This window comes from Amycolatopsis sp. NPDC034160 (assembly GCF_055575355.1).
In genome coordinates this window covers 1-105,182 of record NZ_JBVISU010000029.1, presented here as the reverse complement: position 1 = coordinate 105,182, position 105,182 = coordinate 1, and the positions used below count along the sequence as shown (strand labels likewise).

Sequence of the window (105,182 nt, the reverse complement as noted above, 5' to 3'; positions counted from 1 at the left end):
GGGCTTCGGGACAGGTGGTCGGGAGTGGCGATTCGGGTTAGAACCCGAATCGCCACTCACGACCAACCCGGCCCACCCGTCACCGGAAGCCTCCAGTCGGGAAGTCCGCCTTCGCCGTGTGCCCCTCATCAGACGTCTCGCGCGAGATCCCGGACCTCGGGAAGCGGCTCGAAACCCGCCGACTTGTAGGTGGCGACGGCGGCGACGTTGGAACTCGGCGTGTACACGGCCGCGCTCGACGCCCCCAGTTCCTGGAGCGCGGCGGCCGCGGCGACGCTGATCGCCCTGCCATGACCGTGCCCGCGATGGTCCCGGTGCACGCCCATCGGTTCGAGTATCCCGGGCTTCCCCGGGCCTGCCGACCACACGGCCACAGCCGCGACGGCGCCACCATGGTCGTCGTACCCGACCAGGAACCGGGCATCGGCGTACGGCGCTCCGGCCGCCATCGTGCGCCACTTCTCAGGGGTGAACTTCGATCCGTCGAACGCTTCTCGCATCACGTCGGCCCACACGTGGCACTCGTCCGGCCCGATGGTCTCGATCCGCAGGCCCGGTGCCTCCACCGGCTCGGTGAGAGCGAGGCGGAGCGGCGTCCACGGCTCGTCGAGGCGCCAGCCCTGCTCGGGCAGAAGTTCTTGGAGCAGCGCGTCCTTCGGTGACTCGATGGCCACCTTCCCCGCAGGCAGCACACCGCGTTCCGGCGCGATCACGTCTTCGGTCAGCCGTCGCGCCAGTTCCTCGTCCCGGCGAACGCCCGGCGCGGTCGTGAGCCGGAGGAGATCGGCTCCGTCCAGGAGCCCGACGGCGAGAATCCGCCCCTCACGGCGCCAGATCCGGACCGCCGCGGCCGTCGCCTCCGCCCCCGCGCGCCAGAACCAGCCGAGGTCACCGGGATGCAGCTGCCAAGCCGCCCCTTCGGATTGCCAGTCCCGCAGCGCGTCCACGGCCTCGTTCAGTCCGTCGAGCCCGGGTCGTTCCAAGTCGATCGCCATGCCGGTGATCACACACCATCGCACGAAAGGTTCGCATCCGGTTTTCGGTAGGGCCAAGATGAGGCCGTGAAGTCACTTCAGCGCCGCCTCTGGGAGGCGGTCGAGCCGCTGCACGCCGTCGTCTACTTCGCTCCGGAAACGGCGGCCGCGGCCAAGGCCGTCGGTCTGCCGAGCTGGTGGATGGGCTATTTCGCCGGGCGGGTCGCGCCACTCGGGCCGCTGGGCGAACCGCCCGCGACGGCGATGCTGTTCGGGTTCGCGCCGCGGATGGTCGCGCGATCCCTGCCCGACGCCTGGAAGTACGCCGAGCCGTCGGTCGTGCTGCGGAGCCGGATGGACGCCGTCGAGGCGGCCTTGAACCGGATCTTGCCCGCCGACGCGGCCCTCGAAGAACTCGCCGTTCTGCTCGAACGGGCCGTCACCGGCTGCGATTACGCGGCCAGGCCGCTGGCCGCCGCGTGGTCCTCGGTCGCCCGGCCCGCCACCCCGGCCGGGAGGGTCTGGCTCGCGGCGACGATGCTGCGCGAGCATCGCGGGGACGGTCACGTGCTTTCCGCCGTCGCCGCCGGATTACGCGGACTCGACACGACACTGACCCACATCGGCAGCGGGGCGGTGACGCGCGAGGTCATCCAGATCAACCGCGGTTGGACCGACGAAGACTGGGACGAGAGTGTCGCCCGGCTTCGTGATCGCGGCATCCTCGACGGCGACTTGCGGCTCACCGAGACGGGAATCGCGCTGCGCCAACGGATCGAGGACGAGACCGACCGCCTCGCCACCGGCCCGATCGCCGCGCTCGGCGAGGACGGCGCCGCCGACGTCGTGCGGCTCGCCGTCCCGCTGAGCCGCCATGTCTTCGACGCCGGAGCCATCCCGCTGCCGAATCCGATGGGGGCGCCGCGACCCTGACCGCGCGAAACTGTCGGACCTCGGTGGGATGCTGCGCGGCATGGCTACGTGGCAACAGTTCAGTGAAGAGGCACCCGAGCTGGCGGGGAAGGTCAAGGAGCGGTTCACCGCGGCGAAATCACATGTGCTGGCGACAGTCCGACGGGACGGTTCGCCTCGGGTGAGTGGCAGTGAGGTCGATTTCCGTGACCAGGACTTGTTGATCGGTTCGCTGATCGGCGCGGTGAAGGCCAAGGACCTTCAGCGTGACGGGCGGTTCGCGATCCACGCCGCCTCGGCGATCGACGAGGGCGGCGCGGACGCGAAGGTGGCGGGCGTCGCCGTCGAGATCACCGATCCGGCGGAGGTCGCCCGGCTGCAGGAGGACGACGGGCCCGCCCACGTCTTCCGTCTCGATCTCACCGAGGCGGTGCTGACGTGGGTCGAGGGCGACACCATCTTTTTCGACTTCTGGAAGGAGGGTCAGGGGAGCAAACGGCTCGCGAGGCCGGGCAACGGTGCGGTGGTCGAGGTCGCGCTGAACTAGATCCGCTCGATGATGGTGCCGGTGGAAAGCGCGCCACCGGCGCACATCGTCACCAGCGCGGTGCTCGCGTCCCGGCGTTCCAGTTCGTGCAGTGCCGTGGTCAGCAGCCGCGCGCCGGTACTGCCGACGGGATGCCCGAGCGCGATCGCGCCACCGTTCACGTTGACCTTGTCCTCGCCCGCCCGGTGCACCCGTTGCCACGACAACACCACTGAAGCGAAGGCCTCGTTGACCTCGAACAGGTCGAGATCGCCGATCGTCATCCCCGCCTTGGCCAGTACCCGTTCGGTCGCCTGTACGGGACCGTCGAGGTGGTAGTACGGCTCCGCGCCGACCAGTGCCTGGGAGACGATGCGAGCCCGCGGCTTCAGGCCCAGTGCCTTGGCCCGGTCCGAGTCCATCAGGAGGAGCGCGGCCGCGCCGTCGGAGATCTGCGACGACGTCCCGGCCGTGTGCACGCCGTCTTCGAGGACGGGCTTGAGCTTGGCGAGGCCTTCGACGGTCGTCTCGCGCAGGCCCTGGTCGCGGTTCACCAGCCGGGTCTCGCCGGTCGGCGCGCCGTCCTCACCGAGCACCGGTGCCTTCACCGCGACGACCTCGCGGTCGAAGTGCCCGGCCGCCCACGCGGCGGCGGCCTTGGTCTGGGAGGCGGTGCCGAACCGGTCGACGTCGTGGCGGGTGATCCCACGCCGCCGCGCGATCCGCTCGGCCGCGCCGTACTGGTTCGGCATGTCGATCGACCACGCCTGGGGCCGGGGCGTGCCGATGCCCTCGCCGCGATTCGCGCCCAGCGGTACCCGGCTCATCGCTTCGACGCCGCATGAGACGCCGACGTCGATCGCCCCGGCCGCGATGAGCCCGGCGATCAGGTGTGTCGCCTGCTGCGCCGAGCCGCATTGGGCGTCGATGGTGGTCGCGCCCGTCGTCTCGGGGAGCCCGGCGTGCAGCCACGCCGTCCGCGTGACGTTGCCCGCCTGCTCGCCGGCCTGGGTCACGGCGCCGCCGATCGCCTGCTCGACCAGCACCGGATCCAGTCCCGCGCGGTCGAGCAGGGCGCGCTGCGCCGCGCCCAGGATCTCGGCGGCGTGCAGCCCCGCCAACTGGCCCCTGCGTTTGCCGACAGGGGTGCGGACCGCCTCGACGATCACCGGACTACCCACGTTCGCCTCCTGGAGAGCACCGTTCACTATCAAAAAAGTAGAACACGTTCTTAATTTGAGCAAGTCATCCCAGGGTGGGTGGAATTTCGATCACTGGTCGCCGTTCCCGCGTTCTGCTGGGCATCCATGATCGCGCTAGGCCAAGTTAACGGGTTTCACTGAAAACTCTTCACTTGGTAAACGCCGTATGCTTCAATCGGGCCTAGAACGTGTTTCATTGGTGAACCGCGTAGGAGGTAGCCCGTGGCCGCTCCCCTGATCCCCGCCGGTTTCGATTTCACCGATCCGGATCTGTACGCCACCAGACTGCCTCTGGCGGAGTTCGCCGAACTCCGGCGCACGGCACCGGTCTGGTGGAACCCGCAGCCGCACAACACCGCGGGCTTCCGCGATGACGGCTACTGGGTGGTCAGCAGGCTGGAAGACGTCAAGGCGGTGTCGAGGGACAGCGAGCTGTTCTCCTCCCGGGAGAAGACCGCGATCATCCGCTTCGACGAGAACATGACCGACGACAGTCTCGAAGCCAACAGGCTCGTTTTGCTCAACATGGACGCGCCGCAGCATACGAAGCTGCGCCGGATCGTCTCGAAGGGCTTCACGCCGAGGTCGATCGCGAAACTCGAGGACACCCTGCGCGACCGCGCGGAGCGGATCGTCAGCGAGGCCAAGAAAAAGGGCGCCGGCGACTTCGTCACCGACGTCGCGTGCGAACTTCCGTTGCAGGCCATCGCCGAACTGATCGGCATCCCGCAGGAAGACCGCCTCAAGGTCTTCGACTGGTCCAACCAGATGGTCGCCTACGACGATCCCGAGTACGAGGTCGAACCGCTCGCCGCGTCCGCGGAGATCGTCGGCTACGCCTGGAACATGGCCGAAGAACGCCGCAAGTGCCCGATGGACGACATCGTCACGAAACTGATCCAGGCCGACGTCGACGGTGAATCACTGGCCTCCGACGAATTCGGCTTCTTCGTCATCCTGCTCGCCGTCGCGGGCAACGAGACGACGCGCAACGCGATCACCCACGGGATGAAGGCGTTTCTCGACCACCCCGACCAGTGGGAGCTGTACAAGAAGGAACGGCCGAAGACCGCGCCGGACGAGATCGTCCGCTGGGCCACCCCGGTGGTCGCCTTCCAGCGCACCGCGACCCGGGACACCGAGCTCGGCGGGCAGCGCATCCGCAAGGGTGACCGGGTCGGGATGTTCTACAGCTCCGCGAACTTCGACCCGGACCACTTCGACGAGCCGGAGAAGTTCGACATCCTCCGCGAGGACAATCCGCACGTCGGTTTCGGCGGCACGGGCTCGCACTACTGCATCGGCGCGAACCTCGCCCGGCTGGAGATCGACCTGATCTTCAACGCCATCGCCGACGTCATGCCGAACATCAGTGAAGCCGCTCCGCCCGACAGGCTCCGGTCGAGCTGGCTCAACGGGATCAAGCACTACCAGGTGCACTACGGCTGAGTCGGCGGAGGCGTCGTAGGGCACCATGGACGCCATGGGTCCCCACGTGCAGGTCGACGTCGAAATGTCCTTCCGGGTCACCAAGCCGGGCCCCGCCGCGTTCGTGGTCGCGCTCGCCGGCGGGGCGGAACAGGAAGAGTTCGCCTATCCCGCGCCGCCGCGCCAGGTGGCGTTCGAACACGGGACCCGGGCGCAGGTCGTCGAGCTGCCGCCCGGTGAGCACGTCGTGCGGTACCGGGCCGAGCGCGCCTTCGGCGCCGCCGAGGGCGAACCCGTCGGCATGGAAGACCTCATCCGGTACACGCGGCCCAGCCGGTACTGCCCCTCGGACCGGTTGGGCGGGCTCGCGCTGTCCCGCTTCGGTGGGCTTCCGGACGTACGCACTCAGGTCGACGCGATCGTCCGGCACGTGGGCGAGCACCTGTCCTATGTGGTCGGTTCCGGCTCGCCGACCGACGACGCCGTCGACACCTACCTCGCCGGGGAAGGGGTGTGCCGCGACTACGCGCACGTCTGCATCTCGCTGTGCCGGGTGATCGACATCCCGGCCCGGTTCGTGGCGGTTTACGCGCCCGGACTGTCCCCAATGGACTTCCACGCCGTGTTCGAGGCCGCGATCGACGGCCGCTGGTACGTGTTCGACGCCACCGGTCTCGCACCGAGGCAGAGCCTGAGCCGGATCGCGACCGGACGCGACGCCGCCGACACCGCGTTCCTCTCCACCCTCGGCTGTGAGCTGGACTTTCTCGGCAACACCGTCCTGGCGACCGCGGGCCCGTCCCTGCCGGAAGACGACGGCTCGGAGCTGATCGCGCTCGCTTGATCGCGTGTTGCCCACGACCTGTGACCTCGCTGGGGTAGACAGTCCGTGTGAGGGAGAAGCAAGCACCGACGAAATGGCAGCGGCTGCGTGCCCGCTACCGCTGGCTGGACCACGTGGCGCGGGCGGTGAACAGGTACATCGAGTACGGCGGTTACCACTACGTCGCGTCGATCACGTACTTCAGCCTCTTCTCGCTGGTGCCCATCCTCATGGTCGCGGTGTCGGTGGCGGGCTTCGTGCTGGCCAGCCAGCCGCAGCTCATCGAAACGATGCTGAACGCGATCACCGGCACCCTGCCCGGCGGTCTCGGTGACAAGGCCGGGGAACTGCTCACCGGGTTCGTGGAACAGCGCACCAGCGTCGGTGTCATCGGGTTGATCGTCGGACTGTATTCCGGCTGGAACTGGATGAACGCCCTGCGGGACGCGCTCACCGCGCTGTGGGGACAGAACCGGTCGGATCTCCCGCTGTTGCGCACGATCGCCGCGGACCTCCTCGCCCTGCTAGGCCTCGCGACCGCGCTGCTGGTCTCCTTCGCGATCACCATCTCCGGGTCCGCGCTCGGCCGGTACCTGCTGGGCCTGGCGGGGGTGGATGACACCGCCTGGGGGCACAACGTGCTGTCGGCGATCTCGATTCCGCTGGCGTTGCTGGCCAACTGGCTCGTGTTCCTCTGGGTGCTCACCCGGCTGCCGAGGAAACCGGTCGGGGTGCGCAGCGCGATGCGCGGCGCGGTCGCGCTGGCGCTGGGCTTCGAACTGCTGAAACTGGCCGGTGGGATCTACTTGCGGTTGATCGGCAACTCGCCGACCGGTGTCGCGTTCGGCTCGATCATCGGTCTGATCTTCTTCATCTCACTCGTGGCCCGGATGCTGGTGTTCGTCACGGCCTGGACCGCGACCGCGCGCGACGCGCCGCCGGAGCCGGTCCGCCCGCCGCCGCCCGTGGTGGTCCGGCCCGTGGTCGCGCCGCCCGATCGGCACGGTCTCAAGCCGGCCCTCGTGGGCGCGGTGACCGGGGTGGTCGCGACCCTGGCCGCGCAACGCCTCCGGCCCCGCCGCCGTACCTAGTCCCTGCGCGTGTGTCGCTCAAGAACCCGGCTTGGTCGACCCCACCACCCACATCGAGAAGAACTGCGATCCACCGCCGTAAGCGTGCCCAAGCGCGACGCGCGCGCCGTCGACCTGGTAGTCCCCGGCGCGCCCCATCACCTGCTTGGCCGCTTCGGAGAACCGGAGCATCCCCGACGCGCCGATCGGGTTCGACGACAGCACGCCGCCCGACGGATTGACCGGCAGCCGCCCGCCGAGCGCGGTCTCGCCCGCCTCGGTGAGCTTCCAGCCCTCGCCCTCGTCGGTGAAGCCCAGGTTCTCCAGCCACATCGGCTCGAACCACGAAAACGGCACGTAGATCTCCGCAGTGTCCACTTCGGACAGTGGATCGGTGATCCCGGCGGCCTTCCACAACGCGGCGGCGGCGTCCCGTCCTGCTTGCGGGTTGACCTGGTCGCGGCCGGCGAACGTCGTGGGTTCGGTGCGCATCGCGGTCGCGTGGATCCACGCCGCGCCACCGGGAACGGCGTCGCCGGCGGCCTCGTCACCGAGCACCATCGCGCAGGCGCCGTCCGAGGACGGGCACGTTTCGTCATAGCGGATCGGATCCCACAGCATCTGTGATGCCTGCACCGACTCGACCGTGATGTCGGATTGCCGCAGGTGGGCGTACGGGTTCAGGGCCCCGTTGCGCCGGTCTTTGGCCGCGACGATCGCACCGACGTGGTCGGGCGCGCCGGATCGCCGGATGTACGACCGCACGTGCGGCGCGAAATAGCCGCCGGCCCCGGCGCCCACCGGCATCTGGAACGGCGGCAGGATCGACAGGCCCCACATCGCGTTCGACTCGGACTGCTTCTCGAAGGCCACCGTCAGCACGCGCTTGTGCACTCCGGCTTGCACCAGCGACGCCGCCACGAGCGCGGTCGACCCGCCGACCGAACCCGCGGTGTGCACGCGCAGCAACGGTTTCCCGGTCGCGCCGAGCGCGTCGGCGAGGAACAGTTCGGGCATCATCACGCCCTCGAACAGATCCGGTGCCTTGCCGAGGACGACGGCGTCGATGTCGTCCCAGCCGGTCTGCGCGTCGATCATCGCCCGGTCGATCGCCTCCCGGAGCAGACCGGGCATGGACACGTCGGTGCGCTTGGCCTTGTGGTGGGTCTGGCCGGTTCCCAGTACGGCCGCGAGGTGCTTCACGAGAGGACCTCCAAGGTCGCGACCAGGTTCTGCTGCAGGACGGGGCCGCTGGTCGCGTGGGCGAGGGTTTTGCGCGCGCTGCCGTCGAGGATGCGGTTCGCCGCCTCGCCGATCCGCGCCAAACCCGCCGAGAACATCGGATTGCCGGTCAGCACACCGCCGGAAGGATTGATCCGCACCCGTTCGTCCAGGCCCAGCGCGGCGCGCAGGATCAGCTCCTGATGCGTGAACGGCGCGTGCAGTTCGGCGACTTCGACGCCGTCGAGGTCGAGCGCCCTTCCCGCGGCCTCTGTGGACGGTGACCGGGTGAGATCCCGCACGCCGAGCGCGGGGGAGTCGATTCGGTGCTCGATCCCGGTGATCACCGCGGGGCTGTCGACGAGGTCCGCCGCCCGCTCCGCCGAAGCGAGCACGATGACGGCGGCACCGTCGGTGACCGGGGCGATGTCGTGTGCCCGCAAGGGATCCGCGAAGTAGGGCGTGTCAAGGAGTTCGGCGACCTCGACCGGTCCGGAGAACTGCGCGGCGGGATTCCTGGCGGCGTCGGCACGGCTGCGCGCCGCGACCTCGGCGAGATCCTTTTCCGACCACAGTCCCGCTTCGAGGCCCAGCCTGGCCTGGATCCCGGCGACACTCACCGAGTCCGGCCACAGCGGCGCGACGACGTAGGGGTCCATCTGCAGCGCCAGCACCCGCCGCAGCTGGCCCGCCGAAGATTTGCCGAAGCCGTAGACGAGCGCCGTCTCGACCTCGCCCATCCGGATCTTCAGCCACGCCTCGTAGAGCGCCCAGGCGGCATCCATCTCGACGTGTGACTCGTGGATCGGCGGAAAGGCGCCGATGGCGTCGACCGCGGCGATGAACGAGAACGCGCGGCCCGCGAGGTAGTCCGAGGACCCCGAGCACCAGAACCCTATGTCCTCTTTGGACAGACCGGTGCGCTTGAAGACCTCGGCGAAGATCGGCACCAGCATTTCCACGCCATTGGTGGTGCCCGGGGTGTCACGGACGTTGGGGGCCTGCGCGAAGCCCACTACTGCTACATCTGGCACAGCGGTCCTCACAGATGGTGGGCGAAGGATTCGTAGGGCGCGTCCGGCTCGCCGGTCGGTTCGAAGTGGCCGATGTTCTCCAGCGACGTCCACCAATCGCCGCGGGGTTTCCAGGCGGCGCGCACGCGCATGCCCATCCGGACGTCGGCGGCGTCGCAGCCGAGGACCAGGTGCAGGAACGCGATGTCCGCGCCGTCGAGCAGGATGTACGCCGCGACATAGGGCGGTTTGATCCGCTGACCGAGGAACGGCACGTTCACGATGCAGAACGTGGTGACGATGCCGGTGTCGGGGAGTTCGACCTCGTCGGTGGTCGGGACGCCGTCGGTCGGGCAGGCGCCGCGCGGCGGGATGTAGACCTTGTCGCACGACGGACAGCGCTGGCCGATCAGCTTTCCTTCGGCGAGGCCACGCAGGTACCGGCTCTCCTCCGGCGACGCGGAATGCTGGTAGCGCAGGTGGATCGGCGTGATCACCACGCTGACCGGCGCGCCTTCCTCACGTTTCGCGACCGGGGGAGGCGCCTCGGTGGGATCGGTGTCGGGACCGTCGGCGGGGACGAAGTAGGCGATGTCCCGGATGTGGCCGACCGGCTCGTCCGCCCAGCGGATCCGCACGCGCTGTCCAGTGTGGACATTCGACGGCGCACCCGCGTCGACCGCGTGCAAGATCGAGGTGTCGGCGCCGTCGAGTTTGATCAGCGCCCAGGCGAACGGCCGTGACAACGGCTGGCCGTCGAGCGGTTCGGCGATCCACGACCAGGACACGATCTCGCCCTCGGCGGCGACCGGCACGAACTCGGACAGCGCCTCGGCGGTGACGGGGTCGTATTCCAGTGGCGGCACGTGGACGCGGCCGTCGCTGCCGCGGACGCCTTCGACCCGGCGCTCGCGCAAGGAGTTGACGAACCGGCCGAGTATCGGCCCGACCGAACGAGTGTAGTCGAAGCCCACGTTGAGCGGGGCCGACAGCGGGAGTTCCGGTGCACTCACATTCTGAGTGAAACACGTTCTCGATTTTACGGCAAGCTCGGTTATCTGGGCGCTCTCGGCACTTGCTCTTGAGTGGAACGCGTTCTAGATTTCCCGTATGCCGACAGCCACGGGGACACTTGGGGTCTGGAACATCGCCGCGCGGGAGCCGGAGCGGGTCGCGCTCGTCGATCCGGACGGCCGCTCGATCGGCTACGGGGACCTCGCCGCGAAAGCGAACGCGTACGCCCGGGGCCTGCAGGCCCTCGGGCTCGAGGCCGGGGACGTGGTCGTCGTCCTCCAGCCCAACGGAGACGAACTCGTGGCGGCCTATTCCGCCGCCATCCAGTCCGGGTTGTACATCGTGGTGGTCAACTGGCATCTGGTCGGGCCGGAGGTCGCCTACATCCTCTCCGACAGCGGCGCCAAGGCGTTCCTCGCGCACGAACGGTTCGCCGACGTCGCGATCGCGGCCGCCGACGAGGCCGGGATCCCGGAGCGGGCGCGCTTCGCGGTCGGCGACGTCGCGGGCTTCCGGCGGATCGAGGAACTCGGTTCGGGTGAGGGAGACGGGCGGCCGGAGCGGCGCACGGCCGGCTCGCCGATGCTCTACACGTCGGGGACCACGGGACGGCCCAAGGGCGTCCGGCGGCCGCTGAGCGGCGCCGATCCCGACGAAGTCCCCGGGGCGTCGACGTGGTTCTTCGGGATCTTCGGGCTGGCGCCGCACGACGGGCACGTGCACCTGTGCGGGTCGCCGCTCTATCACACGGCGGTGCTCAACTTCGTCGCCATCTCGCTGCAGCTGGGCCATACCGCGGTGCTGATGGACCGCTGGGACGCCGAGGAGATGCTGCGGCTGATCGAGCGGCACCGGGTCACGCACAGCCATATGGTCCCGACGCAGTTCCGGCGGTTGCTCGCGCTGCCGGACGACGTCCGCGCGGCCTACGACCTGAGTTCGCTGCGCGTGATGATCCACGGCGCCGCGCCCTGTCCGCTGGAGGTCAAACGCCGGATGCTCGACTGGTGGGGGCCGGTCGTCACCGAGTACTACGCGGCCACCGAGGGCGGCGGCACGGCGATCTCGGGGGAGGAGTGGCTCGAGAAACCCGGCTCGGTGGGGCTGCCGTGGCCGGGTTCGACGATCAAGATCCTCGACGACGAGGGCAAGGAGCTGTCCGCCGGCGAGACCGGCACCGTCTACATGAAGATGGGCGATTCGAAGTTCGAGTACCACAAGGACCGGGCCAAGACGGCCAAGGCGCGGGTCGGTGACCTGTTCACCCTCGGCGACGTCGGGCATCTCGACGAGGACGGCTACCTGTTCCTGCACGACCGCAAGGCGGATCTGATCATCTCGGGTGGGGTGAACATCTACCCGGCGGAGATCGAGGGTGAGCTGGTGATGCATCCGAAGATCGCCGACGTCGCGGTGTTCGGTGTCCCGCACGAGGACTGGGGCGAGGCGATCAAGGCCGTCGTCCAGCCCGCGGACGGTGTCGAGCCCTCCGAGGAGCTGACCGCCGAGATCCTCGAGTACGCGGCGTCCCGGCTGGCCAAGTTCAAGCTCCCGCGTTCGGTCGACTACCTGCCCGAACTCCCGCGTGACCCGAACGGGAAGCTCTACAAGCGCAAACTCCGCGACCCGTACTGGGCCGGCCACGCGCTCCCCTGACCGCATTTCGTCCTCTAAACGCGGTACTTGCGCACGCAACTACCGCGTTTCGTCCTCTAAATGCGGTAGTTCGTAGGGTGAACTACCGCATTTAGAGGACTAAATGCGTGGGGGTCAGCGGCCCCGGAAGACGGGCTTGCGCTTCTCGGCGAAGGCGCGGGGGCCTTCCTTCGCGTCTTCGCTCGCGAAGACCTCGATGCCGTACTGGGCGTCGAGCTTGAAGGCGTCTTCCTCGTGCATGCCCTCGGTGTCGCGCAGGGTCTTGAGGATCGCGCGGACCGCGAGCGGCCCGTTCGCGGAGATCAGCCTCGCCAGCTCCATCGCCTTGTCCAGCGCCGTGCCGTCGGGGACGACGTACCCGATCAGGCCGATCCTCAGCGCTTCTTCCGCGGTGATGTGCCGTCCGGTCAGCAGCAGGTCGGCGGCGACGGTGTACGGGATCTGGCGGGGGAGCCGGACAGCCGAACCACCCATGGGGAACAGGCTCCACCGCGCTTCCGACACCCCGAACTTCGCGCTCTCGCCCGCGACGCGCAGGTCCGTACCTTGCAGGATCTCCGTGCCGCCCGCGATCGCCGGGCCCTCGACGGCCGCGATCAACGGTTTCGTCAGCCGTCGTCCTTTGAGCAGCCCTTCGATCCGGCTGGGGTCGAACGTGCCCTTCTCGAACGAGTCGGACGGCGAGTTCTTCGACATCGACTTCAGATCCGCGCCCGCGCAGAACGCGCCACCCGCGCCGGTGAGCACGCAGCACCGGATGTCGTCGTCGGTGTCGACGCGGTTCCACGCCTCGACCATGATCGCGAGCATCTCGCCGCTGAGCGCGTTGCGGGCCTCCGGCCGGTTCATCGTGACCACGAGGGTGTGTTCGATCTTTTCCACCAGCGCGTGCGGTTCGCCCACCAGAGCCTCCGTCAAAAGAGCGGCCATTGCCCAGAACGATAACATGTTCTACTTTGGGGGAGTGGCACTCAACATCGCGGATCTACTCGAGCACGCCGTCGACGCCGTGCCGGAGCGCATCGCGGTCGTCTGCGGCGATCGGCGGGTCACCTTCGCCGAACTGGAAGAGCGCGCCAACCGGCTGGCGCACCATCTCGCCGCACACGGCGTGGGACCCGGATCCCACATCGGTGTCTATTTCCGGAACTCCATCGAGGCCTTGGAATCGATGATCGCCGCGTACAAGCTGCGCGCGATCGCGATCAACGTCAACTACCGCTACGTCCACGGCGAACTGCGGTACCTGTTCGACAACGCCGATCTGGTGGCGCTGGTCCACGAGCGTGGTTACTCGGACAAGGTCGCCGCCGTGCTGCCGGAAACACCCAAACTGAAACACGTTGTCGTTGTCGACGACGGAAGCGACGGCGATTACTCGTCCTACGGCGGTGTGGACTACGAAGCCGCGCTCGCCGAAGGCTCACCCGAGCGTGACTTCCCCGAGCGCAGCGCCGACGACATCTACATCCTCTACACCGGCGGAACCACCGGATATCCCAAGGGCGTCCTGTGGCGCCACGAGGACATCTGGCGCGCGCTCGGCGGCGGCATCAACTTCGTCACCGGCGAGTACGTCCCGGACGAATGGACGCTCGCCGAACAGGGCAAGGCGGGCAGCCTGGTCCGGTTGCCCGCCGCGCCGCTGATCCACGGCGCCGCGCAGTGGGCCGCGTTCGGCGCGCTGTTCACCGGCAGCCCGGTCGTGTTCGTGCCGCGATTCGACGCGCACGAGATCTGGAAAGCCGTGCAGGACAACAAGGTTCAGGTACTCACGATCGTCGGCGACGCGATGGCGCGGCCGCTGATCGAGGCTTACCGCGAGGGCGACTACGACGCGTCGTCGATCGTCGCGGTGTCGAGCCACGCCGCCCTGTTCTCCCAGTCGGTGAAACAGGAATTCCTGGCGATGCTCCCGAACGTCGTGATCACCGACGCGATCGGATCCTCCGAAAGCGGGTTCACCGGCATCGGCATGGTCAGCAAGGACTCCGACCATTCCGCCGGGCCCCGGGTCAGCTTCGGCAAGGACGCGATCCTGGTGGACGACGACGGCGGGCTCGTCGATCCGAAGCCCGGAGCGATCGGGTTGATCGCGCGCCGCGGTCATGTCCCCCTCGGCTACTACAAGGATCCCGTGAAGACCGAGAAGATCTTCATCGAGGTCGACGGCAAGCGGTACGTCGTTCCGGGTGACTACGCGCGCTACGAGGAAGACGGCACGGTGACCCTGCTCGGCCGGGGGTCGCAGTGCGTGAACACCGGCGGCGAAAAGGTCTACCCGGAAGAAGTCGAGGGTGCCCTGAAGTCGCATCCGGACGTCTTCGACGCGCTCGTCATCGGCATCCCCGACGACCGGCTCGGCCAGCGGGTGGCCGCGGTGATCCAGCCGAGGCCCGGCAAGGACCTGGACGTCGCGGCGATCGAGGCGCACGTCCGGACCGAGATCGCCGGGTACAAGGTGCCGCGCACCCTTTGGCTCGCCGAAGAGATCGGGCGGTCACCCAGCGGGAAGCCGGATTATCCCTGGGCACAGCGCTACGCCAGCGAGCACGAGCCCATCACCATCCAACCGGCGTAACAGCCTGTCGGCGGAGCTGAAGAGTTAGCTGGAAAGGCGACCAAATGAGTGAACCCGCCCGGCCGTAGGCCCCGCTATCGCGGTGGCAGGACGCCCTCTCCGCATCGGTGAGGCAAATGGCGGTCAGCGTCCTGCCGACGTCGATCGCGGACGCGGGTTCACTCACCAGCAAGTAAGGAGTTTCATGCGGACGTCTCTGTGCGACCGGCTCGGGATCGACCTGCCGATCGTCGGGTTCACCCCGTCCGAACACGTCGCCGCGGCGATCAGCCGGGCGGGTGGGCTGGGCGTGCTGGGTTGTGTGCGGTTCAACGACGCCGCCGAACTCGACGCTGTCCTGTCTTGGATGGACGAGAACACCGGCGGCAAACCGTACGGCGTCGACATCGTCATGCCCGCCAAGATCCCGGCCGAAGGGACGTCGATCGATCTCGCGAAGCACATCCCCCAGGGGCATCGCGACTTCGTGCAGCGGACCCTGCGCGACCTCGCCGTCCCGCCGCTGCCGGACGACACCGACGAACGCGCCGGCGTACTGGGCTGGCTGCATTCGGTCGCCCGGTCACATGTCGAGGTCGCGCTGAAACACCCCATCCGGCTGATCGCCAACGCGTTGGGTTCACCGCCGGTCGACGTCATCGAACAGTGCCACGCGAAAGGCGTGCCGGTCGCGGCCTTGGCGGGCAAGGCCGAACACGCCGTCCGGCACGTCGAGAACGGTGTCGATCTCGTTGTGGCGCAAGGTTACGAGGCGGGCGGGCACACCGGCGAGATCGCGTCGATGGTCCTGCTGCCCGAGGTCGTCGACGCCGTCGGCGACCGGGTGCCGGTGCTCGCCGCGGGCGGGATCGGCTCGGGACGGCAGGTCGCGGCGGCGCTCGCGCTGGGCGCGTCCGGGGTGTGGATGGGCTCGTTCTGGCTCGCTACCGAGGAATACCTGCAGACCATGGGGGAATCCGAGGCCATGCAACGGGCCTTGGTCGCGGCGGGTTCGTCCGACACCGTCCGGACGCGGATCTACACCGGCAAACCGGCGCGGCTGCTCAAGACGCGGTGGACCGAGGCGTGGGCCGCGCCCGACGCGCCGGAGCCACTGCCGATGCCGCTGCAGAACCTGCTGGTTTCCCACGCGCACAACAGGATCCATCACGCGGCGGATCCGACGGTGGTCTCGATGCCGGTGGGGCAGATCGTCGGGCGGATGGACCGGGTGCGGCCGGTCGCCGACGTGATGGCGGAGCTCGTTTCGGGTTACGAGGAGGCACTGTCGCGTTTGGACAAGACTCGCTGAAGTCCCCCCCCGAACGCCAGGAAAGGTCCTTTCCTTGCGAAATTCGCAAGGAAAGGACCTTTCCTGGCATGCCGTGCGATGAGGCTAGAGCCCGGCGGCCGCGTTCTTGATCGCGGTCGCGAAGGTGCTCACCTCGGTGTAAACGCCGGGAGCGTGCGCCCGCGCGCAGCCGTCGCCCCAGCTGGTGATGCCGACCTGGATCCAGGCGCCGGCGCTGTCGCGGCGGAACATCGGGCCGCCCGAGTCACCCTGGCAGGTGTCGACGCCACCGGAGTTGAGGTTTCCGGCGCAGATCTCGGCGTTGGCGATCAGGCCGGAGTAGCTGCCGCCCTGCGCCTTGCAAGTCGCGTCGGAGACGAACGGCACGTTGGCCTTGAGCAGGTAGCGCTGCTGCGCACCGCCTTCGGTCGCGGCACCCCAGCCGGCCACGGTGAACGTGCCGCTGTTGTTGGCCGCCGAGGTGTTGATCGGCAGCGTCGGGATCCCGGTGACCGGGCTCGCGAGCTTGATCAGCGCCCAGTCACCGCCGGTGGAGGTGGGGTAGGTCGGCGACCGGTGCACGTAGGTCGACTTGACCTTCTTGGCCGCGGTGCTCTGCAGGTCCACGACACCGAGGGTGGCGGTGATGGTCGTGTTGGCGCCGGTCCGCGACACGCAGTGCGCGGCGGTCAGCACGATCTGCGGGGTGTAGAGCGCACCACCGCAGCCCATGGAAAGCCTTACCATCCAAGGGAATTCACCCTGGGCGGCTCGGGTTCCACCGACCACGTCGGTGGACGGCGGCTGCGCGGCCGCGGCTTGCGGAGCCGTGGCGAGACCCGCCAGGGTTCCGGCCGCCGCGACGGCGATCAGGGTCTTTTTGAGCAGGCTGAACCGACGCTTGATGTCCAAGGGTTCATTCCTTCCGGCTGTCCACAGTGGAGGCAGGGAGACTGACTGCGGCCACCTGACTACAGCAGGTGGACAGACGCCGGGACAACCGACTTTCTTCGGATCTTTCGGCCGATGATGGTGATTAACGGACGTTCGAGGTGAAGCGCCGACGAATGGCGTAGCCCAGAGCGCCTAACGCCAGTACTCCGGAACCGGTGAGCACCGAAACCGCCGGAAGACTGAACGCGAGCACCACGCAGCCGAGCAGGCCCACGACGGCGATGACCCGCGGGCCCGGCCGCAGAGTGAACGCGCTGGCGTTCGCGACGGCGTAGTACGCCAGCACCGCGAACGACGAGAAGCCGATCGCGCCGCGCAGGTCGACGGTGCTCGCGAGCAGGGCGACGACGACGCCGACGGTGAGTTCGGCCCGGTGCGGGACGCCGAAGCGGGGGTGGACTGCGGTCAGGTAGCGGGGAAGATGCCCGTCGCGCGCCATGGCCAGCGTGGTCCGGGACACGCCCAGCACGAGCGCGAGCAGCGAACCCACCGCGGCGAGCACCGCGCCCACCCGTACGGCGGGGGGCAGCCACGACCAGGACGACCGCTCGACCCCTTCCGCGATCGGGTCCGGGCTGCGGCCCAGCAGCTCCGGCCCGAGCTGGTACAGCAGGACGAAGGCGAGCACGGCGTAGACGACCAGCGCCAGGCCGAGCGCGATCGGCACCGCGCGGGGGATGGTGCGCGCCGGGTCGCGGACCTCCTCACCCAGCGTCGCGATCCGCGCGTAGCCGGCGAACGCGAAGAACAGCAGTCCGGCGGCTTCGAGGACGCCGCCGATGCCGGGCGAGACCGGCGGGCCGGGAGTCCCCGCCCGCATGGTGCCGCCGAAGACCATCGCCGCCACCGCCAGCGCCAGGATCGTCAGCGTGAGGGTCACGATCAGCCTGGTCGCGAACGCCGAGCGCTGGACACCGCGGTAGTTGAGCCCGGTCAGCGCCGCCACGACGCCGACCGCGAACAGGCCCCGCCACGGCTGGCCGAGCCCAGGAGCGGCGTAGGTGACGACGGTCAGCGCCATCGCCGCGCAACTGGCGGTCTTGCCGACCACGAACCCCCAGCCCGCCAGATGCCCCCAGAATTCGCCGAGCCGCTCGCGTCCGTAGACGTAGGTGCCGCCGGACGCCGGATAGAGCGCGGCCAACCGCGCCGAGGACGTCGCGTTGCAATAGGCGACCACGGCGGCGAGGGCCAGCCCGGCCGGGAGCCAGGCGCCCGCGGCCCGCGCGGCGGGGGCGAAAGCGACGAAAACCCCCGCCCCGATCATGGAGCCGAGACCGATGAACACGGCGTCGCGGGTACCGAGCCGCCGGGCGAGGGAGTTCTGTTCGTCCACGAGTGTGAGCGTGGCATGAACACTTCGTTCGGGTCAGTACAGCCCAGGTGAACTCGGCCTAAGATCTGGACAGTGAGAACACGTTCCCCAAGAGTCCATCCTTCTGCCGACGGCCCGGTCCGGGACGGTATTCCCGAACACGGCCGCGTTCCACGCTATTACGCGGTCAAAGTCGAACTGCTCGACGTGATCTCCGAATTGGGGCAAGGCTCGGTACTGCCCACCGAAAGGGAACTGTCCGAACGTTTCGAGGTTTCCCGCGCGACGGTCCGCCAGGCCGTCGGTGAGCTCGTGCTCGAAGGCCGGCTCAGCAGGCGGCAGGGGAGCGGCACCTATGTCGCGGGCCCCAAGCTCGTGCAGCCGCTCGCTTTGGTGAGTTACACCGAAGGACTCAGGAGGCAGGGCATCGAGCCGGGCCGGAATCTGATCTCTTTGGAACGCCGGGAGGCCGGTCCCTCGCTGGGTTCGGAACTGGAAATCGATCCCGACGACGACGTGATCCACATCGAGCGGGTACTGCTGGCCGACGATGAGCGGGTCGGGCTGGAATCGACCTATCTCACCGCCGCGCGATTCCCGACGCTCATGGATGTGTTCGATCCCACACAATCGCTCTACTCGTGTTTACGGGAAAGGCTCGGCGTGGTCTTCGAGGGCGCCGAGGAGCGAGTCGAGACCGTGCTCGCCACCCCTCGGGAAGCGCTGTTGATCGGGACGAATCCGGCACTGCCGATGCTGCTGATGCACCGCACCTCATGGGGGCCGGACGGCATCCCGTTCGAACGCGTCCGGTCGCTGTTCCGTGGTGACCGGCTGTCCTTCGAGACCCGCCTCGGCCGCGTGGAGTAACGCACCTTCACGCATTTAGTCCTCTAGTCGCGATACTTGCACTTTCAACGACCGCATTCAGAGGACGAAGTGCGGTGGAATGTAACGCAAAGATAACAGGTCTGATCCAAGTTTCGGTGGGCCTTCACCTAGCGTTAGGACCACGGTCACGAGGCGTTGGTGCGCGCAGGCGAGCGTCTGCGGGGTGCGAATCCTCATCATCGGCGGCGGAGTGCTCGGCACTCAGCACGCCTGGCAGGCCGTCGAACGCGGCCACGACGTCGTCCAGCTCGAACGCGAACCCGAAGCCCGGGGCGCGTCCGTGCGCAACTTCGGGCTGATCTGGGTCGGCGGCCGCGCCACCGGCCCCGAACTGGAGACCGCCGCCAGGGCGCGCGTGCTGTGGGAGCGCATCGGCGAACGCGTGCCCGGGATCGGCTTCCGGCCGAACGGCTCGCTCACCGTCGTCCGCACGGAGGCCGAACTCGCCGTCGCGCGCGCCGCCGCGGCGAGCACGGAGCAGCGTGGCTTCACCCTGCTCGACGCCGCCGAGACCCGACGGCTGAACCCGGCCCTGCGCGGCGAGTTCCTCGGCGCGCTCTGGTGCGACCGCGACGCCGCCGTCGAACCGCGCGTCGCCCAGCCCGCGCTGCGCGCCGAACTGGCGAAATCCGGCCGCTACACCTGGGTGCCCGGCCGCGAGATCCGCGACCTGACCACCCGGGGTGTCGTCGATGACACCGGCGAAACCCACGAAGGCGACGTGGTCGTCCTGTGCACCGGCGCCTGGACGGGCGGGCTCGTCAAGGAGCTCGCCGGACAGACCCCGATCCGCCGCGTACGGCTGCAAATGGCCCAGACCGAACCGCTCGGCGAGATCCTCACCACCACGGTCGCCGACGCGGACAGCTTCCGCTACTACCCGGCGTACCGCGGCGAGGCACTCGACGATCTCGACGCACGCCAGCCGCAGGGCGAGATCGCCGCGGCCAACGCCATGCAGTTGCTCATGGTCCAGCGCCTCGACGGCTCGCTGACCATCGGTGACACCCACGAGTACGACGAGCCGTTCTCCTTCGACACCACCGAAGACCCGTACGACCACTTGGCCGAAGTCGCCGGGTCGCTGCTCGGACGCCCGCTCCCGCGCATCGTCCGCCGCTGGGCCGGGGTCTACGCCCAGACCGTCGACACCGCCCGGATCGTCCACCGCGCCCGCGTCGCGGACAACGCCTGGCTCGTCACCGGCCCCGGTGGCCGTGGCATGACCTGTTCCCCCGCCATCGCCGAAGACACCGCCGAGGAGTTGTCGTGGTGAACACCGAACTCGTCGTCCTGGACATGGCGGGGACCACCGTCGCCGACGACGGCCTGGTGATCCGCGCCTTCACCGAGGCGATCGCCGCCGCCGGAGTGTCCGAAGAGGACAGTCGCTATCCGGGCATGCTCGGCTACGTCGTCGAAACCATGGGCCAGTCCAAGATCGTCGTCTTCCGCGCCCTGCTCGACGGGAACGAGGAACTCGCCCAGCGGGCGAACACCGTTTTCCAAGACGCCTACGGGAAACTCGTCACCGACGGCCACTGCGAGCCGATCCCCGGTGCCGAGCAAACGATCCAGGAGTTGCGCGCCCGAGGCGTGAAAGTCGCCCTCACCACCGGCTTCGCGCCCGCCACCCAGAACGCGATCCTGGACGCGCTGGGCTGGCACGGCCTCGCCGACGCCGTCTTGGCGCCGGGAGACGGCGTGCGTGGCCGTCCGTTCCCCGACCTCGTCCTCACCGCCGCGTTGCGGCTCGAAATCGGCGACGTCCGCCGGATCGCCGTCGTCGGCGACACACCCTCGGACATCCAGGCCGGCCTCTCCTCGGGCGCTTCGGTCGTCGCCGGTGTGCTCACTGGATCGGCGAAGAAGCCGGAACTGGATGCCGCCGGTGCTACCCACGTCCTCGAATCCGTCCGCGATCTCCCCGCCGTTCTGTCCACCAAGGAGCTTTGACGACATGAAGAAACTCGCGGCCGCCGCCCTCGCCGGGCTGCTCACCCTCACCCTGGCCGCCTGTGGCGGCACCGCCGGCGGCGCGTCCGGCGATCAGACCGTCACGCTGTACACAGTGGACGGTCTGGAAGACTGGTACGCCCAGCGTATCGAGGAGTTCAAAGCGAAGACCGGCATCACCGTGCAGGCGGTGACCGCCGGATCAGGAGAAGTCGCCTCACGGGTGGAAAAGGAGAAGGCCAACACCCAGGCCGACATCCTGGTCACCCTCCCGCCGTTCATCCAGCGCGCCGCATCGCAGGGACTGCTCGCCACCACGGCGCCCTCCGGGATCGACCAGGTCCCCGCCGGGCAGAAGGACGGCCAGGGCCGCTACTTCGCCATCATGAACAACTACCTCAGCTTCATCCGCAACCCCCAGGTCTCGCCCAAGACGTGGGACGACCTCCTGTCTCCCGCGTTCAAGGGCAAACTCCAGTACTCGACCCCCGGCGAGGCGGGTGACGGCACCGCCGTGCTGCTGCAACTCCAGCACGTTCTCGGCGAGCAGGGCGCGCTCGAGTACCTCGCGAAGCTCGAAGCCAACAACGTCGGCCCGTCGTCCTCCACCGGCAAGCTGCAGCCGAAGGTGGCCAAGGCCGAGATCCTGGTGGCCAACGGCGACGTCCAGATGAACCTCGCCTCGATCGAGAAGAGCGGCGGGTTCGAGGTCTTCTTCCCGGCCGACTCCCACGGCAAGCGATCCACGTTCGCGCTCCCGTACTACGCCGGTCTCGTGACCAACGCGCCGCACGCCGAGAACGCCAAGAAGTTTCTCGACTTCCTGCTCTCGCCCGAAGTCCAGGGCAAGGCCGTGGACGCGTTCGGCGCCCCGGCGCGGACCGACGTCACGCCGTCCGGGCCGCGGGCGGACAAGGTGAAGGCCGCGCTCGACGGCGTCCAGATCTGGCAGCCGGACTGGGACGCCGTGCTCGCGAAGCTCGACGCTGACCTCGCCGCGTACAAGAAGGCCGTCGGCCGATGACCCCGGCGGTCGAATTCCGCGGGGTGTCCGTCCGCTTCGGACAGACGAGCGCCCTCTCGCCACTGGACCTCACCGTGGCGAGAGGGGAGACGCTGGCGATGCTCGGGCCCTCCGGCTCCGGCAAGTCGACGGCTTTGAAGGCACTCGCGGGCTTCGTGGTGCCGAGCACCGGCCGAGTCCTGCTCGATGGCGAGGACGTCACCGCCCTGCCGCCGCACCGCCGCGGCCTCGGCGTGGTCGTCCAGAGCTACGCGTTGTTCCCGCATATGCGCGTCGAGGCGAACGTCGCCTTCGGCCTCAGGGCACGCAAGACTCCCCGTGCCGAGACCGCGAGCCGGGTCGCCGAGGCACTGGAACTGGTCGGGATGGGCCAGTACGCCCGCCGCTACCCCCGTGAGCTTTCGGGTGGGCAGCAGCAGCGGGTCGCGCTCGCGCGGGCCTTGGCCATCCGGCCGCGGGTGCTGCTGCTCGACGAGCCACTGTCCGCTTTGGACGCCGCCCTGCGCGAGGACATGGTCGCGGAGCTGCTGCGGCTGCGCGCCGAACTACCCGACACCACGCTGATCTACGTCACCCACGACCAGGGCGAGGCGCTGGCGCTGGCCGACCGGATCGCGGTCATGCGCGACTCGAAGCTGGTCGAACTCGGCCCGAGCCGGGAGCTGTACCAGCGTCCGTCGACGGAGTTCACCGCGAGCTTCCTCGGCGCGTCCAACCTCATCCCCGTGGAGTTGATCCAACCGGACGGTTCCCGGGTCCGGCTCGGCGGCCGCGAGCTGGCGGCGGATCCGTCCGGCGTGATCCGGGCGGGGCAGCCGGTCGCGCTCGGTGTCCGGCCACACCGGGTCGGGATCACCGCGGCGGACGCCCCCGGCGCGCTGCCCGCGATCCTGCGCGGCGTGCAGTGGCGCGGTACGGGTTTCCGGCTCGACCTCGAACTCGCGCACGACGGCGGCGAGGTCCGGGCCGAGGTTCCGGACGTCGAGGGGCTGCCGGGCGTGGGGGAGCGGGTCGGAGTGTCCATTCCGGACGGTTGCCCGCTGGTGGGCGTCGGATGACCGGCATCGCACTGGCCGCCACGAGCGCACCGGCGCGGCGGCGGGAAAAACCCACGGCCCCCGGCTGGCTCCTGTTACCGCCGGTGCTCGTCCTGCTCGGCTTCTTCGGCTATCCGCTCGTGCTGGTCGTCCTGCAGTCGCTGGAATCGAAGACCGGTGAGTTCGGCTTTTCGGTATGGCTGGATGTCCTCGGGTCGGCGGAATTCCGGGACGCCGCCTGGAAGACCATCGCGCTCGCCCTCGGCGCCACCGCGGGCTGTGTGGTGCTCGGGACGTTCCTCGCGCTGGTGATCGCGTTCGTTCCGTTCCCCGGCGCGCGGACGCTCTCGCGGCTGGTGGACACCGTGCTCGCGTTCCCGTCGTTCCTCATCGCGCTCGCCTTCACCTTCATTTACGGCAGTGCGGGAATCCTCGGCGCCGGCGGGTTCCTGTACTCGCCGTTCGGGATCCTGCTGGCGGAGATCACCTTCTACACCCCGTTCGTGATGCGCCCGGCACTCGCCGCTTTCGGCCAGGTCTCCTCGGCGCAGATGGAGGTCGCGGCCAGCCTCGGCGCGAAACCCGGCCGCGTGCTGCGGCAGGTGATCCTGCCGGAAGCGTGGGCGTCACTGGCTTCCGGCGCCTGCCTGACCATGCTGCTGGCGATGAACGAGTTCGGCATCGTGCTGTTCCTCGGCGCCAAGGACGTCACGACGTTGCCGATGCTGGTCTACGGCAAGGGGATCGTCACGTTCGACTTCCCCCAGGCGTGTGTCATCGCGGTGGTCAACGTCGTGTTCTCCCTTGCCTTGTACGGAACCTACCGCCGACTGACGAAGGGAGGCCGTCGTGCTGCTGTGGACCAGGCGTAGCCGGATCCTGCTGTGGACGGTGTTCGCGGTGCTGTTCACCGCGATCGTGCTGGCGCCACTGCTGATGATCGCGCTGGCGTCGGTCGCCGGGAACTGGACCGGCCTGCTGCCGGGCGCGCTCACCGGCTCGCATTTCGCGCAGGCCCTGTCCGGGGAGACGTTCGCGAGCCTGTCGGTGAGCATCCAGACCGGCGTCATCACCTCGCTGGTCTCGGTGCTGCTGGGAACCTGGGCCGCGCTCGCCGCGCAGTCCGCCGGTCCCCGGGTGCGCAAAGCCGTCGACACCCTGTTCCACCTGCCGATCGCGGTTCCGTCGGTGGTGCTGGGACTGGCGTTGCTGGTGGCGTTCAGCCGTCCGCCGCTGGCCTTCAACGGGACACGCTGGATCGTGCTGCTCGGGCACGTGATGATCCTGCTGCCGTTCTCCTTCAGCACGGTTTCCGCCGCCATCGCGCGGATGGACCCGCTGCTGGCGCAGGCCGCGGCGAGTCTCGGCGCGGGGCCGGTGCGGGTGCTGCTCCGCGTCCGGCTGCCGGTGCTGCTGCCGTCGATCTCGGCGTCGGCGAGTCTCGCGCTGGCGATGTCGATGGGCGAACTGGGCGCGACGACGATGTTGTACCCGCCGGACTGGCGCACCCTTCCCGCGAGCATCTTCGCGCTCACGGACCGGGGACAGGTGTTCCTGGCGTCGGCGAGCACGGTGCTGCTGCTGGCCGTCACCCTCGCGGGGGTCGTGCTCCTCGGGCTGGTTCGCGGACGCGCCGCCCAGCGGTGAAGGACAGAGCGGTGATGCAACCTCATCGGACGTTCGCTCCGTCTTGAAGCCATGAAGAACGCAGCGAAGACGCTAGGCGCGGGGCTCGTGCTCGCCGCGACGGCGGCCTGCGGCGCGGGCGGCCCGGGAGCACCGGCGAACACGAGTTCCCCGCCGGTCGTCACCACACCCTCGGATCTGCCCACCTCTCTCCCGGCGAGCCCGCCGGTCGCGAAACCGCCGATGTCGCGGCCGACCGTCGGCCCGCCGCCCTCGGACGCGATGCTGCCGCCGTCGCAGGTCGAAGCCAAGGTGCCCGCTCAAGCCGGCGCGGGAACCGGCACGATCCTGAACGTGCACGTCGAACTCAGCGGCTGCGACGAGGCGACGGCGAACCTGGCCGAGCAGAACGCGCGGCGGGTCGTGGTCAAGATCAAGATCGACCACGGCGATCCCGGGCGGATGTGCCCGCAGGTGATCCGCCACGCCGTCCTGCCGGTGCGACTGGCCGAACCCATCGGTTCGCGGGCCGTCGTCCTGGAAGCGGGTTGAGACCATGTGCAACCCCACGGCGTCCTCGTTCCGTCCTAGGCACATGAGGTACTTAACGAATGTCATCGGCCTGGGCCTGATCGTCGTTGCGGTATCCGCCTGCGGGGCGCAGAACCAGGCGGTGCAACCCGGAAGCGGCCAGGGCAGCGGCAACCTGAGTACCGTGCCGCCGTCCTCGTCCTCGTCCTCGTCGCCGGCGCCCGTGCCGGGGAGCCAGCCCGGCGTCCCGAACGCGCCACGCCAGGAGGTCCCGGAAGGCAGCACCAAGCTGCCGGACAAGCAACTCGACGCGTCGGCGCTCCCCGCGGACTACCCGCGCGAGGTGTACACCAGCAACGGCGGGACGATCCTGAACATCCGCGGCCAGGAAGGCGGCTGCGGGCACGCGACCGCGGAGGCCGCGCAACAGGACGGGACCCGGGTCACGATCAATCTGACCGAACTGAAGGGCCAGACCGGCCAGATGTGCACGATGGACATCCGGCACCCGGTGATCTCGGTGACGCTGGCGGCGCCGCTGGGGGAGCGGACCGTGGTGCTGAAGCAGATGCGGTAGGCCGCGTCGTGTGGTCCCCGGCGTGCAATGAGCCTCTTCCATCCTGAGGTTCAGAGGGTGTGGGGGCGTGAGTGGCGCCATTCACGAGCAGGTCTTACCTCGCAGGTAGTCGACTGTGACGTAAGGCTTGGCCGGGGTGTCCTTTGCCTTTCCGTAAGGCGGCTGGAGGGTTTGACCCGGTCGGGTCGGGGTGGCGATGTGGGGATTGGGACAGTGAGTGTCCCGATTCCCACATCGTCGTAAGGTTGCCCCGGCCCGATGTTGATCAACGGAAGATCGGGGACGTTGAGTGTCCCCGATCTTCCGTTGATCGACGTCGTGCCGCTCGGGCCCTGACGTAGCGGCACCAAGGCGAGGTCAGGTTCCAGCAGGTCAGCAGTACCGGTCCGCCAGAACCGTCATCACCACTCACGCCCCCCACACCCTCGGAACCTCAGGATGGAAAAGGCCCCTTCATTGCAGTGGCGGAGCGGTGACCGGACCGGTCAGCGGAAGCTGATCTGCAGCACCGGTTCCGAGGTGGCCTCGAAGAAGTCGTTGCCCTTGTCGTCGATGACGATGAAGGCGGGGAAGTCCTCGACCTCGATCTTCCAGACCGCCTCCATCCCCAGCTCGGCGTACTCGAGGACGTCGACCTTCTTGATGCAGTCCTGCGCGAGCCGCGCGGCCGGGCCGCCGATCGAACCGAGGTAGAACCCGCCGTGCTCCTGGCACGCGGCGGTCACCTTCTTGGACCGGTTGCCCTTCGCCAGCATCACCAGCGAACCGCCCGCGGCCTGGAACTGCTCGACGTAGGAGTCCATGCGGCCCGCGGTGGTCGGCCCGAAGGAGCCCGACGCGTAGCCCTCCGGCGTCTTCGCCGGGCCCGCGTAGTACACGGGGTGGTCACGAAGGTACTGAGGCATCTCTTCACCCGCGTCGAGCCGCTCGGCGATCTTCGCGTGCGCGATGTCGCGGGCGACGACGAGCGGACCGGTCAGCGACAGGCGGGTCTTCACCGGCAGCTGCGAGAGCTGGGCGCGGATCTCGGCCATCGGGCGGTTGAGGTCGACGGTCACCACCTCGTCGGACAGATCGTTCTCGGTGACGTCGGGCAGGAACCGTGCCGGGTCGCGTTCGAGCTGCTCCAAGAACACGCCGTCGGCGGTGATCTTCGCCTTGGCCTGGCGGTCGGCCGAGCACGAGACGGCGACGCCGACCGGGCAGGACGCGCCGTGGCGCGGCAGGCGGATCACCCGGACGTCGTGGCAGAAGTACTTGCCGCCGAACTGCGCGCCGATACCGAACTGGCGCGTCATCTCCAGCACCTGCTGCTCGAGGTCGACGTCGCGGAAACCGTGGCCCAGCTCCGAACCCTCGGTGGGGAGGTCGTCGAGGTAGCGGGCCGAGGCCAGCTTCGCGACCTTCAGGTTGAACTCCGCCGACGTGCCACCGACGACGATCGCGAGGTGGTACGGCGGGCAGGCCGCGGTGCCGAGGCTGCGCAGTTTCTCGTCGAGGAACTTCGCGAGCCGCTTCGGGTTCAGGACCGCCTTTGTTTCCTGATAGAGGAACGTCTTGTTCGCGCTGCCGCCGCCCTTGGCCATGAACAGAAATTCATAGCTCGGGTCGCCTTGACCGTCTTTGTGATAGAGCTCGATCTGCGCGGGCAAGTTGGTACCTGTATTGCGTTCATCCCAGAAATTCACCGGCGCCATCTGCGAATAGCGCAGATTCAACTCCTGATAGGCGTCGAAAATGCCCCGCGACAGCGCGCGTTCGTCGTCGGCGCCGGTCAGCACGCCTTCGCCGCGCTTGCCGATCACGATGGCGGTGCCGGTGTCCTGGCACATCGGGAGGACGCCGCCGGCGGAGATCGCCGCGTTGCGCAGCAGGTCCATCGCGACGAACCGGTCGTTGCCGCTGGCCTCGGGATCGTCGACGATCGCGCGCAGCTGTGCCAGGTGCGACGAGCGCAGCAGGTGCTGGATGTCGGTGATCGCGGTCTTGGCGAGCCGGGTCAGCGCCTCGGGCTCGACCTTGAGGAACTTCCGGCCCGCCGCCTCGACGACCTCGACACCTTCGGTGCTGAGCAGCCGGTACTCGGTGTGGGTGTCCTTCGCGAGCGGAAGGACTTCAGTGTGCTGGAACGTGGTGGGCGCCACTGCGCGGGCTCCTTTGCCGGCATCGGGAACCCGCCCACGGTACTAGGCGGGCCCCGGGTGACCGGCATCACGTCCTGGTGAAGGCGACGAGAATGCAATTCGCAGACCGCAATTTGTCGCCGCGCCGCACAAAAGAGTTCGGGAGGCCGGGCCCACCCCGACGGACCCGACCTCCCGGGGAAAGCGATCCGGGTGCGAACACCCGACCGCGAAGACTTATTACCTGCTCGACGGTCTCGTGACACAGGTCATAAGTCAACGCTGCCGAACGGGTGTTGCTTTTTCGGTGCCAAAAGGCTGTATCGCGTTACGAAGCGTAGGCGCGCAAGCGGTCGGCCCGCTCACCCTGACGAAGCTTCGACATGACCTCTCGCTCGATCTGGCGAACGCGCTCACGGGAGAGCCCGAAGTGCTTGCCGATCTGGTCGAGGGTGCGCGGCTGGCCGTCGTCGAGGCCGTAGCGCAGGCGGATCACCTGGGACTCCCGGTCGTCCAGCGTCGCGAGCACGCGGCGCAGGTCGTCCTGCAGCAGACCGGAGATCACCGCGCTCTCGGCGTCGGTCGCCTCGGAGTCCTCGATGAAGTCGCCGAGCGGGGCGTCCTCCTCGGTGCCGACCGGCATGTCCAGGCTCACCGGGTCACGCGAGTGGTCGAGCAGATCGGAGATCTTGTGCGCCGGAATGCCCGATTCCGCGGCCAGTTCCTCGTGCGTGGCGTCGCGCCCGAGCTGCTGGTGCAGGTCACGTTTGATGCGGGCCAGCTTGTTCACCTGTTCCACCAGGTGGACCGGGAGCCGGATGGTGCGTCCCTGGTCGGCCATCCCCCTGGTGATGGCCTGGCGGATCCACCAGGTGGCGTAGGTCGAGAACTTGAACCCCTTGGAGTAGTCGAACTTCTCCACCGCGCGGATCAGACCCAGGTTCCCCTCCTGGATCAGGTCGAGCAGCGGCATCCCCCGGCCGGTGTAGCGCTTCGCGAGCGAGACCACGAGGCGGAGATTGGCCTCCAGCAGGTGGTTCTTCGCGACGTGGCCGTCACGCACGAGGGCCGCCATCTCGGAGCGCCGCTTCGGCGTGAGGTTCTCGGCGGTGTCGATCACGTGCTGGGCGAACACCCCGGCTTCGATGCGCTTCGCCAGCTCGACCTCGTCGGCGGCGGACAGCAGCGCCGTCTTGCCGATTCCGTTGAGGTACACGCGAACCAGGTCCGCGGCCGGGCTCTGGGCGTCGAGGTCGGCGTCGGTGAACACCCCCGCTGTCACCGGCTCCTGGGTGGATTGCGCCGGGATACGGCGCTCGCGAATCCCGCGCGCTTCGCGTTCGAGAGTCTGGACTGACATTCTGCCTCCCCGGTCACGGGCTGAACGTGCTGCGATGTGTCCACCGGATCCGTCTCGGCGTAGCAAGCCCTGTGGAAACCCGCTACTCCTCGCCGTCCCAGCTTGGCTGGACACTTGGCTCAACGCCGGGAGGTCCGAAAACGTTCCCGGCCGCTATAGGAGAGACGGGCGGCTGACCTGGGGCGTTGCTCCACCAACCCTGAGCTTTTCCTGAGAATGCCCGTGCGGGGGAGAACAAACGTGGTCTAGACCTCTAACAGAAGCGTGAAGGGACCGTCGTTCACGCTCCGGACCGCCATCATGGCGCCGAACCTGCCCGTTTCGACCCGCGCGCCACGTTCGCGCAGAGCCTCGACCACGGCCTTCACGAGCGGCTCGGCGATTTCGGGCCGGGCGGCCGCCGTCCACGACGGACGGCGGCCTTTGCGGGTATCGCCATAAAGAGTGAACTGGCTTACGACAAGCAGAGGAGCGCCGGTGGTGGCACAGGACTCCTCGTCGCGAAGTATGCGAGCTTCGTGCAGTTTGCGAGCCATCGTCGCCGCTTTCGTCGCGTCGTCGTCGACGTGGATTCCCAACAGCACCAGCAAACCCGGCTCGTCGATGGCGCCGGTCACCTCGTCGCCGACGGTCACGCTCGCTTCCGTGACCCTCGCCACCACCGCCCGCATCAGGTGGCCGGGAGGAGCATGCCGTGCCGGACCAGTTCGCGGACGACGGGCAGCGCGACGGCGGCCAGTTCCTCCGGGTCGAGGCCCTGCGCGGCCGCCAGGAGCACGATGAGGTCTTCGAGGGGGAGCGCGCCCTGACACCCGGCGAGCAACCGGGTCGCCAGGTCGTCGACCTCGTGCGACCAGCCGGGACCGTCGGTGCGGTGCAGCCGCTGGACGGTCGTGGCCCAGCCCTCCTCGCCCGGCTCGGCGACGCTTTCCAGCAGGACGCTCTCCGGAACGCGGAATCGGACATCGAGGAGTGAATCCCCGTTGGCGCGCAGCCATTCCACCCGGTCCAGCCAGTTCGCCGCCTCGGCGCCCAGCGGGTCGTCGTAGGCCTGGCGGAGGTCCTCGCACACGATCGTCGGCGTCCGGCCCGCTCCGCGGCGAAGAGTGACGAAGCCGAAACCGATGCCTTGGACGTTGTTTTCGGCGAACCAGTCGAGCCAGGCGCCGGATTTCGCGCGGCCCTCGGGCGAGCGGGGGTCGATACCCGCGTCGCGCAGCCACGTGCCGACGTACAGGCCCGGATCGGCGATGTCCCGCTGGACGAACCACGCGTCGGTTTCCGCCGGAAGCCAGCGGGTCACCCGATCGCCCCAATCCTCTCCCTCGACATGCAACCAGGACGCGAGGAGCTGGCCGGTGCCGCCGTCGTTGAGGAAGCCGGGCAGCTGCCGCACCACGAGCGCGCTGGCGTCGTCGCCGGCGAGGCCGGAGTCACGGTAGGTGTAGTCGACCCTCGGCGGGCCGACCACGAACGGCGGATTGCAGACGATCTGGTCGAACCGGCGGCGCGCGACCGGCGCGAACCACTCGCCCTGGGCGAGTTCGACGTCCAGTTCGTTGAGCCGGAAGGTCGCCGCGGCGAGCGCCAGCGCGCGAGCCGAGACGTCGGTGGCGGTGACCTTCTTCGCGTGGCGGGTGGCGTGCAGCGCCTGGACGCCGTTGCCGGTGCCGAGGTCGAGCAGGCTGCCGACCTCGCGGCGGCTGGTGGCGCGGATCAGGCTGAGCGAGGCGTGCCCGACCCCGAGCACGTGATCCTCGGGCACGGGCTGGCCGAGAACGTCGGCGTCGAGATCCGAAACGACCCACCAGGAGCCTTCGTCGTCGCCATGCGGGCGGACGTCGAGGCCGGCCCGGTAGCCGTCGGCCACCCGGGCGAGCAGCGTGGCGGCGACCGCGTCATCTAGTCCCAGTGGCGCGAAAGCGGCCTCGACGTCCTTCTCCGGCTCGGTCGCGCCCAGGAGGAACAGCCGGATCAGCGTGCCGAGTTGCCCGGCGTCGCGTGTCGCGCGGTAGGCCAGCTCGGGTTCGCCTCGGCCGAGGGCGGCGTGCGCGGAGCCGAGAGCCTCGACCACGCCGTCGGTGTCGTAACCCGTCCGGCGGAAGGCGTCCCGCAGCCTCGCGCAGACGTCGTCGGACAGGTCGGGGAGGGCCGCTTGTGTGCTCACGGTGGGTAAGTGTGACGGATAGGGTGTGCCGGTGCGTCTGCTCACAGTGGGTAATTGTGACGGATAGGGTGTGCCGGCGCGTCTGCTCACAGTGGGTAATACTGCCAGGATTAGGTGGTGAGCCTTGAAAGTGTCCTGGCACCGCTGCAGGCGGCACTGCCCGGATGGGAAGACCTGTACATCGATCTCCACCGGCATCCGGAGCTGTCGTTCGCCGAAACCCGCACCGCCGCCGAACTGGCCAAGCGCCTGGAGGCCGACGGCTACGAGGTGCACACCGGCATCGGCCGCACCGGCGTTCTCGGCGTATTGAGGAATGGTCCCGGTCCGAAGGTGATGCTGCGTGCCGACATCGACGCGCTGCCGGTCGAAGAGAAGACCGGCCTGCCTTATGCGAGCACCGCGCGCGGGGTCGACGCCGACGGCCGCGACGTCCCGGTGATGCACGCTTGCGGCCACGACATGCACGCCACTTGGCTCTCCGGCGCCGCCTCGCTGCTGGCGGCCGGACGTGCTCACTGGTCCGGCACGCTGATGGTCGTTTTCCAGCCCGGGGAGGAAGCCGGAGACGGTGCCGCCGGAATGGTCCGTGACGGGGTCTTCGGGCCCGCGGGCAAACCCGACGTCGTACTCGGCCAGCACGTCGTCCCCGGCCCGGCCGGCTGGGTGCTGACCAGGCCGGGCGTGCTCATGGCGGCCACCGACGCGCTGCGCATCACCCTGCACGGCCGGGGCGGGCACGGCTCGCGCCCCGAGACGACGGTGGATCCGGCGGTGCTCGCCGCGTCCGTGGTGCTGAAGCTGCAGACCATCGTTTCGCGGGAGATCCCGGCGACCGAGTCGGCGGTGGTGACCGTCGGTTCGCTGCACGTCGGCACCGCGCACAACATCATCGCCGACCACGCCGTCCTCGAAGTCAACATCCGGTCGTTCGACCAGGCGGTGCGGGAGAAGGTGGTCGCGGCGGTCGAACGGATCGTGCACGGCGAAGCGGCCACCGCGGGCGCGCCGAAGCCGCCCGAGATCGAGCGCATCGGCGCGTTTCCGGTCACCGAGAACGACGAGACGGCCACCGACGCACTCACCGCCGCCTTCCGCGACCACTTCGGTGAGGGCCGCGTCATGCCGGCACCGCTGGTCACCGGCAGTGAGGACTTCAGCGAGTTCGGCCGCGCCGCCGGGGTACCGTCGGTGTTTTGGCTGGTCGGCGGGATGGACGAGCAGCAGGTGCTGACCGCGATGGCCGCCGGACGGTTCGAGCAGGACGTCCCGTCGAACCACTCGCCGCTGTTCGCGCCGATCCCGCATCCGACCCTCTCGGCGGGCGTCGAAGCACTCGTGGTCGCGGCCTGGCATCGGCTCACCCACCCGGGTGTCGGATGAGCCCGGCGAGTGGGAGCATGGAAGCCGGAGGTGGTGCTGTGAACGCGCCCGCCCACGGTCCCGAACCGAGGGAACCCGCTCCGGTGCTGATCACCGAAGCCGCCCCGTCCTACGAAGACCAATTGGCCAAACGGAAGCGGAAGTACATCATCATGATGTCGATCCGCATCCCGTGCCTGATCCTCGCCGGGGTCTTCTACCAGACCTGGTGGCTGGCACTGGCGTTGATCGCGATCTCGATCCCGTTGCCGTGGATCGCCGTCCTGGTGGCCAACGACCGGCCGCCGCGCAAGAGCGAGTCGGTGAACCGCTACCAGGCCGAACCCACCCGGATCGAGGGCGGGACGCATCGCGTCATCGACGGCGGTTGACCCGTTTCACGCGCGCCATGAAAGGTCCTTTCCTTGCAAAATTTGCAAGGAAAGGACCTTTCATGGCGTGTGACGGGGGTGGTTACGGCTGCGGCCCGACCTTCGCGACCGCCTGGGCACCCAGCCGAGTACCGGCCCGAAGGACCTCCACCGTGGACTCGCCGCGCAGCCACGCCGCGAGCACACCGGCGTCGAAGGCGTCACCCGCGCCGGTCGAGTCGACGCAGTCGGCGGGCTGTGAAGGCACCGAAGTGATGTTGCCGCCCGCGTCCACCCAGCTGGCGCCGTCGAGACCGGCGGTGACCACGACCTCGCCGACGTAGCCCAGCAGTTCCTTCGCCGCCGCCGGATCGCTCGACCCGGTCAGCGCGACCAGTTCGCTGGTGTTCGGCATCAGCAGGTCGACGCCGCGCACGTCTTCGAGGAACTGCGCCGGATCGGTGATCAGCGTCGCCGCCTGCGGGTCGACCGACGTCGTCAGCCCGGCCTTCTTCGCCGCGGCCAGCGAGGCGAGCGCCGCGGGCCGTGACGTCGGGTACAGCAGGACGTAACCCGAGAGGTGCAGGTGACTCGCTCCGGTCAACGCCTCCTCGGTGATGTCCTCGGGGCTGAACCGCGCGTTCGCGCCGCGGTCGGCGAGCATGCTCCGCTCACCGGCGCCGTCGACGAGCACCACGACGCAGAACGTCGGTTCCTCGGGATCCACCGCGAAGGAGCAGCGGACACCCGCCGCCTCCAATTCGCTCTTCACCATGCGGCCGCCGGAATCGTCGCCGATCCGCGCGATCAGCGTGGTCTCCGCGTCTTCGGCGCGCAGCCAGAGCGCGGTGTTCGCGCCCGCGCCGCCGCTGGTGAAGTGGACCTTCGCGCGGATGTCGCCGCCGTGCGGGATGGGGCCCTCGTGGCGCGCGACCACGTCCAGGCCGACGTCGCCGACGACCACGATGCCGCTCATGCCGCGTTCCCGGCGAGCGCGACGGCCACCGCGGCGGCCAGTTCCGCGTTGGACAGCACCAGTGCCTCGTTCGCGTCGAGGCTCACGCCGCCGCTGGCGGTGTGGAAGTGCTCCAGCAACACCGGCGTCACGTCGCTGCCGTGCACTCCTCGTGAGCGCAGGAGCTCCAGGCCTTCGGCGAGCAGCCGGTCGTGCAGTTCTTTGTCCATTTCGGACGCTTCGGGGATCGGATTCGCCAGCAGCACGCCGGAATTCGCGTGCGCCCGATGCGCGGCGATGACCGCGGCGGCCTGCGCGGCGTCGTCGACCCGCCACGGCACCTCGAAGCCGGACGAGCGGAGATAGAACGCCGGGAACTCGCCGGTGCGGTAGCCCAGCACGGGTACCGAGTTGGTCTCCAGCACTTCGAGCGTCGCGGCGATGTCGAGCACCGACTTCACCCCGGAGCACACGACGGTGGTCGGCACCTTCGCGAGCACGCCGAGGTCGGCCGAGACGTCCCAGCTCTGCGCCGCCCCCATGTGCACGCCGCCCAGCCCGCCGGTGGCGAACACGCCGATCCCCGCCGCGGCGGCCAGTGCCGCGGTGCTCGCGACCGTCGTCGCCCCGGAGCGGCCGAGGCCGACGGCCGGGCCGATGTCGCGCAGGGAGAGCTTGTCCAGGTCCGCGCCGGGCGCGCAGACGCGCTCCAGCTGCTCACCGGTGAGCCCGATCAGCGGGACGCCGTCGAGCACGGCGATCGTCGCGGGCACGGCGCCGCCGTCCCGCACGACCCGCTCCAGCCGCTTGGCGACGTCGAGGTTGCGGCCGGGCGGGAGACCGTGGGAGAGGATGGTGCTCTCCAGCGCGACGACGGGATCACCGTCTGCGAGGGCGGAGGCGACCTCTTCGTGAAGGGACAGTTGCGGAGTCACGAGCGAACATCATCGGTGATGTGGGTCCGTGTCATGCCAGCGGGTCAGTTCGGTGGCGAGGTTCTCGCGGGCCTTGCCCTCCCAGCGTGCCCGCGCGATGTCACTGCGGTACAGCCGCGGCCTCGCCAGCAGGTTCTCCAGCATGGCCGTGCGGCCGGCCCGCCAGTCCTCGTCGGAGTAGATCGAGTACTCCGCCCGGACGCCGCTCGCGTACTCCTCGTAGACCTCGGGTGCGGCGCCGAGGATCGCGAGGTCGGCGTCGAGCAGCACGGTGGCCAGGAGGTCGTCGTCGGGGGCGGAGTGATCGACCGTGGCGAGGATCAGGCTTTCGGCGCGCGCGATGTCGGCTTCGGGCACCCCGGCGTTGGTGAGCTCGGCCCGGGTCCAGGCCGCGCTGGCCCGTTCGTCCTCGCCGGGACGGGCGTCGTAGACGACGTCGTGCGTCCACGCCGCGATGGCGACGAGGGCTCGTTCGCGGGCGCTCAGCCCGAAGGCGACGGCGAGCGCGCCGCTGTCGTGGGCGACGGCGGTGGCGTGCCGGAGATCGTGATAGTGGCGGTGTGGCTCGGCGTAGCGGGTTTCGAGGTCGTTCCACGCGACGGCGGCGATCCGGTGGTCGCCGCCGAGCCTGGTGACCGCGGTGGTCCAGCTCACGCCGGGAACACCCAGCGTGTGGGGGAACCCGAGAAGTCCTTCTCCAGCATGCCGAACACCTTCCGTGGCCGGACCCGGATCGAGGCGTTCGAAGCGGGGTCGAGCATGTCCATTCCGTACGTGGCGGCCCCTTCGAGCGCCACGGGTTCCTTCGGATCGTCGGTCGACACCGACACCGCCGCCCACACCGGCATGAGGTGCGGGCGGCCGCCGGGGGTGACCGTCGCCACCCAGTAGTCGTGCGAGTCTCTCAGCGGGGTCTCCGCCGAGGACCAGGGCAGCAGACCGGTGCCTTCGCCGCCGGGAGCCGTCCCGTATCCCGGCATGTACGGCCTGGTCGCCGACGGTTCCGTCATCGCGTCTCCCGTGCTCAGTCGAAGATCCCGCGCGCTTTGGCCACCTCGTGCAGCCAGCCTTCGATCTGCGGTTCCCAGTTGACCCGTTCCAACGCGGCGTGGTCGACCTTGAACAGGCCGAGGAACTCCTGTCCGCGTCCGCCGAACCCGCCGCTCTTCGACACCCGGACCCGCTTGGTCACCTCCAGCACGACCTGCGTCTGGATGGCGGACGACAGGAAGGTCACCGCCACCGAGGTGAAGACGGGCGCGAATCGCGGCGAAGGGGTGAACCGGATCTCTTGGAAGAACGGCAGCTGCTGCGTCGCGCCGTTGATCCGACCGCGTTCCAACACGGCTTCGCCGAAGACGAAACCGATCCGGCTGAAGGCGTCCAGGATCCGCTTCTGCGCGGGCAGCGGTTCGATGGCGGCGCCGTCGACGTCGACCGGGTCGGTGACGGAGTTCGCGATGTCGAGGCTGGTCTGGAGACCGACGGCCATCCCGGGCAGCGGCTTGCCGAAGACGCTGGAGATCGGCGTCTCCCAGGGAAGGGCGACCTCGAACGGGATGCGGACCTGCTGCCCGGCCGCGACGCGCTCGCGACCGGCCAGCTGCTGGGTGCCGAACTCGAGGTCCTCGACGCCGGGATCGCGCTCGTCCGGGAGCTGGACGCGGGCGAGCAGCTTCACCGCGAGACCGTTGATCTCTTGATCGACTTCCCCGCCGAGCAGCAGGACTTCGCCGCGCACCGGGCGGCCGGGGGAGACCGTGCGGTCGAGCAGCCGGGCGTCGATCTTCGCCCCGCCCGAACCGAACGTCGCGAGCACCTTCTGGAACATGGGCGAGATCCTGCCAGGTCCCCGGTGTGCGCAGGAGGATTTGGGGCATTATGGAGGGGTGAGCACACAGACCCTTCCGAAGCCGGATACCCGTCCCGAGGGCACCGACGGCACCGACGACGACGCGCCGAAGATGTTCCACTACGTGCGCAAGAACAAGATCGCCGAGAGCGCGGTCATGGGAACGCACGTGGTGGCGCTGTGCGGTGAGGTCTTCCCGGTGACGAAGTCGGCGAAGCCCGGTTCGCCGGTCTGCCCGGACTGCAAGAAGATCTACGACGGTCTCAAGCCGGGCGACTGACACCTGGACGTCCGGTGTCCGAAACCGGACAAAATCTGAAAATCCTTCACATGGTGGCTGCCCGGCCCGGTTTTCGCTGGTAATTCAGTACCCGCCAGCGAAAACCCGCCGGGACGGAGCCTTCATGCGTAGAACCGGGATCGTGCTCGCCATCGCCGCGTTGGTCGCGGTGTTCTCCCCAGCCGTCGCCCAAGCCGTGACGGGCTGGACCACCGTCGGCTCGGACAACGCCCGCCCGCTCGACGAGGGCCAGGGCCTGGCCACCATCGAGCGGCCGTCCGGGACCCTCTTCCGCTATACCGGGATCGCGACGGTTCCGGTGAACCTGTCGTCGCAGGGCTGGAACCACGTCGGTGATCCGGGTTCGGCGCAAGGCTGGTACGTCGAGCCGTACCAGCGCGACGACAGGGGCGCGAAGCTCTTCCGCGTCGAGTCACCCACCGGGACCTGGGCGAACTACACCCACGCGCTGGAATCGTGGGAGGCGAACAACAACTCGTTCGCCGCCGTGACCCCCGACGCGCGCTGGATGGTGGCGGGTGAGTGGGGCACGATGGACCGGCTGCTCGTGCACCCGATGCCCGGCGTCGCGCACACGAACCCGGCGGCGAATCTGCCGTACGCGTCCGCGATCCGGCTCGACCGGCCAGTGCGGGACATCCAGGGCTGCGACTTCGTCACCGCGACGCGGCTGCTGTGCGCGTCCGACGATCCCGAAGGCTCGCTGTTCGGGACCACCAAGCCGTTGCTGCAGGTGGATCTCTCCGGTGTGCTGTCCGGCGCGGACGTGACCGGGCGGGTGACCTCGCTGGGGCAGTTGCCCTTGAAAAGCACCTGTAGCGGGAACTTCGAGACCGAAGGCGTCGACGTCGCCGCCGACGGGACCCTGCGGGTCGTCGTGCTTTCGCCGTCCTGGTGTGTGGCCTTCGACAGCAAGACCTGGCGGTTCCGGAAGGCGTGACACCGGTCTCGTGAGTGGTAATGACGGTTCTAACCGAACCCTCTTATTGAGGGGTAAGGCAACGTGTCGTGTTGCGAGCGACGTCGGCTCGCGCCGCGGCCGGATGTCTCCAATGCCGCATTGGGGACATTGTCGCGAAAGCCACTTTCAGGACATGTGATGTCCCGAAAGTGGCTTTCGCGACACCTTCGGGACGCCACCGCACAGTGCCGAAGCCTGACGTCCAACGTCACAGGCCCCCTCCCGACCACGACACCTTTGCCTTACCCCTCAATAGGTACCACCTGCTCGTGGCCTGCGGGCTTGTCGAGCGAAGTACATGATGGCCCCCTTCCTTGCGCTAGGCGCAAGGAAGGGGGCCATCATGTACTGGGGAAGGTGTGAAGGTCAGTTTCCTCGGCTCAGCCGAGGGAAGGAGTCCTTCACGGACTGGCCGCTACCGAACTCACCCCCGAAGGTACCTAAACACGTTTGGCTCTAACCGTCATTACCACTCACGAGCCACCTACGAAGCCGGCTCTGGGGTCAGCGTTTCGGAGGCCGGTGCCGAGGACCGCTTCGCGTCCTTCTTCGCGCGGCGCTTCTCTTTCCGGGTCTCGACCATCGTGTACAACGTCGGCACCAGGATCAGCGTCAGCAGTGTCGAGCTGACCAGCCCGCCGATGACCACGATCGCGAGCGGCTGGCCGATGAACCCACCCTGTCCGGTCAGGCCGAGCGCCATCGGGACCAGCGCGAAGATGGTCGCGGCCGCGGTCATCAGGATCGGCCGCAGCCGCCGCCTGCCGCCTTCGGTCACCGCCTCGGCGACACTCATCCCCGAAGCCCGGTACTGGTTGATCAGGTCGATCAGCACGATCGCGTTGGTCACCACGATGCCGACGAGCATCAGCATCCCGATCAGCGCGGGCAGGCCGAGCGCGGTCCCGGTGGCCAGCAGCAGCCCGATCGCGCCGGTCGCCGCGAACGGGATCGACACCAGCAGGATCAGCGGCTGGAGCAGGCTGCGGAACGTCGCGACCATGATCAGGTACACGATCGCGATCGCGGCCAGCAACGCGAGGAACAGGTTCCCGAACGCCTCCTGCTGATCCTCGCTGACCCCGCCGAGCTTGTACGCCGCGCCACCGGTGAAGGTCAGAGCGTCCAGTTTGGACTGAATGGTCTTCGTGGTGGCGGCCAGGTCCGCACCGGTGTTCTTCGCGGTGACCGTGGTGCTCAGCTCACCCGACGTGCGGTGCACCGCGGCCGGGCCGTCCACAGTGGACACCTTCGCGACGGAGTCCAGCCGGACGACGCCGGTGGCGCCCGGGATCGGCAGCGCCTTGATCGCGTCCACCGAAACCGGGGCCGCCGTGCCCGCGCGCAGCACGATGTCCGTGCGCTGCCCGTCCACCGGCAACTGGGTCACCGTGCGACCGGCGATGGCCTGGTTCGCGATCTGGCCGATCGACGTCGCCGAAAGCCCGCTCGCGGCGGCCTGGGCGGCGTCGACCTCGACCTGCACCCGCGGCGAGCCCTGCGCGAGGTCACTGGTCACCTCGGTGAGGTCCGGCACCTCCGACAGGGCTTGGCGGACCTGCTCGGCGGCGGGCTTCAGCGTGGCCTCGTCGGGGGCGGTGACGGTGATCGAGACCTGGTCCGAGTTGAACCCGCCCGCTTCCGCGCCGATCTTGACCTCGCCGAGTTCCGGCTTGTCGAGCTTGCCCCGCAACCGCTCCGAGAGCGCGTCGAGGTCGGTGTCCTTGGCGACGGTGACCTGGATGGTGGTCGCCGTCCCGCCGCCACCGAAGAAGCCACCCCCGCCGATGCTCACCTGGTAGGTCTCGACGGCGGGTTCGGCGGCGAGCGCCTGCTCCACCGCGCCGGCGGCCTTCTCCTTGGCCTCGGAACTGGTACCGGGCGGCAACTTCTGCGAAAGGCTCAGCGTCGTCGAGCCCGACTGGTCCAGGAAGTTCGTGTTCAGCCGCGACGCCAACCCCACCGTGCCGCCGAAGATGATCAGCGCCAGCAGGACCACGGTGACGCGCCGCCGGGTGGCGAACCGGATCACCGGCACGTATCCGCGCTGGAGCAGCCCGCGGCGCTCCTTGTCCTCGGCCGCCTGACGCGTGAGGTCGGCCTCGTGGTCGTTCGACGGCGTCTTGGGCGGCTTGAGGAACCAGTACGCCAGCACCGGCACGATCGTCAGCGAGACCAGCAGTGAGGCCAGCAGCGCCACGGTGACGGTGATCGCGAACGGAGAGAACAGTTCGCCGACGAATCCGCCGACGAAGGCGATCGGCAGGAACACCGCGACGGTGGTGAGGGTGGACGACGTCACCGCGCCCGCCACCTCGCGCACGCCGTCGAGCACCGCGCGCTCTTTTTCCTCGCCGTACGCCAGATGTCGTTTGATGTTCTCCAGCACCACGATCGAGTCGTCGACCACCCGGCCGATCGCGATGGTGAGCGCGCCGAGGGTGAGCAGGTTCAGCGAAAGATCGCCGGTCCACAGCGCCAGCAGCGCCACCACCACCGAAAGCGGGATAGACACCGCCGTCACGAGCGTGGACCGCAGCGACATCAGGAACAGCAGGATCACCAGGACCGCGAACGCCAGCCCCAGCAGGCCTTCGGTGGTCAGCCCGCTGATCGCGTCCTTGACCGGGGTGCCCTGGTCGAACACGACGCTCATCTCGGCGCCGATCTTCTTCGACAGTTCAGGCAGCTTGTCCCGCACCGTATCCGAGATCGCGACGGCGTTCCCGTTCTCCACCATGGTGATCGAGAGGCCGAGGCTCGGTTTGCCGTTGGTGCGCGTGATCGACGTCGGCGGCGCGAACCCCGCCTGGACGTCCGCGACGTCACCCAGTTTGACCGGCTTGCCCGCGGGGGCACCGGGACGCGGTGTCGGCGTGAGGTAAAGGTCCCGGATCGTGTCCACTGTGGTCGGTCCGCCGCCGACCTGGACGGTGAGCGTCTTGTCGCCCTCGGTCAGTGTCCCGGCGGGGACGGCGGCACCGGCGGTCTGCAGGGTCGTGGCGATCGACGACGGGTCGATGCCCGCCGCGGCCAGCTTCGCGTAGTCCAGGGCGATGGTGACCCGCGGCTGCCGCGCGCCGGTCACCTCGACCTCGCGGACGCCGTCGATCTTGCGCAGTTCGGGCGCGACCTCCCCCGTCAGCGCGGGGGCGAGCGCTTGCGGGTCCCCGGAGGTCCCGGCGGCGAGCAGCACCACCGGGAGGTCGTCGGTGGACCCCGCCGACACCGACGGCTCGGTGTTCTGCGGCAGCCGGGCCTTGACCCCGTCGACGACGCGCTGGATCTGCCCGACGGCGGCGTCGATGTCCGTGCCGAACTCGAACTGCGCGGTGATCCGCGACAGGCCCTCTGATGACGTCGAGTTCAGCTCTTCGAGCCCCTTCAAGCCCTGAAGCCCGCCTTCGAGCGGCTCGGTGACTTGCCGGTCCACCGCGTCCGGCGAAGCGCCCGAATAGGGCGTGATGATCTGCGCCTGCGGGAACTGCAGCGACGGGAACAGCTGCTGCTTCAGCTGCGGCAGGGCGAAGGCGCCGAAGCCGATCACCACCAGGGCGAGCAGCCCGATGAGACTTCGGTTGCGCAGGCTCAGTCTGGCCAGCGTGGACATGACGGTCTCCCCCAGGAATGGCTCGGGACGGGCGGGTTAGGCCGAGCTTTTCATGGTGGGGGGTGGAGTGGATTCACACCACGGGTGGAACTCGGGGTACGACTTCGGGATGAGGGCATCCCCCCTCCGGCGTCAATTTCGCCGTTCGGTCACCTGACCGGCTTCGGGCTGCGTTTCTTCGTTCACGGACTGTTCTGATTCGGGTTCGTCGTCCTGACGGGGATCCCGCAGCGGGACGGTGGTCCGCTCCCACCGTTTGCGGCCCTCCTCGGCGCGGATCCGTTCGCTGGCCCGTTCCATCTCCAGCCGCCGCCACTTCCGGCGCTGGCGTTTGGTCGCCTTGGCGGGCCACAGTTCCTGGATCGCGCTGTTGAAGTAGGCGCCGCCGACCACCGCGAGCCCGATGAAGAACATCAGCAGCAGGAACGCGATCGGCGCGGCGAGCGCGCCGTAGGTGTAGCCGGTCTTGGTGATCCAGTTGAGGTAGACGCGCAGGCCGACACTGGAGAGCAGGAACACGATCATGGCGAGCATCGCGCCCGGCAGGCCGCGGTGCCACGGCAGGCGGCGCGGCAGGGAGAGCTTGTAGAGCGTGGTGAGCGCCAGCACGATCATGCCCCCGAGAACCGGGTAGTACAGCGTGCCGACCCAGTACGAAACCGTGCCGCGCCAGTCGTTCGGGAAGAACTGGGGGAGCAGGTCCGGTCCGATCGCCAGCAGCGGCAGCCCGACCACCAGGATGACCAGCCCGGCCATGTACAGCAGCAGCGCGAAGATCCGCTGCCAGACGTCGTTGCGGACGCCGTACTGGTCGTGCGCCACGGTGATCGCGTCGACGAACGACGACATCGCCGACGAACCCGCCCAGAGGGAGATCAGGAAGCCTATCGAGACGATCTCGCCCTTGCCGACGAACAGGATGCTGTTGACCGTCGGTTCGATGATGTCGTGGACGGCGTTGTCGCTGAAGATCGTCTTGCTGAAGGTGATGATCCGGTCGTGGACCGCGGTCACGACCTCCTGGCCGAACCAGTCGCCGACGAAACCGAGGCAACCGAGGAGCCCGAGCAGCAGCGGCGGCAGCGACAGCGTCTGCCAAAACGCGGCTTCGGCGGCCTCGGAGAAGATGTTGCCTTCCCACGCCTTGTTGAGCGTGCGGCTGAGCAGGCGCAACGGACCTCTGCGGACCTTCGCGACCCCAGCGGCCGACTCTTCCCGGCCGTTCTCCTCGCTCATGCAGCTCCTCCGCCAGCGCCGAGCGCCCTTGACGGTCTCCAGCATGGTCCATGCCGCGGCATTCGGCTCGTCACCCCTGGCATTTGGGGTGAGTAAACCGACAACGGGGGTGGCGCTTCCGGCGTTCCACGGGCCCGGCGGGTAGGCTCACTCCAGTGCCCTCACCTCAGGCGCCGGCGTCGCGGCCGGATACCAAAGTGGGGGCTTTTGCTTGTCGGACACAGTGCTTGTCAGACAGCGGTGAGCAGTGCTTTTGCGGGGAGAGAGGGAGGTGACCGGCATGTCGGAAACAGTGGAACGTGATCGTGGCACGTTGGGCGCGCCTCCCGCGGCGAAGGACAGCACCGCCAGGCCGCTGCGTGCCTGGCAGCGCCGCGCGCTGACGAAGTACCTGACGAAGAAGCCGAAGGACTTCCTGGCGGTCGCGACGCCGGGCGCGGGCAAGACGGTGTTCGGTCTCCGGATCGCCGCCGAGCTGCTGAGCGACCGGACCGTCGAAGCGATCACCATCGTCGCGCCGACGGAGCACCTGAAGCACCAGTGGGCCGCTTCGGCGGCGGCCGCGGGGATCGCGATCGACTCGAACTTCCGCAACGGCACCGGTGCCACCTCGCGGGATTACCAAGGTGTCGCGGTCACCTACGCGCAGGTCGCGGCGCATCCGACGCTGCACCGCGTGCGCACCGAGAACCGCAAGACCCTGGTCATCCTCGACGAGATCCACCACGGCGGTGACGCGAAGTCCTGGGGCGACGCGGTCCGCGAGGCGTTCACGCCCGCCGTCCGCCGTCTGGCGCTGACCGGGACGCCGTTCCGCAGCGACGACTCGCAGATCCCGTTCGTTACCTACGAGCCCGACGGCTCGGGTTTCCAGCGCAGCAAGGCCGACCATGCCTACGGTTACGCCGACGCGCTCGCCGACGGCGTGGTCCGGCCGGTCGTCTTCCTCGCCTACTCCGGTGAGGCCTCCTGGCGCACGAGCGCGGGGGAGGAGTTCACCGCGCGGCTCGGCGAGCCCCTGACGGCCGAGCAGAACGCGCGGGCCTGGCGCACGGCGCTCGACCCGGCGGGCGAATGGATCCCGGCGGTCCTGCAGGCCGCCGACACCCGTCTCGCGCAGTTGCGCGCCAACGGCATCCCGGACGCCGGTGGCCTGGTGATCGCCACCGACCAGGAATCCGCGCGCGCCTACGCCAAGATCCTGCAGCGCATCTCCGGCCAGAACCCGACGGTCGTCCTCTCCGACGACCCCAAGGCGTCCGGCCGGATCAAGGAGTTCTCCGACTCGACCGACCGCTGGCTCGTCGCGGTCCGGATGGTGTCCGAAGGCGTCGACGTCCCGCGCCTGGCCGTCGGCGTCTACGCCACCAGCGCGTCGACCCCGCTGTTCTTCGCGCAGGCCATCGGCCGGTACGTGCGTTCGCGCAAGCCCGGCGAGACCGCTTCGGTCTTCCTGCCGAGCGTGCCGGTGTTGCTGGAACTCGCCAGTGAGCTGGAAGCCCAGCGCGACCACGTCCTCGGCAAGCCGCACCGGGAGAAGGAAGGCTGGGAGGACGAGCTCCTCGCCCAGGCCAACCGCACCGAGGACGAGCCGGGCGAAGAGGAGAAGGCGTTCACCTCGCTGGGCGCCTCCGCCGAACTCGACCAGGTCATCTACGACGGCAACTCCTTCGGCACCGCGGTGTTCTCCGGTTCCGACGAGGAACAGGAGTACCTCGGTCTGCCGGGTCTGCTCGAACCGGACCAGGTCCGCGCCCTGCTGCGGAAGCGGCAGGAAGAGCAGCTCTCGGACGAGAAGCGGCGCAAGCCCAAGGCCGAGCAGCAGGCGCCGGTGGCGCGGCCGCAGTCGGTGAGCGAACGGCTCGGCAGCCTCCGCAAGGAGCTCAACGCCCTCGTCGGCGTGTACCACCACCGGACCAAGAAACCGCACGGCGCGATCCACAACGAACTGCGCCGGGTGTGCGGCGGACCGCCCACCGCGATGGCGACGGTGGAGCAGCTCGAAGAGCGGATCGTCACCCTGCGTTCCTGGTAGCGCTCCGTACCAAACGCTATGAAAGGTCCTTTCCTTGCAAAATTTGCAAGGAAAGGACCTTTCATAGCGTTTGGGACCAAGGGGATCGGCACCGCTGGTCACCCTTCGTGAGTGGTGGCGGTCACCCTGTCAGCGCGCCTGGACTTCGTACGCCGTGCTACGGCCACGTTGCCAAACCGTGTCCATTTGATGAGGCTTAATCGATTCAGCCGTCTTCCGCCAAAGCCTTTCGGCGGCATATGTTGTCGCCCACAACATATGCGCGATGGTGCGACGGGTCCTCCTGGATCGCCGCCCGCGAGCAAGATTCGGAAAGGTTCGAGGATGCGCAGCAGAACCCTTACCCTCCTCGCCGCGACAGTGGGCGCCGGTCTGGTGCTCTCCGCCTGTGGCGCCAACACCGCGGACTCCGGGAGCGGCAATTCCTCGCAGTCCGCCCCCGCGCCCGGCGGCGCCGCCACCGGTGGCAAGGTCGGCGTGATTCTTCCGGAGACCGCGTCTTCCGCGCGCTGGGAGGCCTTCGACAAGCCGTACCTGAGCAAAGCGCTGAAGGACGCGGGCTTCGAGGCCGACGTCCAGAACGCGCAGGGCGACGTGCAGAAGTTCACCACGCTGGCCGACGGCATGATCGGGCAGAACGTCAAGGTCCTGATCATCGCCTCGATCAACAGCGAGGTCGGCGCGGCGGTCGCCCGCAAGGCGCAGGCCGCCGGCATCCCGACGATCGACTACGACCGCCTGAACCTCGGCGGCAGCTCCGACTACTACGTCTCGTTCGACAACGAGAAGGTCGGCCAGCTGCAGGGCCAGGGTCTCGCCGACGCGCTGAAGGACAAGAAGGGCGCCGAGGTCGTCATGATCGAGGGTGCCCCGACCGACAACAACGCGACGCTGTTCGCGAACGGCCAGAAGTCCGTGCTGCAACCGAAGTTCGCCAGCGGCGACCTGAAGCTCGTGCGCGAACAGGCCATCGACAACTGGGACAACCAGAAGGGCGGTCAGACCTTCGAGCAGATCCTGACCGACAACAAGGGCAAGGTCGACGGCGTCGTCGCCGCGAACGACGGTCTCGCGGGCGCGGTCATCACCGTGCTGAAGAAGAACGGCCTCAACGGCAAGGTCCCGGTCACCGGCCAGGACGCCACCGCGGACGGCCTCATGGCCATCCTGCGCGGCGACCAGTACATGACCGTCTTCAAGCCGATCAAGGAAGAGGCCGAGGCCGCGGCGAAGCTCGCCGTCCTGCTGGCCAAGGGCGACAAGGCGGGCGCCGACGCGCTGGCCACCGCCAAGGCGAAGGACCCGAAGGGCAACCGCGAGGTCAAGTCCGTGCTCCTCGACCCGAAGCTGACCACCAAGGACGGTGTCAAGGAGGTCGTGACGCAGGGCTACGTCAAGGCGGCCGAGATCTGTGGCGGCGAGCTGGCCGCGGCGTGCACGCAGCTCGGTATCTCCTGACCCGTTAAATCCAGACAACCGGGCCGGGGCGCGCCTCCCGACAGTGCGCCCCGGCCCGGTACCCAGCCGGGAGAATTCGAGAACCCCCATGAGTGAACCGATCCTCGAACTGAGGCAGATCAACAAGAGCTTCGGACCGGTCCACGTCCTCCACGACGTGGACTTCGACGTGCGGGCCGGTGAGGTCACCGCGCTGGTCGGCGACAACGGTGCCGGCAAGTCCACCCTGGTCAAGTCGATCGCCGGCATCCACGGCTACGACTCCGGCACGGTGAGGTTCCAGGGCAGGCCCGTCCACATCCACGGCCCGCGTGACGCCGCGGATCTCGGGATCGAGGTCGTCTACCAGGACCTCGCCCTCGCGGAGAACCTCGACATCGTGCAGAACATGTTCCTCGGCCGGGAACGCGGCAGCAAATGGCTGCTCGACGAGGCCAGCATGGAAAAGGCCGCCCGCGAGACGCTCGCGTCGCTTTCGGTCCGCACCGTGAAGTCCGTCCGCACCCCGGTTTCGGCGCTTTCCGGCGGACAGCGGCAGACCGTCGCGATCGCCAAATCCGTGCTGTGGGACTCCAAGGTCGTCCTGCTCGACGAGCCGACGGCCGCGCTCGGCGTCGCGCAGACCCGTCAGGTGCTCGACCTGGTCCGCCGACTCGCCGAGCAGGGCCTCGGTGTGGTGCTGATCAGCCACAACATGGCCGACGTGTTCGAGGTCGCGGACCGCATCGCGGTGCTCTACCTCGGCCGCCTCGTCGCCAACGTGCACACCAAGGACGTCACCCACGGCCAGGTCGTGGAACTGATCACCGCCGGCCGCTCCGGCGACCTCGGCCTTGCCCGCCCCGAAGCCGCCGTCCTCTGACCGAGGCGAGAAAGAACGAAAAAATGACTGAGACTGCAAAGCCCGCCTCGCCGGAGGGGGGCAAGTCGACGGCCGCCGCGCTCAACCCGTCGGCGGCCATCACGGACTTCGGCATCGACACGACATCGATGTCAACAGGCGAGGCGATCGGCGACTACTTCTCCCGGCTCAAGGCGGGGCAGCTGGGTTCGCTCCCGGCGCTGCTCGGCCTGTTCGTGCTGGTGATCGTGTTCGCCTCGCTGTCGGACACGTTCCTGACGATGAACAACATCGCGAACCTGCTGGCGCAGGGCGCCGGCAAGGCGATCATCGCGATGGGCATCGTGTTCGTGCTGCTGCTCGGCGAGATCGACCTGTCCGCGGGTACCGCGTCCGGGGTCACCGCCGCCGTCCTCGCGATGCACTACGTGCGTGACGGAAACCTGCTGGGCGGGATGGGGAACGGCGTGTTCATCGCGTTCCTCGTCGTCCTCGCGATCGCCGGTCTGCTCGGGGTGATCCTGCGGATCTGGGCGGGTGTCGGCTTCGCGGTGCTCGCCATCGCGCTGGTGCTGTCCGGAACCGCGGCCAACCCGTGGATCGAGATCCTGCTCGCGATCAGCGTCGGTGGCGCGATCGGTGTCCTGACCGGGTTCCTGGTCTCGAAGATCGGCATGCCCTCGTTCGTCGTGACGCTGGCGCTTTTCCTTGCCTGGCAAGGCGTCATCCTGCAGTTCATCGGTGAGGGCGGCACGCTCGGCATCAGCACGTCGGACGTGCTCTTCAAGGTCGCCAACGGCAATCTGTCCACAGTGGGCAGTTGGGTCCTCTTCCTGATCGCCGCCGGTGGTTTCGCCGCGGTGTCCCTCGGGCAGCACTTCTCCCGGCTCAAACGCGGCCTGGTCACCCAGCCGACGCCGATGGTGCTGTTCAAGGTCGGCGCGATCGCGGTGATCGCCGCGGTGGCGACCTATCTGCTGACGCTGAACCGCGCGCCCAACCCGAACGTCGTGATCTCCGGCGTCCCGTACGTCGTGCCGATCGTGCTCGGCCTGCTGGTGCTCGGTACCTACGTGCTCAACCGCACGCAGTACGGCCGCCACATCTACGCCGTCGGCGGCAACCGCGAGGCGGCGCGCCGTGCCGGTATCAACGTCGAGAAGATCCGGGCGTCGGTGTTCGTCATCTGCTCGGCGGTGGCGGCGATCGGCGCGATCGTCTACTCGTCGAAGGTCGGCTCGGTCGACCCGCAGGCCGGTGGCCTCAACACGCTGCTGTTCGCGGTCGGTGCCGCGGTCATCGGCGGCACGTCGCTGTTCGGCGGCAAGGGCCGAGTGGTCGACGCGGTGATCGGTGGCCTGGTCCTCGCGGTGGTGGAGAACGCGCTCGGCCTGCTGAAGCAGTCGGCGGCGGTGGTCAACATCGTCACCGGGCTGGTGCTGTTGCTCGCGGCAACGGTGGACGCGCTGTCCCGGCGCCGCGCGGCTGCGTCACCGCGCTGAGCCCGCATGGAATGATGAAGTCCGTGACCAGCACACCCGTTGCACGACCAGACGAGGTGCGCAGGCACAACCGCACGACCTTGCTCCGGTTGCTGCACGTCAGCGGCCCGAGCACGAGGGCGACCCTGGCGACCGAGCTGGGGCTCAACCGCAGCACCATCAAGACCCTCGTCGACGGGCTCGCGGAAGCGGGCGTCGTCGAGGAGAGGGTCCCGAGGCCGGGACGAGGGGCGGGCCGCCCCTCGCTCCTGGTCCTGCCGCAGCCGCACGCGGCGGTGGTGCTCGCGGTCGACCTCCAGGTCGAACACGTGGCGATCGCGCTGATCGGGTTCGGCGGCCAGATCCTCGGACGCAACAGCTGGAACCTCCGCGGCCGGATGCGGGAAGCCGACGAGGTGATCACGCATGTGATCGAGTCGACCACCATGCTGGCCGGTGACCTCGGTGTGCAGCCGATCGCCGCGGGGGTGTCCGTGCCCGGCGTCGTCCGCCGGGCGGACGGGCACGTGCACGAGGCGCCCAACCTGCGCTGGACCGACGTGTCGCTCGGGGAACGGCTCGGCGGTGTGCTGCGCATTCCCATCCTCGTCGGCAACGACGCCGAGCTCGGCGCCATCGCCGAACACCTGCGCGGTGCCGCGCGGGGCTCGTCCGACGCCGTCTACGTCTCCGCGGACGTCGGTGTCGGGGGAGGGATCATCGCGGACGGCTCGTCGCTGCGCGGCGGCGCCGGCTACGTCGGCGAGATCGGGCATATGGCGGTCCGGCCCGGCGGCCGTCCCTGCTACTGCGGCTCCAGGGGCTGCTGGGAGACCGAGGTCGGCGAGGCGGCCCTCTGCCGCGCGCTCGACCTGCCGGAGGAGACCCCGCGCGGGGTGATCCTGGTCGAACTACGCGAACTGGGGCGTGACCCGCAGGCGGCCGAGGAGCGGCTTTCGGAGTTCTCGGAATGGCTGACGGTGGGGCTGGTGAACGTCGTCAACCTGCTCGGCCCGCAGCTGGTCGTGCTGGGTGGCCTGTTCACCGCGCTGCCGGATTCGGTGGTGGGCTCGGTCGCGGCCGAGGTCCGGCGGCGGAGCCTGGTCAGCCGGGCTGTCGGCGGGACGCAGATCGTGAGTTCGGCGCTGGGCGTCGACGCGAAACTCCTCGGCGCCGCCGAAGCGGCTTTCGAGATGATCCTGGACACCGTCTAGCTCGCATTCAGTCCTCTGAATGCGGTCGTTGCGTGTGCAAGTACCGCATTCAGAGGACTAAACGCGGTCCTTCACGAGGCCTGACAGCAGGGCCACCAGCGCCTGCAGGCACCGCGCCTTCGCCGCTTCGGGTTCCTCGGCGTGCGCGATCATCAGCGCCGCCTCGCCGCAGGCGGTCATCACCAGTTGCGCCAGTTCCGGGATCGGTGCCGGAATCAGCTTCCCGTCGGCGGCGACCGACTCCAAAATCTCCGTGATCAGCCCCAGCCCGTACCGCTGCTCGATCGCGCGCCACTCCTGCCAGCCCAGTACGGCGAGCGCGTCGGTGAACGAGATCTGGACGACTTCGGGTCGCACGCAGACGTCGAGAAACCGTGCCAAAGCCGCGAGCGCGGCCGTCCAGGGATCCTCCCCGGCCCGCAGGACGACCTTGAGCTCGTCGGTGATCTCCGTTTCGAGCTGCTCGACCACGGCGCGGAAGAGCCCCTGCTTGTCCCCGAAGTGGTGATAGAGCGCGCCGCGGGTGACACCTGCCGCCCGGACGATCTCGTCGGCGGGCACGGCGGCGTAGCCCTGTTCGGCGAACAGGGGCCGCGCCGCCGCGATGAGGGCGGTCTGCGTCGACTGAGAGCGCTCGGTCTGGCTACGTCGTGGCGTGGGCACCCAGGAATTCCACCACCATGGCGCTCAGCCGCTCCGGCTGGTCCTCCGGCACGAAGGCGTAGGAGTCCTCGATCGTCTTCAGCTCGGCGTTCGGCAGGACAGCGGCGAGCTTCCTGCCCAGCCACAGCGGGAAATGCCGGTCCTCGGGCGCCCACACCAGCAGCACGGGCTTCTCGAACGCGGAGAGCCGCTCGGACGCGGTCAGCGTGTAGCGCTTGTCGATCGCGGCGGTGAATCGCACGACGTCCTCGCGGATCGCCGGCTCCCGCCTGCTGGGCAGCAGGTAGGCGTCGAGGACATGGTCGGGGACCGGATGCTTGGCCAGCCACACGAACTTCGTCGCCTTCAGCAGCCGTCGTGAGCGCATCGCCTGGAACACCGGCCAGAGTCCGCCGGGCAGCCGGGCCAGCACGCTCAGCCCGGCGAACATCGGCGGAAGGAACCGCTCGAAGGAGTCCGACGGGGTCAGCACGACCCGGCCGACGCGTTCGGGAGAGGTGGTCATGAGCAACTGCGTGAGCGCGCCGCCGGTGTCGTTGGCGACCACCGTGACGTCGGTCAGGTCGAGCACTTCCAGGAACCGGGCGATGAGCGCCGCGACGCCGGGCGGGCTCAGGTCGGCCTCAGGGACCGGGATCTCGTGGGAGCCCAGCGGCCAGTCCGGGGTCAGGCAGCGGAAGCCGGCGTCGGCGACCGCGGGGGCCACCTTGCGCCAGAGCAGGCCGTTCGTCAGCAGGCCGTGCACGAAGACCACGGGAGGGCCTTCGCCGCGGTCGCGGTAACGAATGCGGGCGGTGCCGAGGTCCACCTCGTGCGTCTCGCCAAGAGGATCGCTGGTCATGCGGGGAAACATACACGCAGTATGTATGTTTTTGCTAGGCCTGCTTCGACCTGCGCCGCACCGCACCACCGGACGGAAACGACCTGCCGCCGGGCAAAACAGGGCGGCCGACCGCTCCATGGGGAGCGATCGGCCGCCGGGTGGTCGTGGACTGGTGGTTACCGCTGAATGTCCGCGGACATTTCTTTGAGCTTCGTTTCGTGTGCGCGGGCGTGGTGACCACAGAAGAGCAACTCGCCACCGGTGCTGAGAATGGCTCGAACCTGGGCTGCAGCTCCACACCGGTCGCATCGGTCGGCAGCGGTCAGTTCGGGGCGGGTGAGCGTCGGTGAAGTCATTGGAGTCTCCCTCCGTCCCGGCACCGGTGACCCGGTGCCATCGATCCAGCTACGACCACTTCGGCACTGATGCCTGAAACGTTCGTTCCGGGCCCCGCCGTGTTCGTGCTTCCACTCTTCCAGACGTTTGGCGGGCCGCAAGTGTTCCCGCCTGGGTGTCTCATTTGTCACTGGTAATTACCTCGGATGCCGTAGCGTAATCACGCAACGTAGGAGAAGACTCCCCCCGCACCCGCCTTTTCCCATGTCAGGCACCATGCGGGAGTGGGTATCGCAGTCGTCCGGAACCGCCTCTCGAGCGTCCCGGCCCCGGTCTTGTTCGTTCTCAGCGGAATTTCCATGTACGCCGGCGCGGCCGTCGCCGTAGGTCTCTTTTCGGTCGCCTCACCCGCGGGGGTGGCCTGGCTCCGCTGTCTCGGGGCCGCGGTCGTGCTCCTGGCGTGGCGGAGGCCACCCCGTTCGGCGTGGACCGGCCGCACGTTCCTGCTCGCCGGCGCGTTCGGCGTCGTCACCGCCGGGATGAACGTGCTCTTCTACGAGGCGATCGCGCGGTTGCCGCTGGGCACGGCCGTCGCGCTGGAGTTCGCCGGACCCGTGCTGGTCGCGGCGTTCGGCTCGCGCACCCGCCGCGACGTCTTCGCGTTGCTGCTGGTGGTGGCCGGTGTCGTGGCCATCGCGGACGTCCGGCTCGAAGGCAGCCTGCTCGGCGTGCTCTTCGCGCTGGGCGCGGCGGCCGCCTGGGCCGGGTACATCCTGCTGGGGAAGCGGGTCGCGGTCGGCGGGAACGGGATCGACGGGCTGGCCGTCGGGTTCGCCGTCGGCACCGTGGTGCTCTCGCCGTTGGCTCTCGGCACGGGCGCGGTGTGGGCTTCGCCACGCCTGCTGTTGTTGGGCATCGGGGTCGGCGTGCTCTCGACCGTAGTGCCGTACGCGCTGGATCAGGTGGTCCTGCGCAAGGCCGGGCAGGCACGGTTCGCGCTGCTGCTCGCGTTGCTGCCGGTCACGGCGGGCGTCATCGGCTTCCTCTGGCTGAAGCAGGTCCCGACCCTTCCCGAGGCGCTCGGCACGCTGGCCGTCGTCGCCGGGGTGGCGTTGCGCTCGCCGGAGAAACGCGATGGCCCGGCGCCCCTCTGAACGCCGATACTGACCCGGTGTCCTCCGGAATCGACGGCGACCGGACCGGTCTGTCGGGACAGCGCTGGCTCCCCGGTGGCGAGCACCTCGTCGCCGTCGCGCGGGCCGAACTCCCGCAGAAGGACGGGCTCGCCGGCCCGTTCGTGGCGCTGGCCGCCCTGCGCGCCGCGGGCTTCGACGTCCCGGGCCAGGACGAGGTCGCCGCGGTGGCGGGCACCACGCCGGACGGCCTCCCGCGAGCGATCGAGGCGCTGTCGGGCGGACGGCTGGCCGCCGTGCCCGCCACCGGGCACCGGACGCCGCAGTCGCTGTTCATGCTCCTGGCCGGGCTGTGGCGGCTGCCGCGGGTCGCGGTGATCGCCGAGGTCGACCCGGCCGAATTCGGCGCGCACGACACCCCGGTTCGAGCGCTGCTCGACTACCTCGACACGGGGGTCCCGCCGCTGTGGTCGTCGCGGTGGCGCCCGCCCGGCGGACATGCCGTCCTGGTCGCCGGGATGCGGATCGGCACCGAAGGCACCCTTTTGTCCATTATGGATGGTTATCCGTCCTTGGGGGACGACGGAGTGCACGACCAGCCGGTGGAATGGGTGGCCGCGGCGCTGAACCGGATGCTGATCGTGGTCGACGACGGCGACACCGAGGCCGCCGTCGCCGCGATCACGACGGCCGGTCTGTGGAGCTGAGGTCGTTCTTCGCGAAGCGCGAATGCTTGCGCCCGTAGAAGACGTAGATCAGCAGGCCGAGCACCAGCCACGCGGCGAACCGCAGCCAGGTCATCACGTCGAGGTTGAGCATCAGGTAGAAGCACGCCAGCGCCGCCACGATCGGCAGGTACGGCGAGAACGGCACGGTGAACGGGCGCTCCAGGCCGGGTCGGCGTTTCCGCAGCACCGGCACGGCCACCGCGACGATGATCATCGCCGACAGCGCGCCGATGCTGACCATGTCGGCGAGTTCCGAGATCGGGACGAACGCGGCCAGCGCCGCGATCAGCACGGCACCGCTGACGGTCATCCGGTGCGGAGTGCCCCACCGCGGATGCGCCGTGCCGAACTTCTTCGGCAGCAGGCCGTCGCGGCCCATCGCGAAGCCGATCCGGCCGATCGTCACCAGTTCCACCATCATCACCGACGTCAGCCCGGTGACCGCGCCGAGTGAGATCAGCGCGCCGACCCAGTGCTGCCCGACCCGGTCGAAGGCGTCGGCGAGCGGGGCGCCCGCGTCGATCTCGGCGAAGGGCACCATCCCGGTCAGCACCAGCGACACGCCGATGTAGAGCAGGGCGCAGACACCGAGCGCACCGAGGATGCCGACCCGCAGGTCGCGTTTGGGGTTCACGGTCTCCTCACCGAGGTTGGCGAGTGCCTCGAAACCGGTGTAGGCGAAGAAGACGACCGCGGCGGCGGTGACCATTCCGGCGATGCCGTACACGGATTGCTCCAGCCCGAGCGCGGCTTGCACGATCGGCTGGTGCAGGGCCCCGGCGGTCTCCGTCGGCGGCTGGGCGGGCGGGATGAACGGGACGAGGTTCTCGCCGCGGATGTAGAACACGCCGACCGCGAGGATCAGCACGCACACCGCGACCTTCACCAGCACGAGCAGATTCGTCACCCGTGCCGACTCCTTGATCCCGATGACGGCGATCACGGTGAGCACGGCGATGATCGCGACAGCGCCGATGTTCACTTTCGCGTCTTCGCCGAACCAGTCGGGGGAGAGACCCATCAGATTCGCGAGGTAGCCGGACCAGCCCCGCGACACGACGGCCGCGCCGAGGGCGAACTCGAGCAGCAGGTCCCAGCCGATGATCCAGGCGAAGGTCTCGCCGAGGGTGGCGAACGCGTAGGTGTAGGCGCTTCCGGCCGTCGGCACGCTGGAGGCGAGTTCGGCGTAACAGAGCGCGGCCATCCCGGCGACGACGGCGCCGAGCACGAACGACAGCGTCACCGATGGGCCCGCGTGGGTCTTGGCTTCAACGCCGGCGAGGGTGAAGATCCCGGTGCCGATGATGATGCCGACCCCGAAGCCGATCAGGTCGCGCCCGCGCAGGCGGCGTTTCAGCTCGCTGGAATCCTGTCGCTGCAGGACCTCGTCCACGTCCAGAGTTCGGCGCATGAAGGGTCACGCTAGAAGATCGCCGCCCGCCTCGCAGAACGGTGGAGATCAGCTTTCCAGGGTGACGCCGTTCTCCTGCGCGAGGATCGCCGCCTGCACCCGCGACCGCAGTGCCAGCTTCGTCAGGACGCGCGAAACGTGCGTCTTCACCGTGGTCTCACCGATGTGCAGCCGCGTGCCGATCTGCGCGTTGGACAGGCCGCCGCCCAGGCACGCCAGCACTTCGCGCTCGCGTTCGGTCAGCTCGGCGAGCCCGTCGGGGGCGCTGGACGGTGCGCGGGTCCCCTCGGCGAACGCGGCGATCAGTTTCCGCGTGACCTGCGGGGCGAGCACCCCTTCGCCCGCCGCGACCAGTTTCACCGCTTCGATCAGCCGAGACGCTTCCACCGATTTCAGCAGGAACCCGGCCGCGCCGGCCCGCAGCGCGGCGTGGACGTACTCGTCGAGATCGAAAGTGGTCAGCACCAATACTTCGCACAGCCCCTCCGCGGTCAGTTCCCGTGTGGCCGCGATGCCGTCGACGCCGGGCATCCGGACGTCCATGAGCACGACGTCGGGCTTCAGGGCCTTCGCCTGGCGGACGGCGGTGGCGCCGTCCGCGGCCTCGCCGACGACCTCGATGCCTTCGGCGTTGCCGAGGATCATCATCAGCCCAGCCCGGATCGCGCCGTGGTCGTCGGCGACGAGCACCTTGATGGTCATGACCCCTCCAGAGGCAGTTCGGCGCGGACCAGCCAGCCGCCGCCTGAGCGCCCGGCGGCGAGGGTGCCGCCCACCGCGGCGGCACGTTCCCGCATGTTCAGCAGGCCGAGTCCGGTCCCGCCGTCGTCACCCGAGCCGGAACCGGGGCGAAGGTCGTTGTGCACTTCGACGGTGAGTATGCCTCCGCGCGCATGGATGTCGAGTACCGCCCGCCCGCCCGCGGCGTGCTTGGCCGCGTTCGTGAGCGCTTCCTGCGCGATCCGGTACGCGGTCAGGTCGACCGCCGCCGGCAACGGAGCCGCTTCGTCCACTGTGGAAACCACCTCGACCACCAGCCCGCTGGCCCGTGCCGATTCGACCAATTTGGACAGTTGGGCCAGCCGGGCGGGCGCGGTCGCTTCGATCTCCGAGTCCCCTGTGGAGGGATCGGCGCGCAGCAGTCCGATCATCGCACGCATCTCCTCCAGCGCGCTGACGCTGTTCTCCCGCACCGATTTCAGGACCTTCCTGGACAGTTCCGGGTCGGCGGTGGCCATCGACAACGCCGCCTCGGACTGGATCGCGATCGCCGAAAGGTGCCCGGCGATGACGTCGTGCAGATCCCGCGCCATCTTCGAGCGTTCTCCCACCACCGCGGCCCGCCGGTCCAGCTCGCCGATCGTGGCCAGCTGAGCCGCGTTCGCCCGTTCGCTGTCGGCGATGTCCCGTTGCTGCCGCACGTTCGCCGCCCACCACACCGGGGTGACCAGGAACGGCAACAGCGCGAACGCGGCGAGGATCGCCGTCCGCCACTGCGAGAAGATGAGCGCCAGGCAGACCACCGCGAGGGTCCCGATCGCGGCGACGCCGATCATCACCCGGCTGGTGTGCCGCGACCCGTAGAGCGTCGCCGCGTAGAGGAAATCGGTGAAGACGATGACGATCGGCAGCGAAGGGCCGAGCGCGATGTCCACGCCTAGGACGACCAGCGCGCACAGCAGTCCCACGGGGACCTTGCGGCGCAGCATCTCCAAACCGCACAGCACGGTCAGCTCGGTCAGCCGGATCCACAGCGGCGTGTTGTCGGGCCCGTTGAGCAGCACCTGCATCCCGCTGGCGTAGACCAGCGCCCCCAGGATCCAGGTGCCGAGCGCGATGACGGCGTCCTGCTTCCACAACGGGAGGTGGCGCAGGCGCGGGACCAACGAGGGCACCCGTCCATCCCAGCACACCGGGACGCGCACCGGGGTCCTACGAACTGATGACGGTTTCTCGTGCCGATCACCGACGCGGCCGCCCCGGTGCAGAGGCGACGATCGAAGCGTGAACAAGATCTGGGACTTCTTCGCCGACAATCCGATGGCGGCGGTGATCGCCGCCGGGGAGATCGGTTTCTGGGTCGCGATCGGCGCCGGCCTGCTGGCCCGCTATCTGCTCCGGCTCAAGCGGACCAGCACCGTCCTGCTGGCCCTCACCCCGGTGATCGACATCGTGGTACTGGTCGCGACGGTGCTCGACCTGCGCGATGGCGGCAAGGCGAATTTCGTGCACGGCCTCGCCGCGGTGTACCTCGGCTTCAGCGTGGTGTTCGGGCCGTCGATGATCCGCTGGGCCGACGTGCGGTTCGCGCACCGGTTCGCGGGCGGTCCGCCACCGCCGCCGAAACCGAGGGGGCGCGAGAAAGCCCGCGTCGAATGGCGTGAGTGGGGGAAATGCGTACTGGCCTGCGGGATCGCCGCCGCCGTGCTGCTGGGGCTGATCTTCATGGTCGGCGACACCGAGCAGGTCGCGCCGCTGTGGGGGTGGTTGCCGCGGCTGGGGGTCGTGACGGCCATCTGGTTCGCCACCGGCCCGCTGTGGCAGGAGCTTTCGCCCAAGGACAGGGACGACGACCGGATTCCGGAAGGGACACGACGATGATCGAACTGCTGGGGATCCTCCTGCTGGTGCAGGGTGGGGGAGGGCTGATCAACCGGCTGCTGGGCAGTACCGACCCGAGCTGGTTCGTGCAGCTTCACCTGCTTCCGCCGGAGGCGCACATCGTGGTGAGCGCGCTGATGGTGGCGGCGGGGGCGGGGGTGCTGTTCGCGGAGCGCAACCGCAAGCAACGCCGCGGCAGCGGGTCAGAGTGACACGAGCACCTGCAGGACACCGAGGACGATGGTGACGATCGTCAGCACGACGGTCACCACGGTGAGCCGCGTGACCCGCGCGCTCACCGTGTTCTCGTAGGCGTAGCGGGTCTCCTCGTCCATCGCCTCGGCCTGGCGGTCGAGCTGGGCGATGATCCGCTCCACCCCCATGCTGGTGACCAGACGTCGCTCCAGCGAATCGATCTCGGGCGGGAGCACCGAGTGCAGCATTTCGAGGATGTCGTCGAGCGAGCCCCGCAGCAGCCGGGTGCGGTTCGCGGACTTCTTTTTCGCCGTCAGCGCCCGCATCTCGCGCTGGGCGGTGCGCAGCCACTGGTCGGCCAGCGCCATCCGGATCAGGACCCGTTCGAGGATGAAGAGCATCCCGTGATCGAGGCCGCCGACGTCGCTGTCGATGCCGAAGTACGGTTCGGCCGCGCCGAACGGGCCGCGCATCAGCTCGCCTTGCTGCTCGACGTAGTCGGAATCCTTGCTGTTGAGGCAGACGATCCCGCCGGCCATCGTGTACGCGGAGACGAAGGACCGCGTGCCCCACGACGGGCCGAGCGCGTCCCTGGCGACCTCGCGGGGTACGAACCGCCAGCCCTCGTCGCCGGTCGCCAGCCCGTAGAACGGCCGGGGATCGGCCGCGACCCGCTGCGCGGGCGGATGTCCGTCGTGGGACCGCGATTCGACGCACCAGCCTTTGCGGCCGAGCCCTTCGGTCAGGCCGCAGCCCTTGGTCAGGTCCTCGAAGATGTGGGTGACGGCCTTGAGGAGCGAGGGGAACGACTTCTCGCCGTAGCCGCCGTGCAGCCCCTTCTCACCGTTCGTCGCCTCCCGGCCTTGAAGGCTCTGCAGGACGGCGATGGCGAGATCGAATCCGACGGCGGACGGCTCCGTCTCGGGTCCGGTGATCGTGGTGGCGAGGATCAGCGTCATCGCGTGATAGGCCGGATGCCAGGTGACGAGGAGTTCGCAGGGCAGGCTGACCGCGCCGACGCGGATCGACAGCCGGGAGCCACCGGTGCGTTTGCGCAGCACGCGACGATTCGGCGGATTCGTGTAGCTGGTGAGGAAGTTCTCCGCGGCGGTCCATTCCTCGCCGAGTTTCCCGTCGAGATGGGTCAGCAGGCCGCGGTCCCGGCCGCCGTCGAGTACCTTCCCCGCCTCCCGCTCGGACAGCGGGACCGCCCAGGCGTAGGTGAGGAGCAGCGCCGTCATGCGGGTTCGCGGCGCAGCAGGGTGACCAGATCGCGGCCGAGGTGACGGCGCAGCGGACCGGAGGCGTTGACCAGTTCGTCACGGTCGAGGTGCTCGTCGGCGGGACCGAGGTCGTCGAGGACGTGGTAGGTCCATTCCCAGTCGGTGCGCCAGCCCGCTTCGGCGGCGTCGGCGGCGACCTCCTCCGGGTCGAGGTAGCGGACCGGGAGCGCCGGGCCGTCGCCGTCGCGTAGCGCCTTGTCGAACTCTTCGCGGCTGATCCGGCGTGAGCGGACCTCGCCGCCTTCGACGCTGTCCAGGCTGAAGGCGCCCCGTCCGATCGGTGCGCGGCTGTAGGCCAGCACCAGGGCTCCGCCGGGCGCGGTGACCGCGGCCAGCCGTCGCAGGATGGGCGCGACCTCCGAGGTCGGCACGTGCTGGATGACGTGACTGCAGACGACGAGGTCGTACGGGCCGCCGTCCAGCTCGGTGATCGGCGAAGCGACGAAGGAGAGCCGCGTGTCCTCGACGAGGGTCTCGCTCGCCTTCGCCAGCCTGCCGTGGTCGGGGTCCGCGGCGGTGATCTCGGCGGAGAACCGGGCGAGCCAGGGAAGAAGCCTGCCCTCCCCGCAACCGGCGTCGAGCGCCTTGATCTCGGCTCGCGCACCGAGCGTCGCGGTGAGCCGCCCGGCGACCTTCTCGAGCGCGCGCTCCTCGCTGGCCGCCCAATAGCCGTCGTAGGGTTCGTGCCGTCGGATGAACAGGCCGGTGACGTGGTCACCGGTGTCCGGATAGCGGTAGCTCTCGGTCGGCTTCTCGGTCAGCACAGTCGCGAATATAGCCGGGTTGACGGCTTCTCCGACCCCGCCGAGCGGGATTACCATGGGTCATGGCCACCGTGCCTGTCGCGCTGTACGCCGTTGTCGCCGTGGCGCCGTCGGCTCTTTTCTGGTGCGCGCTGAGGGTCCCCGAGGTGGTGCGCCGCCGGCGACGCCGCCGCGAACCGGAGATCCCGGCGGGCCCGCCCATCGAGAAACTCGCCGCCGATCTCCGCCGGGTGCACCGGCTGCTGGCGGAGCTCCCTCCCGGTGCTTCGGCCGTCCGCCGGTACGGCACCCGGCAGGCGTACGACGCGCTGCTCGTCCAAGCCTGCCGGGAGGTCGAGGTCGACCATCGGCTGGACGAGCTGCCGGAAGGGTTCGACCGCGGGATCGAACGGCTGCGTGTCGAGGAATCCTTGGCCGAGCGAGGACTTTCCGTGTCCTGAAGCGGTTTGTATCGAAAGTATGCGCGGGACCGGGATGCTCGCGGGCATGAAGAGGTTGGGACTGCTCGCTTCACTCTTGCTGGTGTTCGCGCTCGTACCCGGGGTCGCCTCCGCCGCGGCCGCCTTCCCGCGGATGGACGCGGCCACGGTCGACGCCTTCCGCTGGACGCCGGGTTCGACCTTCGACGTCTACGGCGCGCGGATCGCCGCGCTGGAGAAGAAACTCCCGGCGCGTGGCCTGCCGGAGATCCTGTCGTCGGCTAACCGGTCCGCGCGGCCGTTGTGCCACGGCACCTATCTCGCGACGGCGCTGAAACCGGCGGGATTCTGCTGGGAAGACGCGGGAGACGACAAGACCAACGACTGGATCCCGCAGGGCCTGACCGGCTCCGGCGACGCCGACGCGGCGACCGGGAAGGTCGGCGGAAAACGGGTCGTCGCGGCCTCCTGGCACACCCCGGGCGACACCATGGTCCGGCTGTCCTTTGTGGACGCGACCGGGCTCGGCTACCGGCACGTGCTGCTCGTCGAACCGACGTCGGACGACAACTTCACCGTCGTTCAGGGACACGGGCACGGCATGACCTGGATCGGGAACCGGCTGTTCGTCGCGACCACCGGGGGAGTGGTGCGGGTCTTCGACACGACGCATTTCTGGAAGGTCGACGACAGCTCCGGCGTCGTCGGGAAGGGGCCGGACGGCAAATATCACGCGGCGTTCTACGACTACGCGATGCCGCAGATCGGCGCCTACTGGTATCCCGGCGGCGGAACCTGCACCGGGGCTCCCGGGGTGCGGCCGTGTCTCGCGACGATGTCCTTCGACCACAGCGACGGCTCGATCGTGACCGCGGAACACGTGCCCAAGGCCGCCGGAGGCCGGGTACTGCGCTGGCCGTTCGACCGCGCGACGGGTCTGCCCAAGCTGTCGGCGGACGGGACCGTGCACGCGAAGGAAGGCTTCGTGTCGCCGGTGTGGGGCATGCAGGGAGCGGTGGCGCGCAACGGATACTTCGTGCTGACGGGGACCTGTCCGGAATACGCCGGGGTGGCGGGAGACCATCCGTCGTGCCTGCACGGCGGGGTCGGTGGCACGTCGACGTCGAGGCTGAGCGGCAAGGCGCCGGTGAACTCGCAAAACCTGTCGTACTGGCCGGCGACGGGGGAGCTGTGGCTGATGAACGAGCAGCTCCGGGAACGGGTCACCGTGCACATCCCCTGGACGACCCTCACCGGCCGCCCCTGAACCCCGCATTTCGTCCTCTGAATGCGGTCCTTGCACACGCAACTACCGCGTTCAGAGGACTAAACGCGACGGTCAGTGGGCGAAATCCCAGCGCGTGGCGCCGTACGGTTCGGCGCCCGCCACGGCGATGGCGCGGTGGAGGGTGAGCCGGTACAGGTGCCAGGGCGGTGGCCCCGCGCTGGGCGCGCTGTAAGGAGCGGTCAGCGCGTCACCTTCCACCGTGGCGGGCCAGCCACCGGCGCGGTACACGGCGGCCACCCGCTCCAGCGTCACCGGATCGGTGACTCGATGCGCTTCGCCTTCCAAGGTGAGGTCGACTCCTCGCAGGCGCACCGAAACACCGCAGGCCGGATTCGCCGCCAGGTTGCGGGAGCGCCGGGTGCCGGGTCCGCCCTTGAAGTACAGGGCGTCGTTCACCCAGACGGCGCCGACGCCCGCGGAGTGCGGCCGTCCGCCGGGCCGCACGGTCGTCACGAAGAAGGTCAGGTCGGCCGTGGGGGTGTCTTCGGCGAGGATGTCGCGAGGACGGCTCCACGGCAGCTCCTCGGAGCCGTAGCGGTCGAGGTTCTTGGTCGCGATCGGGTTCGTCGTCATACCCACGCGTCGAACGAGCAGGCCGCGATTCGACACCGGACGCGAAAAACCCCGCCACCGAACGGTGACGGGGTTCTTCGTGAGCCTGGGATCAGTCCAGGTAGTCGCGCAGCACCTGCGAACGCGACGGGTGACGCAGCTTCGACATCGTCTTCGACTCGATCTGCCGGATGCGCTCACGGGTCACCCCGTACACCTGGCCGATCTCGTCGAGCGTGCGCGGCTGGCCGTCGGTGAGACCGAACCGCAGCCGCACCACACCCGCCTCACGTTCGGACAGCGTCTGCAGCACCGACTGGAGCTGGTCCTGCAGCAGCGTGAACGACACCGCGTCGACCGCGACGACGGCCTCGGAGTCCTCGATGAAGTCACCGAGCTGCGAGTCGCCCTCGTCGCCGATGGTCTGGTCGAGCGAGATCGGCTCGCGGGCGTACTGCTGGATCTCGAGGACCTTCTCCGGGGAGATGTCCATTTCCTTCGCGAGCTCTTCGGGGGTGGGCTCGCGACCGAGGTCCTGCAACAGCTCACGCTGTATACGGCCGAGTTTGTTGATGACCTCGACCATGTGCACCGGGATACGGATGGTGCGGGCCTGGTCGGCCATCGCGCGGGTGATCGCCTGACGGATCCACCAGGTGGCGTACGTGGAGAACTTGTAGCCCTTGGTGTAGTCGAACTTCTCGACCGCGCGGATCAGACCGAGGTTGCCCTCCTGGATCAGGTCCAGGAACGCCATGCCGCGGCCGGTGTAGCGCTTGGCCAGCGAGACCACGAGCCGGAGGTTCGCCTCCAGGAGGTGGTTCTTCGCCCGTTCACCGTCGCGCACGATCCACTTGAGGTCGCGCCGCATCTGGGTGACGAGTTTCTCGCCCTCCTCCTCGGCGTTGCGGACGCGTTCGGCGGCGTAGAGCCCGGCCTCGATGCGCTTGGCGAGCTCCACCTCCTCCTCCGCGTTCAGCAGGGCGACCTTGCCGATCTGCTTGAGGTACGCGCGGACCGAGTCGGCCGAAGCGGTGAGCTCGGCGTCCTTGCGGGCCTGGCGCAGCGCCTCGGACTCTTCTTCGTCCCAGACGAAGTCCGGGTTGTCGGAGGTCTTTCCGGCGTTCTTGTCGGCCACCGTGCGGCGCCGCGGGGGCGTCTCTTCGGCGTCGTCGTCGGACTCGGCGTCCTCTTCCGTCTCCTCGGTGACCGTCGCGTCGACGACGTCCACCTCGACCTCTTCCAGGTCGGAGAGATCCGGGGTTTCGAGGTCGGCTTCGTCGAGCTCTACCGGACCGTCTTCCGGATCGCCGTCTTCGGTCTTGACACCCTTGGTGGCGGGTTTCTTGGCCGGAGCCTTCTTCGCCGGGGCCTTCTTCGCGCCGGCCGCCTTGGCGGCGGTCTTGCGCGCCGCGGGCTTCGCCGCGCCGGTGGCTGCCTCGTCGGCCGGCTCGCCGGCTGCGGTCGCTGTCTTCGTCCCGCTTCGGGTTGCGGTTCTTGCGGCTGCCACTTACGCCCTTTCGCAGCGGTCGATCATGACGAGCCGAGGCGTGATGGTCTCGGCTGCCTCAAACTTCGGGGAACACCCCTCGGCCTGCGGTTTTCCTCGTTCTGGTGAGTGCCGCCGCCGGGGGCCGTGTTCCATTGTAACGACGATACGTGACAGCGTCGCGGCGCGGATCACCGCCCGGCGGGCGCGACACGCCGTCCGACCCGCCGAAGTGACATCCGTGGTGTCGATGTCAGCACGGGCGGGTCAGTGCTCGATGCCCTCCGCGGCGGCCGCCGCCGCGCCGACGATGCCCGCGTTGTTCTGCAAGGACGCGACGATGACCGGGGTCCGGATGTCCAGCAGCGGGACCCATTTGTGCGACTTCTTGCTGACCCCGCCGCCGACGATGAAAAGATCCGGCCAGATCAGGTTTTCCAGCACGCCGAGATACCTGTTCACCCGTTCCGCCCATTCGGGATACGACAGGTCCTCGTTGTCCTTCACCGACGCCGCGGCCTTCTTCTCCGCGTCGAAGCCGTCGACCTCGATGTGGCCGAATTCGGTGTTGGGCACGAGCTTGCCGTCCTGGAAGACCGCGCTGCCGATGCCGGTGCCGAAGGTCAGCAACGCCGTCACACCGCGCCGCGCGATCGGGTCGCCCCAGCGGATCTCGGCCATGCCGGCGGCGTCGGCGTCGTTCAGCATCGCGATGTCGTCCACGCCGCGGCCGAGACGTTTCGCGAACAGGGCGTCGGCGTCGGTGCCGATCCACGCGCGGTCGATGTTGGCCGCGGTGTGCGCGACGCCCTTCTTGACCACCGCGGGCAGCGTGACGCCCACCGGGCCGTCCCAGCCCGCCTGGCCGGTGATCTCGGCGACGACGTCCGCCACCGCCTCGGGCGTCGACGGCTTCGGCGTGTCGATGCGGATCCGGTCGCCGATCAGCTGTCCCTCCGCCAAGTCGACCAGCGCGCCCTTGATCCCGCTGCCGCCGATGTCGATACCGAAACCTCGGGTCGCCTCCACCACGGACGTGGTCCCTTCTCGCACGATTCAGAAGCCTGCCTCGGAGACTTTAACCGGATGTGGTGACATGGCGGACGTGGGAGTTGACGAGACGTTGCTGAAGAGTGTCGCCGAGCGTGTCGCGGGCGAGGCCGCCGAACTGGTCCACGAGGCCTGGAGCGGGATGAACGGGGGCCGTGAGGTGCGGGTGGACACCAAATCCGCCGACACCGACGTGGTGACCGCCGTGGACCACGAGTCGGAACGGCTGGTGCGCGCGCGGCTGGCCGAACTGCGCCCCGGCGACGCCGTGCTCGGCGAGGAGGGCGGCGGGAGCGCCGGTGACGGCGTGACCTGGGTGGTCGATCCGATCGACGGCACGGTGAACTTCCTCTACGGGCTGCCGTGGTTCGCGGTGTCGGTGGCCGCGCAGGTCGGCGGGGTCTCGGTGGCGGGGGCCGTCGTCGAGCCGGTCAGCGGCCGCCGCTGGACCGCCGCGCGCGGGCACGGCGCGTTCCTCGACGGACGGCGCCTGTCGGTCAACGCCCCGGCCCGGCTCGACCTGACCCTGGTCGGCACCGGATTCGCCTACAAGGTCGAACGGCGCACCAAACAGGCCCGGTTCGTCGCCGAACTGGCGACGCGGGTGCGCGACATCCGGCGCAACGGCGCCGCGTCACTCGACCTGTGCGCGGTCGCGGCGGGCTGGCTGGACGCCTACGTCGAACACGGGCTCGGGCACTGGGACTGGGCGGCGGGCGCGCTCATCGCCGCCGAGGCGGGCGCCCGGGTGTCGCTTCCCGGGGAAGACGCCGAGCTCGGACCGGACGCGACGTTCGCGGTGGCGCCGTCGATCGCGGCCCCGTTGCGTCAGGCGCTGATCGACTCGGGCGCCGGCGTGATCTGAGGGGGCTGACGGGACCCGGCACACGCTAGGAGGGGACCCGGGTGAGGGACTCGAATCAGCAGGGGGCTTCGCGAGCGGCTTTCAGCAGTGCCTGGTCGATCACCGGGGCACCGCCGCCCGCCGACTGCTCGCCGCCGCCGCTGCCCTGCTGCGCCTGCGACCACTGGGTGAGCTGGTCGAGGATCTGGCGCGCCTCCGCCTTCGGGCGGATGTCACCCAGCAGGGTGCCGGTGGTGAACGTGACCGAAGCGTCCTTGCGGTTGTCCTTGACCAGTTCGGCGCACGGGACCACCAGGCTCAGCGTGCGGGCCGCGGCCGCGCCGTTCTCGCCGAAGCGGATCTGGCCGCGGCACTTGGCTTCGGCGTCCTTGTACGCCGGGTCGGTGCTCGGCTCGAGCGCCTGACTGAAGCCCATTTCCTTGAGCGTGCTGGTGACGATGCCGCCCTGGCCGCGGATCTGGGAGCCGTTGAGCACCTGGAGGGCGACCTTGTCCGGCGGGACCGGAGCGCGGTCGTCCAGCCCGTTGTGCGCCAGCGGCTTGTAGGTGACACCCGGTTGCGGGGCGGGCGGCGGATCGCAGCGGATCTTGGCCTCGATGTCGGCGTTGCTCGCCACGACGTTCACCCAGACGATCACCGCGCCGAGCGCCAGCACCCCGATCACGATGAGCGCGGGCAGTGGATTGCGCTTGCGATACGGCTTCGCTCCGCGGTCCCCGATGCCGTTCCCCGACGCCACCTGCCAGTCCCTTCCCCAAAGCCCGGATCCCCGGACGGTGCGTCATCTCACCGTCGTGTCCGACCAGCCTATGCGTTGAGGCGCAGGCGAGCGGCGCGGGCCTCCGGATAGCACCACGCGGTGGCCACTCCGGGCAAGCGACCAGGCCCGAGGGTGAGGTTCCCGATGCGGGGGCAACCCATTCGGACGCCAGGCGTCTCGGAGGGCGAGTTCCCCCTGTTGGGTGACGTATTCGCGGCAATGTCTGACTCGTTGCAGAGCCGGTATCGGCGTGAGCTACCCTTCGCGGGCTCAGGCGGCAGTAAGAGGCGCAAAAGAGAGACCTCGCTCACTGCCGAGCCGGGCACAAACAGGGGCGCTGGGACGTTAACCAGCGGCACGAAGGATCCACGAGCCGCGCGCTCGCGGGTCCGGGCCATCTGACATCGAAGCTGATCGCAGGGGTGAGGGACAAATGGCGACCGACTACGACGCTCCGCGCCGCAGCGAAGCCGACGAGCTGGCCGAAGACTCGTTGGAAGAGCTCAAGGCACGGCGCAACGAAAATCAGTCCGGCGTCGTGGACGTCGACGAGGACGCGACCGCCGAAAACTTCGAGCTGCCGGGCGCGGACCTCTCCGGACTTTCCGGGGAGGACCTGACCGTCAAGGTCGTGCCCAAGCAGGCCGACGAGTTCACCTGCTCCGTCTGCTTCCTGGTGCATCACCGCAGCAGGCTGGCGGAGGAGAGTGGCGGACGGCTCATCTGCCGCGACTGCGCCTGAGCCTACGGGCACAGGGGACGGCGCGACAGGGGTTTCGGGGTTCTCAACAGGAATAAGGGGGCCGGCCGCGAGGTCGGCCCCCTTTCCGTTGGCCCCTGGTCAGGATTTGCTGACGGGGTGGCGGAGCAGTTCGGCCACCTTCTCCGGATGCCGGGTGCTGAACAGCCAGTACGGCGTCGGGTCTTCGGGGTCGGTGAGCCAGACCCGCACGACCGGGCCGATCCAGCCCCGGTGCAGCACGAAGGCGGCGGGATCGGCGTCGCGGCCGAGCGCCTTCCGCTTCTCTTCCTTGTCGATGACCTCGACGTCACCCGCGAACTTCAGCGGCAGGTGGGCGTCGCGGAGCCACAGTTCCGGCTCGTCCCCGCCGGTGACCTTCACCCGGGACCGGCCGAGTGAGATCATCAGCGCGATCACCGCGGGGATCAGCACCACGTATGGCAACCAGCCGCGGAGCCCGGGGTAACCCATGTCGATCTCCGCCGCCAGCAGCCCGCCACCCAGCAGCGGCAACGGCCAGCCCCACCACGGGACGTAGAGCCGCTCGGAATGCTTGACGACGCCGCCTTCGGCCGTGTTCACGCTTTCACCCACGCGTTCAGGGTAGTCTCGCCGCCCGTGTCCACCGTTCAGGTACTGCTTTCCCGGATCGATCCATCGGTCCCTCTCCCCGCCTACGCGCGCCCCGGCGACGCGGGCGCCGACCTCGTCACCACCTCGGATCTCGTGCTCGCGCCCGGCGAACGCGGCGTGGTCGGGACAGGGGTCGCGATCGCCCTGCCACCCGGGTACGCGGGCTTCGTCCACCCGCGCTCGGGCCTGGCGGCCAGAGTCGGCCTCTCGGTGGTGAACACCCCCGGCACGATCGACTCCGGGTACCGCGGTGAGATCCGCGTCTGCCTGATCAACCATGATCTCTCCGAGAAGGTCGTGCTCACCCGCGGCGACCGGATCGCGCAGCTGGTCGTGCAACGGGTCGAACAGGCCGAGTTCGTAGAGGTCGCCGAGCTCGAGTCGTCCGAGCGCGGCGAGGGAGGGTATGGCTCCACGGGCGGACACGCCACACTGGGAGCCGGAGCCAGGGAAGGAACGGAGAACTAGTGGGGATTTTCGGTCGCAAGCGCGCGGCGAAGCCCGGCGGACGGCACGCCGCGCCCGAGGTCGGGGACCGTCCCGGCGACGTCGACGACGGCGATGCCGAGGAGATCGAGCCGCAGCTGTCGGAGACCGACGACGGTCCTTTCGACATCGCGGACGCGCCCGAGGACGGCATCCCGAGGATCGATCTCGGTTCGGTGAAGGTCCCGGTGCCCGACGGTTCCCAGGTCCAGGTCGAAATGGATCCGGACAGCGGCGGTGTCCGCGCGGTGCACGTCGTCACCGAACAGGGCCAGATCACCGTCAGCGGCTACGCGGCGCCCCGGTCGGGCGGCCTGTGGAAGGACGTCAGCACCGAGCTCACCGAGCAGCTGCGCGCCGACGGCGCCAAGGTCTCGGTCGGCATGGGGGAGTGGGGGCTGGAGCTGTCCGCGATCGTCGGTGACGTGGCCTTGCGCTTCGTCGGGGTCGACGGGCCGCGCTGGATGCTCCGCGGCGTCATCGCCGGCCCGCAGTCACAGGCGTCGCAGGCGCCCGCGGTACTGCGCGAGATCGTGCGGCACACCATCGTCGACCGCGGTGACGCGCCGATGCCGGTCCGCACTCCGCTGACCATCACATTGCCCGACGCGGTCGCGCAGCACATCGCCGAGCAGCAGCAGGGTTAGCGGCAGGCCTTCAGCCAGGCCAGCACGGTCGCCCGGCCGAGGGATTCCCGGTCCGCGCCGAGGGCGGTGAGCGTCGACTCGCCGACCTCGGCGCGCGGCAGGGCGTCCGCCCACTCCCGCGCCACCGCCACCGGATGGATGGGATCGTCCACACACGCGCCGATCCCGGCGGGCACGTCGAGGCCCTTCAAGCCGGCGAGTTCCGGGGCGGCCCGGGACGCCGCCGTCCGCAGGCTCGCCGCGAGTCCGTCGCCGTGACGGCGCCACGCCCGGCCGAGTTCCGCCGAAAGCCACTCCGGGACGCCGTCGGCCGATTTCGCCAGCGCGCCGTCGACCCCGTTTTCGGCCACCAGATCCGCTGAGAGCCGCGCGGCGAGCGACGCGGGTGCTTGCCCGGCCGGGCCGTTCCAGGCCGGGAGAGCGGCCAGCAGGCCGGTGCAGCGGCCGGAATCGCGGGTGGCCCACTCCGCGGCGAGATGCGCGCCGAACGAGATGCCGCCGACCAGCAGCGGCCCGTGCGCGTCGGCCAGCCGGTCCAGCTCCTCGAGATAGCCGTCCGCGAGCCGGTCTCCCGATGGTGGCGGCGGGGCGAGCAACCGGATGCCGAGTGCCCTCAGCGGGCCGGAGAACACGGCGCGGACGAACACTTCGTCGGACCCGGTACCGGGGAGCACTACTGCCGTCGTAGGCGGAATAGCGGAGGTCACGTTGCGATCCTCTCCCAAACCGGTTTCCCTGGCTGAACACAGTTACGCTGGATTACGCACGGGCCGTTCGAGTCGGGGGCCCCGGAGCACAGGAGCACCGTTATGTCCGCCAAAGACGGCGGCTACTTCAGCCGGTTGGTTCGCAAGCTGACCAGCGACGTCGAGGATCTCGACGCCGACGATCTGTCCGAAAAATCCGAGGCGGGCGGGGCGAAGCGCGCCTGCGACTGCCGTTCGGGCGAAGAGGTGACGGTGCTCGGCAGGCTCCGCAGCGTGGAGCTCTGCCCGACCAACGAGGCCGCGACACTGCAGGCCGAGCTGTTCGACGGCACACAGGGTGTGACGCTAATCTGGCTCGGACGCCGCCGGATCGCCGGAATCGAACCCGGGCGAACCATCAAGGTGCGCGGCCGGATGGCCGAACGTGACGGTCAAAAGGTGCTGTACAACCCCTATTACGAACTTCAGAGCCCTGTGAGTTGATCCCGTATCGTGACTGAACCCGCCGGCGGCGAACAGAAGACCGACGACAAGAAGCCCCAGCCCACCCTGCTGGAACAGATGGGCGGGCTGTCGGGGCTGTTCTACTCCTCACTGCCGGTCATCGTGTTCGTGATCGCGAACGCGATCTTCGGCCTGACCGTCGGCATCTGGGCGGCCGTCGGCAGCGCGGTGGCCATCACGGTGCTCCGGATCGTGCGAAAGGAACCGCTGCAGCCCGCCATCTCCGGCTTCTTCGGCGTGGCGATCGCGGCGTTCATCGCCTACCGCACCGGTTCGGCCAAGGGCTTCTTCCTGTTCGGGATCTGGACGAGCCTGGTCTACTTCGGCGTCTTCGTGCTGTCGATCGTCGTCCGCTGGCCGCTCGCCGGCGTGGTGTGGAACGCGCTCAACGGCAACGGCCACGCCTGGCGCAAGGACAAGAAGTCGCTGATCTCCTATTCGATCGCGACCGCCGCCATGGCGCTGATCTTCGGTGCCCGGTTCGTCGTGCAGCGCTGGCTCTACGACGAGGACTACACCGGCTGGCTGGCCTTCGCGAAGATCGCGATGGGATACCCGCTCTACGCGCTCGGCCTGCTCACCGTCGTCTGGGCGGTGCGGCGGTCGGAGAAGCACCTCAAGGCACTGAGCGAGGAGACGCCTCCCGAGGAGACCGACGCCGAGATCGAGGCGCGGCTGCGGGAGAAGTACGCCCAGGCGCCCGGCGTGGAGAACTGACCTTTCCCGTCAAGCCCCGCGTGCTATGAAAGGTCCCTTCCTTGCAAATTTCGCAAGGAAGGGACCTTTCATAGCACTTGAGGGGACCATGACAGGCCCGTTCAGTACCCCAGCGCGGTCCGGATCTCCGGTTCCACGTCCGAGGTCGCCACGAACAGCAGCTCGTCACCCGGCTCCAGTGGGTCCTCCGGCTGCGGCACGATCACCCGGTCCCCGCGCAGGATGGTCACCAGCGCCGCGTCCCGCGGCAGGTTGATCTCGCTGACCGCCTTGCCCGCCAGGGGAGTCTCCTCCGGGAGGGTGAGTTCGACCAGGTTCGCCTGGCTCTGCCGGAACGTCATCAGCCGCACCAGATCGCCGACGCTCACCGCCTCCTCGACCATCGCCGCGAGCATTCGCGGTGTCGACACGGCGACGTCGACGCCCCAGGCGTCGTTGAACAGCCATTCGTTGGCCGGGTTGTTCACCCGCGCCACCACCCGGCGCACCGCGAACTCGGTCTTCGCCAGCAGCGAGACCACCAGGTTCGCCTTGTCGTCGCCGGTCGCGGCGATCACGACGTCGCACTGTTCGATGCCGGATTCCTCGAGGATCGACACCTCGCACGCGTCGCCCAGCACCCAGTCCGCCTGCTCGACGGTGTGCGGCTCGAACTGGTCGGCTTCGCGCTCGATGAGCATCACCTGGTGCCGTCCGTCGATCAGCTCCGCAGCGATCGACCGGCCCACCGCGCCCGCCCCGGCAATCGCGACCCGCATCAGTTCTCCTCTTCCGGTTCGCGAGCGGCGACGCTGGTCACGTCGCTGACGGTGCCCGACTTCGCGGCGACGTACACGACGTCGTCGGCCTGGATCACGGCCTTGGCATCGGGCAGCACGCCGGTGCCGAACCGCATGATGAACGCGACCCGCGCGCCGGTCGTGTCCTGCAGTTCGCGCACGCTGCGCCCGACCCAGCCCTCGTGCAGCGGCAGCTGCAGGAGCGCCACACTGCCGGAGGGGTCTCGCCACGCCGAGGCGACGCCGTCGGGCAGCAGGCTGCGAAGGAACCGGTCGGTCGTCCACGGGACGGTCGCCACGGTCGGGATGCCCAGTCGCTCGTAGACCGCCGCGCGCTTGTGGTCGTAGATCCTGGCGACGACCTTGTCGATGCCGAAGTTCTCCCTGGCCACCCGCGCCGAGATGATGTTGGAGTTGTCGCCGCTGGACACCGCCGCGAAGGCGCCCGCGCGTTCGATCCCGGCCTCGATCAGCACCTGCCGGTCGAATCCGACGCCGACCACCTGCTGACCGTGGAAATCACTGCCGAGCCGCCGGAACGCCTGCTGGGTCTTGTCGATGATGGCGACTTCGTGCCCCAACCGCTCAAGCGCCGCGGCCAGGGATGCGCCGACCCGGCCGCATCCCATGATCACCACGTGCACGCCCTGCCTCCTTAATTTTCGGACGTTCACCCGTCCGCAGGTACCCAGACACACCAGCGCCGAACCTACCGTGAGCACCGCCCGTTAGTCTTTCGTGGTGTCGAAGTTCCCGACCGTGGTGAAGCGGCTCGTCCTCGGACGTCCATTCCGGAGTGACCGCCTCTCGCATACGCTCCTGCCGAAGCGCATCGCGCTGCCGATTTTCGCGTCCGACGCGTTGTCGAGCGTCGCCTACGCGCCTGAGGAAATCTTTCTGACCCTCAGTGTCGCCGGACTGTCCGCGTACGCGTTCGCGCCCTGGATCGGGGTCGCCGTCGCGGTCGTCATGCTGGTCGTGGTCGCCTCCTATCGGCAGAACGTGCACGCCTATCCCAGCGGCGGCGGTGACTACGAAGTCGCCAATACCAACCTCGGCGGCAAATTCGGGCTCACCGTGGCCAGCGCGCTGCTGGTGGACTACGTGCTCACGGTGGCGGTGTCGACGTCGTCCGGGGTGGCGAACATCGGCTCGGCCGTCCCGTGGGTCGCGCAGCACAAGGTGATCGTCGCGGTCGTCATCGTGGTGGTGCTCACCGCGTTGAATCTTCGCGGAGTGCGCGAATCGGGCAAAACCTTCGCCATTCCGGTCTACGGGTTCATCATCGGTATTCTCGGCATGGTGATCTGGGGGCTGATCGAAACGGCCTCCGGCGCCGACATGCGGGCCGAGAGTTCCTCTTTCGAATTGCACGAAGAAGCCTCTTTGACCGGTTTCGCGTTCTTCTTCCTCCTGCTGCGGACGTTCTCCTCCGGCGCGGCGGCGCTGACCGGGGTCGAGGCGATCAGCAACGGGGTCCCGGCGTTCCAGAAGCCGAAATCCAAGAACGCGGCGACCACCCTGCTGATGATGGGCGTGCTCGCGGTGACGATGCTGGTCGGCATCATCACGCTGGCGATCGTCACCGACGTCAAATTCGCCGAGCATCCGGAAACCCAGCTCACCGGTACTCCGCCGGGTTACGAGCAGAAGACGATCGTCGCGCAGATCGCGCAGGCGGTGTTCTCCGACTTCACGCCGGCGTTCTACTACATCTCCTTCGCCACCGGCCTCATCCTGCTGCTGGCCGCGAACACCGCGTTCAACGGCTTCCCGGTGCTGGGCTCGATCCTCGCCCAGGACCGGTACCTGCCGCGCCAGCTGCACACCCGGGGCGACAGGCTGGCCTTCTCCAACGGCATCCTGTTCCTCGCGGCGTTCGCGCTGGTGCTGATCATCGCGTTCGACGCCGAGGTCACGAAGCTCATCCAGCTCTACATCGTGGGCGTGTTCGTCTCGTTCACGATCAGCCAGGCGGGCATGCTCCGGCACTGGAACCGGTTGCTGGCCAGGGAGACCGACCCCACGGCGCGGCGGCGGATGCGCCGATCGCAGACGGTCAACGCGATCGGCCTCACCATGACCGGCACCGTGCTGGTCATCGTGCTGATCACGAAATTCCTGCTCGGCGCCTGGATCGCGATCGCGGCGATGGTGGCGATCTACATCCTGATGACCGCGATCCGGAGGCACTACGACCGGGTCGCCGAGGAACTGAGGGAGATGGACCGCAAGCCGGTCGTCCTGCCTTCCCGTAATCACGCCATCGTGCTGATCTCGAAACTGCACCTGCCGACCTTGCGCGCGCTTTCCTACGCCAAGGCCGTGCGCCCCGACGTCCTCGAAGCCGTCACGGTGAACGTCGACGACCTCGAAACGCGCAAACTCGTCCAAGAATGGGACGACCACAATTTCAAAGTGCCGCTGAAGGTGATCGAGTCGCCGTATCGGGAGATCACGAAACCGGTGCTGGATTACGTGAAGCGCGTCCGCGGTGACAATCCGCGCAACGTGGTGACCGTGTTCATTCCCGAATACGTGGTCGGGCACTGGTGGGAGCAGGTCCTGCACAACCAGAGCGCGCTGCGGCTCAAGGGACGGCTCCTGTTCCAGCCCGGTGTCATGGTGACCAGTGTGCCTTGGCAGCTCGCCTCGTCGGAAAAGGCGATCAAACGCGCCCGGAAGGTGCGTCCCGCGGCGGGCGACGTGCGGCGCGGATTCTCCCCCGTGGTCAACAAGCAGACCGAAAAGACTGAAAAGACTAAGGACAAAGCAGAATGAGTGTTGACGCGTCGACCGGTACGTGGCTCGGGCGGACGATCGAGCTGGAGGTCGGCGCGGTCGCGCACGGCGGGCACTGCGTCGCGCGGGCGGAGGGGCGGGTCGTGTTCGTGCGGCACGCGCTGCCCGGCGAACGAGTACTGGCCTCGATCACCGACGACAAGGGCGGCTCGTTCTGCCGCGCCGACGCGATCGAAGTATTGGAGGCGTCGCCGGAACGCGTGGAGCCGCCGTGCCCGCTCGCGGCGCCGGGGGCGTGCGGCGGCTGCGACTGGCAGCACGCCGCGCCCGGCTATCAGCGTGAACTCAAGGCCACCGTGGTCGCGGAGCAGCTGAAGAGGCTGGCAGGGATCGAACGCGAGGTCGTCGTCGAAGCACTCGAGGGCGGCATGCTGGACTGGCGCAGCCGCGTCCGCCTCGTGGCGGGCAAGGACGGCCGCGCGGGCTTCCGGGCGAACCACAGCCACCGCGTGATCCCCATCGACGACTGCCCGATCACCGTCCCCGGCGCGCTCGACGACGTGGTCTCGCGGAAGTGGCGGCCCGGCTCGGAAATCGAGGTCACCAAGGACGGCGACGGCAAGGTTCACCTTCGCGACCTGTCGACGGTCCACGGCAAGGCCCGGTCCCGGCAGCTGACGGGCGGACTCGCCGTCCAGCACGCCGCCGGTCGCGACTGGCGGCTGGACGCCCACGGCTTCTGGCAGGTCCACCCGGCCGCCGCGGACACCCTCGCCGCCGTCGTCGCGGAATGGGCCGACGCGCCGCGCGACGGCGTGGCCTGGGACCTCTACGCCGGCGTCGGCCTCTTCGCCTCGGTGCTGGCCGAGCAGGTAGGCCCCGGTGGACGCGTGCTGGCCGTGGAATCCGGCCGCCGCGCCGTCGCCGACGGTGAGGAGAACCTCGCCGACCTCCCGCAGATCCGCTGGCGTTCCGGCCGGGTCGAGCATCTCCTGGCGGACGCCCCGAAACCCGTCGACGTCGTCGTCCTCGACCCGCCGCGCAAGGGTGCGGGCAAAGCCGTCGTCGAGTCCATTGTGGAGGGTTCGCCGGACCGGATCGTCTACGTGGCCTGTGACCCGGCGGCGCTGGCCCGGGACATCGCGCTGTTCGCGGAGCACGGCTACGGCTTGAGCGATCTTCGTGCTTTCGACGCGTTCCCGATGACTCAGCACGTCGAATGCGTTGCGTTGTTGCAATAACGACGCATTTGTAGACCGTCGGAATGGTAGGGCTTCGTTTGCCTTGCCCGGGTGCCGGGCGCTCGCTAACTTGAATTTCGTGTTCACGGGGTAGCGGGTGCTTCGGACACTTTCCGAGGGGTGTTGAACCGAATCATGGACTATCTTACTTCGGTATGCGGTGATTGCGACGGAAAAGGCTGTGTCGGCTGCGATGGGCACGGCACGATCACCATCGTGGAGGACTGAAGAGTTGCTTCCTTCGATGTTGCCGCCTGGAGTGACGGCGCAGGAAATCACTTACCGGAATGGCCGGAAACAAGTCATTTACACGGCGCCGTATCCCTCCGAGGGGCCGGTGCTCGTCCGGGACCTGCTGGGCAGACAGGCGTGGATGTTCATGTACGCACACTTCGTCTTCGCCTGGGCTGAGGGCGCCGTTCAGGTGCAGGTCAGTCACGGCACCCTCAACGGGCCGAAGATGTTGCTGTGGAAAGGGGTCAGTGTCTCCGCTTGCTGGTCGGGGCCCGCGTTGGCCGAGTTCGGGCGAGCGTGGGCGTTGGAGCAGATGACCGGCAGAAGTGGTACCCCGGCCGTCGTCAAGGATTCCCTTCCCTGAAGGCCAGGATTGCTTACCACTCAAGAGAAACGACTCGCGTTCCCCGTTGCCGAAAAACGGTAACGCCTCACAGTTTTCGCGTGATCGCAAATTGTCGGTGGCCGGTTGTACGGTTCTTGGCGTGGATACTCAGGTCGCCGTTGTGGCGTTTCTCGAAGAACTCACCGACCCTGGCCTGGTGGGGTTGGTCAATGCGTCTGTGGATTCGTTGGATGCCAAGGATTCGGTGGCGGTGGCACAGGCGGTGTCGGTGGGGATCGCGCGGTTGGAGGTGGTGCGGTTTCGGGCGTTGGCGCAGTTGAGTCGGCATCGTGGGGGTGCGGGGAGTGTGGTGCAGGAGGTCGCGGTCGAGTTGTCTCTTGTGGACAATCACGCGGGTGCGATGGTCTCCGCGGCGGAGGCGTTGGCGACGCGTCTGCCGCGCACCCTGGGTTTGATGGATCAGGGGAAGGTGTGTGGTTTCGGTGCGTTGATGGTCGCCGCCGCGACGGCGTGGCTCTCGGATGAGAACGCGCGGGCCGCGGATGCTGTGTTGGAGGATCGGTTGCCGGACAAGAATGCCGATCAGATCCGGAAAGCGGCCAGCCATGCGGCGATCGCCGTCGACCGTGACGGTGCGGGCAAACGTACCGCGCATCATCGGGAAGGGCGTCGGCTCACTGTGCGGCAGGGTGAGACGGGTGTGGCGTGGATCGAAGTCGACGGCGGGCCCGTGGAGAAGGTGACCGCTGCTTACCGGCGGATCGATCGTGAGGCCCGTGCTTTGCGGAGGGGTGGGGAGACCCGGACGTTGGATCAGCTCCGTGCGGATGTCGCGCTTGATCTGCTGCTGGGTGGGCAGGGCGGGACGAGTGAACGTGCGGAGGTGTTCCTGTACATGGACCTGTTCACTTATCTCGGGCTCAACGATGATCCGGCGGAGTTGGCTGGGCATGGGCATGTTCCGGCGGGGTTGGCGCGGCAGATCGCGACGGGGTCGGACGCGGTGTTGCGGCGGATCATCAGTGATCCGTTGTCGGGGCAGGTGCTGGATTTGGGGCGGGGTCGGTATCGGCCTACGGCGGGGTTGGGTGAGTTTGTGCGGGTGCGGGATCGTGAGTGTCGAAGACCGGGGTGCGGGCGTCCCGCGCAGGCGTGCGATCTGGATCATGTGGTGCCGTGGCAGTACGGCGGCCACACCAACGCCGACGAGTTGGTCGATCTCTGCCGCCGCGATCACCGGCTCAAAGACGAACCCGGCTGGACCTACCGGCTCGCGGCTGACGGCACGTTGACGGTCACCACCCCGACCGGGAACAGCTACGACAGCGCACCGCCACCTCTCCACGAACCCCGCACACACACCCCGCCCGGCGAGGAACCACCACCGTTCTGAGGCTTATTGCCGGGAACCGGCGACGGCTAGGGCCGGGCTTCGACGACTGGAAAGGTGCCGGTTTCGCGGGCGGGCAGGTCTTTGTGCAGCGCGAGGGCAGAAGTCTCGTTGCCGGATAGTGGCGGCAGTCGTGGTGCGCGTGGATTCGTGCCGGTTCGTGGCTGACTGATGTACTTCGTTACCGGTCGGCGGCGACGGCTTCGGCAGGGTTTCTGTCGTGCAGCGTGGTTGGTGTGTCTTTGGCGGTTGGTGAGGTGCCGGGTTCGCGGGCAGGCGGGTCTCTTCTGCAACACAGGGAGGGAATTCCGTCGCCGGAAAACGGTGACAGCCCATCTGCTCTCCAGGTTCGAGCTGAAGTGAATAGTTCGAGGGCGCCTTTCCAGCAGCGCCAGTGCGACCGATATGGCTGTTGTGGCCGGAGACCCCAAGCCTCCGACTTACGGTTCCCCTCCTGTGATATCGGGACGAGAACTCCATAGCCGAAAAATGGCGACACCCCACCTGGTCTCCATCCTGGAGCTGATGTGAATGCTTTCAGGGCATGTCTGCGGCGCTAGTGCCAGTGCGGTCGGTGTGGCTCTGGCAGCCGGACGTGCCGGATGCCACCGAAACCCACGAGGTCGTTCCCCGCCGGCGCGGGGCGAATCCCAGTAGGATCCGCCCCACCTCGACGAGCCCGCAGCTCGGGCCAACGGCAATATGCCGCCTCGGCAAAGCTGAAACCGAAGTCAAAGCCAATAGAAGGCCGCGACTCAGGAGCGCGCGTCCTCCTTCACCATGTCCGCGCACTTTTCGCCGATCGCCATGGTCGTGATGCACGGATTCACCGCGACGAGGAACGGCATCGCCGAACCGTCGGCGACCCGCAGGCCCTCGACGCCGCGCACCCGCAGCCGGGCGTCCAGCACGGCCGACGGGTCGTCGTCGCCGCCCATTTTCGCGGTGCACGAAGGGTGATAGACCGTGTTGTGCGTCTTGCGCAGGTAGTCGGCGATCTCGTCGTCGGTCTTGACGTCCTTGCCCGGCGCCAGTTCCGTTCCGGCCCACTCGTCGAGTGCCGGTTGTTCGGCGATCTTGCGTGCCAGTTTGATGCCGTAGGTCATCACGCGCATGTCGTGCTCGTCGGTGAAGTACCGCGGGTCCACCTTTGGCTTGTCCCGGTAGTCGCGGCTGCGCAGCCGCACGGTGCCGGTCGACCGGGACCGGGTGACGTTCGGGGTCAGGCAGAAGCCGTTCTCCGTGGTGGGGTAGCCCTGCCGGAGCGTGTTCAGGTCGAACGGCACGGAGCCGTAGTGGAACATCAGGTCCGGCCGGTCGAGACCGTCCTCCGTGGTGGTGAAGATGCCGATCTCCCACCATTGTGTGGACTCGGTGGTCATCGGTTGCAGCGCGTCCCACTGGATGACGCCCTCGGGGTGATCCTGCAGGTTCTCGCCGACGCCGGGGGAGTCCACCAAGACGTCCACGCCGACTTCGCGCAAGTGCGAAGCAGGGCCGATTCCCGACAGCATCAGGAGTTTCGGGGTGTCGATGGCGCCGGAGGACAGGATGACCTCGCGTCGCGCCCGCAGAGGAACACCGTGGATCAGGTCGTCGGCCAGGTATTCCGCGCCGGTGCAGCGTTTGCCGTCGAACAGCAGGCGCCGGACCCGGGCGCCGGTGATGATCTCCAGGTTCGGCCGCTTTCCGATGATCGGGTGCAGATAGGACACCGAGGCCGACGACCGTGTGCCGTCTTCGCGCGCGTTGATCTGGAACCAGTTCGCGCCGTGCGTCACGGTCTTGCCGGAGTTGAATTCCACCCTGGGGATCCCGGCCTGCTCACACGCCTGGAGCAGCGCGACGCCGGTCGGATCGTTCGGCGGCACCGAGCGGATGGTCACCGGGCCCGAGCGGCCGTGGTGGTCACCGGGGCCGTCGTTGGTCTCAAGACGTTTGTACAGCGGGAAGATGTCCTTCGCGGACCAGCCGGGCAGGCCGAGCGAGGACCATTCGTCGAGGTCTTCCGCCGGTGCCCAGAACGCGATGCACGAGTTGTGCGACGAGCAACCGCCGAGCACTCGCGCGCGGGCGTGGCGCAGGAAGGAGTTGCCGGACTCCTGCGGCTCGACCAGGTAGTCCCAGTCGTAGCCCGATTCCAGCAGGGCCATCCACTTCGTCAGTTCCAGCACCGCCGGATCGTCCACATCGGACGGTCCCGCTTCCAGCAGCGCCACGGTGACGTCCGGATCCTCCGAGAGTCTCGCCGCGACCACCGAACCCGCCGTCCCGCCGCCGACGACGATGTAGTCGAACTCTCCGGTCACTGTGCTGCCTCCTCGGGATGTGCCGCCGCGGCGTGATCGGCGAGGACGCCGCTCTTGTGCCGCAGAACGAACCAGTAGTACGCGAAACCGACGATCGCCACCGCGCCGACGAACAGCACGGCCCCCCATTCGAGGTACCAGTGGTAGGGCTCGGTGGCGTTGTAGACCTCGCGTCGCGGCCACGCCAGGTTCACCACGATCGCGCTGCCCCACAGCACGCCGAGGATGTTGACCGGCAGGCCCAGTTTGCCGAGGGAGAAGTACTTGGTCCCCTCCGCCTTCGGCGGCGGCCATTGCCCGCGCAGCCGTTTGACCAGCATCGGGATGGTGACCAGCAGATACGCCAGGTAGATCATGATGATGCCGATGCTGGTGATCACCGTGAAGATCTGCGGCTGGCCGACGTTGACCACCAGGATCAGCACCGCGATGACGCCGGAGACGATCGCGGGGACCACGGGGGTCTTGGTCTTCGGCGAAACCCGCGCCAGATGCTTTCCGGCGGGCAGGTTGTTGTCGCGGCCCATCGCGAACATCATCCGGATCGCCGCCGACTGCACGGCCAGGTTGCACACCGTGATGGCGATGACGACCGCCAGCAGGAAGATCGAGCCGATCGTGCCGCCTAGGACGTCCTTCACGATGAACTGCAGGCCGCCCGTCGCGATCTCCGGGTTGTTGATGTCGCCGACGGCCATCAGCGCCAGCAGCAGGATCAGCCCGCCGATGACGAACGACGCGATCAGCGCGCGCAGGATCGCCTTGGGCGCGTTCTTGCGCGGGTCGTGGGACTCTTCGCCGAGCGAGCTGGCGGTGTCGAAGCCGTACATGACGTACGTCGACGCGAGCGAGGCGACCAGGAACGCGCCGAAGTAACCCCACGGCTGGTCCGCGCCGGTGTCGTTGGTCTGCATGACGACCTCGGGGCCCCGGGTGATGTTCACCGCGAGCGCGATGATCAGCAGGACCGCGGCGATCAGTTCGATGAACACCCCGGCGCTGTTGATCCGCGCCATCAGTTTGACGCCCCAGGCGTTCACCAGCGTGGTGAACAGGATCAGGACGGTGCCGAGGATGACCGCGTTCACCGCGCTGTCGCCGGAGAACGAGAAGAACGACGAGATCTGCGGGAGGGTGATCTGGTAGGCCAGCGCGACCGCGGCGATGCTGACGATCGAGGCGGTCAGCATCATCCAGCCGGCCAGCCAGGCCACGTGCGGGCTGCCGAGCCGTTTCGACCAGTTGTAGATCGACCCGGCGACGGGATAGTGCGCGGCCAGTTCGGCGAACGACAACGCCACCATCAGCTGGCCGACGAACACCATCGGCCACGACCACCAGTAGGCGGGCCCGCCGAAACTGAAGCCGAAGTAGAACAGCTGGAAGGTTCCGGTCAGGATCGAGATGTAGCTGATCCCGGCGGCGAAGGTGTGGAAATTGCCGAGCGTTCTTTCGAGTTCCTGTTTGTAGCCGAAACCGGCGAGGCCGTCATCGGAAGAAGCACTCATCGGCGCTTTCCCCTCTTTAGTCGGACGCGGGCTCCCCGGAGAACCAGCGCTGTGGAGCGGGTCGGAGGTTCTGGTAGATGTGCTTCGCCTCCGTGTACTCGGCCAAGCCCGTCGGGCCCAGTTCGCGCCCGAAGCCGGATTGCTTGTAGCCGCCCCATTCGGCCTGCGGCAGGTACGGGTGGAAGTCGTTGATCCAGATCGTGCCGTGCCGCAGCCGGTTCGCGACCCGCTGCGCGCGGGAGGCGTCCGAGGTGAACACCGCGCCCGCGAGGCCGTAGTGCGTGTCGTTGGCGATGCGGACGGCGTCGTCCTCGTCGGTGAAGGTCTCGACGGTGAGCACCGGGCCGAACGATTCGTCGACGACGGCGCTGCTGCCCTGCTTCACGTTGTCGAGGATGGTCGGCAGGTAGTAGTGGCCCTTCGCCAGCTCGCGATCGTCGGGGCGTTTGCCGCCGGTACGCAGGACGGCGCCCTCTGCCAGTGCCGCGGCGACGTAGCGTTCGATCTTGTCCAAATGGGCGGCCGAGATCAGCGGGCCGGTTTCAGCCTTCGGGTCGAAAGGTCCACCCAGTCGGATCAGTTCGGCGCGGCGGACGAGTTCGTCGACGAACTCGTCGTGCCACTCCTCTTGGACGATCAGCCGCGTGCCCGCCGAGCAGACCTGTCCGGAGTGCAGGAACACCGCGGTCAGCGCGTAGTCGACGGCGGTGTCGAAGTCGGAGTCGGCGAAGACGACGTTCGGGTTCTTGCCGCCCAGCTCCAGCGCGACCTTCTTGACGGTGGCGGCGGCCGACGCGGCGATGATCTTGCCGGTCGCGAGGCCGCCGGTGAACGAGACGAGATCGACATCCGGATGCTCCGAAAGAGGCGCCCCGGCCTGCGCGCCGGCGCCGAGCACCAGGTTCGCGACGCCGGCCGGGAGCCCGGCCTCGGTCAGCAGCTTCATCAGCAGGATCGAGGTGTGCGGCGTCAGCTCGCTCGGCTTGAGGACGAACGTGTTGCCGGCCGCGAGCGCGGGGGCGACCTTCCAGATGGTCTGCAGGAGGGGGTAGTTCCACGGCGTGATCAGCCCGCAGACGCCGACCGGCTCGTGCACGATCCGGCTGAACGCGTCCGGGTTGCCGGTGTCGACCACGCGGCCGGCGTCGTTGGCGGCGAGTTTGCCGAAATAGCGCAGGCAGGCGGCGATGTCCGCCATGTCGTACTCGCTCTCGACCAGCCGTTTGCCGGTGTCGAGCGACTCGGCGCGCGCGAAGGTCGCGACATCGCGGTCGAGCAGGTCGGCGGCCTTCAGCAGCAGGTCACCGCGTTCCGGCGCGGGAGTGTGTGGCCAGGGGCCGGTGTCGAAAGCCTTCCTCGCGGCGGCGATGGCCGCTTCGGTGTCCTCGCGGGTGCCCTCCGCGACCTCCGCGACCAGCGATCCGTCCGCCGGACAGCGGATCTCCCTGCGACCGCGGCCGACCGCGTCGACCCACTCGCCACCGATGAAAAAATCCGCCATCAAGCCACTCCAACCGGGCTTCTTCTTAACCGTCGAGGAGCGATTATGTCGGCCACCCGACGTGACCGCTACTTGGCAAAAGAGGCCATGTTCACACCATTGGGGGCAGTGTGGTGATTTTCTGACATGTGACCCGTGACGCGGCGGACGGAAGGTTCTCAGCCGGCCTCCGTAGACTGGCCTGAACGGCGGAAGAGGAATCAGGCGAGGTGGGAGAGTGACGTTGCTCGAGTCCGTGCACGGACCGGCCGACTTGAAGCGGATGGACCATGAACAGCTCGGCGAGCTGGCCGCGGAGATCCGGGACTTCCTCGTCGAGAAGGTGCGGCTCGCCGGTGGTCACCTCGGCCCGAACCTGGGTGTGGTCGAGCTGACGATGGCGCTGCACCGGGTCTTCGACTCACCGCGCGACGCCATCGTGTGGGACGTCGGCCACCAGGCGTATGTGCACAAGATCGTCACCGGCCGTCATGACGGCTTCGGCAAGCTGCGCCAGCTCGGGGGCCTCACCGGCTACCCGGCGCGCTGTGAGAGCGAACACGACCTCGTCGAGAACAGCCACGCCTCGACCGCTTTGTCCTATGTGGACGGCCTGGCGAAGGCGTTCGAACTCGGCGGTGGCGGCAGGCACGCGATCGCCGTCGTCGGCGACGGCGCGCTGACCGGCGGCATGTGCTGGGAGGCGCTCAACAACATCGCCGCGAACCCGCGCCGCCCGGTCGTCCTCGTCATCAACGACAACGGCCGCTCGTACTCGCCGACCATCGGCGGCGTCGCGGACCACCTGGCGGCGCTCCGGCTGAAGCCCGGCTACGAACGCGTTCTGGACCGTGGCAAGGAACTGCTGCGGCACACCCCCATCGTCGGCAAGCCGATCTACGCGGCGTTGCACGCGGCGAAGGCGGGGCTCAAGGACGCGCTGAGCCCGCAGATGATGTTCTCCGACCTCGGCCTGAAGTACCTCGGCCCGGTCGACGGCCACGATCTCGCGGCGCTGGAGAAGGCGTTCCAGAGTGCCCGCGACTTCGGCGGCGCGGTCATCGTGCACGTGGTCACCGAGAAGGGCCACGGCTACGAGCCCGCCGTGACCAACCAGGCCGACCAGATGCACCAGACCGACCCGATCGACCCGGAAACCGGCCTGCCGCCGGTCAAGGGCCCGAGCTGGACCGGCGTCTTCGCCGACGAACTGGTCAAGATCGGCGCCGACCGCGAGGACGTCGTCGCGATCACCGCGGCCATGCTGCGCTCGACCGGGCTGCACAAGTTCGCCGAGGCGTACCCGGACCGCTGGTACGACGTCGGCATCGCCGAGCAGCACGCGGTGACCTCGGCCGCCGGTCTCGCGATGGGCGGCAAGCACCCCGTCGTCGCCGTCTACTCGACCTTCTTGAACCGGGCCTTCGATCAGGTCCTGATGGACGTCGCGCTGCACCGCCAGCCGGTGACGCTGGTGCTGGACCGGGCCGGTATCACCGGACCGGACGGGCCGAGTCACCACGGCATGTGGGACCTCTCGCTGCTGGGCATGGTGCCGGGCATGCGCGTCGCCGCGCCACGGGACGCCGGCACGCTGCGTGAGGAGCTGCGTGAGGCCGTCGCCGTCGAGGACGGGCCGACGGCGCTGCGGTTCTCCAAGGGCGGCGTGATCGACTCCGTGCCCGCCGTCGAACGTGTCGGCACGGTGGACGTGCTGCGCAAGCCGTCCGGTGACGCCGACGTGCTGCTCGTCGCGGTGGGCGCGTTCGCGACGCTCGGGCTCGCCGCCGCGGACCGGCTGGCCGATCAGGGCATCGGCGTGACCGTGGTGGACCCGCGCTGGGTCGTCCCGGCGCCCGCGGAACTCGTGGCGCTGGCCGAGCAACACAAGCTCGTCGTGACCGTCGAGGACAGCGGCCGCCACGGCGGTTTCGGCTCCGCGCTGTCCGCGCTGTTCCGCGACGCCGAATGCGACGTGCCGCTGCGCGACCTCGCGGTGCCGCAGGTGTTCCACGAGCACGGCTCGCGCGAAGAGGTACTGGCCCGCGTCGGGCTCACCGCGCAGGACGTCGCGCGGCGGGTCACCGAGTGGTCGGCCAAGCTGGCCAGCCGGACTCCGGCGCCGGAGGACACACACCGCTGACAAGCGCTTCGACGGTCGTGAGTGGCGATTCGGGTTAGAACACGAATCGCCACTCACGACCAACCGGTCGCGCGCGTGTTGGTCGGTGATTCGGGTACCGCAAGGCTATGTTGCCGACATGGAAAAGGTGTCCACTTTCGTCGCCCTCGACCGAGCTACCATGTTTGGGGCGATGCGACAGGCGGCCAATACGACCATTGTGGCGACAAAGTCCCAGCATGATTTGATTTGCCAAGCTGCCGAGATGGGGATTTCGCAGCGGCAGATCGCTCATGCCAACCTCATGAATCAAGCTACGGTGAGCCGAATTCTTGCTCGACGAGCTCAGACGGGTGAGTCGGCGAGCTGACAAGAGCTATGAAAGGTCCTTTCCTTGCAAAAATCGCCAGGAAAGGACCTTTCATAGCAGGCGCTAGGCCCGCCAGACGGTGGCCTCGCCGCTCGTACTCCAGCACCACCTCGGCCCGCTGCGCGGCCTTCACGCCCAGGAACCGCAACGGGGTGGCGGCGGAAGCGGCGGGCGCGGTGACGCCCACGAGACCGCTGAACAAGGTTGGAGCACGCAGAAAGTTCAGCGTCGCACGACGACCTCCCGGATAGCGGCCGACGTCATCCTGAAGGCCGTCCGGGCCCGGCGCCCGAAGACCCGCTACGCCGCCGGATTCGGGGCGAAGCCGATCCTGTTCGTGCGCCGGGTGCTCCCGGACCGTGCCTTCGACGCGTTGTTCCTCGGGGCCCTGCGCCGCTTCGCCTAGACCGCGACGGCAGGTTCCGCGACAGGTTCCGAGTACGCGTAGACCTCTCGCGGCTCAGGGAAGAGCTTGACGAGCAAGGGATACGCGATCGCCGCCGTGCACAGCGTCACCACCATGCTGACGTCGACACCGCCCGCGATGTCTTTGAACGGCCCGGCGATCATCGGGGTGTTGGCGGTCAGCAGGCCCAGCGTCGTCGCCGGGATCCACGCGGCCATCGCGCGCCAGTTCACGCCGCGGGTGAACCAATAGCGGCCGCCCTTGCGGCCCTGGTTGAACACCTGGAGGTCGTCCGGGTCGTAGAACCCGCGCCGCAACACGAAGCCGATCATCATGATCACCATCCACGGCGAGGTGCACAGCACGATCAGCGTGGCGAAGGCGTTGATGCTGGAGACCATGTCCAGTACGAAATTGCCGACGAAGATGAACACGACGCTGAGCGAGCCGATCAGCAGGGTCGCCTGGACCCGGCTCAGCTTCACGAAGATGGAACTGAAGTCCAGCCCGGTCCCGTAGAGCGATGTCGTGCCGGTGGACAGCCCGCCGATCAGTGCGACCACGATCAGCGGGATCGCGTACCAGAGCGGGGAGATCGCGGTCAGGCCGGTGATGTAGTCGGTCGGATCCGCGACCAGTGTCGCGGTGGCGATGCCGAAGCCGAACGGCAGCAACGTCGCCACCTGCGCCAGGAACGGTGCGGCCAGCAGGGAACGGCGGCTGTGGCGCGCGGGGATGTAGCGCGTCCAGTCGCCGAGGAAGGCACCGAACGAGATCGGGTTCGCCATCGTGGTGAGCGCGGCCAGGATCCAGGTGGGCCAGAAGTCCCCGAGGGCGTAGACGCCGGTGCCGGCGAAACCGGGGTCGAAGGTGCCGCCGTAGGCCACGATCCCGAGCAGCATGATCGCCGTGCCCAGTACGACGGCGACCCGGTTCACCAGCAGCATGAACCGGTAGCCGTAGATGCACACCACCAGCGTCGCGATCGCGATGACGCCGTACGCGACGCCACGGAGCACCTCACCGCCGTCGAAGCCGAAAAGCCGTTGTGCCGCACCGGTGACGGCGTCACCGCTCACCCAGACCGAGATGGCGAAGAACGTGATCGCCGTCAGCAGGGAGAGAAAGGAACCGACACAACGGCCGACGACACCGAAATGCGCGCCCGAGGAGACGGCGTTGTTGGTCCGGGTGAGCGGGCCGAACAACGACATCGGCGAGAGCACGAGCGCGCCGACGACGACGCCCGCGACGGTGGCCGCCACGGCGGCCCAGAAGCTTAGGCCGAAGGCGATCGGGAGCGTCCCGAGGATGATGGTGGCGAAGGTGTTCGCGCCGCCGAACGCCATGCGGAACAGGTCGCGGGGCCGCGACGTCTGTTCCTCCGGCGGGATCGGCGCGATACCGTGCTGCTCGACTTCGGTGATCTTCTCACCCATGGGGACCTCCAAATACGAAACCCGGTCAGGCGAAGCGGGTCATGACGTGCTTCACGCGGGTGTACTCGGCGAAGGAGTAGGACGAGAGGTCCTTTCCGTGGCCCGAGTGCCCGAAGCCGCCGTGGGGCATTTCGGCGACCAGCGGCCCGTGGGTGTTGACCCAGACGCAGCCGAAGTCGAGTTCACCCGAGACGCGGGTCGCGCGTGCCAGGTCGTTGGTCCAGATCGACGACGCCAGCCCGTAAGGGACGCCGTTGGCCAGGCGCACCGCCTCGTCCTCGTCCACAAAGGACTGGACGGTGATGACGGGGCCGAAGATCTCCTCCTGAACGATTTCGTCGTCCTGCTTCAGGCCCGAGATCACGGTGGGGGAGAAGAAGAAACCGCGGTCACCGGCGGGTGTGCCGCCGGTTTCCACGCGGGCGTGCGACGGCAGCCGCTCGACGAGGCCCCGTACGCGGCCGAACTGGGCCTCGCTGTTGAGCGGGCCGAAGTCCCGGCCGGGTGCCTGCGCGGCGGCGGCCTTGGCCAGTTCCGCGACGAACTCGTCGTGGATGGCCGCGTCCACCAGCACCCGGCTGCCCGCGGTGCAGTCCTGCCCGGCGTTGTAGAAGGCCGCGCCGACGATGCCTTCCGCCGTCTCGGCCAGGTCCACGTCACCGAAGACCAGCAGCGGCGCGTTCCCGCCCAGTTCCAGGTGCGTGCGCTTGAGGTCGGCCGCCGCGACGGTGGCGACGTCGATGCCCGCGCGGGTCGATCCGGTGATCGACACCAATTCGGTGATCGGATGCTTGACCAGTGCGCGTCCGGTGTCGCGGTCGCCGCACAGCACGTTGAAGGCGCCCTGCGGCAAGAACTCCGCCGCGACCTTCGCCAGCAGCACGGCCGTCGACGGTGTGGTCTCGGCGGGCTTCAGCACGACGGTGTTCCCGGCGGCCAGCGCCGGGGCGATCTTCCAGACACCCATCATCAGCGGGTAGTTCCACGGCGCGATCTGCGCGCAGACACCGACCGGCTCCCGGCGGATCGCCGAGGTGTGCCCCGGCAGATACTCCTTGGACGCGGTGCCTTCGAGCTGCCGTGCCGCGCCGGCGAAGAACCGCAGCGCGCTGACACACTCCGGGATCTCCTCGTCCAGCACGACGGCCCGGATCTTCCCGGTCTCCCGGATTTCGAGGTCGGCGAACTCCTCCGCGCGGGTCTCCACCGCGTCGGCGATCTTCAGCAGCGCGAGCTGACGCTGGGCGGGCGTGCTCTTGCGCCACACCTTGAACGCGCGGTCGGCGGCCGCCAACGCGGCGTCCACATCGGACTGTTCGGACAGGACGCTGGTGCCGAAGACCTCGCCGGTCGCGGGGTCCACCAGGTCGAGCGTCCGCGAGCCCGCCGCCGGTACCTCGGTGCCGTCGACGAAGTTCAGGACCTGAGTCATTTCTTCTCCAGGTGGGTCGGCTCGAACATTTTCAGCAAAGCGGGGAGGACGACCACGGACGGCCCGGACGCGCCCAGCGCGTCGGCGAGATCCTTTCCGACGATGTCCAAAGAGGACACCGTGACGGGGACGCCGAAAGAGCGCGCCAGCGCGGCGAAATCGGGCCGCGTCAGTTCGGTGGCGGTGGACTGCCCGAAGGTGCTGGTCAGGTATTCGCGCAGGATGCCGTAACCGCCGTCGTCGATGACGAGCCACGTGACGTCGAGTCCGTGCTGGATCGCGGTGGCGAGTTCGGCGATGCCGTACATCGCGCCGCCGTCGCCGGACACCGCCAGCACCGGGCCGCCGGTCGCGGCCGCGCCGCCGAGCGCGCCGGGCAGACCGTAGCCGAGCCCTCCCGCCCCCTGCGCGGTGTGGATCGGCGCGCCATCGGGGTTCCACGCCGACCAGGCCCAGTAGGCCGCGATCGTCATGTCCCAGAACGTCTGTGTGCCTTCGGGCACCGCCGCCCGGATGTCGTCGATCAGCTTGCGTTCGACATCGACGGGCTGGGCGTCGAGGCGTTCGCGCACCTTGGCCAGCAGCTCCGCCACCGCGGCTTCGGCGGCACCGTCGGCCTGGCGGAACGGCACCTGCTCCAGAAGTCCCTGCAGGACAAGGCGGACGTCGGCGTGGATACCCAGTGCCGGGTAGTTCGACTCCAGCTTCCCGAGATCGGCCTCGACCTGGATCATCCGGCCGCGCGGGGCGAACTCGCGGTAGTTGCTGGACAGCTCGCCCAGCCCGGACCCCAGGACCAGCAGCACATCCGCGTCCGCGAGGAATTCGGTGCTGTGCCAGTCTTCGATCCAGGATTGGCCGGAGAGTTCGTGGTCCCAGCCGAAGACGCCCTTCCCGCCGAAGGTCGACAACACCGGCGCGCGCAACGCCTCGGCGAGGGCCTTCAACTCGGCGTGGGCACCCGAGCGCAGCGCGCCGCCACCGGCCAGGATCACCGGATTCTTCGCCCTGCCCAGGAGATCCGCGGCCTCGGTGAGCAGTTCCGGCAACGGCGCGAGCGGAGCGGGCTGTGCGGTCACCGACGTGATCCGCGGCAGTTCCGTCGGTGCCAGCAGGATGTCCTGCGGGATCTCGACCCACACCGGGCCGTACGGCGCTGTCGCCGCCGACTCCCAGGCCTCGCGCAGCGCCGTCGGAAGCTGGCTCACGGTCCGCACCACGTGCACCGACTTCACGACGTCACGGAAGCTGGCCTGCTGATCGGGCAGTTCGTGCAGGTAGCCGTGCCGTCCGCCGCCGAGTCCGGCGACCGGGATCTGGCTGGAGATCCCGAGCACCGGTACCGACGCCGCCCGGGATTCCTGCAGGGAAGCCAAAGTCAGCAGCGCGCCGGGCCCGGTCGACACGATCATCGGGGTCACCGGGACCGGGCCGTCGGGGTCCGCCGCCAGCCGGGCGCGGGCGTGCCCGTCGGCCGCGAACGCCAGGTTGTTCTCCACCCGTGAGCTGATCACCCGCAGGTCGTCCGTGCGCCGCAGCGCCTCGAACAGGCCGAGCGCGTGCTGGCCCGGCAGGCCGAAGACGGTGTCCGCACCGAGCGCGCGAAGCGTTTCGACGACGACGTCGCCGCCTATCCGTTGTGTCATTCGCTCTTTCCCAGGCTGAGCAGGCTCACCAGGTCGTAGGCGACGTGGGAGGCCGCGATGGCGGTGATCTCGGCGTGATCGTAAGCCGGGGCCAGCTCCACCACATCCGCGCCGATGAGGTTGCAGTCCCGCAGGCCGCGCAGGATCTCCAGCAGTTCGCGGCTGGTCATGCCGCCCGCTTCGGGGGTGCCGGTCCCCGGCGCGTGCGCGGGGTCGAGCACGTCGATGTCGACGGAGATGTAGAGCGGGCGGCCGCCGATGCGCTGGCGCAGCGCGTCGACGGTCTCGGCCACCCCGCGGCGCATGACGTCGCCGGAGGTGACGATGCCGAATCCGAGGCGGCGATCCTCTTCCAGATCCCGCTTGCCGTACAGCGGGCCGCGCGTGCCGACGTGGGACAGCGCTTCGGTGTCGAGGATCCCTTCCTCGGACGCCCGCCGGAACGGGGTGCCGTGGGTGTACGGCTCGCCGAAGTAGGTGTCCCAGGTGTCGAGGTGCGCGTCGAAGTGCAGCAGCGCCACCGGACCGTGCTTCTTCGCCGCCGCGCGCAGCAGCGGCAACGCGATCGTGTGGTCGCCGCCGACGGTCACCAGGCGCGTCCCGTTCGCGGTCAGCGCCTCGGCCTCGTCCTGCAGGGTCTCGATCGCCTCCCCGATGTTGAACGGGTTGAGCGCGATGTCACCGGCGTCCACCACCTGCGTTGCGGCGAACGGTGAGACGTCGAGTTCCGGGTGGTACGGGCGAAGGAGCCTGCTGGCCTCACGGAGCGCGGCGGGGCCGAACCGCGCGCCGGGGCGGTAGGACACCCCGGCGTCGAACGGCACCCCGACGACGGCGACGTCGGCACGCTCGACCTGATCGAGCCGCGGCAGCCTCGCGAAGGTCGCGAAACCGGCGAACCGGGGCACCTTGGAAGAGTCGACGGGTCCGATCGGGGTCTGCTCAGGCACTGTGTCTCCTTCTTGGGGTGTAAGGGTTTCAGGACTTCGAAGCGGCGAGTTTCGCCTCTTCTTCTTCGGCGACCGCGCTGCCGTTCAGGCGGCGGGTCCACACGGTGAGAATCTCGTCGGAGGTGCGCGGGGTCAGGAAGCTGACCACCAGGTACACCGCGAGACTGGAACCGAGCCCCCAGTAGATCGGACTGTTCGCCTCGACGCCGTCGACGAACATGAACGCGATGACCACGACCGTGCCGACGACCATCGACGCGAGCGCGCCCTGGCGGGTACCGCGTTTCCAGGCCAGTCCGCCGATGATCGCGACCAGCAGGCCGCCGACGAGGATGTCGTAGGCGATGGTCAGCGCGTTGACCACGTCGTCGACGACCATCGCGATGCCGATCGCGACGACACCGAGGACCAGCGTGGTGACGCGGTTCCTGGTGACCTCGTTGACGGCCTTCTTGAGCCCCAGCTTGGAAAGCAGGTCCGAGGTGCTGACCGTGGAGCAGGCGATGAGTGCGCCGCTCGCGGTCGACATCATCGCCGACAACGCCGCCGCGAGCACCAGGCCGCGGATCCCGGCGGGCAGTTGCTGCTCGACGATGGTGGCGAACGCGTCCTGCGCGCTGGCGAGGTTCGGGTACAGCGTCTTGGCCGCGGTGCCGATCAGCGCGCCGGCGAGGCCGTAGACCAGGCAGTAGACACCGGAGATGACGCCGCCACCGGTGGCGATCCCCGGGGTGCGGGCGGTGAACACGCGCTGCCAGATGTCCTGGCCGATCAGCAGCCCGAAGCTGTAGATGAGGAAGTAGGTGAGGATCGTGTCGCCGCCGATGGCGGTCAGCTCGAAGTAGCTCTCGTCCAGCCGCGCGGCCATCCCGTCGAAGCCACCCGCCGAGACGATCGAGACCGGCAGCAGGATGAAGAGGATGCCGATGGTCTTGATGACGAACTGGACGATGTCGGTCAGCGTGATCGACCACATGCCGCCGAGCACCGAGTAGAGCACCACGATCGAGCCGCCGATGGCGATGCCCGCCCAGCTGGGGACGTCGAAGAGGACCTTGAAGATGGTGGCGAACGCCAGCGTCGAGGTGACGGTCAGCATCAGCGTGTACGCCCACATGACGACACCGGAGATGGCGCTGGTGGAACCGCCGTAGCGCAGGTCGAGCATCTCGCCGACGGTGTAGACGCGCAGCCTCACCAGCCGCCGCGCGAACAGCGTGTGCAGGACCAGGATGCCGACGCCGATCGCGATCACGAGCCAGGCGCCGGAGATGCCGTAGGTGTAGCCGAGTTTCACACCGCCGACCGTCGAAGCGCCGCCGAGGACGACCGCGGACATCGTGCCCGAGTACATGAACCAGCCGAGGCGGCGGCCCGCGACCAGGTAGTCGGATTTGGTCTTGGCCAGGCGCAGACCGAACCAGCCGACCCCGATCATGCCCGCTATGTAGAGCGCGATCACCGCGTAGTCACCGGCCACGGTGTCCTCCTTGCCTTGGGCTGTTCGCTTCGTTCGGGTCACCGTAGGGTCGTTCGCCCGGTGAACGACATGGGATGATCCAGCCAAGGTTGCAGACAGGTGAGGATGAAATGACCCAAACCCCCGATCCGCTCGGCTCCGAGGTGAATGTCCCGTTACGGGCCGTGGTCGGCAACCCGGATCTGGCACTCGACCCGGTCGTGGAGACGCTGCGGCCGGAAGCGCTCGACGCCCCGGTGCGCTGGGCCCATGTCAGCGAGTTGCGCGACCCCGCGCCGTACCTGCTCGGCGCGGAGCTGCTGCTGACCGCCGGGGTGAACCTTCCGGTGGAACCCGCCGAGATCGACCGCTACGTCCGGCGGCTGGCCGGCAGCGGGATCTCCGCGCTGGGATTCGGGCTCACGCCCGGCACGCACGAGACGCTGCCGCCGCCGTTGCGGTCGGCGTGCGCGCGGCACGGACTGCCGCTGCTGATCGTCCCGCCGCGGACGCCCTTCCTGGCGATCAGCCGGGCGGTGTCGGTCGCGCTGGCGGAGGCGGGACAGCGGGAGCAGCGGCGGATCGCGGCCGCCCGCGAGGCGCTGACCAGAGCGGCCGGTGAGGGACTCGGCGAACTGGCGAGCGCGCTGGCCGGGCGGCTACGGGCGTGGGTGGCGCTGGTCGGCGTCGGCGACGTCCTCGCCGCCGATCACGGAGCGCCGTCACCGTTGCCGCCGGAGATCGGGGAGCTGCTCGCCACGTTGCGGTCGGGCCGGGGCATCCGCAGCGCGACCACGGAACTGGCCGACGGCACGCACGTCGTCGCGCAACCGGTGTACCCGCAGGCGACGGCGTCGCATCTGGTCGTGGTCGGCCGCGCCGCCCGGTTCGACGGCGCGGACCGCTCGATCCTCTCGGTCGGGGCGGCGCTGCTCGGACTGGCGGGCCGAGCGGGTTCGGACGCGGCCGGACTGGGCGCCACCGCGACCGCGTTGCTGCTGGGCGAAACCGGCGTGCTCGGCGCGGACGAACGCCGCCTGGTCGCCGGGATCGCCTACCGCCGGGGGCCGAACGAGGTCGCCGCGCGTTACGACTGGCTGCGCGCGCGGCTCGACACCCCGCTGGTACGGCTGCTGCCCGGACCGCGCTTCACCGCGATCGTGGGTGAGGCGCCCGACATCGAGGACCTCGACCGGCTCCGTGCCGATGGCTGGCTCGCGGTGGTGAGTTCGCCTGTTCCGCCCGAGCGGCTCCGCGCGGCGGCCACCGAGGTGGAGTCGCTGCTGCGGCGGGCCGCCGCACTGGAACGGCCGGTGGTGGCGGAGGCGTCCGGGCTCGGCCTGGACGCGCTGATCGCCCCGGACGCGGCGGCCGGATTCGCCGCCCAAGCGCTGGCGCCGCTGCGCGAACTCGATGAGAAAGGTGACCGCGAACTGGTCGACACGCTGCGGACCTGGCTCGCGCACCACGGCGGCTGGGACCGGACGGCCGCCGAACTGGGGGTGCACCGCAACAGCGTCCGGCACCGGATCGGCCAGATCGAACGGGCGCTGGGGGTGGACCTGGCGGATCCGGAGGTCCGGATGCGCCTCTGGTTCGCGTTGCGCTGGGCGTAAGGGTGCGGGTGAGCGTTGCGGCTCGTGAGTGGTAATGACGGTTAGAACCGTCATTACCACTCACGAGTCCAATAAGGTCACTCTCAGGTAAATGTGGCAACGTGGGCTCGTGCGAATACTGGTAGTCGAAGACGAAGAACCCCTCGCCGACGCGATCGCACGCGGCCTGCGGCGCGAGGGGATGGCGGTGGACATCGCGCTCACCGGGGACGACGGGCACGAGAAGGCCGCCGTCACCCGGTATGACGTCGTACTGCTCGACCGCGACCTGCCCGGCATGTCCGGTGACGACCTGTGCCGCGAGATCGTCGCGTCCGGCGAGCTGACCCGCGTGCTGATGCTGACCGCGAGCAGTTCCGTGTCGGACCGTGTCGACGGGCTTTCCCTCGGTGCCGACGACTATCTCGCCAAGCCGTTCGCGTTCCCCGAACTGGTCGCGCGGGTGCGGGCGCTGGGCCGTCGCGCGACCCCGGCCGCGCCGCCGTTGCTGACCTCGGGCGACGTCGAACTGGATCCGGCGCGGCGGACCGTCCGCCGCGCGAGCGGGCCGATCGAGCTGACCCGCAAGGAGTTCGGCGTGCTGGAGGTGCTGCTGTCGGCCGCCGGTTCGGTGGTCAGCAGCGAGGAACTGCTCGAACGCGTGTGGGACGAGAACGCCGATCCGTTCACCACCACCGTCCGGGTCACCGTGATGACGTTGCGGAAGAAACTCGGCGAGCCGGGGATCATCGAGACGGTCGTCGGCTCCGGGTATCGCGTGCCGGAGCAGGGGACCGCACGCGGGTGAACCGGTCCGGCGCCCGTAGCCTGCGTGCGCGGGTCACGCTGCTCGCGACCGGGCTGGTGGCGCTGGTCAGCCTCCTGTTGCTCTGGCTGACCTGGAATCTGGTCGGCGACGCGGTCTCCGCCGTTCCGCGACTGCCGCCGGGTACCACGGTGCGGGTCGACGGGATCGAGGTCGACGCCTCCGCCGTCACCGAGCATCTGCGGGTGTACTCCCGGAACCGGGTGCTGCTGTTCGGCGCGGTCGCGTTCTGTTTCGTCGTGCTGGCGGCGGGGATCCTCGCGTGGACGTTCACCGCGCGGGTCCTGCGGCCGCTGCGTGAGATCACCGGCACGGCGAGGCGTCTGTCGATCGAGTCGATGGGGGAGCGGATCGGTGAGGTCCGCACCAAGGACGAACTCGCCGAACTGGCCGAGACCTTCGACGACATGCTCGACCGGCTGCAGGCCGCGTTCGACGCGCAACGGCATTTCGTCGCGAACGCCAGCCACGAACTGCGGACGCCGCTCGCGGTCATCCGCACCGAACTCGACGTCACCCTGTCCGACGAGAACGCCGACGAAGCCGAACTGCGGCGGATGGCCGAGGTGGTCCGCGACGCGACCGAACGGGCCGAGCGGCTGGTCGGCTCGCTGCTGCTGCTCGCGCGCACGGACGGGGCGGGATTGGCGGCCAGGGAACCGGTCGATCTCGCGGTGATCGTCGCGAGTGCTTGGCGGGCGGTGCGGGCCGAAGCGGAGAAACGCGGTATCCGCGCCGAATTCGCCACCCCCGGCGCGCCGACGTTCGGTGATCCCGCGCTGCTGGAACGGATCGCGGGCAACCTGCTGGAGAACGCGGTGCGGCACAACGTCGACGGCGGCTGGCTGGACGTCGTCACCCAGGCCGGTCCACAGTGGTCGGTGCTGCGGGTGCGTTCGTCCGGCGGCCTGCTCGACCCGGCCGCGGTACCCGAGCTGTTCGAACCGTTCCGCCGCGCGGGCGTCGCGCGGACCGCCCGCACCGGCGCCGGGCTGGGGCTGTCGATCGTGCGGGCCGCCGTCGACGCCCACGGTGGCACGGTGTCCGCGGAACCCGTTGTGGGCGGCGGTCTTTCGGTGACCGTCCACCTGCCCGCCCTGCCTTGACCCGCCGCCGGGGTTACGGTTCAAGGATGGTCCCCACTATCAGGTTGAACAATGGAACGTCCCTGCCCCAGCTCGGCTTCGGGGTGTACAAGATCGGTGACGACGAGGTCGTCGGCGCGGTCCGCACCGCTATCGAGGCCGGTTACCGCGCCATCGACACGGCGACCCTGTACGCCAACGAGCGGGGTGTCGGCGAGGCCGTCCGCAGCAGCGGGCTGCCGCGGGAAGAACTGTTCGTCACCACGAAACTGTGGAACACCGAACACGGCTACGACTCGGCGTTGCGCGCCTTCGACACCAGCCTTCGCGAACTCGGTCTCGAGTATGTCGATCTGTACCTGATCCACTGGCCGCTTCCAGCACAGGACAAGTACGTGGAAACGTGGCGGGCGCTGGAAAAGATCGCCTCCGACGGCCGGGCGAAGGCGATCGGCGTCTCGAACTTCCAGATCCCGCATCTGGAGCGGCTGATCGAGGAGACCGGGACGGTGCCGGCGGTGAACCAGATCGAGTGCCATCCGTGGCTGCAGCAGCCGCTGCTCCGGAATTTCCACGAGAAGCACGAGATCGTCACCGAGGCATGGGGTCCGCTGGCGCGCGGCGGGGACCTGCTCAGCGACGAGAAGATCACCACGATCGCGAAAAAGCACGGCAAGACACCGGCGCAGGTCGTGCTGCGCTGGCATATCGAGATGAACCACCTGGTGATCCCGAAGTCCGTGACGCCGCAGCGGATCGCGGAGAACATGGATGTCTTCGACTTCGCGCTCGACGCGCATGACGGCGCCGCGATCGCGACCTTGGAGCAGGGGAAGCGGCTGGGGCCGGACCCGGACACGCTTTCTTGAGCTCCTCGCTCACCGCGTTCAGTCCTCTAAACGCGGTGAGCGAGGGCCAATCCCGCGCGGAGGACCCCGGCCGCGTGCAGCAGGGCTTGCCGGGCCGACGGATCGACCCCCGCCCGGCTCGCGAATCCGTGCAGCTGCCCGGGATGCCTCCGGTGGATCACCGGGACACCGGCGTCGGCCAGTTTCCGGGCGTAGGCCTCCCCTTCGTCACGCAAGGGATCGAAGCCCGACGTCGCGATGTAGGTGGGCGGCAGGCCCGCGACGTGTTCGTCGTACAGCACCGACGCGCGCGGGTCGCGGTAAAGCGCCTCGTCGGAGAGGTAGCGGTCGCGGTACCAAGCACGTTCCTCGGTGTCGAGCCGGAACCCGAGGCCGAACAGTTCATGGGATGGATGCGTGCCGAACGCGTCGGTCGCCGGGTTCAGCAGGAGGCTGAACACGGGCCGCTCGACCTCGCCGCGGGCGCCCGCGTGCGCGACGACGGCGGCGAGGTTGCCGCCGGAACTGTCCCCGCCGACAGCGAGCCGTGCCGGGTCGAGGCCGTAGCGGCCGGCGTTCGCGTGGATATGGGCGAAGGCGGCGATGCCGTCCTCGACGGCGGCGGGGAACGGGTGTTCCGGAGCGAGCCGGTAGTCGACCGAGACCACCCGCATCCCGGCCTCTTCGGCGAGGTAGCGGCACGCTCCCTCATGGGTCTCGATCCCGCCGAGCACGAAGCCGCCGCCGTGGAAGAACATCAGCGCCGGACCCGGCGAGGCGGTGTCCGCCGGTACGTAGAGCCGGATCCGCACCGGCCCGGCGGGACCGGTGAAGACGTGATCGGACTGGCGGACGTCCCCGCCGATGCCGGCGCCCGCCAGCTCCCCGGCCTGGTTCAGTTCGGCCCGCGCCCGTCCGACGCTCCCGTTGCGGTGCGGATAGTCGAACGGCGCCAATTTGGACATTTTGATCAGCACCTGCGAACTGGTCGCCAGCCGCTGCCCGTCCAGGCGGACGGGGCGGCCGGCGACCAGACGCAGCAGAGGTTCGGGAAGACCGAGCAGGAACCGGAGGGCGGCCATGAGCGAACGCACGAGCAGTCTCCTGCTCAGTGAAAGCATGGGCGAACCCTACGCCTACCGGACGTCCACGAAGACCGGATTGCCGTAGAGCCACAGGTCCTCGAACGGGTTGGATCGCCCGATGACGTCGGCGCTCGGCTCGATGCCGCCGGGCACGTGTTTCTGGCCGTCCGTGCCGCGGGTCCGCACGAAGAACGACTCACGCACGTCGCGGAAGGTGTGCCGGAAGGCGACCCGCCGCCCGGGCGCCCATCGCGGTTCGAAGGACCGCGCCACCCGGGTGCCGGGAGCCGTCTGGGTGTCGGGGTCGGCCGCGGGGCCGGTGACCGGTCGCGCGATGAGATCGAGCCGGGCGAGCCGGGGGATCGCGCCGCCGCCGTTCGGCCGGGCCGCGAGCCGCGCCGAGACCACGACCGTGACGTCGTCCCCGCGCCGGACACGCAGCCTTCCGCCCATGGTGGCCGAGCTCCAGCCGCTGTACGCGCCGAACTCCAGTTCCTGTGCCAGCCCGCCGTGGACCACCCAGACGCGGCCGGCGCGCAGACCCTCCAGCACCCCTTCGTGGCTCTTGCGGGTCACGCCGACGACGGTCCGGCTGAACTCGGCGGGGGCGAAGTCCGCGTACGGGGGCAGAGTCTGCGGGACGCCGGTGTCGATCGGGTCCGGGTAGTTGCCGTGCTCGTCGTAGTACCCGTCGGGGACGCCGGGCCGCACGAGCGTGTCACCGCGGTTGTAGTGGGAGTCGGAGTTGCTGGTGATCCACCACGGCTTTCCTTCGGCGAGCAGGGAATCCCACAGCCCGCCGACGGTCGCGGTGCTCCAGTCGAAGCCGCCGTAGGTGCGGTAGGCCGCCTCCGGGAAGCCCGGCCACGAGTTCGAGCCGGGGGAGTTGCCATACCCGCCACGTGCGCCACCGCCGCTCCCGAGCGGTTTCGGGAAACCGTCGGCCTGCGCGCCCGGCGCGCCTTCCATCCCGATGACGATGCCGGGCGCGGCGTCACGCAGCGCCCGGATCTCGTGCGGGGCGATCCGGCCGTTGCGCAGCGGGTGGTTGATCACCACCACCGGCGCGTGGATCCGCCGCGCGCGTTCCTCGTCCGCGAGCCAGCGGATCGCCGCGACGGCCAGTGCCTCGTTCGACGGCGTGCCGGGCTCGGTGCCGGTCAGTCGCCAGTCGAAGGCGCGCTCGAACTCCCGCAGTTTCGCCGCCTGGTCCGCGCCTGCCTGGAAGAACAGCGTCGCGTGCTCGGCGCCCGGCACGTTCCACTCCATGCCCTGCCACAGCAGGAGATCGCGATGCTCGCGCTGCGCCGCCCTGATCGCGGCGTCCGTCCGTTCCACCGAAGACTTCTCGTGCGCGGCATGGCCGTGATCGGTGATCACCGCCCAGTCCGCGCCGTGACGGCGGGCGGCGTCGGCGATTCCGTCCACTGTGTACATCGCGTCGTAGGAGTACTGGGTGTGGATGTGGTGATCGCCCACCAGCCATCGGTAGCGGTCCCGGCCGAAGAGGCGGGCGACATCGATGTCGAGATCGAGGTCCAGGTCGAGGGCGTCCGCCGGTGCGGTGGCGGCGAGCGGCGCGCCCGCGGCCACCGCGGAAACGAGACCCGCGCGCTTGAGGAATCCGCGGCGGTCCACGCCGGGCTTTTCGCTGTTCACCGGCGGCACGCTAGAGAGCCTCGTTGAACGAGCGGTTTCCGGAGGACCAACGCACGGCGCCGTGTGATGATTGTCCCTGTGGACGAACCGAAACGGGCACCCTTGGCGCCACGGCGGTGGCTCTGGGTGGCCGGAGCCGTCGCGCTCCTGGTCCTCGCCGCTGTCGTGACGACGGCCGTCGTCGTCCTGAACCGGGTCACGCCGCCGCCCGCCCCGCCGCCCGCCCCGGCGGCGTTGCCGCGGGACACGGTGCCCGTCCCGCTGGGAAAGCGGGAGTTCTGCGGGATCCATCTGCTCGTTTACCTGGAGACCGACGAAGGCATGACCCTCGTCGCTCAGGCGCTTCGAGACGATCAGAAAGCCCGCCGAGTGCTGACCGAAACCCGGGAACAGGCGTACGAGCGATTCAAGAAGCTCTTCGCGAACAGTCCGGAACTGCTGAAGGTGGTGAGGCCGGAGACCCTCTCGGCGGGCGTGCACCTCGTGCCGGTCGCCGGAACCGATGCCGAAGCCTGGGCGAAAGAGCTGCGACAACGCTTCCCCGAGGCGAAGAAGGTCGACGTGCTCGATCCCGCGCGGATCGCCGAGCAGATGAAGACCCCGCTCCCGCCTTGTCCGCCGGACGGCGAACGCTGAAGACCCGGCTCCCCGAGGATGGCAGGGGGGAGCCGGGCCTCTCGGCTAGAAGTCCCGGTTGGCCGGGCTCACGCCGAAGTCGCGGTTGTCCACTCCGGTGATCCGGACGCTGCCGGTCTCGTCGCCGGTGATGCGGACGCTGTCGTCAGCGCTCGCCACACCCGCTCCGAGCAGCATTCCCAGAACCGCCGCGCCGGCTCCCAGGCCCACGCGCACGACGATGTTCTTCATCGTTTCCTCCCAGTGTTCTCTTCCCCAGTACCTGGAAACCCAGGTGCGGGTGAGTGTTCCGGAAATCGCACGCACGCGCCACAAAGTCGGCGAAATACGCGAAAAGCCACCGTCGGCGATCAGGAGGTCGCCGACGGTGGCTCTTCGGTCGAAGGTCAGGAGAGCGGAACGCTCGCCACACCCGGGGCCAGGAACGGCTTGCCGTTGACCTTTTCGGACACCCCGGCCCGGTCCAGGTACGGCGTGATGCCGCCGAGCCAGAACGGCCAGCCCGCACCGAGGATCAGGCACAGGTCGATGTCCTGCGCCTCGGCGACCACGCCCTCGTCGAGCATGAACCGGATCTCCTCGGCGATCGCGGCCAGCGCGCGGTCACGCACCTGCTCGGACGTCGACGGCGAGTCGCCGCGCTGCCAGAGTTCCGCGACCTCGGGATCGACGGTGGCGTTGCCCTTGTCGTCCCACTGCCAGACGCCCTTCTTGCCCGCCTTGACGAAGCGGTCGAGGTTCTCGCTGACGGTGAACCGTTCCGGGAACGCCTCGTGCAGGGTTTCCCCGACGTGCAGGGCGATCGCCGGGCCGACCAGCTGCATCAGCGTCAGCGGCGTCATCGGCAGGCCCAGCGGTTCGAGTGCCTTGTCCGCGACCTCGAACGGCGTGCCCTCGTCGACGGTCACCAGCACCTCGCCGAGGAACCGCAGCAGCAGCCGGTTGACCACGAACGCGGACGCGTCCTTGACCAGCACACTCGACTTCTTGAGCTGCTTGCCCAGCGCGAACGCGGTGGCCAGGGTGGCGTCGTCGGTCTTCTCCGCGCGGACGATCTCCAGCAGCGGCATCACCGCGACCGGGTTGAAGAAGTGGAACCCGACCACGCGCTCCGGGTGCTTGAGCTGCGACGCCATCGCGGTGATCGACAGCGACGAGGTGTTCGTCGCCAGGATCGCCTCGGGGGAGACGTACTGCTCCAGGTCGGCGAAGACCTTCTGCTTGACGCCCAGTTCCTCGAACACCGCTTCGATCACGAAGTCGGCGTCGGCGAAGGCGGATTTGTCGAGTGAGCCGGTGACGAGTGCCTTCAGCCGGTTGGCGCCGTCCGGCGAGACCCGCTTCTTGGTCAGCAGCTTGTCGATCTCACCGTGCACATAGGACACACCCTTGTCGACCCGTTCCTGGTCGACGTCGGTGAGCACCACCGGCACCTTGAGACGGCGGACGAACAGCAGCGCCATCTGGCTGGCCATCAGGCCCGCGCCGACGATGCCGACCTTGTTCACCTTGCGCGCCAAGGACTTGTCCGGCGCACCGGCCGGCCGCTTCGCCCGCTTGTTGACCAGGTTGAACGAGTACAGCCCGGCGCGCAGCGTGTCGTCCATGAGCAGCTCGGCGAGCCCGTCGGTCTCGGCCGCGTAGCCGCGGTCCAGGTCGTTCTCGCGCGCCAGCTCCAGCAGTTCGACGGCCTTGGTCGCGCCGGGGGACGCACCCTTCGTCCGGCCGTCCACAATGGACTTGGCGCGGGCGATCGCGGCATCCCAGCCCGCCCCGCGGTCGATCTCGCGGCGGGCGGGGGTGAGCTCGCCGTTGACGACCTTCGCCAGCCACAGCAGGGACTGCTCGAGGTAGTCGGCCGAACCGAAGACCTCGTCGACGATGCCGAGCTCCGCCGCCTGCGCGACCTTGAGCATCTTGTTCTGCGCCAGCGCGTTCTCGATGATCACGGTGACCGCGGCGTCCGGCCCGATCAGATTCGGCAGCAGCTGCGTACCGCCCCAGCCCGGGAACAGGCCGAGGAAGACCTCGGGGAACGCGATCGCGGCGGTGTTCTCCGACAGCGTGCGGTAGTGGCAGGAGAGCGCGAGTTCGAGCCCGCCGCCCATCACCGCGCCGTTGATGAACCCGAACGTCGGGATCTCGGTCTCGGTGAGACGGCGGAACACGTCGTGTCCCGTCTGCGCGATTTCCCGCGCCAGCGCGGGATCCGCGACCGCTTCGACGCCGGAAAGATCGGCGCCGACGGCGAAGATGAACGGCTTCCCGGTGACCGCGATCGCCGCGGGACCGGCCGCGAAGGCGGCGTCGATCGCGGCGTTGAGGCTCACCAGACCCTGCGGGCCGAAGGTGTTCGGCCGGGTGTGGTCGTGGCCGTTGTCCAAGGTGATCAGGGCGACCGGCTTGTCCAGGCCGGGCACCTTCACCAGACGCGTGACCGCGTTCGTGACGACCTCGTCGGGGAAGGCGGCTTTCGCCTGCTCAGCGGTGAAAGTCATTACTTCGCCCCCTCGGAGCCGTTGTAGGCCGGGTTCTCCCAGATCACAGTGCCGGGACGCCGGACGACGCGAGCGGGTGACCGCAGGCGATCGCGCCACCCCACTGGTTGACGCGCGGGTCGTCGTCGGCGATGCCGAAGTGGTCGAGGAAGGCGAGCACCTGGACGGCGAACGCCTCGTTGATCTCGAACAGGCCGATGTCGTCGATCGACAGGCCGGTGCGCTTGAACAGCTTCTCGGTGGCCGGCACCGGGCCGATGCCCATGACCTCCGGCTCGACACCGGCGAAGGAGTAGCCGACGAGCCGCATGCCGATCGGCAAGCCGAGTTCGCGGGCGGTGTCCTCGTCGGCGAGCAGTGCGGCGGTGGCGCCGTCGTTGAGGCCGGCCGCGTTGCCCGCCGTGATCCGGCCGTGCGGCCGGAACGGCGTCTTCAGCCCGGCGAGCTGCTCGACCGTGGTACCCGGGCGCGGCGGCTCGTCCTCGGTCGCCAGCCCCCAGCCCAGTTCCTTCGAACGGGTGGCGACCGGGACCAGCTCGGGGCCGATCTTGCCGGTCTTCACGGCTTCGGCGTACTTCTCCTGGCTGCGCGCGGCGTACGCGTCGGTGCGCTGCTTGGTGATCTCGGGGAACCGGTCGTGCAGGTTCTCCGCGGTCTGGCCCATCACGAGCGCCGTCGGGTCGACGAGCTTGTCGGCGATGATGCGCGGGTTCGGGTCGACGCCCTCGCCCATCGGGTGGCGGCCCATGTGCTCGACGCCGCCGGCGATGGCGATGTCGTAGGCGCCGAAGCCGATTCCGCTCGCGGTGGTGGTGACGGCGGTCATCGCACCGGCGCACATGCGGTCCAGCGCGAAACCGGGCACCGACTTCGGCAGGCCCGCCAGCAGCGCGGCGGTGCGGCCGATGGTCAGGCCCTGGTCCCCGATCTGGGTGGTGGCGGCGATCGCCACCTCGTCGACGCGCTCGGGCGGCAGCTCGGGATGCCGCCGCAGCAGTTCACGGATGGCGTTGACGACGAGGTCGTCGGCACGGGTGCCGGCGTACATGCCCTTTTCGCCTGCCTTGCCGAAGGGCGTCCGCACCCCTTCGACGAAGGCGACATTGCGTACCGACCGCGCGTTCGGCGCGAGCGGTGTTGCTCCTGCGGCCACGAATGCTCCTGAAGTAGAGGTAGTCCTGACCGCACCCTAGCCCCGGTTACCCGTCGGTAACCAGGATGGTGGCCCGGTCGAGTGGGGGAAGGCACACTCCCGGGGCATCGGAGGGCAGGGGGTCGGCCGCTTGGCCGATCCGGCGATGGTCAGGAAGTTGCTATGTTCGAGGTGATCAGGGGGAGGGATCACGATGACATCGCCGGGTCCGGCCGTCACCCGTCGTGGGTTGCTGGGGATGGCGGTCCTCGTACCGCTGGCCGCGTGCACTCGAGGGACGCCGCCCGCGCCGTCGTCGGTTCCCGCACCGCCGCCGCCTTCGACCGCTCGGCAGCACCACGACCGATTGCTGGAGCTGGAGAAGAAGTTCGACGCCAGGCTCGGCGTGTACGCGCTCGACAGCGGGAGCGGCGGCACGGTCGAACACCGCGCCGACGAGCGGTTCGCGTTCTGTTCGACGTTCAAAGGGGTCGCGGCCGCCGCGGTCCTGCAGCGCAATCCGTTGTCGCACTTGGAAACCCGGGTCACCTATGCGCGGCGCGACCTGATGAAGCACGCCCCGGTCACCGGGCAGCACGTGGCCACCGGCATGACGATCCGCCAGCTGTGCGACGCCGCCGTCCGGTTCAGCGACGGGACCGCGGGCAACCTGCTGCTGCGAGATCTCGGCGGACCCGCGGAGCTCACGGCCTTCGCCCGTGGCCTCGGGGACACCGTCACGCGGATGGACCGGGTCGAACCGGCGATCACCGAGGCCACCCCCGGCGATCCGCGCGACACCACGACCCCCCGGGCGTTGGGGATCGACTATCAGAAGATCGTCCTGGGCGACGCGCTGACGGCCGACAAACGCGCCTTCCTCCGCGATCTGCTCCAGCGCAACGTCACCGGTGCCCAGCGGATCCGGGCGGGCCTGCCTGCCGGCTGGACCGTGGCCGACAAGACCGGGACCGGTGACTACGGCACGATGAACGACTTCGCGATCGTGTGGCCGCCGGACAAGGCGCCGATGGTCGTGGCGATCATGTCGAGCAAGGCGGCCAAGGACGCCCCCTACGACGAGGCGCTGCTCGCCGAGGCCACGAAGTACGTGATCGAGGCGCTCGCCGTCTCGTGAGTGGCGATTCGGGCTCTGTTGAGGGGTAAGGCAAAGGTGTGGTGGTCGGGAGGGCCTGTGAGACGTTGGGCAGCAGGCTTCGGCACTGGGCGGTGGCGTGCCGAAGGTGTCGCGAAAGCCACTTTCGGGACATCACATGTCCTGAAAGTGGCTTTCGCGACACGAGCA

At 68.9% G+C, this 105,182-nt stretch carries 98 protein-coding genes and 1 pseudogene; 51 read left to right on the top strand and 48 right to left on the bottom strand.

The genetic code is table 11. The annotated features are described in order from the left end of the window. Window positions 1–128: 128 nt before the first annotated feature. Window positions 129–995, bottom strand: coding sequence for a GNAT family N-acetyltransferase (locus ACZ54P_RS36625; protein ID WP_465466196.1), 867 nt, complete (start codon window positions 993–995; stop codon window positions 129–131). 66 nt (window positions 996–1,061) lie between these two features. Between ACZ54P_RS36625 and ACZ54P_RS36620 the strand changes: the two genes are divergently transcribed. Both ACZ54P_RS36620 and ACZ54P_RS36615 read left to right on the top strand, forming a co-directional pair. Further along, window positions 1,062–1,907: an SCO6745 family protein gene (locus ACZ54P_RS36620; RefSeq protein ID WP_465466195.1), complete on the top strand. Its 846-nt coding sequence runs from the start codon at window positions 1,062–1,064 to the stop codon at window positions 1,905–1,907. 40 nt (window positions 1,908–1,947) lie between these two features. Further along, window positions 1,948–2,433, top strand: a complete 486-nt coding sequence (locus ACZ54P_RS36615; protein WP_465466194.1) for a pyridoxamine 5'-phosphate oxidase family protein — start codon at window positions 1,948–1,950, stop codon at window positions 2,431–2,433. Here the strand turns inward: ACZ54P_RS36615 and ACZ54P_RS36610 are convergent. Next, a complete protein-coding gene (locus ACZ54P_RS36610) occupies window positions 2,430–3,593 on the bottom strand; it encodes a steroid 3-ketoacyl-CoA thiolase (protein ID WP_465466193.1) in 1,164 nt (387 codons plus the stop codon). The two genes, ACZ54P_RS36615 and ACZ54P_RS36610, sit on opposite strands and share 4 nt — an antisense overlap. A gap of 243 nt (window positions 3,594–3,836) precedes the next feature. Between ACZ54P_RS36610 and ACZ54P_RS36605 the strand changes: the two genes are divergently transcribed. From ACZ54P_RS36605 to ACZ54P_RS36595, 3 genes are read left to right on the top strand one after another with little or no spacing between them, the layout of a single operon-like run. Beyond that, window positions 3,837–5,063 carry a cytochrome P450 gene (locus ACZ54P_RS36605; protein WP_465466192.1) on the top strand — a complete coding sequence of 409 codons (1,227 nt, stop codon included), beginning with the start codon at window positions 3,837–3,839 and terminating at the stop codon, window positions 5,061–5,063. A gap of 34 nt (window positions 5,064–5,097) precedes the next feature. Beyond that, on the top strand, window positions 5,098–5,886 hold the full coding sequence (locus ACZ54P_RS36600; protein ID WP_465466191.1) for a transglutaminase-like domain-containing protein: 789 nt from the start codon (window positions 5,098–5,100) through the stop codon (window positions 5,884–5,886). Window positions 5,887–5,933: 47 nt separating this feature from the next. Beyond that, complete coding sequence (locus ACZ54P_RS36595) at window positions 5,934–6,956, top strand: YhjD/YihY/BrkB family envelope integrity protein (RefSeq protein ID WP_465466190.1); 1,023 nt, start codon at window positions 5,934–5,936, stop codon at window positions 6,954–6,956. A gap of 18 nt (window positions 6,957–6,974) precedes the next feature. Here the strand turns inward: ACZ54P_RS36595 and ACZ54P_RS36590 are convergent, their stop codons facing one another. Genes ACZ54P_RS36590 through ACZ54P_RS36580 form a run of 3 tightly spaced genes read right to left on the bottom strand, consistent with a single transcriptional unit; the run spans window position 6,975 to window position 10,182 of the window. Continuing rightward, complete coding sequence (locus ACZ54P_RS36590) at window positions 6,975–8,138, bottom strand: thiolase domain-containing protein (protein ID WP_465466189.1); 1,164 nt, start codon at window positions 8,136–8,138, stop codon at window positions 6,975–6,977. Further along, on the bottom strand, window positions 8,135–9,190 hold the full coding sequence (locus ACZ54P_RS36585; RefSeq protein WP_465466188.1) for a thiolase domain-containing protein: 1,056 nt from the start codon (window positions 9,188–9,190) through the stop codon (window positions 8,135–8,137). The genes ACZ54P_RS36590 and ACZ54P_RS36585 overlap by 4 nt, the downstream gene beginning before the upstream one ends. Window positions 9,191–9,198: 8 nt before the next feature. Beyond that, window positions 9,199–10,182: a Zn-ribbon domain-containing OB-fold protein gene (locus ACZ54P_RS36580; RefSeq protein WP_465466187.1), complete on the bottom strand. Its 984-nt coding sequence runs from the start codon at window positions 10,180–10,182 to the stop codon at window positions 9,199–9,201. Window positions 10,183–10,279: 97 nt separating this feature from the next. Here ACZ54P_RS36580 and ACZ54P_RS36575 point away from each other — a divergent pair, with 97 nt between their 5' ends. Continuing rightward, on the top strand, window positions 10,280–11,839 hold the full coding sequence (locus tag ACZ54P_RS36575; protein WP_465466186.1) for an acyl-CoA synthetase: 1,560 nt from the start codon (window positions 10,280–10,282) through the stop codon (window positions 11,837–11,839). A gap of 114 nt (window positions 11,840–11,953) precedes the next feature. Here ACZ54P_RS36575 and ACZ54P_RS36570 read toward each other — a convergent pair whose 3' ends face one another. Continuing rightward, on the bottom strand, window positions 11,954–12,742 hold the full coding sequence (locus tag ACZ54P_RS36570) for a crotonase/enoyl-CoA hydratase family protein (protein WP_465466202.1): 789 nt from the start codon (window positions 12,740–12,742) through the stop codon (window positions 11,954–11,956). A 61-nt stretch (window positions 12,743–12,803) separates the two neighbouring features. On the opposite strand from ACZ54P_RS36570, the gene ACZ54P_RS36565 reads away from it, so the two are divergent. After that, window positions 12,804–14,420: an acyl-CoA synthetase gene (locus tag ACZ54P_RS36565; protein ID WP_465466185.1), complete on the top strand. Its 1,617-nt coding sequence runs from the start codon at window positions 12,804–12,806 to the stop codon at window positions 14,418–14,420. Between the two features lie 184 nt (window positions 14,421–14,604). Further along, entirely contained in the window at window positions 14,605–15,711 is a 1,107-nt protein-coding gene (locus ACZ54P_RS36560; RefSeq protein ID WP_465466184.1) for an NAD(P)H-dependent flavin oxidoreductase, read from the top strand. A gap of 84 nt (window positions 15,712–15,795) precedes the next feature. Here the strand turns inward: ACZ54P_RS36560 and ACZ54P_RS36555 are convergent, their stop codons facing one another. Then, the gene (locus tag ACZ54P_RS36555) at window positions 15,796–16,602 is read right to left on the bottom strand and encodes a S1 family peptidase (protein ID WP_465466183.1); all 807 of its coding nucleotides are present in this window, start codon (window positions 16,600–16,602) and stop codon (window positions 15,796–15,798) included. A gap of 124 nt (window positions 16,603–16,726) precedes the next feature. Next, on the bottom strand, window positions 16,727–17,980 hold the full coding sequence (locus tag ACZ54P_RS36550; RefSeq protein WP_465466182.1) for an APC family permease: 1,254 nt from the start codon (window positions 17,978–17,980) through the stop codon (window positions 16,727–16,729). Window positions 17,981–18,052: 72 nt separating this feature from the next. Here ACZ54P_RS36550 and ACZ54P_RS36545 point away from each other — a divergent pair, with 72 nt between their 5' ends. From ACZ54P_RS36545 to ACZ54P_RS36505, 9 genes are all read left to right on the top strand, one after another. Beyond that, window positions 18,053–18,829: a GntR family transcriptional regulator gene (locus ACZ54P_RS36545; protein ID WP_465466181.1), complete on the top strand. Its 777-nt coding sequence runs from the start codon at window positions 18,053–18,055 to the stop codon at window positions 18,827–18,829. A 184-nt stretch (window positions 18,830–19,013) separates the two neighbouring features. Continuing rightward, window positions 19,014–20,126 (top strand): TIGR03364 family FAD-dependent oxidoreductase, encoded by a 1,113-nt coding sequence (locus tag ACZ54P_RS36540; protein WP_465466180.1) that lies wholly within the window; start codon window positions 19,014–19,016, stop codon window positions 20,124–20,126. Continuing rightward, entirely contained in the window at window positions 20,120–20,806 is a 687-nt protein-coding gene (locus tag ACZ54P_RS36535; RefSeq protein ID WP_465466179.1) for a phosphonatase-like hydrolase, read from the top strand. Before ACZ54P_RS36540 ends, ACZ54P_RS36535 begins: the two co-directional genes overlap by 7 nt. 4 nt (window positions 20,807–20,810) lie before the next feature. After that, the gene (locus ACZ54P_RS36530; RefSeq protein ID WP_465466178.1) at window positions 20,811–21,830 is read left to right on the top strand and encodes a 2-aminoethylphosphonate ABC transporter substrate-binding protein; all 1,020 of its coding nucleotides are present in this window, start codon (window positions 20,811–20,813) and stop codon (window positions 21,828–21,830) included. Beyond that, on the top strand, window positions 21,827–22,888 hold the full coding sequence (locus ACZ54P_RS36525) for an ABC transporter ATP-binding protein (RefSeq protein WP_465466177.1): 1,062 nt from the start codon (window positions 21,827–21,829) through the stop codon (window positions 22,886–22,888). The genes ACZ54P_RS36530 and ACZ54P_RS36525 overlap by 4 nt, the downstream gene beginning before the upstream one ends. After that, on the top strand, window positions 22,885–23,739 hold the full coding sequence (locus ACZ54P_RS36520; protein ID WP_465466176.1) for a 2-aminoethylphosphonate ABC transporter permease subunit: 855 nt from the start codon (window positions 22,885–22,887) through the stop codon (window positions 23,737–23,739). Before ACZ54P_RS36525 ends, ACZ54P_RS36520 begins: the two co-directional genes overlap by 4 nt. Further along, window positions 23,717–24,514, top strand: coding sequence for an ABC transporter permease (locus tag ACZ54P_RS36515; RefSeq protein WP_465466175.1), 798 nt, complete (start codon window positions 23,717–23,719; stop codon window positions 24,512–24,514). Before ACZ54P_RS36520 ends, ACZ54P_RS36515 begins: the two co-directional genes overlap by 23 nt. A 51-nt stretch (window positions 24,515–24,565) precedes the next feature. Beyond that, window positions 24,566–25,045, top strand: a complete 480-nt coding sequence (locus tag ACZ54P_RS36510) for a hypothetical protein (RefSeq protein WP_465466174.1) — start codon at window positions 24,566–24,568, stop codon at window positions 25,043–25,045. Between the two features lie 43 nt (window positions 25,046–25,088). Further along, complete coding sequence (locus tag ACZ54P_RS36505; protein ID WP_465466173.1) at window positions 25,089–25,601, top strand: hypothetical protein; 513 nt, start codon at window positions 25,089–25,091, stop codon at window positions 25,599–25,601. A gap of 485 nt (window positions 25,602–26,086) precedes the next feature. Here ACZ54P_RS36505 and ACZ54P_RS36500 read toward each other — a convergent pair whose 3' ends face one another. The 4 genes from ACZ54P_RS36500 to ACZ54P_RS36485 all read right to left on the bottom strand — a co-directional run bounded on the left by ACZ54P_RS36500 (window position 26,087) and on the right by ACZ54P_RS36485 (window position 31,251). Further along, on the bottom strand, window positions 26,087–27,745 hold the full coding sequence (locus tag ACZ54P_RS36500) for a fumarate hydratase (protein WP_465466172.1): 1,659 nt from the start codon (window positions 27,743–27,745) through the stop codon (window positions 26,087–26,089). A gap of 307 nt (window positions 27,746–28,052) precedes the next feature. Beyond that, entirely contained in the window at window positions 28,053–29,084 is a 1,032-nt protein-coding gene (locus tag ACZ54P_RS36495) for a sigma-70 family RNA polymerase sigma factor (protein ID WP_465466171.1), read from the bottom strand. Between the two features lie 245 nt (window positions 29,085–29,329). Beyond that, entirely contained in the window at window positions 29,330–29,755 is a 426-nt protein-coding gene (gene dtd, locus ACZ54P_RS36490; RefSeq protein WP_465466170.1) for a D-aminoacyl-tRNA deacylase, read from the bottom strand. Beyond that, a complete protein-coding gene (locus ACZ54P_RS36485; protein ID WP_465466169.1) occupies window positions 29,755–31,251 on the bottom strand; it encodes a DUF7782 domain-containing protein in 1,497 nt (498 codons plus the stop codon). The genes dtd and ACZ54P_RS36485 overlap by 1 nt, the downstream gene beginning before the upstream one ends. A gap of 117 nt (window positions 31,252–31,368) precedes the next feature. On the opposite strand from ACZ54P_RS36485, the gene ACZ54P_RS36480 reads away from it, so the two are divergent. Both ACZ54P_RS36480 and ACZ54P_RS36475 read left to right on the top strand, forming a co-directional pair. Beyond that, entirely contained in the window at window positions 31,369–32,634 is a 1,266-nt protein-coding gene (locus ACZ54P_RS36480; RefSeq protein WP_465466168.1) for an amidohydrolase, read from the top strand. A gap of 17 nt (window positions 32,635–32,651) precedes the next feature. Beyond that, on the top strand, window positions 32,652–33,005 hold the full coding sequence (locus ACZ54P_RS36475; protein WP_465466201.1) for a DUF3099 domain-containing protein: 354 nt from the start codon (window positions 32,652–32,654) through the stop codon (window positions 33,003–33,005). An 82-nt stretch (window positions 33,006–33,087) separates the two neighbouring features. Here the strand turns inward: ACZ54P_RS36475 and ACZ54P_RS36470 are convergent, their stop codons facing one another. Genes ACZ54P_RS36470 through ACZ54P_RS36450 form a run of 5 tightly spaced genes read right to left on the bottom strand, consistent with a single transcriptional unit; the run spans window position 33,088 to window position 36,705 of the window. Next, window positions 33,088–33,960 carry a carbohydrate kinase family protein gene (locus ACZ54P_RS36470; protein WP_465466167.1) on the bottom strand — a complete coding sequence of 291 codons (873 nt, stop codon included), beginning with the start codon at window positions 33,958–33,960 and terminating at the stop codon, window positions 33,088–33,090. Next, window positions 33,957–34,874 (bottom strand): pseudouridine-5'-phosphate glycosidase, encoded by a 918-nt coding sequence (locus tag ACZ54P_RS36465; protein ID WP_465466166.1) that lies wholly within the window; start codon window positions 34,872–34,874, stop codon window positions 33,957–33,959. Before ACZ54P_RS36465 ends, ACZ54P_RS36470 begins: the two co-directional genes overlap by 4 nt. Before the next feature lie 9 nt (window positions 34,875–34,883). Then, the gene (locus ACZ54P_RS36460; protein ID WP_465466165.1) at window positions 34,884–35,528 is read right to left on the bottom strand and encodes an HD domain-containing protein; all 645 of its coding nucleotides are present in this window, start codon (window positions 35,526–35,528) and stop codon (window positions 34,884–34,886) included. Continuing rightward, window positions 35,525–35,884, bottom strand: coding sequence for a pyridoxamine 5'-phosphate oxidase family protein (locus tag ACZ54P_RS36455; protein WP_465466164.1), 360 nt, complete (start codon window positions 35,882–35,884; stop codon window positions 35,525–35,527). Before ACZ54P_RS36455 ends, ACZ54P_RS36460 begins: the two co-directional genes overlap by 4 nt. A 14-nt stretch (window positions 35,885–35,898) precedes the next feature. Continuing rightward, window positions 35,899–36,705 carry a sporulation protein gene (locus ACZ54P_RS36450; protein WP_465466163.1) on the bottom strand — a complete coding sequence of 269 codons (807 nt, stop codon included), beginning with the start codon at window positions 36,703–36,705 and terminating at the stop codon, window positions 35,899–35,901. Window positions 36,706–36,763: 58 nt separating this feature from the next. Between ACZ54P_RS36450 and ACZ54P_RS36445 the strand changes: the two genes are divergently transcribed. Together ACZ54P_RS36445 and ACZ54P_RS36440 are read left to right on the top strand one after the other, a co-directional pair. After that, window positions 36,764–37,006, top strand: a complete 243-nt coding sequence (locus tag ACZ54P_RS36445) for a DUF3039 domain-containing protein (protein ID WP_005164469.1) — start codon at window positions 36,764–36,766, stop codon at window positions 37,004–37,006. Window positions 37,007–37,130: 124 nt separating this feature from the next. Beyond that, window positions 37,131–37,967 carry a hypothetical protein gene (locus tag ACZ54P_RS36440; RefSeq protein WP_465466162.1) on the top strand — a complete coding sequence of 279 codons (837 nt, stop codon included), beginning with the start codon at window positions 37,131–37,133 and terminating at the stop codon, window positions 37,965–37,967. A 505-nt stretch (window positions 37,968–38,472) separates the two neighbouring features. On the opposite strand, the gene ACZ54P_RS36435 is transcribed toward ACZ54P_RS36440, so the two are convergent. Together ACZ54P_RS36435 and ACZ54P_RS36430 are read right to left on the bottom strand one after the other, a co-directional pair. Continuing rightward, on the bottom strand, window positions 38,473–41,598 hold the full coding sequence (locus ACZ54P_RS36435) for an efflux RND transporter permease subunit (RefSeq protein ID WP_465466161.1): 3,126 nt from the start codon (window positions 41,596–41,598) through the stop codon (window positions 38,473–38,475). A gap of 132 nt (window positions 41,599–41,730) precedes the next feature. Beyond that, window positions 41,731–42,834, bottom strand: coding sequence for a YihY/virulence factor BrkB family protein (locus tag ACZ54P_RS36430; RefSeq protein ID WP_465466160.1), 1,104 nt, complete (start codon window positions 42,832–42,834; stop codon window positions 41,731–41,733). A gap of 280 nt (window positions 42,835–43,114) precedes the next feature. Here ACZ54P_RS36430 and ACZ54P_RS36425 point away from each other — a divergent pair, with 280 nt between their 5' ends. From ACZ54P_RS36425 to ACZ54P_RS36405, 5 genes are all read left to right on the top strand, one after another. Beyond that, window positions 43,115–44,869, top strand: a complete 1,755-nt coding sequence (locus ACZ54P_RS36425) for a DEAD/DEAH box helicase (protein WP_465466159.1) — start codon at window positions 43,115–43,117, stop codon at window positions 44,867–44,869. 324 nt (window positions 44,870–45,193) lie between these two features. Continuing rightward, entirely contained in the window at window positions 45,194–46,327 is a 1,134-nt protein-coding gene (locus ACZ54P_RS36420; protein WP_465466158.1) for a sugar ABC transporter substrate-binding protein, read from the top strand. 88 nt (window positions 46,328–46,415) lie between these two features. Further along, window positions 46,416–47,189 (top strand): ATP-binding cassette domain-containing protein, encoded by a 774-nt coding sequence (locus ACZ54P_RS36415; protein WP_465466157.1) that lies wholly within the window; start codon window positions 46,416–46,418, stop codon window positions 47,187–47,189. A 23-nt stretch (window positions 47,190–47,212) separates the two neighbouring features. After that, window positions 47,213–48,670: a sugar ABC transporter permease gene (locus ACZ54P_RS36410; protein ID WP_465466156.1), complete on the top strand. Its 1,458-nt coding sequence runs from the start codon at window positions 47,213–47,215 to the stop codon at window positions 48,668–48,670. Window positions 48,671–48,681: 11 nt separating this feature from the next. Continuing rightward, window positions 48,682–49,863 carry an ROK family protein gene (locus tag ACZ54P_RS36405; RefSeq protein WP_465466155.1) on the top strand — a complete coding sequence of 394 codons (1,182 nt, stop codon included), beginning with the start codon at window positions 48,682–48,684 and terminating at the stop codon, window positions 49,861–49,863. A gap of 57 nt (window positions 49,864–49,920) precedes the next feature. Here ACZ54P_RS36405 and ACZ54P_RS36400 read toward each other — a convergent pair whose 3' ends face one another. The 3 genes from ACZ54P_RS36400 to ACZ54P_RS36390 form a co-directional block, all read right to left on the bottom strand. Then, window positions 49,921–50,526, bottom strand: coding sequence for a TetR/AcrR family transcriptional regulator (locus tag ACZ54P_RS36400; protein WP_465466154.1), 606 nt, complete (start codon window positions 50,524–50,526; stop codon window positions 49,921–49,923). Continuing rightward, a complete protein-coding gene (locus ACZ54P_RS36395; RefSeq protein WP_465466153.1) occupies window positions 50,507–51,367 on the bottom strand; it encodes an alpha/beta fold hydrolase in 861 nt (286 codons plus the stop codon). The genes ACZ54P_RS36400 and ACZ54P_RS36395 overlap by 20 nt, the downstream gene beginning before the upstream one ends. Window positions 51,368–51,525: 158 nt before the next feature. Beyond that, the gene (locus ACZ54P_RS36390) at window positions 51,526–51,705 is read right to left on the bottom strand and encodes a DUF7455 domain-containing protein (protein WP_016332937.1); all 180 of its coding nucleotides are present in this window, start codon (window positions 51,703–51,705) and stop codon (window positions 51,526–51,528) included. Window positions 51,706–52,044: 339 nt separating this feature from the next. On the opposite strand from ACZ54P_RS36390, the gene ACZ54P_RS36385 reads away from it, so the two are divergent. Both ACZ54P_RS36385 and ACZ54P_RS36380 read left to right on the top strand, forming a co-directional pair. Beyond that, on the top strand, window positions 52,045–52,839 hold the full coding sequence (locus ACZ54P_RS36385) for an EamA family transporter (RefSeq protein WP_465466200.1): 795 nt from the start codon (window positions 52,045–52,047) through the stop codon (window positions 52,837–52,839). Window positions 52,840–52,856: 17 nt separating this feature from the next. Beyond that, window positions 52,857–53,525, top strand: a complete 669-nt coding sequence (locus tag ACZ54P_RS36380) for a DUF6885 family protein (RefSeq protein WP_465466152.1) — start codon at window positions 52,857–52,859, stop codon at window positions 53,523–53,525. On the opposite strand, the gene ACZ54P_RS36375 is transcribed toward ACZ54P_RS36380, so the two are convergent. The 3 genes from ACZ54P_RS36375 to ACZ54P_RS36365 all read right to left on the bottom strand — a co-directional run bounded on the left by ACZ54P_RS36375 (window position 53,500) and on the right by ACZ54P_RS36365 (window position 56,852). Next, window positions 53,500–54,939 carry an APC family permease gene (locus ACZ54P_RS36375; RefSeq protein ID WP_465466199.1) on the bottom strand — a complete coding sequence of 480 codons (1,440 nt, stop codon included), beginning with the start codon at window positions 54,937–54,939 and terminating at the stop codon, window positions 53,500–53,502. The genes ACZ54P_RS36380 and ACZ54P_RS36375 overlap by 26 nt on opposite strands. Window positions 54,940–55,005: 66 nt before the next feature. After that, window positions 55,006–55,659, bottom strand: a complete 654-nt coding sequence (locus ACZ54P_RS36370; RefSeq protein WP_465466151.1) for a response regulator — start codon at window positions 55,657–55,659, stop codon at window positions 55,006–55,008. After that, window positions 55,656–56,852: a sensor histidine kinase gene (locus ACZ54P_RS36365; RefSeq protein WP_465466150.1), complete on the bottom strand. Its 1,197-nt coding sequence runs from the start codon at window positions 56,850–56,852 to the stop codon at window positions 55,656–55,658. Before ACZ54P_RS36365 ends, ACZ54P_RS36370 begins: the two co-directional genes overlap by 4 nt. Window positions 56,853–56,961: 109 nt before the next feature. On the opposite strand from ACZ54P_RS36365, the gene ACZ54P_RS36360 reads away from it, so the two are divergent. Continuing rightward, the gene (locus ACZ54P_RS36360) at window positions 56,962–57,558 is read left to right on the top strand and encodes a hypothetical protein (RefSeq protein WP_465466149.1); all 597 of its coding nucleotides are present in this window, start codon (window positions 56,962–56,964) and stop codon (window positions 57,556–57,558) included. Beyond that, window positions 57,555–57,770 carry a hypothetical protein gene (locus tag ACZ54P_RS36355; RefSeq protein WP_465466148.1) on the top strand — a complete coding sequence of 72 codons (216 nt, stop codon included), beginning with the start codon at window positions 57,555–57,557 and terminating at the stop codon, window positions 57,768–57,770. Before ACZ54P_RS36360 ends, ACZ54P_RS36355 begins: the two co-directional genes overlap by 4 nt. Here ACZ54P_RS36355 and ACZ54P_RS36350 read toward each other — a convergent pair. After that, a complete protein-coding gene (locus ACZ54P_RS36350; RefSeq protein ID WP_465466147.1) occupies window positions 57,762–58,994 on the bottom strand; it encodes a hypothetical protein in 1,233 nt (410 codons plus the stop codon). The genes ACZ54P_RS36355 and ACZ54P_RS36350 overlap by 9 nt on opposite strands. Then, on the bottom strand, window positions 58,991–59,800 hold the full coding sequence (locus tag ACZ54P_RS36345) for a class I SAM-dependent methyltransferase (protein ID WP_465466146.1): 810 nt from the start codon (window positions 59,798–59,800) through the stop codon (window positions 58,991–58,993). The genes ACZ54P_RS36350 and ACZ54P_RS36345 overlap by 4 nt, the downstream gene beginning before the upstream one ends. Before the next feature lie 62 nt (window positions 59,801–59,862). Between ACZ54P_RS36345 and ACZ54P_RS36340 the strand changes: the two genes are divergently transcribed. Further along, complete coding sequence (locus tag ACZ54P_RS36340) at window positions 59,863–60,240, top strand: hypothetical protein (protein WP_465466145.1); 378 nt, start codon at window positions 59,863–59,865, stop codon at window positions 60,238–60,240. Window positions 60,241–60,286: 46 nt separating this feature from the next. Next, window positions 60,287–61,486: a hypothetical protein gene (locus ACZ54P_RS36335; RefSeq protein ID WP_465466144.1), complete on the top strand. Its 1,200-nt coding sequence runs from the start codon at window positions 60,287–60,289 to the stop codon at window positions 61,484–61,486. Between the two features lie 72 nt (window positions 61,487–61,558). On the opposite strand, the gene ACZ54P_RS36330 is transcribed toward ACZ54P_RS36335, so the two are convergent. The 3 genes from ACZ54P_RS36330 to ppgK form a co-directional block, all read right to left on the bottom strand. Then, window positions 61,559–62,080, bottom strand: coding sequence for a pyridoxamine 5'-phosphate oxidase family protein (locus ACZ54P_RS36330; protein WP_465466143.1), 522 nt, complete (start codon window positions 62,078–62,080; stop codon window positions 61,559–61,561). Between the two features lie 91 nt (window positions 62,081–62,171). Next, on the bottom strand, window positions 62,172–63,569 hold the full coding sequence (locus tag ACZ54P_RS36325) for an RNA polymerase sigma factor (protein WP_465466142.1): 1,398 nt from the start codon (window positions 63,567–63,569) through the stop codon (window positions 62,172–62,174). A gap of 246 nt (window positions 63,570–63,815) precedes the next feature. Beyond that, the gene (gene ppgK, locus ACZ54P_RS36320; protein WP_465466198.1) at window positions 63,816–64,577 is read right to left on the bottom strand and encodes a polyphosphate--glucose phosphotransferase; all 762 of its coding nucleotides are present in this window, start codon (window positions 64,575–64,577) and stop codon (window positions 63,816–63,818) included. Between the two features lie 67 nt (window positions 64,578–64,644). On the opposite strand from ppgK, the gene ACZ54P_RS36315 reads away from it, so the two are divergent. After that, window positions 64,645–65,463, top strand: a complete 819-nt coding sequence (locus ACZ54P_RS36315) for an inositol monophosphatase family protein (RefSeq protein WP_465466141.1) — start codon at window positions 64,645–64,647, stop codon at window positions 65,461–65,463. Between the two features lie 55 nt (window positions 65,464–65,518). Here ACZ54P_RS36315 and cei read toward each other — a convergent pair whose 3' ends face one another. After that, window positions 65,519–66,202: an envelope integrity protein Cei gene (cei, locus tag ACZ54P_RS36310; RefSeq protein WP_465466140.1), complete on the bottom strand. Its 684-nt coding sequence runs from the start codon at window positions 66,200–66,202 to the stop codon at window positions 65,519–65,521. Between the two features lie 454 nt (window positions 66,203–66,656). On the opposite strand from cei, the gene ACZ54P_RS36305 reads away from it, so the two are divergent. After that, on the top strand, window positions 66,657–66,965 hold the full coding sequence (locus ACZ54P_RS36305; protein WP_005164528.1) for a DUF4193 domain-containing protein: 309 nt from the start codon (window positions 66,657–66,659) through the stop codon (window positions 66,963–66,965). 99 nt (window positions 66,966–67,064) lie between these two features. Here ACZ54P_RS36305 and ACZ54P_RS36300 read toward each other — a convergent pair whose 3' ends face one another. Beyond that, on the bottom strand, window positions 67,065–67,559 hold the full coding sequence (locus ACZ54P_RS36300) for a DUF3093 domain-containing protein (RefSeq protein WP_465466139.1): 495 nt from the start codon (window positions 67,557–67,559) through the stop codon (window positions 67,065–67,067). A gap of 24 nt (window positions 67,560–67,583) precedes the next feature. Here ACZ54P_RS36300 and dut point away from each other — a divergent pair, with 24 nt between their 5' ends. Beyond that, window positions 67,584–68,066 (top strand): dUTP diphosphatase, encoded by a 483-nt coding sequence (gene dut, locus ACZ54P_RS36295; RefSeq protein WP_026467910.1) that lies wholly within the window; start codon window positions 67,584–67,586, stop codon window positions 68,064–68,066. Further along, window positions 68,066–68,731: a DUF3710 domain-containing protein gene (locus ACZ54P_RS36290; RefSeq protein WP_465466138.1), complete on the top strand. Its 666-nt coding sequence runs from the start codon at window positions 68,066–68,068 to the stop codon at window positions 68,729–68,731. The genes dut and ACZ54P_RS36290 overlap by 1 nt, the downstream gene beginning before the upstream one ends. Here the strand turns inward: ACZ54P_RS36290 and ACZ54P_RS36285 are convergent. Beyond that, complete coding sequence (locus ACZ54P_RS36285; protein WP_465466137.1) at window positions 68,728–69,438, bottom strand: alpha/beta fold hydrolase; 711 nt, start codon at window positions 69,436–69,438, stop codon at window positions 68,728–68,730. The two genes, ACZ54P_RS36290 and ACZ54P_RS36285, sit on opposite strands and share 4 nt — an antisense overlap. A 102-nt stretch (window positions 69,439–69,540) precedes the next feature. Between ACZ54P_RS36285 and ACZ54P_RS36280 the strand changes: the two genes are divergently transcribed. Both ACZ54P_RS36280 and ACZ54P_RS36275 read left to right on the top strand, forming a co-directional pair. Continuing rightward, entirely contained in the window at window positions 69,541–69,921 is a 381-nt protein-coding gene (locus ACZ54P_RS36280; RefSeq protein WP_465466136.1) for an OB-fold nucleic acid binding domain-containing protein, read from the top strand. Window positions 69,922–69,930: 9 nt separating this feature from the next. After that, window positions 69,931–70,659: a DUF3159 domain-containing protein gene (locus ACZ54P_RS36275; RefSeq protein ID WP_465466135.1), complete on the top strand. Its 729-nt coding sequence runs from the start codon at window positions 69,931–69,933 to the stop codon at window positions 70,657–70,659. Between the two features lie 101 nt (window positions 70,660–70,760). Here ACZ54P_RS36275 and ACZ54P_RS36270 read toward each other — a convergent pair whose 3' ends face one another. After that, window positions 70,761–71,417 carry a potassium channel family protein gene (locus ACZ54P_RS36270; protein ID WP_007033567.1) on the bottom strand — a complete coding sequence of 219 codons (657 nt, stop codon included), beginning with the start codon at window positions 71,415–71,417 and terminating at the stop codon, window positions 70,761–70,763. Continuing rightward, window positions 71,417–72,082 carry a potassium channel family protein gene (locus tag ACZ54P_RS36265; RefSeq protein ID WP_465466134.1) on the bottom strand — a complete coding sequence of 222 codons (666 nt, stop codon included), beginning with the start codon at window positions 72,080–72,082 and terminating at the stop codon, window positions 71,417–71,419. The genes ACZ54P_RS36270 and ACZ54P_RS36265 overlap by 1 nt, the downstream gene beginning before the upstream one ends. 97 nt (window positions 72,083–72,179) lie before the next feature. On the opposite strand from ACZ54P_RS36265, the gene ACZ54P_RS36260 reads away from it, so the two are divergent. The 4 genes from ACZ54P_RS36260 to ACZ54P_RS36245 all read left to right on the top strand — a co-directional run bounded on the left by ACZ54P_RS36260 (window position 72,180) and on the right by ACZ54P_RS36245 (window position 77,394). After that, complete coding sequence (locus ACZ54P_RS36260) at window positions 72,180–74,219, top strand: APC family permease (protein WP_465466133.1); 2,040 nt, start codon at window positions 72,180–72,182, stop codon at window positions 74,217–74,219. Further along, window positions 74,216–75,421, top strand: a complete 1,206-nt coding sequence (locus tag ACZ54P_RS36255; protein ID WP_465466132.1) for a class I SAM-dependent RNA methyltransferase — start codon at window positions 74,216–74,218, stop codon at window positions 75,419–75,421. The genes ACZ54P_RS36260 and ACZ54P_RS36255 overlap by 4 nt, the downstream gene beginning before the upstream one ends. Before the next feature lie 337 nt (window positions 75,422–75,758). Continuing rightward, a complete protein-coding gene (locus tag ACZ54P_RS36250) occupies window positions 75,759–76,019 on the top strand; it encodes a hypothetical protein (RefSeq protein ID WP_465466131.1) in 261 nt (86 codons plus the stop codon). Between the two features lie 142 nt (window positions 76,020–76,161). Continuing rightward, window positions 76,162–77,394, top strand: a complete 1,233-nt coding sequence (locus ACZ54P_RS36245; RefSeq protein WP_465466197.1) for an HNH endonuclease signature motif containing protein — start codon at window positions 76,162–76,164, stop codon at window positions 77,392–77,394. A gap of 752 nt (window positions 77,395–78,146) precedes the next feature. On the opposite strand, the gene ACZ54P_RS36240 is transcribed toward ACZ54P_RS36245, so the two are convergent. Genes ACZ54P_RS36240 through ACZ54P_RS36230 form a run of 3 tightly spaced genes read right to left on the bottom strand, consistent with a single transcriptional unit; the run spans window position 78,147 to window position 82,709 of the window. Further along, the gene (locus tag ACZ54P_RS36240; protein ID WP_465466130.1) at window positions 78,147–79,700 is read right to left on the bottom strand and encodes a GMC family oxidoreductase; all 1,554 of its coding nucleotides are present in this window, start codon (window positions 79,698–79,700) and stop codon (window positions 78,147–78,149) included. Next, entirely contained in the window at window positions 79,697–81,208 is a 1,512-nt protein-coding gene (locus tag ACZ54P_RS36235) for an APC family permease (RefSeq protein WP_465466129.1), read from the bottom strand. The genes ACZ54P_RS36240 and ACZ54P_RS36235 overlap by 4 nt, the downstream gene beginning before the upstream one ends. 16 nt (window positions 81,209–81,224) lie before the next feature. Then, window positions 81,225–82,709: an aldehyde dehydrogenase family protein gene (locus tag ACZ54P_RS36230; protein ID WP_465466128.1), complete on the bottom strand. Its 1,485-nt coding sequence runs from the start codon at window positions 82,707–82,709 to the stop codon at window positions 81,225–81,227. A gap of 217 nt (window positions 82,710–82,926) precedes the next feature. On the opposite strand from ACZ54P_RS36230, the gene dxs reads away from it, so the two are divergent. From dxs to ACZ54P_RS36215, 3 genes are all read left to right on the top strand, one after another. Next, entirely contained in the window at window positions 82,927–84,831 is a 1,905-nt protein-coding gene (gene dxs / locus ACZ54P_RS36225) for a 1-deoxy-D-xylulose-5-phosphate synthase (RefSeq protein ID WP_465466127.1), read from the top strand. Between the two features lie 118 nt (window positions 84,832–84,949). Further along, window positions 84,950–85,180: a hypothetical protein gene (locus tag ACZ54P_RS36220; RefSeq protein ID WP_465466126.1), complete on the top strand. Its 231-nt coding sequence runs from the start codon at window positions 84,950–84,952 to the stop codon at window positions 85,178–85,180. Between the two features lie 79 nt (window positions 85,181–85,259). Beyond that, the gene (locus tag ACZ54P_RS36215; protein WP_465466125.1) at window positions 85,260–85,586 is read left to right on the top strand and encodes a hypothetical protein; all 327 of its coding nucleotides are present in this window, start codon (window positions 85,260–85,262) and stop codon (window positions 85,584–85,586) included. Here ACZ54P_RS36215 and ACZ54P_RS36210 read toward each other — a convergent pair. From ACZ54P_RS36210 to ACZ54P_RS36190, 5 genes are read right to left on the bottom strand one after another with little or no spacing between them, the layout of a single operon-like run. Next, window positions 85,583–87,025 carry a purine-cytosine permease family protein gene (locus tag ACZ54P_RS36210; protein WP_465466124.1) on the bottom strand — a complete coding sequence of 481 codons (1,443 nt, stop codon included), beginning with the start codon at window positions 87,023–87,025 and terminating at the stop codon, window positions 85,583–85,585. The genes ACZ54P_RS36215 and ACZ54P_RS36210 overlap by 4 nt on opposite strands. 25 nt (window positions 87,026–87,050) lie before the next feature. Beyond that, window positions 87,051–88,457 (bottom strand): aminobutyraldehyde dehydrogenase, encoded by a 1,407-nt coding sequence (locus tag ACZ54P_RS36205; protein WP_465466123.1) that lies wholly within the window; start codon window positions 88,455–88,457, stop codon window positions 87,051–87,053. Then, window positions 88,454–90,103 carry a thiamine pyrophosphate-binding protein gene (locus tag ACZ54P_RS36200; protein WP_465466122.1) on the bottom strand — a complete coding sequence of 550 codons (1,650 nt, stop codon included), beginning with the start codon at window positions 90,101–90,103 and terminating at the stop codon, window positions 88,454–88,456. Before ACZ54P_RS36200 ends, ACZ54P_RS36205 begins: the two co-directional genes overlap by 4 nt. Then, on the bottom strand, window positions 90,100–91,053 hold the full coding sequence (speB, locus tag ACZ54P_RS36195) for an agmatinase (protein ID WP_465466121.1): 954 nt from the start codon (window positions 91,051–91,053) through the stop codon (window positions 90,100–90,102). The genes ACZ54P_RS36200 and speB overlap by 4 nt, the downstream gene beginning before the upstream one ends. 28 nt (window positions 91,054–91,081) lie before the next feature. Further along, window positions 91,082–92,533 (bottom strand): sodium:solute symporter family protein, encoded by a 1,452-nt coding sequence (locus ACZ54P_RS36190; protein ID WP_465466120.1) that lies wholly within the window; start codon window positions 92,531–92,533, stop codon window positions 91,082–91,084. 110 nt (window positions 92,534–92,643) lie between these two features. Between ACZ54P_RS36190 and ACZ54P_RS36185 the strand changes: the two genes are divergently transcribed. The 4 genes from ACZ54P_RS36185 (at window position 92,644) to ACZ54P_RS36170 (ending at window position 96,887) form a co-directional block, all read left to right on the top strand. After that, window positions 92,644–94,128, top strand: coding sequence for a PucR family transcriptional regulator (locus tag ACZ54P_RS36185; RefSeq protein WP_465466119.1), 1,485 nt, complete (start codon window positions 92,644–92,646; stop codon window positions 94,126–94,128). Window positions 94,129–94,237: 109 nt separating this feature from the next. Then, entirely contained in the window at window positions 94,238–94,915 is a 678-nt protein-coding gene (locus ACZ54P_RS36180) for a response regulator transcription factor (protein ID WP_185927010.1), read from the top strand. Next, window positions 94,912–96,039 carry a sensor histidine kinase gene (locus tag ACZ54P_RS36175; RefSeq protein WP_465466118.1) on the top strand — a complete coding sequence of 376 codons (1,128 nt, stop codon included), beginning with the start codon at window positions 94,912–94,914 and terminating at the stop codon, window positions 96,037–96,039. Before ACZ54P_RS36180 ends, ACZ54P_RS36175 begins: the two co-directional genes overlap by 4 nt. A gap of 26 nt (window positions 96,040–96,065) precedes the next feature. Beyond that, window positions 96,066–96,887: an aldo/keto reductase gene (locus tag ACZ54P_RS36170; protein ID WP_465466117.1), complete on the top strand. Its 822-nt coding sequence runs from the start codon at window positions 96,066–96,068 to the stop codon at window positions 96,885–96,887. A 26-nt stretch (window positions 96,888–96,913) separates the two neighbouring features. On the opposite strand, the gene ACZ54P_RS36165 is transcribed toward ACZ54P_RS36170, so the two are convergent. Further along, a complete protein-coding gene (locus ACZ54P_RS36165; protein WP_465466116.1) occupies window positions 96,914–97,987 on the bottom strand; it encodes an alpha/beta hydrolase in 1,074 nt (357 codons plus the stop codon). Window positions 97,988–98,002: 15 nt separating this feature from the next. Continuing rightward, window positions 98,003–99,610, bottom strand: a complete 1,608-nt coding sequence (locus tag ACZ54P_RS36160; protein ID WP_465466115.1) for a PHP domain-containing protein — start codon at window positions 99,608–99,610, stop codon at window positions 98,003–98,005. A gap of 78 nt (window positions 99,611–99,688) precedes the next feature. On the opposite strand from ACZ54P_RS36160, the gene ACZ54P_RS36155 reads away from it, so the two are divergent. Further along, window positions 99,689–100,246: a permease-like cell division protein FtsX gene (locus tag ACZ54P_RS36155; RefSeq protein ID WP_465466114.1), complete on the top strand. Its 558-nt coding sequence runs from the start codon at window positions 99,689–99,691 to the stop codon at window positions 100,244–100,246. A gap of 45 nt (window positions 100,247–100,291) precedes the next feature. Here the strand turns inward: ACZ54P_RS36155 and ACZ54P_RS36150 are convergent, their stop codons facing one another. The 3 genes and pseudogenes from ACZ54P_RS36150 to ACZ54P_RS36140 all read right to left on the bottom strand — a co-directional run bounded on the left by ACZ54P_RS36150 (window position 100,292) and on the right by ACZ54P_RS36140 (window position 103,897). Continuing rightward, window positions 100,292–100,477, bottom strand: coding sequence for a hypothetical protein (locus ACZ54P_RS36150; protein WP_465466113.1), 186 nt, complete (start codon window positions 100,475–100,477; stop codon window positions 100,292–100,294). 155 nt (window positions 100,478–100,632) lie between these two features. Beyond that, complete coding sequence (locus ACZ54P_RS36145) at window positions 100,633–102,744, bottom strand: 3-hydroxyacyl-CoA dehydrogenase NAD-binding domain-containing protein (RefSeq protein WP_465466112.1); 2,112 nt, start codon at window positions 102,742–102,744, stop codon at window positions 100,633–100,635. Beyond that, window positions 102,744–103,897: pseudogene (locus ACZ54P_RS36140) on the bottom strand (thiolase family protein). The gene ACZ54P_RS36145 and the pseudogene ACZ54P_RS36140 overlap by 1 nt, the downstream one beginning before the upstream one ends. Before the next feature lie 193 nt (window positions 103,898–104,090). On the opposite strand from ACZ54P_RS36140, the gene bla reads away from it, so the two are divergent. Next, window positions 104,091–105,014: a class A beta-lactamase gene (gene bla, locus ACZ54P_RS36135; protein WP_465466111.1), complete on the top strand. Its 924-nt coding sequence runs from the start codon at window positions 104,091–104,093 to the stop codon at window positions 105,012–105,014. The last annotated feature ends 168 nt before the right edge of the window (window positions 105,015–105,182 follow it).

Excerpts from the sequence above, each read along its gene's own strand:
- ACZ54P_RS36625 (WP_465466196.1), bottom strand. The coding sequence starts at position 995 with ATGGCGATCGACTTGGAACGACCCGGGCTCGACGGACTGAACGAGGCC.
- ACZ54P_RS36615 (WP_465466194.1), top strand. The coding sequence starts at position 1,948 with ATGGCTACGTGGCAACAGTTCAGTGAAGAGGCACCCGAGCTGGCGGGG.
- ACZ54P_RS36600 (WP_465466191.1), top strand. The coding sequence starts at position 5,098 with ATGGGTCCCCACGTGCAGGTCGACGTCGAAATGTCCTTCCGGGTCACC.
- ACZ54P_RS36575 (WP_465466186.1), top strand. The coding sequence starts at position 10,280 with ATGCCGACAGCCACGGGGACACTTGGGGTCTGGAACATCGCCGCGCGG.
- ACZ54P_RS36560 (WP_465466184.1), top strand. The coding sequence starts at position 14,605 with ATGCGGACGTCTCTGTGCGACCGGCTCGGGATCGACCTGCCGATCGTC.
- ACZ54P_RS36530 (WP_465466178.1), top strand. The coding sequence starts at position 20,811 with ATGAAGAAACTCGCGGCCGCCGCCCTCGCCGGGCTGCTCACCCTCACC.
- ACZ54P_RS36525 (WP_465466177.1), top strand. The coding sequence starts at position 21,827 with ATGACCCCGGCGGTCGAATTCCGCGGGGTGTCCGTCCGCTTCGGACAG.
- ACZ54P_RS36520 (WP_465466176.1), top strand. The coding sequence starts at position 22,885 with ATGACCGGCATCGCACTGGCCGCCACGAGCGCACCGGCGCGGCGGCGG.
- ACZ54P_RS36510 (WP_465466174.1), top strand. The coding sequence starts at position 24,566 with ATGAAGAACGCAGCGAAGACGCTAGGCGCGGGGCTCGTGCTCGCCGCG.
- ACZ54P_RS36505 (WP_465466173.1), top strand. The coding sequence starts at position 25,089 with ATGAGGTACTTAACGAATGTCATCGGCCTGGGCCTGATCGTCGTTGCG.
- ACZ54P_RS36495 (WP_465466171.1), bottom strand. The coding sequence starts at position 29,084 with ATGTCAGTCCAGACTCTCGAACGCGAAGCGCGCGGGATTCGCGAGCGC.
- dtd (WP_465466170.1), bottom strand. The coding sequence starts at position 29,755 with ATGCGGGCGGTGGTGGCGAGGGTCACGGAAGCGAGCGTGACCGTCGGC.
- ACZ54P_RS36475 (WP_465466201.1), top strand. The coding sequence starts at position 32,652 with ATGGAAGCCGGAGGTGGTGCTGTGAACGCGCCCGCCCACGGTCCCGAA.
- ACZ54P_RS36470 (WP_465466167.1), bottom strand. The coding sequence starts at position 33,960 with ATGAGCGGCATCGTGGTCGTCGGCGACGTCGGCCTGGACGTGGTCGCG.
- ACZ54P_RS36455 (WP_465466164.1), bottom strand. The coding sequence starts at position 35,884 with ATGACGGAACCGTCGGCGACCAGGCCGTACATGCCGGGATACGGGACG.
- ACZ54P_RS36450 (WP_465466163.1), bottom strand. The coding sequence starts at position 36,705 with ATGTTCCAGAAGGTGCTCGCGACGTTCGGTTCGGGCGGGGCGAAGATC.
- ACZ54P_RS36440 (WP_465466162.1), top strand. The coding sequence starts at position 37,131 with ATGCGTAGAACCGGGATCGTGCTCGCCATCGCCGCGTTGGTCGCGGTG.
- ACZ54P_RS36435 (WP_465466161.1), bottom strand. The coding sequence starts at position 41,598 with ATGTCCACGCTGGCCAGACTGAGCCTGCGCAACCGAAGTCTCATCGGG.
- ACZ54P_RS36430 (WP_465466160.1), bottom strand. The coding sequence starts at position 42,834 with ATGAGCGAGGAGAACGGCCGGGAAGAGTCGGCCGCTGGGGTCGCGAAG.
- ACZ54P_RS36425 (WP_465466159.1), top strand. The coding sequence starts at position 43,115 with ATGTCGGAAACAGTGGAACGTGATCGTGGCACGTTGGGCGCGCCTCCC.
- ACZ54P_RS36420 (WP_465466158.1), top strand. The coding sequence starts at position 45,194 with ATGCGCAGCAGAACCCTTACCCTCCTCGCCGCGACAGTGGGCGCCGGT.
- ACZ54P_RS36415 (WP_465466157.1), top strand. The coding sequence starts at position 46,416 with ATGAGTGAACCGATCCTCGAACTGAGGCAGATCAACAAGAGCTTCGGA.
- ACZ54P_RS36410 (WP_465466156.1), top strand. The coding sequence starts at position 47,213 with ATGACTGAGACTGCAAAGCCCGCCTCGCCGGAGGGGGGCAAGTCGACG.
- ACZ54P_RS36405 (WP_465466155.1), top strand. The coding sequence starts at position 48,682 with ATGATGAAGTCCGTGACCAGCACACCCGTTGCACGACCAGACGAGGTG.
- ACZ54P_RS36395 (WP_465466153.1), bottom strand. The coding sequence starts at position 51,367 with ATGACCAGCGATCCTCTTGGCGAGACGCACGAGGTGGACCTCGGCACC.
- ACZ54P_RS36390 (WP_016332937.1), bottom strand. The coding sequence starts at position 51,705 with ATGACTTCACCGACGCTCACCCGCCCCGAACTGACCGCTGCCGACCGA.
- ACZ54P_RS36385 (WP_465466200.1), top strand. The coding sequence starts at position 52,045 with ATGTACGCCGGCGCGGCCGTCGCCGTAGGTCTCTTTTCGGTCGCCTCA.
- ACZ54P_RS36370 (WP_465466151.1), bottom strand. The coding sequence starts at position 55,659 with ATGACCATCAAGGTGCTCGTCGCCGACGACCACGGCGCGATCCGGGCT.
- ACZ54P_RS36355 (WP_465466148.1), top strand. The coding sequence starts at position 57,555 with ATGATCGAACTGCTGGGGATCCTCCTGCTGGTGCAGGGTGGGGGAGGG.
- ACZ54P_RS36350 (WP_465466147.1), bottom strand. The coding sequence starts at position 58,994 with ATGACGGCGCTGCTCCTCACCTACGCCTGGGCGGTCCCGCTGTCCGAG.
- ACZ54P_RS36340 (WP_465466145.1), top strand. The coding sequence starts at position 59,863 with ATGGCCACCGTGCCTGTCGCGCTGTACGCCGTTGTCGCCGTGGCGCCG.
- ACZ54P_RS36335 (WP_465466144.1), top strand. The coding sequence starts at position 60,287 with ATGAAGAGGTTGGGACTGCTCGCTTCACTCTTGCTGGTGTTCGCGCTC.
- ACZ54P_RS36330 (WP_465466143.1), bottom strand. The coding sequence starts at position 62,080 with ATGACGACGAACCCGATCGCGACCAAGAACCTCGACCGCTACGGCTCC.
- ACZ54P_RS36315 (WP_465466141.1), top strand. The coding sequence starts at position 64,645 with ATGGCGGACGTGGGAGTTGACGAGACGTTGCTGAAGAGTGTCGCCGAG.
- ACZ54P_RS36305 (WP_005164528.1), top strand. The coding sequence starts at position 66,657 with ATGGCGACCGACTACGACGCTCCGCGCCGCAGCGAAGCCGACGAGCTG.
- ACZ54P_RS36280 (WP_465466136.1), top strand. The coding sequence starts at position 69,541 with ATGTCCGCCAAAGACGGCGGCTACTTCAGCCGGTTGGTTCGCAAGCTG.
- ACZ54P_RS36270 (WP_007033567.1), bottom strand. The coding sequence starts at position 71,417 with ATGCGGGTCGCGATTGCCGGGGCGGGCGCGGTGGGCCGGTCGATCGCT.
- ACZ54P_RS36255 (WP_465466132.1), top strand. The coding sequence starts at position 74,216 with ATGAGTGTTGACGCGTCGACCGGTACGTGGCTCGGGCGGACGATCGAG.
- ACZ54P_RS36235 (WP_465466129.1), bottom strand. The coding sequence starts at position 81,208 with ATGAGTGCTTCTTCCGATGACGGCCTCGCCGGTTTCGGCTACAAACAG.
- ACZ54P_RS36230 (WP_465466128.1), bottom strand. The coding sequence starts at position 82,709 with ATGGCGGATTTTTTCATCGGTGGCGAGTGGGTCGACGCGGTCGGCCGC.
- ACZ54P_RS36220 (WP_465466126.1), top strand. The coding sequence starts at position 84,950 with ATGGAAAAGGTGTCCACTTTCGTCGCCCTCGACCGAGCTACCATGTTT.
- ACZ54P_RS36210 (WP_465466124.1), bottom strand. The coding sequence starts at position 87,025 with ATGGGTGAGAAGATCACCGAAGTCGAGCAGCACGGTATCGCGCCGATC.
- ACZ54P_RS36205 (WP_465466123.1), bottom strand. The coding sequence starts at position 88,457 with ATGACTCAGGTCCTGAACTTCGTCGACGGCACCGAGGTACCGGCGGCG.
- ACZ54P_RS36200 (WP_465466122.1), bottom strand. The coding sequence starts at position 90,103 with ATGACACAACGGATAGGCGGCGACGTCGTCGTCGAAACGCTTCGCGCG.
- ACZ54P_RS36185 (WP_465466119.1), top strand. The coding sequence starts at position 92,644 with ATGACCCAAACCCCCGATCCGCTCGGCTCCGAGGTGAATGTCCCGTTA.
- ACZ54P_RS36170 (WP_465466117.1), top strand. The coding sequence starts at position 96,066 with ATGGTCCCCACTATCAGGTTGAACAATGGAACGTCCCTGCCCCAGCTC.
- ACZ54P_RS36165 (WP_465466116.1), bottom strand. The coding sequence starts at position 97,987 with ATGCTTTCACTGAGCAGGAGACTGCTCGTGCGTTCGCTCATGGCCGCC.
- ACZ54P_RS36150 (WP_465466113.1), bottom strand. The coding sequence starts at position 100,477 with ATGAAGAACATCGTCGTGCGCGTGGGCCTGGGAGCCGGCGCGGCGGTT.
- ACZ54P_RS36145 (WP_465466112.1), bottom strand. The coding sequence starts at position 102,744 with ATGACTTTCACCGCTGAGCAGGCGAAAGCCGCCTTCCCCGACGAGGTC.
- bla (WP_465466111.1), top strand. The coding sequence starts at position 104,091 with ATGACATCGCCGGGTCCGGCCGTCACCCGTCGTGGGTTGCTGGGGATG.